Consider the following 112,029-nt stretch of genomic DNA (forward strand, 5'->3'; position numbering starts at 1 on the left):
CTGGGCGATCCGTACGTCGGTCGGCTGGTCGGCCGCCTCGGTGCGGCCCAGGTCGAGCTCCGTACGCCCGAACAGCTTCTGGTAGTCGGCCACGTGCCGGCGGCGGAGCTTGTCGTAGGGGGTGCCCTCGGCGGCGTTGAGGTGACCCCAAGCGATGCCCTGGTGGTCGCCGCTGACGTCCTGGAAGTTGACGTAGCTCGAGCCGATCGAGATCAGCAGCGTCACGGCGTCCGCAGCGGTCACCGTCAGCGTGCCGCCGGAACTGCCGACGCTGCCGCCCTCGACGACGGCCCGAGCCAGCGCCAGGAACCTGACCTGGCCGGCCACGCCCTCCTGGTTGCCGGACACCCCGTCGAGGGCGATCGTGGCGCCGTCCGGGCTGGCCACGGTCGTCCGTTGCGGACTGTCGAACCGAGCGGTGAACGTGATCGAGCCGGGGCGGTCGGCGGTCAGCCGCATGGCGATCACCTGGTCCGGCGCGCTGGCGATCACCTCCCGCTGGTACCGCACGCCGTCACGCAGGAACGTCACGGACGCGGTCGCCGTGGTCAGGTCCAGTTGTCGGTGGTACTCCGACACGCCACTGGGACCGGGGAAGGTGAACCGCAGGTTGCCCACGGTCTGGTACGCGAGCTGGCCCGGAGGGTTACCCATCATCGTCTGGTTGACCAGGTTCTGCGCCTGGGTCCACTGGTTGGCGAAGACCAGACGCTGGATCTCCGGGAGGGCTTCGGCACCCCGAGGGTTGCTCGAGTCGTACGGGCCGCCGGCCCAGACGGTGTCCTCATTGAGCTGCAGCCGCTCGGCGTCGACGTTGCCGAACACCATGGCGCCGAGCCGGCCGTTGCCGATCGGCAATGCCCGCAGCCAGTCGGTGCCGGCGGCCTGGTCATACCAGAGCGCCAGGTCTCCGGCGGCGCGTACCTGCGGGGGTGCGACGGACGACGCGCGGGCCACGGCCGTCCACGGCATCGGGAACAGGGCGGCTCCGGCGCCGACTGCGCCGAATCTGAGCAGCTGCCTTCGGGTCAGATCTGACATTACGGTCCTCCACGAGGGACGGGTCTTCCTTGCCGGGAGGTCGGCCCCGGTTCCGCCAATGGTGTTTCGGGCTCGACGGCGATGAAGCGGCGGCGGGGGATCCGGTGTGGATGGGGGGAAGTGATGGGCGTCTTGGTGAGGTGACGGCAAGGCTATAAACATGTGATGTATCCCGTCAACGGCTGTAACGAAAGTGTGGGACGCCGCGCTGTTGTAGCGGGTGGCGCGCCGCTTCCGCGACGCGCCACCGTTTTGAATCATGTTGACCCTCGGTAATCATCAGACGATTGCTCGATCCGGGGATCGTGACGCGGTGTGACCGTCCGGTCCGGAGCGGACGGTCGCGATGCGCCGACGTGAAGAGGCCCCCTCCCCGCTGTGCGGGGAGGGGGCCGGGTAGCCCAGGTACGGCCGTTGGCCGTCCGTCAGGCGATCAGCCGAAGCAGCGCGGGACCGGCGTCAGCGTGCCCTCGCAGTTGGTCGGCTTGTTGGCCGTGATGGCAGACTTGTCATCCACGTCGACATCGCTCAGGAAGCTGAAAATGCCACCCGGGCGGAGAGTCGCGAAGTTGTGCGCGACCCGCGTCTTGTCGAGGTCGATCTCGGAGATGACGGTGAAGATGCCACCGCCGACGCCCAGCGGTCCGACGGCCCGGTTGCCGCTGATCTCGCTCCTGCGGAAGGTGGCCTCGCTGATGGCGGTGAACACCCCGCCGCCGAAGAAGCCGGCCTTGTTAGCGACGATCTTGCTTTCCTCGACGTTGGCGATCGCGCCGAGCGCCAGGGCGAGGCCACCACCCACGCCGACCGTGGAGTTGCCGGCGATCTCGACGTGCGTCAGCTCGAAGTTGCTGTCGCCCGCCGAAGCCACCCCGCCGCCGGCCAGGGCCGCGGTGTTGTCGGCGATCTTGGAGTGCTCGACGGCGCTGGTGCCCTCGATGTCGAGCAGACCGCCACCGAAGCCGAGCGTCTCGTTTCTGGCGATCTCGGTCTTCTCGATCCAGGTGGTGCCGCCGTCGATGTCCGGGTGGAAGATGAACGCCGCGCCGTTGGCAATCCCGCCACCGCCGATGCCGGCGTCGTTGTTGATCACCCGTGACTGGTTGACCTGGAGGACGCCGGCGTTGAAGATGCCGCCGCCGAAGAAGAAGGCGGTGTTGTCGGCGACCGTGGTGTGCAGGAGGCTGGTCCGGCCGAAGTTGGCGATTCCGCCGCCGAGGCTGCTGGCCTGGTTGCCCAGGATGTGGGTCTCCTCGAACTTTGCCGTTCCACCCGCGTGGACCAGGACGCCGCCGCCGGCGTGCAATCCCCCGTCCAGCAGCGTCGCTGCCTCGGCCTTGGCCTTCGCGGCCTTGAGCGCCTCGCCCGTCGGCTTGGCCTGCAACAGCGGCAGGTAATCCTTGCCGGCCTCGGCGGCCTTGGTCGCCTCGACCGAGTTGGAGAACCGTGACCACACCGCTTCGGCGGTGTCGCCGTGCAGACCGTGGTGCGCGGTCTGGCCACCCTTGATGGTCAGACCCTTCACGGTCAGGTGCCCGCCCCGGCCCACCGTGAGAATGCGGAAGTGGTGTGCGGTGGCATCCCGGACGATCTTGGTTTCGTGCCCCTTGAGCACGATGTTCTCCTTGATCACCGGCAGGCCGTTGCCGTGCTTGTCGGACCGGGTCAACCTGTAGGTGCAGTCCTTGGCCAGTTCCAGCACGCCGCCGTGGTTCTCGTTGGCGAAAATGATCGCCTGGATCAGCTTGTCCGAGTCGCAGGGCACCTCCTTGCCGCGGTGCTCGCGCTCGTCTTCCTTACCCTGGTATTCCTCGCTGCCCTTCTTCCCCTTGTGTTCCTCGCCGCCTTCCCTGCCCTTGTGTTCCTCGCCGTCCTTCTTCCCCTGGTGTTTCTCGCGCTCCGCCGCGCCCCGGTCGCCGTTCTTGCTGACCTGCTGTGTGGTGGACCAGCGCAGACCCTCGGAGCCGACCGCGCCGGCGCCGGTGGCGACACCGACGGCGGCGATGCTGACCACGCCGGTGAGACCGGCGATGCCGCTGGCGAGCCAGAGCTTGCGGCGCCGCTTGGGCGCCTCCGCCGGCTCGGCGGCGTTGTTCTTAGCTACGTAGTTGGACATCGGAGCTCTCTGCCCTCTCGTCGTGCCAGACAGGGTCGTCACGCGCAGGTGAGCGTCCCCTGCTACAAATCGGTTGTAGCTCCCAGATGCACCGTATGAGAAGGATCCTCGCCTCGTGCTCATATACGAAAAAACCCCGCATTTGGTGTGCTGCGGGGCGGGCTGTGCCTATCCGGTGCCAGATCGCTCAGTGCGTCAGCTGCCGGATCCGGGTGACGAGCCGGCGAGGTTGGGGCTCCTCCGCGCCGTCACCGGTGCGGAGGAGCCCCGTTCTATGTGGTGGTGCTTCCCAGTTGCCCGCCGTCGACGAAGACGTGCAGGCCGCCGCCGGAGCCATAGCTGCAAATGGCTTTGCAGCTCCGATTGCCACCATATGAGAAGGATCCTCGCGAGTGGGGTCATACGCGGAAAACCGTCACATTCATCCCGCGATCAGACAGACCCACGGGCCGCCCTGCCGGGGTGTGCCCCGGCCGGCGGCCCGTTCGCGGTGGATCGGTTTGGGTCAGCCTGGAAGGCGTGGGCCGGCGGCGCGCTGTTCGGCCAGCCAGGTCTCCACCTCGTCGGCCCGGCGCGGCAGGCCCGCCGACAGGTTCACCGCGCCGTCGGTGGTGACCAGGACGTCGTCCTCGATCCGGATGCCGATGCCGCGCAGTTCCTCCGGGACCAGGTCGTCCTCCGGCTGGAAGTAGAGCCCCGGCTCGACGGTGAGCACGTACCCCTCGCCCAGGGTGCCGTCCCGGTAGGCCTCCTTGCGCGCGTTCGAGCAGTCGTGCACGTCGATGCCGAGCATGTGCCCGAAGCCGTGCAGCGTCCAGCGCCGGTAGACGGTGGACTTCTCGTCCATCGCCTCGTCCACGCTCACCGGCAGCAGTCCCAGGTCGGCCAGCCCTTCGGCGAGCACCCGCATGCAGGTCAGGTGGACGTCCTTGAACTTCACGCCCGGCTTGATGAAGTCGATGCCGGCCTGCTGCGAGGCGTACACGATGTCGTAGACCTGGCGCTGGAGGGCGGTGAAGCGGCCGTTCACCGGCAGGACCCGGGTCACGTCGGCGGTGTAGAGGTTGTGCCCCTCCACGCCCATGTCCATCAGCAGCAGCTCACCCGGTCGGGTGACGCCGTGGTTGTGCACCCAGTGCAGGATCGTGGCGTGCGCGCCGGCGCCGACGATCGAACCGTAGCCGACGTCGTTGCCGTCGTGCCGGGCGCGCAGTGCGAAGATCCCCTCCAGCAGCCGTTCCGAAACGCCCCGGTCCGCCGGCAGCACGCGGGCCACGTCCTCGAAACCGCGTACGGTGGCGTCGATCGCGTCCTGGAGCTGGCCGATCTCCCACTCGTCCTTGACCAGCTTCAGCTCCGCGACGGCGATCGCCAACTCGCGGTCGCGGGCCGGCTGGCCCTCCTCCCGCGGACCGTCGTACGGGCGTACGGCGGCGTCCACGCTCGCGTCGAAGCCGCGTAGCACCCTGGTCCGGGCCGGGGCCAGTCCGGCCAGGGCCGTCTCCAGCTCGGTCAGGTCGGCGGTGGGCAGGCCCAGCTCGGCCGACTTTTCCGCCAGGGTGTGCCGGCGGCCCACCCACAGCTCGCCGTTGCGACTGCGGAAGAACTCGTCGGTCTGGCGGGATGAACGGGGCCGCATGTACAGGGTGGCGTCGTGGCCGGAGCCGTTGGGGCGCAGCACCAGGACGCTGTCCGGATCGTGATCACCGGTCAGGTACGCGAAGTCGCTGCCCGGGCGGAACCGATACTCGGTGTCGTTGGCGCGTACCTTCTGCGGGCCGGTGGGGATTACCAGCGTCTCTCCGGGGAACGCCGCCGACAGGGCGGCCCGGCGCTTGGCGTAGTTCGGCACCTCCGGGCGTGGGCCGACCGGCAGCGTGCTGTCCCGCCAGCCCTCCCGCATGAACGACAGGAAGGCCGGTGGGAAATCCGGGTCGTGCGACTCGGTGCCGTCGGCCGCCTTGCCGTCGGTGCGTTCCTCGGTCATGCCCCGCTCCCTTCGCCTCGCTGCTGATCCCGACGGTACCGCGTACCCGAGGAAAGCCCGAGCCGGCCGGTCTCGGCCGACGGAGCCGGCGAGCGCAGGGCCCGCTCCGCGCGTCGCCTACCAGGTGGTACGAGGTGGTGCCGGGCGAGGGCGGCGGTGCCGCTCCGCCCGATCGCCCCGCGTGAAAAGATGACGACCATGTGCGGACTCCTGGCTTTTTTCAGTGCGCGCGGCAACGCCGCCGCCCACCGCGACAACATCGCCGGAGCGTTGGAATGCCTGCACCACCGAGGCCCGGACGAGACCGGTGTCGAGGTGGTCGGGGACGCCACCGGCCAGTATGCGGACGGGGTGTTCGCCCACAAGCGGCTGGCCATCATCGACGTCGCGCTCAGTCACGAGCCACTGCCGTACGCCGACGGGCGTTACCTGCTGACCTTCAACGGTGAGATCTACAACTACATCGAGCTGCGCGAGGAGCTGATCCGCGAGCACGGTGCCCGGTTCGCCACCAACGGCGACGGCGAAGTGATCGTCGCCGGCTTCCACTACTGGGGCGAGCGGGTGCTGACCCGGCTGCGCGGCATGTTCGCCTTCGTGATCTGGGATCGGCAGGAGCGTCGCGCGTTCGGCGCCCGGGACTACTACGGCATCAAGCCGCTGCACTACCTCGAAACCGCCGACGGGCTCTACCTCGCCTCGGAGAAGAAGGCGCTGCTGCCCTTCGCGCAGTCCGCGTACGCCGGGGACGCCGGGGTCGACACGGCGAACCTCAGCCACTACCTGACCCTCCAGTACGTCCCCGAGCCGGGCACCTTGCACAAGGGGATCAGCCGGATCGGCTCGGGGGAGTACCTCACCTGGGCCCCGGGCGGGCGGATCGACGTGCGCCGCTGGTACCGCCCGGTGTTCCGGCCCGCCCCGGTCGCCGACGAGCAGAAGCTCTACCACGAGATCCGGGAGACGCTGCGCGAGAGCGTACGCATGCACATGCGCTCGGACGTGCCGGTCGGCTCCTTCCTGTCCAGCGGGATCGACTCCACCGCGGTGGTCGCCCTCGCGCGGGAGTTCAACCCGAACATCCTCACCTTCACCGTCGGGTACGACGTGCCGGGCTACTCGGAGATCGACGTCGCCCAGGAATCGGCCCGCCACCTCGACGTGACCACCATCCCGACCAAAATCGGGCCGCAGGACATGATGGAGGCGCTGCCGAAGATCGTCTGGCACCTGGACGACCCGGTGGCCGATCCGGCGCTGGTGCCGCTTTACTTCGTCGCCAAGAAGGCCGCCGAGCACGTCACGGTGGTGCTCTCCGGCGAGGGCGCCGACGAGTTCTTCGGCGGGTACACGATCTACCGCGAGCCGCTTTCGCTGAGCAGCGTCAACGGGCTGCCCGGCGGGGTGCAGAAGGGATTGCGGGCGGTCTCCAAGGCGATCCCGCAGGGGGTCAAGGGCAAGAGCTTCCTGGAGCGCGGCACCACCCCGATCGAAGAGCGCTACTACGGCAACGCGCGGATGTTCACCGAGGAGGAGAAGCAGCACCTGCTGCGCCGCTACGACCCGTCGGTGCGATACACCGACGTCACCGCGCCGATCTACGCCGAGTGCACCGAGCTGGACGACGTCACCAAGATGCAGTACGTCGACCTCTACACCTGGCTGCGCGGAGACATCCTGGTCAAGGCCGACCGGATCTCCATGGCGCACTCACTGGAGGTGCGGGTGCCGTTCCTCGACCGCGAGGTGTTCGAGGTGGCGGCGAAGATCCCGGTCGAGTTGAAGCTGCCGCCGCGCTCGGACACCACCAAGTTCGCCATGCGGCAGGCGTTGCAGGGCGTGGTCCCGCCGGCCATCGTCAACCGCAAGAAGCTGGGCTTCCCGACCCCGACGCGGGTCTGGCTGCGCGGCGAGATGTACGAGTGGGCCCGGCACGTGCTGACCACCTCGGGCGCCGGGGAACTGCTCGACCTGTCGTACGCCCTGCGCCTGCTTGAGGAGCACAAGCGGGAGGAGTTCGATCACTCCCGCAAGGTGTGGACCGTGCTGATCTTCTGCATCTGGCACGCGATCTTCGTCGCCAAGACGCTGGACCCGGGCATCCAGCGTAACCAGTCCGCCCTGCTCACCAAGCCCGTCGTCGGCTCCATGGTCCGCTGAGAGTGCAAGGAAGGGCCCCCTGTTAACGCCTCGCGTATAGCAGGGGGCCCCTCTTAACACCTGATCACGGTCAGCTGCAGGTGACCGTGGGCGTTGCGCTGTTGCCGCTGGCGAGGAAGCCGAACGTCGTACTGGCGTTGGCTCCGAGGGTGCCGTTGTACGACACGTTGCGGGCCGTCACCGACGAACCGGACGTGGTGTGGGTCGCGTTCCAGACCTGGCTGATCTGCTGACCGCTAGGCCAGCTCCAGGTCGCGGTCCAGCCGTTCAACGTCGCACTGCCGGTGTTCTTGACCTCGACCTCGGCCTGGAACCCACCGGACCAGCTGTTGGTCACCTTGATGGTGGCCGAGCAGGCACCGTTGCCGGGCGGCGGGGTCGTCGGGTTCGGCGGCGCAGTGGTCGGGTTCGGCGGCGCAGTGGTGGGGTTCGGCGGCGCAGTGGTCGGGTTCGGCGGGGTGCCCCCGGAGCCGATGCCGGTCACCTCACCGTTGCCACCGTCGAAGGTCACGTCGGAGCAGCCGAAGAAGTTTTCCTGGCTGTCCGAGCGGACCCACCGCGAGTAAATGATGTGCCGGCCGCTCTTGTTGGCCGGCAGAGTGCCGGTGAAGTAGTAGTGGCCGTCGTTGGTGCCGACCGCGCCCCGCTGCGGCGGGTTGGTCACCGTCAGGAACGGCTGCTCCTCCAGGTCACTCCAGGCCAGCGCCCGGGTCGGGCTCCAGGTGTTCTTGGTCACGTAGAAGTAGAACGTGCCCGGGTGGTGGGCCCAGTTGCTGTAACGGAACTCCATCGTCCGGCCCGCGGTCAGGTGGGTCAGCGGCCAGTCGTCGCGGGCCAGGTCGTAGCCGCGGAAGCCGGTGGCGCCGCCGCTGCACAGCTGGCCGTCGGGGATGAAGCCGACGGTCCGCCCGTTGGCGTCCGAGCGCAGCACGCTGAACCAGTTGTAGAGCGAGTTGGTCCCGCTCTGGGCGACCGCAGCGGCACAGGCCGGGTTCTGCGGACGGATCTCCCCGGTGGGGGTGAGGCCGTCGCGCCAGCAAAGGTAGGTACGGGCGCCCGGCGTCATCGCCGCGCCGTGCGCGGCGGCCGGGTCGGGGCGAGCGATCACGACGACCGCGCTCGCGACAAGGGTGACGGCCGCGACCAGCAGCGCGGCCAGACGAGGACGGTGCAGTTGCACAGGTTCTCCTGACTCGCGGGGGCACCTTCGAGAGGATGGCCCCGCCAGAATGAGCGGGTGGCGAGAGAGACCGCCCCGCTATGTGGACGGATGCGACGATGCGGCGACTGCGCCCAAAGGGCGGCCGCCGATGCCTGTCGACGCGTTGTGAATGCCCTCGCGTGTGATGAACCCGGCGCCGGTGGCGCGCAGCCCCGCGCCACTCGGCATGCCTATCCCAACATGCCGAGTGGCTTTGCGCAATAGTCGTCTCTCGATGAGCCAAGTGGCCTGCTCACGTCGACCGTCCCGCCACCGATACCGTGGCTTCCACGCCCGACCGGCAACGGCTGTGCCAGCCTGGAGCATCACAACCGGCCGAACGGAAAGGACTCCAGATGGGGTACGCGGTGGTACTCGGCGAGGCGCTCGTCGACCTGCTCGACACCGAGTGTGACGGCGTTCCGGTCTACCGGCAGGCCATCGGAGGTGCGCCGCTGAACGTCGCGGTCGGCGTCGCCCGGCTCGGTGGCGCGGTGCAGTTCGTCGGGTCCCTCGGTGACGACGTACTCGCCGACCGGATCCGTGCCTTCCTCGCCGCCGCCGGCGTCGGCCTGGCCGGGACGGTCACCGCGGCCGTGCCGACCACGCTGGCGGTGGCCACCTTCTCGGGCGCCGAGCCGGACTTTCGGTTCTACGGCGATCCACCGTCCTACTCCCGGCTCACGCCCGAGGACCTCGACGTCGCCCTGCTTGAGGGGGCGGACGTGCTCTACTGCGGCTCGATAGTGCTGCTGGCGCCGGCGATGTTGGCCGCCGCCCGGCGGGCCTGGTCGCTGACGCCGGGGTTGCGGGTGTTCGACCCCAATGTTCGCCCCCGGCTGCTGGACGGCCCGGCGGCGCTGGCCGGGCTGCGGGCGGTGGTCGCCGAGTTCGCCGCCGGGGCGCATCTGGTCAAGCTGAGCGTCGCCGACGCCGGGCTGCTCTATCCCGGCGAGCCGGTCGAGGGGGTGGCGGCGTACCTGCGGGAACTGGGCGCCGGCACCGTCGTGGTCACCCTGGGTGCTGCAGGTGCGGTGGTCGCCGCCGCCGATGCCGATCCGGTACGCGTACCCGCACCGAAGGTGACCGCAGTCGATGCCACCGGTGCGGGCGACTCGGTGATGGCCGCGCTCGTCGCCGACCTGCTGGTCGACGGTGCGCCGGCCGACCCGGGCGGCTGGAACGAGCGGGTCGCCTTCGCGTTGCGGGTCGCCGGGCTGGTCTGTGAGCGGCCCGGCGGCGCCGTCGCCATGCCCACCCGGGCCGAGGTGCTCGAACGCTTCCCCGCCTGAGGCGAGCCGGGCCGAACGTGCCCTGCCCGGAGCCGATGCCCTCGTCGCGGGCGCCCTGATCGCGGGCGTCCGCAGGTATCCTCCGGCGTCCTGATCGCGGGCATCCTGATCGCGGGGCGTCTGCGGGTGTCCGCCGGCGGGCGTCCCGACCGCGGGCGTCAGCCGGCCGTGCCGTCCAGTTCGGCGTAGCCGCGTCGGGCGGCGATCAGGGCGGGACGGGCCGGGAACGGTGCATCGGCGGCGATCCGCTCCGGCGGGGCGCTGCCGGTGTGCCCGGCCCGGATCAGCCAGGCCAGCTCGACCAGTTGGGCGTGCTGGGCCCGGACGAACCCGGCGTCCACCACCTCGCCGTGGCCGGGCACCACCACCGTGTCGACGGTGCACCAGCGCAGCAGCTCGGCCAGCGTGTCGGGCCACTGCAACGGGTACGAGTCCTCGAATGCCGGCGGGCCGGACTGCTCGACCAGATCACCGGCGACCAGCAGGTCGGCATCGGGCACGTGCACCACGAGGTCGGCGTCGGTGTGCCCACGGCCGGGGTGACGCAGCAGCACCCGCCGGCCACCGATGTCGAGCGCCGCCTCGGTACGCACGGTGTGGGTGGGGGCCAGCAGCGTGGTGTCCGGCAACTCGGCGGCCAGCTCGGGCTGACCGTCGCGCAGTTCCGCGTACGCCTCCTGGCGAAGCCGGGCCGGCTCGTCGCGCAACGCTGCCGCGGCCAGCTCGTGGGCCCAGATCGGGCGGGGTGGATCGGCGGCGAAGGTGGCGTTGCCGAAACAGTGGTCGAAGTGGTGGTGGGTGTTGACCAGGGTCAGCGGGTCGCCGGTGACCGCGCGAACGGCGTTGCCCAGCTCGGCGGCCTGCCTGGCGGTGGAGAGTGTGTCGACCAGCAGGGCCTCGCCGTCGCCGAGTACCAGCGTCACGTTGACCGCGAGCAGTGGCTCCCGCAGCACGAGCACCCGGTCGGCGACCTCGACGAAACAGCCGATCATGACGATTGTCCGGCATGTTCGATGAACCGGCGTCGGTCGACGAGGACGCGTTCCACCTCGCCGGTGGCCACGGTCCGGTCGCCTTCGGTGACGGCGACCTCGAACACCAGTCGCCGCCGGTCGACCGTGGTCAGCCGGGCCTGCGCCGCGACCGTCCGACCTATCGGCGTCGCGGCCAGGTGGTGCAGCTCGACCCGGGTGCCCACGGTGGTCGATCCGATGGGCAGCTGCCGGGTGGTGGCCGCCACAGTCGCGGCCTCGGCCAGCGCGAGCAACCGAGGGGTGCCGAGCACCGGCACGTCTCCGGAGCCGATCGCCTGGGCGGTGTCGGCGTCGGTGACGGTCAACTCGACCCGGGCGGCCAGACCCGGCACCAGGGCATTATCCGGCTGCTCCTGCATGGCCACAGCGTAGGCGGTCGCCGGGACCGGGGCGACGCGGGTCGTGTTAGGAAGGGGCCCTTTTAATACACGAGGCGTTAAGAAGGGGCCCTTCCTTCCACCCGTTAACCTTGTCCGCGATGTCTGCCCTAATCGACTCTCAGCCCGCCGCTCCGACCGAGCCGCCCGTCTCGCCCGGCGGCGGTCGCCGTCGTCTGATCGCGATGTCGGTGTGGGGCATCGCCTTCGTGGCGGGCTGGCTCGGCATCGGTCTGCCCACCGACCCGGTCTACGCGTTCTTCTGGATCTGGGCGGGCACGATCGCCTGGAACTCCGCCCGCCCGTGGCGCAGCCACCTGCGCTTCGCCCGGGATTGGGTGCCGGTGGTGCTGCTGCTGGTCCTCTACAACCTCTCCCGTGGCTTCGCCTACCACGACGGGACGGTCCCGCACGCGTACGAGTTGATCGTGGCGGACCGGTTGATGTTCGGTTGGGCCCTGGACGGCCAGGTGCCGACGGTCTGGTTGCAGCAGCACCTCTACCAGCCCGAGGTGCGCTGGTGGGACGTGCTGGTCAGCTGGGTGTACTTCTCGCATTTCGTGGCGGCGTTGGCCGCCGCAGCGGTGCTCTGGATGCGCGAGCGCAGCCGGTGGGCGGCCTTCATGCGTCGCTGGTTCTTCCTCTGCGCCACCGGCCTGGTCACCTACTTCCTCTACCCGGCCGCGCCGCCCTGGTGGGCGGCGCAGAACGGCCTGCTGGAGGAGGTCGCCCGGATCTCCACCCGGGGGTGGAAGGCCTTCGGCATGCACGGCGCCGGCAACCTGCTCAACGCCGGGCAGTTGGCCTCGAACCCGGTGGCCGCGATGCCGTCGTTGCACACCGCGTTCGCGCTGTTCGTGGTGCTGTTCTTCCTGCGTAACGTGCGACGCCGCTGGTGGCCGCTGCTGCTGGCGTATCCGCTGGCGATGACCTTCACGCTGGTCTACAGCGGTGAGCACTACGTGATCGACGTGCTGGTCGGTTGGGCGTACGTCGGGATGACCTTCCTGGTGGTCGGCCTTGCCGAACGCTGGTGGGCAAAGCGCCAGGCCCGCCGCACTCCGGTCAACCCCCCGGCCCGCCACGACGCGCCCGCACCACCACCCCCCGTCCCCACCCCCCACTAACACCCCCACCCCCACCCCCCACCCCGCAGCCCACTCCGCGCGGCGATCATGCACTTTCGGTCGTCGATATGCACCCCTCACGGCTTTTGCCCAGACCAAAAGTGCAAGATCGCGCAGGGCGAAGCGGGGAGGGCGGGGGTGGGGTGGGGTGGGGGAGGGCAGCGTGGGGTGGAGGTTATGTGGTGAGGCGGGCGGCGTGGCCGCGTTCGGACAACTCCGCCGCCAACGCCCAGGCCTCGGCCAGGTCCCGATCCACCGCCGCCGCGCCGGCCCCGCCGGCGGTGTCGGCGTGCACGGTGGCCAGCCCGAGCAGGCGCTGCACCGGCCCCTGCACGACCCGGACGCTCTGCAACCTGGCGTACGGCACGATCGTCAGCTGACGGGTGAGCAGGCCCGAGCGTACGACGAAGACCTGCTCGGCCAGGCCGGCGCCGAGCACCTGGCGGCTCAGCGGGTTGACCCATCGGGCCCGGGCCGGCGGCGGGGTCAGCGGCAACGACGACAGGGCGACGCCGGGCAGCACCTCGGCCACGATCGCCTCACCAGTCGCCAGGTCACCGACCGGAAGCAGGCGATCGGGTCGATTGCGCTGGTCCGACTCCCCGGTGGCGTAGCCGGCCACCTCCAGGCGGAGCCGCAACCAGCCCTTGATTCGCCAGAGCAGCGGCCAGGTCACACCCACGGTCTGTACCCGGCGCAGCGGCACGGTCTGCACCCTGGTCTCGAGCAGACCGTTGCGGATTCGCAGCCGGTCCTCGTCGCGGGCGAGCTGGAACCGCCAATCGTCGAGCACCCGGCGGACGGGTTGCAGCAGGATGCCGGCCATCGCGGTCAGGGTGCTCGCCACCGCGATGAACGACCAGGAACCCTCGGACAGGAACTGCGCGGCCACGAACACCACGCCGAAGGGCAGCAGGAACGCCTGCGGGGTGAGCAGTTGGCTGATCAACAGGTCCCGATTGTCCACCGCGTGCAGCGGCCGGCCGGGTGGCACGGGCGGCTCCGCCGCCGGCGCCGGTGCCTGCGATGGCTGCGCACCCGACCCGGTGGCGGACCGGGCCCCCGCCAGGGCCAGTAGGCGTCGCCGCAGGGCCGACGCCTCGGCGACCCCGAGGAACGCCAGTGGCGCCTCGGTCTTACCACCGCCGACGACCTCCAACCGCAGCTCCGCCAGCCCGGTGAGCTGGGCGAGCAGCGGACGTACCACCTCGACCGCCTGGAGCCGTTCCAGCGGGATGGCCCGGGTCCGGCGCCAGAGCAACCCCTCGTGGATCCGCAACTCCCGACCGACCACCTGGTAGCCGGTGTTGTACCAGCTCACCACCGCCAGCACGGTGGCTCCGACGGCGATCACGACCACCATTGCCACGAACCAGCCGAACCCGACCCGGGACAGGGTCGACCACGACAGCCCGGCGATGACCACGACCAGTGACTTGGCGCCGTGCAGGGCGGGGCTCAACGGATGCAGCCGCTGCCGGGTGTGCAGCAGGTCCGGCGGCGACCCGGGTGGGTACGGCGGTGGGCCGGGTGGGTGCGGCGGCGGCGCGGGCGGGTACGGCCCGCCGGACGGATGGCCCAGCGGGTATGCGGGGGGAGGCGTGCCGTGCGGGTGCCCGGGTAGCGGGGCCTCCGGTCCGGGTGGTGGTGTGTCCGGTCCGGGTGGTGGGACGTCCGGTCCGGGTAGCGGGGCGTCGGATCCGGGTGGTGGGGTGTCGGCGGGGGATGGCCTGGGCGGCTCCGGGCCCCGACTGGTCGGGCCGCTCAAAGCCCTTCCGCCTGGTCCTGGCCGAGTGCGGTGAGCCGGTCGCGCAGCCGGGACGCCTCCGCGGGCCGCAGCCCCGGCACCCGGGCGTCGCTCGCTGCGGCGGCCGTGTGCAACTGCACGGTGGCCAGGTCGAACGCCCGCTCCAGCGGGCCGGCGCTGACGTCGACGAACTGCATCCGGGAGTACGGCACGATGGACAGCCGGCGTACCAGCAACCCATGCCGCACCAGCAGGTCGTTCTCGCGTTCCGCGTAGCCCCAGGCGCGAACCGCCCGGACGACGGCCACCGCGCGCCACACGGCGAGCAGCAAAAAAGCACCCAGCGCCACGCCGAAGGGCCAGGAACCGGTGACCGCCCAGCCGACACCGAGCGCCAGCGAGACCACGGCCACCATGGCGGACAGCCGCAGCAGCTCCACCCAGATCAGGTCGGTCGAGATCGACTGCCACAGGACCGTGTCCGGCCACGGTTCGAGCGGGCCAGCCGGTGCCGCTGGCGGCATCGGCTGTGGGTCGACCGGCCCGTCACCGCTCACCGGTCTCGCCTTTCGTTCGCGGCTGCCGACCCGGCCACCGCCGGGATGCGACACCGGGGCTCGCAAGCTCACTCCTCGTGCTCACCGAGCTGGGGCTCCGTTGTAGGCGTTCACCCTTCGAGGGTAGGCGATCCGGCCAGCGGGGTGACCTCGCGCAGGAAGCCCCGCGCGGTGAGGAAGTCGCCGAGCTGCGAGCGGTGCGTGTCGCAGGCGAGCCACGTCTTGCGGCGCTCGGGCTGGTGGATACGAGGGTTGTTCCAGCGCAGTGACCAGTCTGCGGAGGCGCGACACCCGCGGGCCGAACAGATCAGGGCCTGGCTGGGAGTGTCAGCGTCGCTCATCCCGACCAGTCTAGGTCGGCGGAAGAGGAAAGAGAGCGCCGGGCGGCCACGGGGGAAGCCGCCCGGCGACGAATGAATGGTACACACGCGGGGGCGGCTTCTGTCTACTCATGATGGGCGATTCGCCTGACGCGGGACGGCGTGGCGAAAATCGGTCGCTCCCCACGTCCGTACTCAGCCGGGCATGCGAGGCTTGGTAACGCACACGCCACGACGACCGAATTCATGCTGTGGAGGACCGGTGGCCCAGCCGACCATGCCCGACGCTCCGATGCCCAACGGGACGCAGCCGCAGTCGCTCACGCCGGCAACCACCCCGGCTCAGGACGCCACCCTGCTGGAGCGGGCGCTGTTCGAGATCAAGAAGGTGATCGTCGGGCAGGACCGGATGGTGGAGCGGATGTTCGTGGCGCTGCTCGCCCGGGGGCACTGTCTGCTGGAGGGCGTACCGGGAGTCGCCAAGACCCTGGCGGTGGAGACCCTCGCCAAGGTCGTCGGCGGGTCGTTCGCCCGGGTGCAGTTCACCCCGGATTTGGTACCGGCGGACATCATGGGCACCCGGATCTACCGGCAGTCCAGCGAGAAGTTCGACGTGGAGCTGGGGCCTGTCTTCGTGAACTTCCTGCTCGCCGACGAGATCAATCGCGCGCCGGCCAAGGTGCAGTCGGCGCTGCTCGAGGTGATGAGCGAGCGGCAGGTATCCATCGGTGGCGAGAGTCACCGGGTGCCGGACCCGTTCCTGGTGATGGCGACGCAGAATCCGATCGAGCAGGAGGGGGTCTACCCCCTGCCGGAGGCGCAGCGGGACCGGTTCCTGATGAAGATCATCGTGGGATACCCGACCGACGCCGAGGAGCGGGAGATCGTCTACCGGATGGGGGTGGCCGCACCCGAGCCCGCCGCGGTGTTCGGCGCCGACGACCTGATCGCCCTACAGCACAAGGCCGACCAGGTGTTCGTACACAACGCCTTGATCGACTACGCGGTCCGGCTGGTGCTGGCCACGCGTACCCCCGCAGAGCACGGCATGCCCGACGTCGCGCAAATGATCCAGTACGGTGCCAGCCCGCGCGCCTCCCTCGGTCTGGTCCGGGCGACCCGGGCCCTGGCGCTGCTGCGCGGGCGGGACTACGCCCTGCCGCAGGATGTGCAGGACATCGCCCCGGACATCCTGCGGCACCGCCTGGTGCTCAGTTACGACGCGCTCGCCGACGACGTGCCGGCCGACCACGTGGTGCATCGGGTGCTGACGACCATCCCGTTGCCGTCGGTCGCCCCGCGACAGCAGGCGACACCGCCGGGTGCGGTGGCGCCGACCTCGGGGTGGCCCGGGCAGCGGCCGTGACCTCGACCACCCCTCGACCCGGCAACCGGGACAGCACGCCGGATTCGGTCACCAACCGTTCCGGCGCGGTGCTGTCCCGGCTGCAACTGCTGGTCACCCGTAAGCTCGACGGGCTGTTGCAGGGCGACTACGCCGGCCTGTTGCCCGGGCCGGGCAGCGAGGCGGGCGAGTCGCGGGAGTACCGCCCCGGCGACGACGTACGCCGGATGGACTGGCCGGTCACCGCCCGCACCACGACCCTGCACGTGCGGCGTACGGTGGCCGACCGTGAGCTGGAGACGTGGCTGGCGGTGGACCTGTCGGCGAGCCTGGACTTCGGCACCGGCCGGTGGCTGAAGCGGGACGTGGTGATCGCGGCGGCGGCCGCCGTGACGCACCTGACCGTGCGCGGCGGCAACCGGATCGGGGCGGTGGTGGGCAGCGGCGGCGACCTTCCCGCGCGCAAGCGTGGCCGCGCGGCACCCGCGCCGGCGGCTCCGGGTCGGCTGGTCCGGCTGCCCGCCCGGTCCGGCCGCCGGGAGGCGCAGGGCATGCTGCGTGCCATCGCCGCCACCGAGATCCGACCCGGCCGCGGTGATCTCGGTGCGCTGATCGACATGCTCAACCGCCCGCCCCGGCGACGCGGCGTGGCGGTGATCATCTCCGACTTCCTCGCCCCGCCGGCGCAGTGGACCCGGCCGCTGCGCAAGCTGCGGGTCCGGCACGACGTGCTGGCGATCGAGGTGGTCGATCCGCGGGAACTGGAACTGCCCGACGTAGGGGTGCTTCCGGTGGTCGACCCGGAAACCGGCGAGTTGCACGAGGTGCAGACCGCCGACCCGAGCCTGCGGCACCGCTACGCGGCGGCCGCCGCCGCCCAGCGCGCGGAGATATCCGCCGCGTTGCGCGCCGCCGGTGCCGGGCACCTGCGACTGCGTACGGACCGAGACTGGCTGCTGGACATGGTGCGCTTCGTGGCCGCTCAACGGCACGCCCGCACCCGGGGAACGACGCGGTGACCGCGTGCTCGTCAGAGCGCACTGAGAGGTAACGGACGACAGATGATCCGACTGCTGCAACCGTGGTGGCTGCTGGCCGTGCTACCGGTGCTCGCCCTGGCCGCGTTCTACGTCTGGCGGCAGCTGCGCCGCCGGGACTACGCGCTGCGATTCACCAACGTGGACCTGCTGCGTACCGTGGCGCCGAAAGGGCTGGGTTGGCGACGACACGTACCGGCGACCGCGTTCCTGCTCGCCCTGCTGGTGCTGGCCGGTGCGCTGGCCCGGCCGGCGATCGACACCCGGGAGCCGTTGGAGCGGGCCACCATCATGCTGGCCATCGACGTGTCGCTCTCCATGCAGGCCGACGACGTGCCGCCGAACCGGCTGGAGGCGGCCCAGGAGGCGGCCAAGCAGTTCGTGGCGGAGCTGCCGGAGACGTACAACGTGGGGTTGGTCTCCTTCGCCAAGTCGGCCAACGTGCTGGTGCCGCCGACCAAGGACCGGCCGGCGGTGACCAGCGCCATCGACGGGCTGGTGCTGGCCGAGGCGACCGCGACCGGCGAGGCGGTCTTCACCTGCCTGGAAGCGATCCGGTCGGTGCCGGCCGACGGCGCGGCGGGGATCCCGCCGGCGCGAATCGTGTTGCTCTCCGACGGGTACCGCACGGCCGGCCGGTCGGTCGAGGAGGCGGCGGCGGCAGCGCAGGCGGCGAACGTGCCGGTCTCCACCATCGCCTTCGGCACCGACACCGGCCATGTCGACATCGGCGGCCAGTTGCAGCGGGTGCCGGTGGACCGGCTCGCCCTGGCCGAGCTGGCCGAGAGCACCGAGGGCTACTTCTACGAGGCGGCCACGGTCAGCGAACTGAAGCAGGTGTACCAGGACATGGGCAGCTCGATCGGGTTCCGTACCGAGCCGAGGGAGATCACCCAGTGGTACGCCGGCGCGGCCCTGCTGCTGGCTCTCTGCGCCGGCGCCCTCAGTCTCCTCTGGTCATCGCGCCTGCTCTGACCCGCCCCGCATCAGGAAGTTGGCGGGCGGTTTGGAGATCAAACCACCGCCAACTCTGATCGACGGCGCCAGCGGGGTGGAGGTCAGTGGGTGCCGCTGGCGAGTACGAAAAGGACGGCCACCCAGACGGCGGCGAGGGTGAAGCCCAACGGGGCGACGTAGCGGCTCATGACAGGCTCCGGGGTGAGCGGCTCGGCGGCCCGGGGGACAGGACGGACCGCGAGGGGTGGTTCGGGACGCGCACACACGAAGTCGTGACCGGACGGCTGCCGGTGGCAACCCGCGGGCCGGGCGGCGGTATCACGCCGGGCGGCAGGGCGGGTGCGCGGGGAGCGGGGCCAGCTCAGGCGGAGCGGTGCGGCTCAGCGTGGCTGGCGATCGGCCCGGCCACGACTGGGAGGATCGCTATCTCGCACAGCGATCACCTCCTGCGGTCGGGTTCCGGGACGATGCGAGCCGCCGAGCGGCCCGCAAACGCGGATCATCGTACACCCGGCGCGAGCATCTGGCGCACTCGGCCGTACCCCCGTGTGACCGGGCGGCGTTAGCGCTTACCTACCGGTAACCCCTAGGCTCGGCGAGCGGTTGAGTGATCAGCAGAAAAGAGGGGGAACTGTGGGCCGTACCGTGCTGGTTACCGGCGGCAACCGCGGGATCGGTCTGGCCATCGCCCAGGACTTCGCCAAGCAGGGCGACCGGGTGGCCATCACCCACCGGGGCAGCGAGGCACCCGAGGGGCTGTTCGGCGTGCGGTGCGACGTCACCGACGTCGAGTCGGTGGACGCGGCCTTCGCGGCGGTGGAGGCGGAACTCGGCCCGGTCGAGGTGCTGGTCGCCAACGCCGGCATCACCGACGACACCCTGCTGCTGCGGATGTCCGAGGAGCAGTTCACCCGGGTGCTGGACACCAACCTGACCGGAGCGTACCGCTGCGCCAAGCGGGCCTCGGCGAAGATGTTGCGGGCCAGATGGGGGCGGATGATCTTCATCTCCTCGGTGGTCGGCCTCGCCGGTGGCGCTGGCCAGGTGAACTACGCGGCCAGCAAGGCCGGCCTGGTCGGGGTGGCCCGCTCGATCACCCGGGAGTTGGGCAGCCGCAACATCACCGCCAACGTCGTCGCGCCGGGCTTCATCGAGACCGACATGACCGCGGTGCTGACCGACGAGCGCAAGGCGGAGATCCTCAAGTCGATCCCGGCGGGTCGGATGGCCAGCCCGGACGAGGTCGCCGCGGTGGTCACCTGGCTGGCCGGGGACAGCGCCGGTTACATCTCCGGCGCGGTCATCCCGGTCGACGGCGGCCTCGGCATGGGCCACTGACCCTGAGCACGGAGGAATGAGCGTAATGTCCGGACTGCTGGCCGGTAAGCGGCTGCTCGTCACCGGCGTCATCACCGACGCCTCCATCGCCTTCTCGGTGGCGAAACTCGCCCAGGAGAACGGCGCTCAGGTCGTGCTCACCGGGTACGGACGGCTCTCGCTGGTGGAGCGGATCGCCAAGCGGCTGCCCGAGCCGGCCCCGGTGATCGAGCTGGACGTGACCAACGCCGAGCACCTGGCCGGGCTGGCGGACAAGGTTCGCGAGCACGTCGACGGCCTCGACGGGGTGGTGCACTCGATCGGGTTCGCCCCGCAGAGCTGCCTCGGCGGCGGTTTCCTCGACGCCTCCTGGGAGGACGTGGCGACCGCCCTGCATGTCTCGACGTACTCCTACAAGTCCCTCGCGGTCGCGGCCCTGCCGCTGATGTCGCCGGGCGGCGCGGTGGTCGGGCTGACCTTCGACGCCACCAAGGCGTGGCCGGTCTACGACTGGATGGGCGTGGCCAAGGCCGGGCTGGAGTCCGCCTCCCGCTACCTCGCCCTGCACCTGGGCAAGAAGGGCATCCGCAGCAACCTGGTCTCCGCCGGGCCGCTGCGTACGATGGCTGCCAAGTCGATTCCCGGCTTCGAGCGGTTCGAGGACGCCTGGTCCGAGCGCGCCCCGCTGGGCTGGGACCTCACCGACCAGGAACCGGCCGCCCGCGCCTGCCTGGCGTTGCTGTCGGACTGGTTCCCGGCCACCACCGGCGAGATCGTCCACGTCGACGGCGGCTACCACGCCCTCGGCGCTTAGCTGTAAGGAAGGGCCCCCTGTTAACGCCTGCGGTATAGCAGGGGCCCCTTCTTAACACCCCGGACGCCGGGGACCCGGGGGCGTTGCCGAGGTGACGCTGGCCACCGGCAACAATGGGCCCATGGCGTACGACGCGGTGGTGCTGGTTTCCTTCGGCGGCCCGGAAGGGCCGGACGACGTTCTGCCCTTCTTGCAGAACGTGACCCGGGGGCGGGGCGTCCCACCGGAGCGGCTGGCCGAGGTCGCCGAGCACTACCAGCACTTCGGCGGTGTGTCGCCGATCAACCAGCAGTGCCGGGAGTTGCTCGCGGCGATCCGGGCGGACTTCGCCGAGCACGGTCTCGACCTGCCGGTGTACTGGGGCAACCGGAACTGGAAGCCGATGCTCGCCGACACCGTGGCGCAGATGCGCGACGACGGCGTACGGCGGGCGTTGGCCTTTGTCACCAGCGCCTACGGCGGGTACTCCTCCTGCCGGCAGTATCAGGAGGACATCGTCGCCGCCCGGGCAGCCGTCGGGCCGGACGCGCCGGTGATCGAGAAGCTGCGCCAGTTCTGGGACCATCCCGGCTTCGTCGAGCCGAACGTCGACGCGGTACGCGCGGCACTGGCCCGGCTCGACCAGACGCGGCGGGACAGCACCCGGATCGTCTTCGTCGCGCACTCCGTGCCGATCTCGGCGGCAGACACCGCCGGTCCGCACGGCGGCCGGTACACCGCCCAGCTCGCCGAGACGGCCCGGCTGGTGCACGCGGCGGCCGCCCCGGATCTGCCGTACGACCTGGTCTGGCAGAGCCGCTCCGGGCCGCCGCACGTTCCGTGGCTGGAGCCGGACATCAACGACCACCTGGCCACGCTGGCCGCACAGGGGGTCACCGGGGTGGTGGTCAGCCCCATCGGCTTCGTCTCCGACCACCTGGAGGTGGTCTGGGACCTCGACACCGAGGCGCTGGACACGGCCAAGCAGCTCGGCCTGGACTTCGTCCGGGCCGCCACGCCGGGCGTCGACCCGCGTTTCGTGTCCATGGTGCGGGAGCTGGTGCGGGAGCGGATCGACCCGGACGGCGCGAACCTGCGCCGCCGCCTCGGCGAGCTGCCGATGTGGGACGCCTGCCCTACGGTCTGCTGTGTCCCGCCCCGCCGCCCGTCCTGACCGCTCCGGACGGCCCGACACCCCAGGGAATGACGACCATGCATGACCGTAAGCCCGTCGAGAGTTGGCTCACCGACATGGACGGCGTGTTGGTGCACGAAGGCCAGCCGGTGCCCGGCGCCCCGGAGTTCGTCAAGCGCCTACGCGCCTCCGGTAAGCCGTTCCTGGTGCTGACCAACAACTCGATCTACACGCCGCGCGACCTTCAGGCCCGCCTCGCCCGGATGGGCCTGGACGTGCCGGAGCAGGCCATCTGGTCGTCCGCCCTGGCCACCGCCCAGTTCCTGGCCGACCAACGGCCGGGCGGCACGGCGTACGTGATCGGGGAGGCCGGGCTGACCACGGCGCTGCACGCGGTGGGTTACGTGCTCAGCGACTTCGCGCCCGACTACGTGGTGCTGGGGGAGACCCGGACCTACAGCTTCGAGGCGATCACCAAGGCGATCCGGTTGATCAACGACGGGGCCCGGTTCATCTGCACCAACCCCGACGCCACCGGCCCATCGGTGGAGGGTGCGCTGCCGGCCGCCGGCTCGGTGGCCGCGATGATCTCGAAGGCGACCGGGGTCGAGCCGTATTTTGTCGGCAAGCCCAACCCGATGATGATGCGCTCGGCGTTGAACACCATCGACGCGCATTCGGAGAGTACGGCGATGATCGGCGACCGGATGGACACCGACATCCTCTGCGGCCTGGAGGCGGGGCTGGAGACCATCCTGGTGCTCACCGGCATCAGCACCCGGGCGGAGGCCGAGCGCTACCCGTACCGCCCGTCGCGCATCGTCAACTCGGTTGCCGACCTGATCGACGAGATCTGACCCGCCCCGCCCCGCCCGCGATCTTGCACTTCTCGTCGCCGCATATCGGCTATAACGGGCATCAGGGCGACCCAAAGTGCAAGATCGCCGAGGCGGGCCGCAGGCAAGATTGCCGAGAGCGAGAGCGAGAGCGAGAGCGAGAGCGAGAGCGAGAGCGGGGGCGGGGGCGAGGGCGAGGGTTAGGGGCGTAGGGGGGCGTTGCAGGCGGCCACCAGGGCTTGGCGGCAGGCGGCGGTGAGGGGGCGCAGCGCGGCGTCGCGCTGCTGGGCCTCGTAGTTGTTGATCGCGCCGCCGGGTGCGGCGTGCCCGGCCAGGGCGAGGACCCGGTCGAGCACGGCGGCGCGGGCGAACAGCCGGCGGGCCCGCGGGTCGAATCCGGGGGGCAGGTCGGTGGTGCCGTCCGGACGGCGCAGTGCCTCCAGGGCACCGGCCAGCTCGGGCCGCCACTGGGCCACGTCGAGGCGGGTGAGCGCGGCGGTGGTGTCAGCCAGCGCGGCGGCCAGCTCCGCCTCCGCCTCGGCGGCGCCGGGCAGGGTGAGCGACGCGGCCGGGGCGTTCGCCGGTAGGGGGTAGACCCGCCAGAGCAACGTCTCGAACGTGTCGCCGGAGCCCGAGGTGTGCACGCGTACCTCGGGGATCAGCCCGAGCGCGCCGGCGATCACCGCCTCGCCGGCGAGCAGCGCGGCGCCGGCGAAGTCACCCGGACCGGGCAGGCCGCGGGGGTCGCCCGGCGCGGGGAGCACCAGCCGGATCTCGTCGGGCGAGAGCTTGGCCAGGGTGGGCAGCGCCTCCCCCAGCGGCACGTCGGTCCAGGTGCCGGGCGCGTCGGCGACCAGGTGCTCCTCGTCGCCGGCGACGGCGTCGGCGACCTCGTCGAAGGGCACCAACCCGGCGCGCCACGCGCGCACCCAGGCAACGAACCGGCTCGACCGGCGCGGCGCGAGGATGGCCGCACCCGCAGCGGGGGTGGACATGCCGAAAGAGTACGTGCTGACGCCCACCTGTGTCTCGGCTGCCGCGCCACCGCCTGCCCACGCCGCCCACCGGGCTGCATGGCTGAGCGGTTCGTCAATGTTCACGGCTTTTGCCAGGTGTGATAACTGTCGGGCGGCGGGTCGAGGTGTGGGCCGGCAAGGGCGGGATTACCGTGAGCGTCATGGGGCGGCGGTATGGCGACGACGTGTTGGCGGGGGACTGGCGTCGACGGAAGGTGATTCCGGAGGTCGACGCCGAACCGGATCTGGTGGTCGAGGACGCCGACTCGGGCTTCTGCGGTGCGGTGGTCGGGTTCGACTCCGGCGCGGTGGTGCTGGAGGACCGGCACGGCCGGCGGCGCAACTTTCCGCTGCTGCCGGCCGCGTTCCTGCTCGACGGTCGTCCGGTCACCCTGCGCCGGCCCACCCGCGCGCCGGTGCCGGCCGCCCGGCGCCGCACCGCCTCGGGTTCGATCGCGGTGGACGGGGTACGCGCGCGGGTCGCCCGGGCCAGCCGAATCTGGGTGGAGGGTGTGCACGACGCCGCGCTGGTCGAGCGGATCTGGGGCGACGACCTGCGGATCGAGGGTGTGGTGGTGGAGCCGCTGGAGGGGGTCGACGCGCTCGACGCCCAGGTGCGCGAGTTCGGCCCCGGGCCGCAGCGGCGCCTCGGCGTGCTGGTCGACCACCTGGTGCCCGGTTCGAAGGAGAGCCGGATCGTGGCGCGGGTGAGCTCACCGCACGTGCTCGTGACCGGGCACCCGTACGTCGACGTGTGGCAGGCGGTGAAGCCGGGAGCGCTGGGCATCGCGGCATGGCCGGTGGTGCCGCCGGGACGGCCGTGGAAGGAGGGCGTCTGCGCGGCGCTCGGGGTGGCCGAGCCGGCCGACATGTGGCGGCGGATCCTGTCCCGGGTGAACACCTTCGCTGACGTGGAGACCCCGCTGATCAACGCCATGGAGCGGTTGATCGACTTCGTCACCGAGCCGTCCTGAGTGGCTGCGGTTGGGGCCTGCCAGGCCCGGCTGCCGGGCGGTCAGGCCCGCACATAACGACACGAATCGCCCTTGATGGCGGTGGTCGCCAGGTTTCGATCATGACAGTTCGATGATACGTGCCTTGCCGTGTCACGATCGTTACATGGAAGCCGTGCTGTGGATCGTGCTGGGCGTGTTGCTGGCGGTCGCTGAGATCTTCACGGCGACCCTGTTTTTGATCATGTTCGCGGTCGGCGCGTTCGCCGCCGCCGGTGCCGCCGCACTGGGTGCCTCGGTGCCGGTGCAGGCGGTGGTTTTCGCCGCCGTGTCGGCGCTGACCGTGCTCGCCGCGCGGCCGGTCATTCAGCGGCACCAGCGGACCTCCTCGGAGAGCCGGGACGCCGTCTTCGGCATCGAGGCGATCGAGGGCTCCACCGCCCTGGTGCTGGAGCAGGTCGACGCCGATCGGGGCGTAGTCAAGATCGATGGCGAGACGTGGAGCGCTCGCGCCTACGACGCCACCCAGGTGTTGGCACCCGGTGAGCGGGTGCAGGTTATCCAGGTCAAGGGAGCGGTAGCCCTGGTCTGGCGGGACGTTACGACGCCCGGTGAGCTACCCGAAGCGGAAAGGTGAGCGGATGGAATTCGTGTTCCCCGTCCTGTTGATAGGTATTGCCCTGCTCGCGGTGATCACCCTGGCCAAGTCGGTGCGGATCGTGCCGCAGCAGCGCCAGGACGTGGTCGAGCGGCTCGGCCGCTACAAGCGCACCCTGAACCCGGGGCTGAACGTCCTGCTGCCCTTCGTCGACGCGGTGCGAACCAAGGTCGACATGCGCGAGCAGGTGGTCAGTTTCCCGCCGCAGCCGGTGATCACCTCGGACAACCTGGTCGTGTCGATCGACACCGTGCTCTACTTCAAGGTCGTGGACTCGGTCCGGGCCACCTACGAGATCTCCAACTTCCTTCAGGCGATCGAGCAGCTGACCGTCACCACGCTGCGCAACGTGATCGGTTCGCTGGACCTGGAGCGCGCGCTGACCAGCCGTGAGGAGATCAACCGGCACCTCTCCGGGGTGCTGGACGAGACCACCGGCCGGTGGGGCATCAAGGTGACCCGGGTCGAGATCAAGGCGATCGAGCCGCCGCCGAGCATCCGCGACTCGATGGAGAAGCAGATGCGCGCCGAGCGGGACCGCCGTGCCGCGATCCTGAACGCCGAGGGGCACAAGCAGTCGCAGATCCTCTCGGCCGAGGGTGAGAAGCAGGCGGCGGTGCTGCGGGCCGACGGTGACCGGCAGGCCCGGATCCTTCAGGCCGAGGGTCAGGCGAAGGCGATCCGGACCGTGTTCGACGCCATCCACCAGGCCAACCCGAGCCAGAAGGTGCTCGCGTACCAGTACCTCCAGGCGCTGCCGCAGATCGCCAACGGCACGGCGAACAAGGTGTGGATCGTGCCGGCCGAGCTGACCAAGGCCCTGGAGGGCATGGGTGGAGCGCTCGGCGGGCTCAGCCAGATGGTCGGCGACGCGCCGAGCCCGCAGGCCTCCGACGACGCCAGCGCCGTCGAGCGGGAGGCCGCCGAGGCGGCGCAGGCCGCCGCTGCGGCGGCCCAGGAGATACACGACGAGGTACGCGTGGCGGAGGCGAAGGCCACCGGGGGTAAGGGACCGCAGGGGTTGCCCGCCCCGGAGCCGGTCACCCCGGCGAGTCTGCTCAACGACACCTCGGACCAGCGCGAGCGCGGCTGATCCCGAGAAAAGCTCATGAGGCGCCTCGGTGCCTGCCACCATCGGTCTAGTGCGGGTGGTGACCAGGCCTCGGGGCGCCTCGGCGCGTCCTGAGCACCGCTCGTGGACGAGCGAGGTGACGGATGGATCCACTGAGGCGGTTGTGGTCCGCGCCGGAGGTGCCGGGGGCGCACGACCCCACCGGGCCCCTGGGTACCCGCCGGACCGGTGGCGGCTTCGGCGTACTGCCCTTCGCCGACGAGCCGGCTCCGCCGGGAGCGGCCACCAATGCGAGTTGGGCGTGGTCCCTGCGTCGGCTGGCCCGAGCCGCGGTCTGGCTGCTGCCGGCGTACGCGATCCTTTACGGCGCGGTGGCGATGGCCAGCGACGGCGGGGTCGGCAACGATCCCTACCCGGCCGACGGTCAGCCGCTCTACCTGGTCGGTTGGGTGCTCGCGGTCTGGCTCGGCCTGCTGGCCCTGCTGGGCCTGACGGGCCTGCTCGCTGCCACCCGCAGCCGCCATTCGGCCGTCGCCGGGTTGTTGGTCAGCATCGCCGGTACGGTGCTGATGCTGCCCTTCGCGGGGTTGGCTGAGCAGACGCCGGTCTTCGGCACCACCGCCCGGACGTTGGTGCTGGTCGGTGCGACCTGCTACAGCGTGGGCTGGCTCTGCACCGGCTGGGCGGTGGCCCGCTCGGGGATGTTCAGCATCGGCGACGGAGCGATGCTGATGATCGCCAGCCCGTTGCTGGGCATCGGCGGGGCGCTGATCGGCTCGTTGCAGACCTTCGGGGCCATTTTCGTGCTGATCGCCGGCATCGGCATCAGCTATCGCTCCGGTCGCCTGTTGCCCCGCGAGATCCTTCGCGATGCCGGCAACGCCAGCGTCGCCACCGCGGGCCCACCCGGATCGATCGGGCCGATCGGGCCGGGTGTGCCGGGCGGACCGGGTGGGCCACTGGGGGCCGGCTGACGGGCGCCATGCTCCGGCTGCCGCGTCAGCCTGGACGAGGTCGCGCACCTGGCGGTTGACCTGCGTAAAGCCTGCTGCCAATCGGCCGTGAGTTGGCTGACAACCGGCCGGCGAGGGTGGCCGGATCGCGGCTTTCGCGGCAATCCTGGTGACCATGGCCACCCGCACGCCGCTGTCGCGGCTGTTCACCGTCCTGCTGGCCGGCGTCCTCGCCGGCGTCGTGCTGGCGGTCGCCGCACTGCCGGGCAACCTTCTGCTCGGCTTCGCCGCCAAGGCGGCACTCGGTGAGTACGCGGCGCTGCCGGACGCGCTGCGCACCCCGGCCACCCCGCAGCGCTCATACCTCTACGCCAACGACGGCACGACGTTGATCACCACGTTCTACGACGTCAACCGCAGCGACGTGACGCTGGCGGAGATCGCGCCGGTGATGCGGCAGGCGATCGTGGCCGCCGAGGACCGGCGCTTCTACGACCACGGCGGGGTCGACCTGCGCGGCATGCTGCGGGCCCTGGTCACCAACGTCACCTCCGGCAGCGCCGAGCAGGGTGGCTCGACGCTGACCATGCAGTACGTGCGCAACGTGCTCAAGACCGACCCGAGCCGCACCGCCGAGGAGCGGGCCGCGGCCACCGAGACGACCATCGGGCGCAAGCTCCAGGAGATCCGGTACGCCAACGCCCTGGAACAGCTGCTCAGCAAGGACGAGATCCTCAACCGCTACCTGAACATCGCGTACTTCGGCTCCGGGGCGTACGGTATCGCCGCCGCGAGCCAGCGCTACTTCTCCAAGCCGCCGGCGGAGCTGACCCTCGCCGAGGCGGCGTTGCTCGCCGGCCTGGTGCAGGCGCCGGAGGCGTACAGCCCGATCGACGGTGACGCCGAGGCGGCGTTGGCCCGGCGGGCGTACGTGCTGGACTCGATGGCCGCGACCGGGGCGATCACCGTCGAGCAGGCCGCCCGGGCCAAGGCCGAGGAACTGGCGCTGAACCCGAGCGCGCAGGCCAACGGGTGCGCCGCCACCGCCGGCGCCCAGGACGGGTCGGGGTTCTTCTGCGACTACCTGCACCGGTGGTGGCTGGAGCAGCCCGAGTTCGGCGACACCGTCGCCGAGCGCGAGCAGGCGCTGCGCCGGGGTGGCTACAGCGTGGTCACCACGCTCGACCCGCAGGTCCAGGCCACCGCGCAGCGGCAGGCCACCGGCGTGTACGGGTACGACAACCCCCGTGCCCTGCCGATCGCCGCGGTCGAGCCCGGCACCGGCCGGATCCTCGCGATGGCGGTCAACCGGCACTACAGCCTCGACGCCAACCCCGACGGGCAGCTCAACTACCCGAACACGGTCAACCCGCTGATCTCCGGCGGCGGCAGCGTCGCCGGCTACCAGGCAGGCTCGACGTTCAAGCTGTTCACCCTCCTCGCCGCGCTGGAGTCCGGCCGGCCCCTCGCGACCGGGTTCGACGCGCCCAGCCGACTGCCCACCCGGTACGCGGCCGGCGACGACGAGAGCAGCTGCGACGGCCGGTGGTGCCCGGCCAACGCCAACCCGCAGTGGATGGACGGCTACCGGATGATGTGGGACGGCTTCGGCCGCTCGGTGAACACGTACTTCGTCTGGCTGGCCGAGCAGGTCGGCCAGGACAAGGTGGTCGAGATGGCGCAGCGGCTCGGCATCACCTTCCGGGCCGAGGCCGATGCGAACTTCGCCGAGAACGACGCGGCCAACTGGGGGGCGTTCGGCCTCGGCGTGGCCGCCACCACCCCGCTCGACCTGGCCAACGCGTACGCGACCGTGGCGGCGGAGGGGACGTACTGCTCGCCGGTGCCGGTGCTGTCGGTGACCGCGCCGGACGGTCAGCGGCTGCCGGTCGGCGACCCGTCCTGCCGGCAGGTGCTCGACCCCGACGTGGCCCGGGCCGCCACCGACGCGGCGCGCTGCCCGGTGGGCCAGCAGTCCGCGTTCGGGCAGTGCAACGGCGGCACCGCCACCGCCGTGGGCCGGATCTTCGGCGGCCGGCCGGTGGCCGGCAAGACCGGCAGCTCCGACCAGGGCGCCACCTCGAGTTTCGTCGGGTTCACCCCGCAGGTCGCGGTGGCCGGCATCGCCGCCAACCCGGACGACCCGACCGACCCGGTCGGCGCGGTGCAGGCCCGGGTGATCGAGGCGGTCGCGAGGACCATCGTGGCGGCGGTCGACGGTCAGCCGGCGGAGTCGTTCACCGCGCCCAGCCGCGCCCTGGTCGGCGACCCGCGCCGCCCGGTCGAACGCGACCCCGTAACCGAACGCCGCTCACCCGACGACCGCCTGTCGGACCTGCGCCGCTGGTTCCAGAACCGCAGCTGACCCGCCCCCGCGTTGATCATGAGGTCAGCGGCGCTAACCTCATGATCAACCATGCGTTGGCCGTTCAGGGGCGGAGTTGGCCTTCGTCGGCTACCAGGTGATGATCCACTGGCTGCCGCCGGTCGTGCCCTTTGCGCCCAGCCCGATTCCGGACTGGGCGCCGTTGTACCAAGCGCTACCGACGGCCCTGCCCGACCGGATGTCGATGACAGTGAGTTGTTCCCAACCGCGAGCGCCCCACTCCCACCAATCGCAAGTGCCCGGGGTCACGATCCGGGAGGAGATGAGCGAGGAGGAGTTCACCACGGCGGAGTAGTCGCCCTGGGCGCACAACTGAACCCAGCCCTTCTTGATCGTCGATGCGGAGGCCGGGCCTGCCGTGCTGAAGGTAAGCCCAGCAGTCAGCGCTCCCACGGCGACGACCGCAGCCGCTGCCTGCCTGGATTTCCGGAACGATCCCATGCCACATCCTCTCAGAGAAATCCCTTGGGGATCCTTTCTGAAGATGTCGACGTTCGCGATCGTCGGAAGGTTCAAAGGGAGTTTCGCGCGGCCGGGTCCGGCTGGCGCTCAGGGCCGGACGCCTCAGCTTCCGTCCGGTTCAAGTGGCAATGCTCTCATTTTGCCTGGTAGCTGGCAAAGCATGCCTTCGATTAGCGTGATCGACGCCCATTGGAAGGCGACAGAAGGAGTCTGGCTCCATGAAACGGCGCATTCTTGGCAGATTGATGGCGGCGGTGACAATTATGGCCGCTGGGGTGGCTGCTCTGCCCTCGCCCGCTTCTGCGGCAAATGAGCGAATCGACGTGTGGCTCGACGCGGGATTCAACGGCCATCGCACGATCATCATGGGGAACAACCCGGATCTCCGCCGGAGCGGCATCGACAACGCTATCTCCAGTTTGCGTGTGCACAGCGGCAGGTGGTGCCTCTTTGATGGCTACAACTACACCAAGTCATTCATTGATGTTGTCCCGGGGGAGCAGATTGCCGATCTGACCACCCGCAACGGCAACGACAAGATCAGTTCCATACGGCTTTGCTGAGCAGGTGATCAAGCAGGGCGATCTCGACGCAGCCCTGGCAAGGTCTGGGCTGTCCGGCTTGATGCGTTTCATGAGATGCGCCCTTGCTGAATGGTGGCAGGGCGGGCATGTCGATTCATCGCCTCGTTTGATCGACCGAGGTGAGTCGTGCCCGCTCTGCCGTCATCGCTGATCTGGTTCAGCTCAGGACCCAGATCTGGTTGTTCCCGCGGTTGCACGGGAGGGCATAGGTCCACCCCGTGCTGTTGCTGTCCAGGCACCAGCCGGTACGTTCGTTCTGAACATACGTGGTCGATCCGGTCAACCACCAGGCCAGGTATTTGTTATCCGTCGTGCTGCATTCTGCGGTGTAGACATCCCCGTTGTTGTTGGTGCCCAGACACCTGCCGGTGGCGAGATTCTGAAGCCGGTCGCGGGTTTCCCACACGTCGCCTGGGCGATGTTCACTTCCTCTCGTACATCTGAAGTCCGTTGCCAATCGCGAAGAAGGTCGGAGCCCATTCGCCGATAAAAATTCCCCACCGATCCGCGCGTTCGATGCCGGCGCGCTCGAATCGCTTGGACAGCAGCCAGCTTGTGAACGCCAGCCCAACACTCGCCATGCCGGCCATGTAGCAGTGTTCCGCCCTCAGCCCCGAATCGTGCAACTTCTTCAACATCGACCTGACTCCCTCATGCGCCGTGTAGAGGTGGCAACCACCATGGGCCGTGCGCGGTTACCCCGCAAACTGCGAGCTACACAACCCTCGGTCTAGGCGACCAGCTTGCCGCGCCCCGAGCGCCGGCTCGCGGCGCTCGGCGGCCATGGTCTGGCTGTACTCGGGGCTGGGTGTTTGGCGGGGAAAGTAACGGGAAGTCCGCCGCAGCCGGGTTGGCCCGCGGAGAGGAAACACGTTGTCACTGCTGGTGGAATTGGTCATCTGGTGGGTTGCCCTGACCGTCGGATGGGTCGCCACCGTCTCCCCGCTGACCCTCGCCGAGCTGCTGGTCGGTGCTGCCTGCGCACTCGTCTGCGCAGTCGTCGCGGTGAGCAGCCGGCGGGCGCTCGGACACCGCTGGCGGCCGGACGTGCGGTGGCTGGCCTGGTTGGGCCGGCTGGCCGTGGCCGTACCTGTCGACACGGCTCGCCTGCTGGTGCAGGTCACGCCGCGGATGCTTGCCGGCAGGGACGTACCCGGCCGGCTGGTCCGGCTCCGCCCGCCCACGGACGAGGCTGCCTCCCGCGCGGCGTTCCGTCGGGCATGGGGCACCTTCGTGCTTTCCGCCACGCCCAGCAGCGTCGTCGTCGACTGGCCCCCGGACGGGGCGCCGGTCGTGCTGCATCTGCTCGGGTCGGGGCAGGTGTCGACGGGGAAGACGGTCGTCAGGTGAACCTCTGGCTGGCGGCCGGTCTGGCGCTGATGGTCGCGGGGTTGGGCCCGGCGCTGTACCTGGGCGCACGCGGCGACGCGCTGCAGCGACTCATCGGCCTCGAGCTGTCCAGCACCCTCACCGTGCTGATCCTTCTCCTGCTGGCCAGCGGCTTCGATCAGTTGTCGTACCTGATCGCGCCCCTGGTCTTGGCCGTGCTGTCGTTCGCCGGCATCCTGGTCTTCACCCGGCTCCTGGCGCCACAGCGATGACCGGCGTCGGGTCACTCGCGGCCATCCTCGTCACGGCGGGGGTGCTGGTCTGCGTGGCGTCGGTGCTGGGGATCCTGCTCCCGCGCAACGTGCTGCGCCGGATCCACTTCCTGACGCCGGTGACCTCCGTCGGCGCGCCGCTCGTCGGTGTCGGCCTGGCCGTCGACAGCGGATGGCACCTGCCCACCGCGTTGATCCTGTTCACCACGCTGGTTCTCGTCGTGACGGGGCCTGTGCTGGCTGCAGCGACCGGCCGCGTCGCCGCCCAATGGCAGAAGCTGGTCCCTGCGGAGTCCCCGGAATGAGCGCCGTCCTGATCGTGGTGGCCCTGACGCTGGTGGCGGTGGGCGCGACCGCCGTCGTCTTCACCCCCGAGCCGGCCCGCCAGGCGGTCACCCTGTCGGTCTTCGGCATCCTGCTCACGTTGCTGTTCTTCGTGCTGCAGGCGCCTGACGTCGCGCTGTCGCAGCTCGTCGTCGGCACCGCGTTGGTGCCGCTCATGGTCATGCTCACCGTACACAAAATCAACCAGAGGCATCGATGAGCCGGCGGGCGCGGCTGCTCGTGTTCGCCCTCGGCGCGGCGGGTCTGGCGGTGATGTTCGCGTTCGCGGTCGCCGGCATGCCACCCTTCGGCACATCCGAACACCCCTACCGCGATCTGGCCGTACCGGCCGCGCTACAGCACCGCACCGCGAACGTGGTGTCGTCGGTCAACTTCGACCAGCGGGCCCTGGACACCCTCGGTGAAGAGGTGATCCTGCTGAGTTCGGTCATCGGTACCGCGGCGCTCCTGCGCCCGACCAGACGTGAGTCCCGGCGCCCGGCGACGCGAGGTGGCCGGGTGTCGGACAGCACCACCCTGCTGTCCTACCTGCTCCTCCCGGTGACTGTGCTGATCGGGTTGGACGTCGTGGTACACGGCCACCTGACACCCGGCGGCGGCTTTCAAGGCGGTGTCGTGCTGGCAACCGCCGTGCATCTGCTGTATCTGGCCGGACGGTACGAGAGTCTGCAGCGTCTCCGACCACTCAGCTGGTACGTCTGGACAGAAGGTCTCAGCGCCGCGTCCTTCGCCGTGCTCGGGCTCGTCGGTCTCGCGCTGGGGAGCGGCTTCCTGGCCAACATCGCGCCACTCGGCTCGTTCCAGAGCCTGCTGTCCGCCGGGACCGTGCCGATTCTCAACATCGTGACCGGCGCTGCGGTAGCTGGCGGTGGGGTGGTGCTGCTGGCGCAGTTCTTCGCGCAGGCCATCGGGACAACCCAGCTGCCAACCCGCAGGTCCACGAGCTGAGGCGGGCGGCAGTGCGGATCTTCGCGTACGCCGTGGCCGGGTGGTTGGTCCTGGTCGGCGCAATGGGCATCCTTCGCAGTCGAAATCTCATCCAGGCGACGGTGTCCCTGTCCGTCGCGCAGTCGGGCACGTACGTACTCCTGCTGGCGATCGGATACCAGTGGGAAGGGAGGGCCCCCGTGTTCAGCCCGGGCTCGACGCCGACCAGCGATGTGGTGGATCCGGTCGTGCAGGCCATGGCGCTCACCGACATCGTGGTGTCGGCGACGGTCACGGCGCTGTTGCTCGCGCTCACCATCCAGATCGAGAAGACCCACCACACGGTCGATCCGGACAAGTTGCAGCAACTGAAGGGCTGAGGTGTACCGGGGGTCTGCCAGCGATCTCGCGCCACTCGCGGTCGCGCTGCCCATCGTGATGGCCTGTGTGGTCCTGGTCGTCCAGCGGTGGGCGTCACGCCGGCTGGCGGATCTGCTCGCCATGGTGGCGGCGGTCGCCGCGCTCGGCCTGTGCGTGGCACTGGTGGCCGCCGCAAAGGACGGGCGGGTGGTCACCTGGTCGGGTGGGTGGGAGCCCAGGGGCGGCCGGTCCGTGGGCGTCGTGCTGGTGGTCGACCAACTGGGCGCCGGTTTCGCGTGCCTCGCCGCCGGCCTGACCTGCTGCGCGTTGCTGTACAGCTGGCGGTACCTGGAAACCGCCCACGGCCACTACCACGCGCTGATGCTGCTGTTCCTGGCCGGGATGATCGGATTCGTCCTCACCGGCGACCTGTTCAACATGTTCGTGTTCTTCGAACTGATGGGCGTCTCGGCCTTCGCGCTGGCCGGACTGCACATCGAGGAGCCGGACTCCGTGCAGGGCAGCCTCAACTTCGCTCTGATCAACTCTTTCGGGGCGTACCTGTCCCTGATGGGGATCGGGCTGCTGTACGCGCGCACCGGGCAACTCGGATTCGCCCAACTCGGCGCGAAGCTCGCCGGCCACCCGGCCGACGGGCTGATCGTCGGCGCGTTCGTGCTCGTCACCATCGGCTTCCTGGTCAAGGCGGCCATGGCCCCCATGCACTTCTGGCTGGCCGACGCGCATGCGGTCGCGCCCACACCGGTGTGCGTACTGATGTCCGGCGTCATGGTCGAGATGGGCGTCTACGCGCTGGCACGCGTGTACCTGACCGTCTTCGCCACCAGCATTCCGGCTCCGGTGGTGCAGCGCACCTTCCTCACCATGGGCCTGCTGACCGCCGCGGTCGGCAGCCTGATGTGCTTCGCCCAGCGTCACCTCAAACGGCTACTGGCGTACTCGACGATCGCGCACGTCGGCCTGTTCCTGATCGGGTTCGCCCTGCTGCGCCCCGACGGGCTGGCGGGCGTCGCCCTGTACGTGGTGGGCCACGCCGGCGTCAAAGGGGCGCTCTTCCTCCTCGTGGGCCTGCTCCTGGATCGCTTCCAGACCTTGGACGAAGGGAAGCTGTTCGGGCGTGTCGGCGGGCGTCACCCTGCCTGCTGGATGTTCCTGGTTGCCGCGCTGGCCCTGGCCGGCCTGCCGCCGTCCGGCCCCGGGCTGGGCAAGGCGATCACGGAAGAGGCCGCCTCCGCCGCCGGCTATCCCTGGCTCAGCGTGGTGTTCGTCCTCGTCTCGGCCGTCACCGGTGCGGCGGTGCTCCGCGCCGGGCTCCGCGTCTTCCTCGGGCAGGGACACCGGCCCGGACCGATCGAACCGGCACACCAGATCGGCGCGGAGCCGAAGAAGCCGGAAACCGAACATCCGCTACGACGAACGCCATCGACCATGCTGGTGGCGATCGGAGTGCTTCTTGCCGGAAGCGTCGTGGTGGGCGTGGTGCCCGCACTCGCCCAGGCGGTCGGTCACGGCGCTGGATTCTTCGGCGATCAGGCCGGATACGTCGACCAAGCCCTGTTCGCAGTGCCCGCGACCCCGGTCCCGGCGTCGCCCGCCACCTGGTGGAGCAGGTCGGGATTACTCCTCGGCGCGGCGTCAACCGTCCTTGCGGTGATCATCGCCGGCATCTCCCTGCACGTCGGTTCCCCTGAGCGTGGTCGGTTCCTGTCGCGGATGATCGCGGGTTTCGAGCTGGTACGACGGCTGCACTCCGGTCACATCGGTGACTACGTGGCGTGGTTGATCTTCGGTGCCGCCATGCTCGCCGCGCTGATCGGTCTGCCGCTTCTTCCCTGACCAACGGCGCCCCGCCGCCGCCCGCACGGCCCACGGCACTCCACTGTGGGCGGATCCTGCAGCACTCGATACATCCACATGTCTTGATATGTGGGCGGTCACGCGATACGTTGCGAAGTGGGAGCCGGGGGCGCACTCAATTGTCATGCAAGCTTCGTGATCCGGGCAACGCGACACCACCACCACGCTGCATCGCACCGCCTGCGCGTCGCATTGCGACGCGGAATGGAGTACACGATGGTGAGACACAGATCGCTCTTCGGTCCCGCCGCGCTCGCGGCGCTTCTCGTCCTGGGCGTGGGCGCCGTGGGGCTGACCAGCACCACCAGCGCCACCGCCTCGTCTGTGAACGCCGCCCCGGTCGCGGCCGGGGAGGTCGGCACCCTCGCGGCGTCGGCCGGATGCGGTCGGGCACCGGGCCTGAACAGCGGCACGCACACGATTCAGAGCGGCGGCAAGAGCCGTAGCTTCATCCTGCGGCTACCGGCCAACTACAACCAGAACAACCCGTACCGGTTGGTGTTCGGATTCCACTGGCTGGGCGGCACCGCCGTGGACGTGGACACCGGGCAGACGGTGCAGCGGGACGTCTGGTCGTACTACGGGCTGCGGCAGTTGGCCAACAACACCACGATCTTCGTGGCGCCGCAGGGGCTGAACAACGGTTGGGCGAACTCCGGCGGCGAGGACGTGACGTTCGTCGACGACATGCTGCGCCAGATCGAGTCGAACCTGTGCGTGGAGACGACCCTGCGGTTCGCGCTCGGGTTCAGCTACGGCGGCGGGATGAGCTTCGCCCTGGCCTGTGCGCGGCCGAACGTGTTCCGGGCAGTCGCGGTGTACGCGGGCGGGCAGATCAGCGGATGCAGCGGCGGCACCGGCCGAATCGCGTACCTGGGCGCCCACGGTCTCAGCGACAACGTGCTCAGCATCTCCGGCGGGCGGACCCTGCGCGACCGGTTCGTCACCAACAACGGATGTACGCGGCAGAACCCGCCGGAGCCGGCGGTGAACAGCCGTACCCACATCACCACCGACTACTCCGGATGCGCGGCCGGCTATCCGGTGCGCTGGATCGCCTTCGACGGCGGCCACACCCCCTCTCCGCAGGACGGTGGCAGCAGTTACACCTTCCTGCCGGCCGAGACCTGGCAGTTCTTCACCCAGTTCGGTGCCGGCACCACCCCGACGCCGGGCCCGACCACTCCTCCGCCGGGCCCGACCACTCCTCCGCCGGGCCCGACCACCCCTCCGCCGGGCGGCACCAGCGCCTGCCGGGTCGCGGTCAACGTCAACGCGTGGAACAACGGCCTGACCGAGGACATCACCATCACGAACACCGGTAACAGCACGATCAACGGCTGGTCGCTGGTGTTCACCCTGCCCGGCGGGCAGAACATCACCAGCGGCTGGAACGCCAGCTACTCGCCGACCTCGGGGCAGGTCACGGCGCGCAACGTGTCCTACAACGGCACCATCGCCCCGGGGGCCTCCGTCGGTATCGGCTTCCAGGCCACCCACACCGGCAACTCCGACAGACCGTCGTCGTTCACCCTGAATGGCTCCACCTGCACGATCGCCTGATCGGTGCGGCATCCCGGTCGGTGCCCGAGCCGGTACCGACCGGGACATTGCCGTGCGGTGTTAAGAAGGGGCCCTTCCTCTACCGGAGGCGTTAATACGGGGCCCTTCCTTACACTCGGCGGGTGCCTGTGGAGCTGATCACCGAGCCGGACGACGAGCGGATCGGGGACTATCGTGCGCTGACCGACGTGGAGCTGCGGACCCGCTGGGAGCCACCACACGGTCTGTTCATCGCCGAGGGTGAGCTGGTGCTGCGGCGGGCGCTGCGGGCCGGCTATCCGGCCCGGTCGTACCTGGTCGACGCCAAGCGGGTCGACCAGCTCGCCGACCTGGACACCGGTGACGCCCCGGTCTACGCCGCCACGCAGGACGTGCTGCGGGCGGCCACCGGCTTCCACGTGCACCGGGGAGTGCTCGCGTCGTTCCGGCGCAAGGCGTTGCCGGCCGCCGCCGAGGTGCTCGCCGCCGCCGGCCGGGTGGTGATCCTGGAGGACGTCAACAACCACACCAACCTGGGCGCGATCTTCCGGGCGGTCGCCGCGCTCGGGGTGGACGCCGTGCTGCTCTCCCCGTCCTGCGCCGACCCGCTCTACCGGCGCAGCGTACGGGTCAGCATGGGCGAGGTGTTCGCCGTGCCGTACGCCAAACTGGAGCCCTGGCCGGCGGCGCTGGCGGAGGTGCGGGCCGCCGGCTTCACCGTGCTGGCGATGACCCCGGCACCGGACGCGGTGCCCATCCAGCGGCTGGATCCCGCCCAGCGGGCCCGCGCCGCGCTGCTGCTCGGCGCCGAGGGCGCCGGACTGACCCGGGCGGCCATGGAGGCGAGTGACGCCCGGGTGGTGATCCCGATGCGGCGCGGTGTCGACTCGCTCAACGTCGCCGCCGCCACCGCCGTGGCCTGCTGGGAGCTGGGCCGCGACGACCCCCTCTGACCGGCGCAAGCGGCCCGCCCCACCCCACCCCGCCCTTCCTCGCCGATCTTGCACTTTCGGTCGGCGGTTCGCCCCCTTTGTCAACTTTTGTGCCGACGGAAACTGCATGATCGCCGGTGAAAAAGGGGGGTCAGGTGGTGAGGGAGTGCAGGGCCTTGGTGTAGGTGGGGGGGATGTGGTTGGGGGCGGTGGTGGGGGTGAAGGTGTCGGAGGTGGCGGCGGTGGACCAGGCGGTGTCGGGAACGGCCGCCACGAGGGCACGGACGACCGGGGTGTCGCGCCAGTCCGGCTGCTGGGCGAGCAGGCTGAGCGCCACCACCGATTCCTCCACCTCGCCGACGCACTCGAACGGCTTGTGCCCGTCGACGCCGAGCAGCTCCCGGTAGCCGGGGATCTGGGTTTCGTCGGCGAGCAGGTCACCGCCGAAGATGTGGGTGATCCGCTCGCGGGGCATGAACGGCGCCAGAGCCAGGAAGACGAAGCGGCACTTGGGGCAGTTGCGGCACCACCGCTCGCTGGCGTCGCGCAGCTTGAACGCGGCGTTGCAGCTGGTCACCACATCGTCGTAGCGGTCGATCGAGGCGAACAGCCGGGCGATGTGCAGCTCCGACAAGGGGCGCAGCAGGGAGAAGTACGGCTCGGCCAGCCCAGCGTGCTCGGCCAGCGCGGCCCGCAGCAGCCCCTCGGCCTCCACCCCCTTGGACCACTGGTGGTTGATCTCGTGGCCGTTCCAGATCAGGTTCGGGTCCGACGCCGAGCGCTCGTTGGACATCACCACCGGGCCCAGCCCGTGCAGCACCGCAGTGGCGACCGCGATCAACGAGTTGATCGCGGTGACCGGGATGTGCCCGTTGCGGGCGCCCATCGCGTTCAGCTCGAGCAGCACCGGGTCGATGCGCCGCCGGGCCGCGAGGGGGGTGAGCCCGGAGGCGGCGTTCACGGCGTCGATCACGTGGTTCGGGTTGACCGAGAAGGGCACCGGGTCGAGGCCGGCGCGGCGCAGCGCCTCCAGGCTGACGATCGAGTCCTTGCCGCCGCCGACCGCCGACAGGGGGCGCCGGTCGGAGTTGTCGTACGGGGCGGCGGGCGTGACCCGGCCGTCCGGGATGCGGGGGGTCAGCTCCAGCACGTACGGCAGCTGGTTGCGGTACGCGTACTCGGCGAGGCCCTTGGTGTAGACGGCCGTGACGAACTCGGCGGCGGCCGGGCCGAGCGGCGCCGGCAGCACCAGCTGCCCCGGCGCGGCGGCCTTGTAATAGCTGACCCCGGCCACCACGTGCAGCAGTTCCAGCACCCGGCCGAGCGCTGCCACGGCGGCGTCCGACGGTGACTGCTCGGGCACCGGTAACGTGATCACTTCGGTGAACCGCTGCTCGCCGTCGGGCCCGGTCAGGGCGTAATCGAACAGCGCCTCCCCAGTGGCGAGGTCGATCGAGTAGGACGGGAAGGTGAAGGCGTCCATCCGCGCCAGCTGCGTGTTGGGCACACGCCATACTAGGCCCTGGTTCGTCCGGCCGTGCCCGGCTCCGCCGTGTACCGCGACGGAGTGCGGGGCTGGCGACCGCCGGACCGCGCCTGTGCCATGCCGTCGTCGAAATCCGAGGAGAGCTTGTGCGCCTGTCTGAGCTGCGCGGACGTACCGTCGCCGTCTGGGGGGCCGGTCGGGAGGGGCGGGCCGCGGTGACCGCGATCGCCGCCCACGGTCCGGCGAACCTGGTCGCCGTGGACGACAGCGCCAACTTTCTCTCGCTGCCCTGGGACGGGCCGCTGGCGGAGGCCGCCCCGCTGGTCACCGGCGAGGAGGGCTTCGCCCGGTTGGCCGCCGCCGACGTGGTGGTCCGCTCGCCGGGCGTGCCGCAGACCCACCCGTGGCTGGTGGAGTTGCGCCGCCGCGGCGTGACCGTCACCCAGGGCACCGCGCTGTGGATGGCCGATCACGGCGAGCGCACCATCGGGGTGACCGGCAGCAAGGGCAAGAGCACCACGTCGAGCCTGATCAGCCATCTGTTGGCCGCCGTGGACCGGCCGAACGTCTTCGGCGGCAACATCGGCGTACCCACGCTGGACCTGCCGGCGGCGGAGCTGTACGTGCTGGAGCTGTCCAGCTACCAGTGCAGTGACCTGACCGACTCGCCCCGGGTGGCGGTGGTCACCGCGTTGTTTCCCGAGCACCTGGACGCGCACGGCGGTGAGCGGGAGTACTACCGGGACAAGCTCAATCTGCTGGCGTACGGGCCCCGCACGGTGGTGGTCAACGGCGCCGATCCCCGCCTGCTGTTCGAGCTCGGCGACCGGGCGGCGGTGCGGGCCGGCACGGCGGACTCGGTGAACGTGGCCGCCGGGTCGGACGGGACCCCCTGGTTCCACCTGGTCGACCGGCCGCTCTTTCCCCGGGCGGTGCTGCCGCTGGTCGGCCGGCACAACGAGGGCAACCTCTGCGTGGCGCTGGCCGTGCTCGACGCGCTCGGCGTGGACCTGGTCGACCGCAAGGACACCCTGGCCGTGGCGGTGGCCGAGTTCCAGGGGCTGGCCCACCGGCTGACCGAGATCGCCGACCCGTCCGGGCTGACCTTCGTCGACGACACTCTCGCGACCAGCCCGTACGCGGCCATGCACGCCATCGACGCGTACGACGGGCGGCCGTTGACGGTGATCGTCGGCGGCAACGATCGGGGTGTCGACTACAGCCCGCTACGCGAGCACCTGGCCGAGCGGGAACTCACCGTGATCGGCATCCCGGACAGCGGTCCGCGCATCCTCGCGGCGCTCGACGGGCTGCCGAAGGTGCGTACCGAACTGGTCGAGGATCTGACCGCCGCGGTGCGGCTGGCCCGGCAGGTCACCCCCGTCGGCGGGGTGGTGCTGCTCTCCCCGGCCGCGCCGAGCTACGGCCGGTTCCGCAACTTCGAGCACCGCTCCGAGGTTTTCGCCGAAGCCGTCCGCACCACCGTCCCCGCCTGACGCGGCCGGGTGCTGCCCGGTCCCGGCGATTCAACCTCGGTCACCTAGATCCGGACCTGAGCAGGCGCAGGATGCTCACCCCGGCCAGGTACGCCACCAGCGCCCCGACGGGCAGCCCGAGCGGCTCGGGTGCGGTCTTCGCGGTGGCGCTGTTGAGTACCAGGGCGTACACGGCGGCGGAGAAGGCGGCGAGAGTGAGCACGCTGCGCGCACCGGCCCACCAGCCGGCGGGGGAGCGTCTCACGGTGGAGCGGCCGGTGCGGGCCTCGATCGGGCCGAAGAGGGCGACGAGCACGGCCAGCACGACGGCCAGCATCAGCACCCAGGGCAGCCGCCAGGCGAACCAGGCCGCCGAGCCGGCCGGCGGGGTGGGCAGTACGCCGAGCCCGTCCAGCGCGCCGACCAGCAGGATCACCGCGGTCAGGTGCCACAGGAAGACGGTGAGCACGACCGCGTTGACGCCGACCACCGCTTGCCACGGGCGGCTGCGGTGCAGCCAGCGTTCAGCTCGTTCGCGGAGCAGCAGGATCAGCCCGAGTTGGGCGGTGGCCACGGCGAGCAGCGCCACGCTGGGCGGACCGGCGTTGGCCATCCGCTCGCCCGGCATGTTGATCATGCTGACCGGATACGGGCCGACGGTGGTGAGCAGCACCGCGACGGCGAGCCCGCCGACGATCATCACCAGGGCGGCCCGGGGCGACATGGGCAGGCACCGGGTCCGGAGTCCCCGCTGCCGGCCCGCTGTTGGCTGGCAGTTGCCCCGGCGGGCGTCGTACCAGGCGAAGCCGAGCTGGTGGACGGCGAGCCAGCCGAGCAGGTAGTTGGCCAGCGCCAGCTCGGCCGGGCCGAGCGCCCGACCCAGGTCGCCGACGGCCACCAGCAGCGCCAGGGCCGCCGGCACGGCCAGCCCGAAGCGGCGGTGCAGCGCGTACATCAGCGGGGTCAACGGCACCACCGCCAGGTAGGCGGCGAGGAACCACAGCGGGATGGTGGCGAACCAGACGACGGTGCGGAGCATGCCCGGCTCGGCACCGGCCAACCGCGCGACCAGCGAACCACCGGCGAGCACCAGCACCAGCACGGTGGTCGGGCGCAGCAGCCGGGCACTGCGGCCCAGCAGCCAGCCGGTCGGGTCGCCGCCCCGGCCGCGATGCGCCGTGAGCGAGGCGGCGTTGGCGTATCCACCGACCAGGAAGAACACGGGCATGACCTGGATCGCCCAGGTCAGCGGATCGGCCCAGGGGATCGCGGGCAGGGCCGAGCGGCCGTTGGGCTGGCCGTGCTGGTCGTGGTAGATGGTGACGAACGTCCAGTGGCCGAGGACGACCAGCATGATCGCCAGAGCCCGGAGCAGGTCGAGGTAGCGCTCGCGGTCGGCCGGTGTCCGGGCGGCGAGTCGGGCCAGGCGGCGCATGAGCTGAGGGTATGCCAGCCGCGGCGAGTCATCGGCTCGGTCGCGGTTCGAGGTGGCCGGTCGGTCAGGCGGACGGGAGCACCGGCCGCGACGACGCAATGCATCGACCACCTTCTTACTGGTCAACGTTCATGCTGGTCGCGGCGGCTTTTGATGGCGAGCGACGGGTCGTCTCAGGGAGTGCGCGCGAGGTAACAGTTTGAAAACTTCTGCCACGGCCTTGACACGGAGGTGGCTTCAGTAAGAACTTTTACCACTAACAGTTAACAGTCTTTTCGGAAAGGCGCCCCATGGTTGATCACGAGGCGGACACCTCCGCGGGCACCGCGGTGGCCGACGCCGAGGGGGTCGACCGGCGGGGCGCCCTCGGCGTCGCCTCCGACGGCGTGTTGGCCCGGGTGCGTACCGGCGCCGACGAGCTGACCGGCGCATTGCGCCGGGTCGCCGAGCAGGTGCTCACCGACCCGGAGGCGGCGGCCCGGGCCACCATTGTGGAACTGGCCGAACGCAGCGGCACCTCACCGGCCACGGTGACCCGGTTCTGCCGGGCGATGGGCTTCGACGGCTACGCCGATCTGCGGCTGGGCATCGCCACCGAGACCGGCCGAGCCCGCTCGGCCGGCTGGACCGTCGACATCGGACGCGAGATCCAGCCCGGTGATCCGCTCGAACGGGTGCTGGAACAACTCATCGCCGCCGACACCCGGGCCATGCACGACACCGCCGCACTGCTCGACCTCGCCGAGGTGGAACGGGCTGCGGTCGCCATCGCCGGGGCCAGCCGGGTGAACATCTTCGGTGCCAGCGGCAGCGCCCTGGTCGGCGAGGAGATGCAGTTCAGCCTGCACCGCATCGGGGTGGCCGCGTGGGCGTGGCACGACGTGCACTCCGGGCTCGCCGCCGCCGCGCTGCTGCGCTCCGGCGACGTCGCGCTGGGCATCTCGCACAGCGGCCAGACCCGGGAGGCCATCGAAATGCTCGCCGAAGGCGACAGTCGGGGCGCGACCACCATCGCGCTGACCGGTTTCCGCCGCTCGCCGCTGGCCGAACTGGCCGACATCGTGCTGCTCACCGCCAGCCAGGCGACCACGTTCCGACCGGACGCGTTGTCGGCCCGGCATCCGCAGCTGGTGGTGCTCGACCTGCTCTACATCGCGGTCGCCCAGCGCACCCACGACCGCGCCCACGCGGCCTTCCGGCGTACCGCCCAGGCCGTCGACGGGCACAAGGCCGCGAGAGGGGTCACCGCATGAACGCGGTCGGTGCCCTCTCCGGCACGTCCCCGGCGGGGACGAGCACCACCTCGCCCTCGAGTCGCGGTACGCCGGACGTCTCCGGCGCACCTCCTGACCCGACATCAGAAGGAGAGTCAGAGATGTCCCTTACCCCCGAACTCGATCGCCGTACCCTGCTGCGCCGCGCGGCGGCAGCGGGCCTCCTGGTGACCCCGGCCGCGGGTCTGCTCAGCGCCTGCGCCGGCAGCACGCCGAGCCAGAACAACGACAGCACCGGGCAGAAGAGCAGCGACAACCCCTTCGGCGTGCAGGAGAACAGCGCCGTGAAGGTGGTCATCTTCAACGGTGGTCTGGGTGACGCCTGGGCGAAGGAAGACCAGGCGATCTTCAACGCCAAGCACCCGAGCGTCACAATCAACATGAGCTCCACCCAGAAGATCAAGACCGAAGAGCAGCCAAAGATGGCGACCACGCCCAGCGACGTGGTGATGAACTCGGGCGCCGACATGATGGACATCAGCACCCTGGTCAACGAGGGTGCCATCGAGCCGCTGGACGACCTGCTCGCCGCCCCCGCCTGGGACAGCGAGGGCACGGCCGCCGACTCGCTGCTGCCGGGCACCGTCGTCGACGGCACCTTCCAGGGCAAGTTCTACGTGGTGAACATCGCCTACACCGTCTGGGGCAACTGGTACAACTCCGCCCTGTTCAGCAAGCAGGGGTGGGAGCCGCCGAAGACCTTCGACGAGTTCTTCGCCCTGGCCCCGAAGATCAAGGCCACCGGCATGGCCCCGTACGTGTACGACGCCGTGCACGGCTACTACCCGCGCTGGGCGCTGATGGCCACCATCTGGAAGTCGGCCGGCAAGCAGGCGGTCATCGACATCGACAACCTCAAGGAGAACGCCTGGCGCGCCGAGGGCGTGCTGCCCGCGTTGGAGGTCTGGGAGAAGCTGGTCAAGGACAAGCTGGTGCTGCCCGGCCGGCTCGACCACACCCAGTCACAGCAGGCGTGGCTGGACGGCAAGGCGGCCTTCATCCAGGTCGGCACCTGGCTGAAGAACGAGATGGCGGAGACCATCCCGCCCGGCTTCGAGATGAAGCTCTCCGACTACTGGGGCCTGGGTGCCACCGACAAGGCGCCCAACGACGTCTACGCCGGTGCCGGCGAGGGCATCGTGGTGCCGAGCAAGGCCCCGAACAAGGCGGCGGCCAAGGAGTTCCTGCGGGCGGTGCTCTCCAAGGCCGGTGCGGCGAAGTTCGCCGAGCTGACCAAGTCCCTGGCGTCGACCACCGGCTCGGGGGACAACGTGCAGGACTCGGCGCTGGCCAGCGCCAACGAGCTGATGAAGAACGCCCCGAAGGATCTGGTCAAGGTCAAGTTCTGGGATTTCTACGCCGACCTGGACAAGGAGAGCCAGAACCTCTCCCAGGAGCTGATGGCGGGCCGGATCACCGCCGCCCAGTTCGTCGACAAGATGCAGGCTGCCGCCGACAAGGTCGCCAAGGACTCGTCGATCACCAAGCAGCCCCGAGACGCGTGACACCCCGGATCTGACCGAACGAGGAAGTGAGAGAGATGCGGCACGGTGTTGGGCGTTTCGTCACGGGTTTTCTGGTGTTGCCGGTCGGGCTGTACCTCTTCTACGTGGTGTGGCCCTTCCTCCAGGCGGCCGGATACTCGCTGACCGACTGGGGAGGCTACTCCGACCGGCAGCAGTTCGTCGGGCTGGAGAACTACCTCCGGCTGTTCACCGACGAGCTGATCAGGAAGGCGTTCTGGCACAACGTCTTCTTCCTGGTCACCGTGCCGCTGTGCACCATCGCGCTGGCCCTGTTCCTCGCGTTCCTGCTCAACGTGGGCGGACGCGAGGACAAGGCCGGCATCCGGGGCGTCTTCGGCTCCGGCCTGTACAAGGTGATCTTCTTCTTCCCGCAGGTGTTGTCCCTGGTCGTCATCGCGGTGATGTGGCAGCAGATCTACCGCGCGGACGGCCAGGGACTGGTCAACGGCGTACTGATGAAGATCGGGTTGGTCGCCGAGGACGACCCGATCACCTTCATGTACGACCCGGAGCCCTTCCTCGGCGTACCGGCGGTGCTGTGGTGGCTGCTGTTGATCGCGGTCTGGAGCGGCGCCGGCTTCTACATGGTGCTCTTCTCGGCGGCCATGCAGTCCATCCCGAAGGACATCTACGAGGCGGCCATCCTCGACGGGGCGGGACGTTTCCACACCTTCTTCCGGATCACCCTGCCACTGCTGCGCGACACCGTCTCGGTGGCCTGGGTGTACCTGGGCTTCATCGCGCTGGACATGTTCGCGCTGGTCTTCATCATGACTCCGAGCCAGGGCGGCCCGAACCACGCCAGCGAGATCTTCGCCTCGGTGATCCATTTCAACGCGTTCCAGAAAGGCCAGTTCGGCTACGCCTGCGCGATCGCGGTGGCCCTGGCGATCTTCACGATCCTGCTGGCGGCGTTCCAGCTGAGGATCACCCGTCGTGAGCGGATCGAGTTCTGAGGAGGCCTGGACGATGAGCACGGTGACCCACCCCCTGGCCGGGCCCGACCAGGCCCCGCCGACGGGGCGTACGCCGGGCCGACGTGCCGCCGCTGGCGGCGGGGCCGGGGCGAGGTTCTTCAACGGCTTCTCCCACCTGTTCCTCGCCGTATGGGCGATCATGGTGGTCTACCCCCTGCTGTGGGTGGTGATGTCCGCGCTCAAGACCGACGCGGAGGTCATCCGCAAACCGCTGTCGCTCTTCCCTGAGCGGTTGCAGTGGGACAACTTCGTCCGGGCCTGGACCGAGGGACACATCGGTTCGTTCTTCCTCAACACCGTGCTGGTGCTGGCCGGCAGCGTCTTCCTCACCATGCTGCTCGGCTCGATGGCCGCCTACGTGCTGGCCCGCTACGACTTCCCCGGCAACCGGCTCATCTACTACATGTTCCTGTCCGGGCTGACCCTGCCGATCTACCTGGCCGCGGTGCCGCTGTTCAAGGGCGTCTACAACATGGGCGTGACGCTGCCCTTCCTCGGGCCGAACAAGCACCTCATGCTGATCCTGGTCTACGTGGCCTGGTCGCTGGCGTTCACCGTCTTCTTCATGCACTCCTTCTTCCGCACCCTGCCCACCGCCATCGCCGAGGCGGGCATGGTCGACGGAGCATCGCACAGCCGACTGTTCTTCAGCGTCATGCTGCCGATGGCCAAGCCGGGCCTGATCAGCATCGGCATCTTCAACGTCCTCGGCCAGTGGAACCAGTGGTACCTGCCGACCCTGCTCATGCAGTCGGTGGCCGGTGAGCCGAAGAACCAGGTCATCTCGCAGGGCCTGATCGAACTGTCGGTGAACCAGGGCTACCAGTCCGACTGGTCCGGCCTGTTCGCCGGGGTGACCATGGCGATGCTGCCGGTGCTCATCGTCTACATCGTCTTCCAACGTCAGGTGCAGTCCGGTCTCACCGCCGGCGTCGGCAAGTAACGCCGCCCGCGCCGGCCCGGCCACCGCCGGCCCGGCCACCGCCGGCCCGGCCACCGCCGGGCCGGCGTTCGCCAGCACGAAACGGTGGGCATCGTCCGAGTGAGAGGTCGCCGTGCGGGACAGCTCAGGTCAGACGGCCAGCACCGGTACGTCGTACTGCTGCACGGCAGAGTCACGCGAGGCGAGGACGAGGTTCTCGCACCGCGCCTGAGCCACCAGCATCCGGTCGAACGGATCGCGGTGAATCATGGGAAGTTGACCGGCGAAAATCGCGTGGTCGGCCGTGATGGAAAGGTGCCGGAACCCGCTGCCGCGGACGAGTTCAGGAAGGTTCTCCGGTTCCTTGATTTTGCCGATCGCCTGCTTGATGGCAATTTCCCAGATCGTGGCGGCGCTGACGAAGACGTCCGGCTCGTGGTCCAGTCGGTGCTTGATCTCTGGCGACAGGCCCGGGTCGTCGGTCAACCACCAGATGACGACGTGGGTATCCAGCAGGAGAGTCACGCGGTCGTTCCGAAGTCGTCTGCGATGGCTTCGTTGACCTCGGGGGCGTCCCAGTCCTCGGCGAGCACCAGCTTACCGCGCAGCGATCCTCGTGCGGTGCGGTTGACCCGACGCACGAGCGGGATCACCTTTGCGACCGGCTGGCCGGCCCGGCTGATGACCACTTCCTCGCCCTGCTCGACGCGTTCGATGATCCGCGACAGGTTCGTCTTGGCCTCGTGGATGTTGAACTGGGCGGCAGCCTCGCTTCCCATCTGACCCTCCTTGGCTAAGAGGTTAGTCCACCCGGCGGCCCTGGGTCGAGGACCAGCCACGTCAGTCGAGGCTGATAGCCAACTGGTCCCGTAACATGACTCTGCCGGACGTGGTGAGGCGAACGGCGCGGCCCGACCCGATCCGCACCACCCACCCGTTGCCGAGGAACGTCTCACACAGCTTCGCCCCCGCGAGCCCGCCGAGGTGCTGGCGCCGTTCCGTCCAGTCGAGGCAGCCGCGTACGAGCGGCCGGCGGCTGGGGCGCGGCTGGGCGGGATCCCACCCGAGCACGTCGGCCAGCCAGGCGCTACCGGCCGGGGTGAGGGCGAAGCCGGCGCTCTGGTCCAGCAGCCCCCGCTCGGTCATCGCGTCGGTCACCGCGACGCCGAGACGTCCGGCGAGGTGGTCGTAGCAGGTGCGGCCCCGGCGCAGGGCCGCGCTGGCGGTCGCCGCGCGCAGCCCGCGGGGCGGGGCGGGTCGTGGCTCGATCCGGGCCGACAGGTCTTCCAGCAGTTGCGCCACCGACGGGTCGGCGAGCTGCACGTACCGGTGCCGGCCCTGCCGCCGCTGCACGAGCAGCCCGCCGTCGACGAGGCGATGCAGGTGCCCGGTCGCGGTGGAGGGCGCGACGCCCGCGTACGCGGCCAGTTCGCCAGCGGTCCATGCCCGGCCGTCGAGCAGTGCGAGGCAGATGGCGGCCCGCGTCTCGTCGGCCAGCAGGGCCGCGAGCGCCGCCAGGTCGGAAGGCGAGGTCACCTTTTCATTGTCGGCGGCGACGGTTCGGCTCGTACCGAACGATTGTGCTCGTAGCCTTCGCCGCATGCTGCAGATCCACGGCCGCGACCTGGCCCTCGCCGTCCTGACCGACCCGGCTTTCGTGGTGCCGCCGGTTCCGCCCGCGTCCGCCGGAGTCGCCTGGCTACGGGCCACGGTTGGCCGGTTCAGCGAGGGGGTGGAGCACGAGCGGCGACGTGCCTTGTCGATCGCGGTCCTGGACGCGATCCCGCTCGACTCTCTGCGCCATGCCGGCTCGATCCACCCGGTGGCGGTACTCGCCCGCCAGATGGGCGTGGTCGAACCCGTGGTGGGCCTGGTCCGGGACGTGGCGCAGGCGTACCAGCCGGGGACCGGTGACGAGTCGCGGGCCGACGCGGCGGTCGACCGGCTGGTCGCGGTCTTCGGCGGCGACTTCGACGAGCCGACGGCAGCGCGCATCGGCGTGCTCGTGCAGGCCTGCGAGCCGACCGTGGCCCTGATCGACCGGGCCCGGCACCGCGGGGTCGACGACGTGTTGCGCGATGACCCGCCCGTGCCGGGGACCAAGCGCCAAGCCCTCGTCACCACCACCGTCGGAGACGTGACGGTCGAGGCCGGTGAGGTGGTGCGGGTGCCCCTGGCGGGCGACCTGGCGTTCGGCGCCGGACCCCGGCGCTGCCCTGGCCGCGCCCACGCCCTCGCGCTTGTGGCGGGAGCACACTCATGAGCAGCTTCGCCGCCCTGCATAGGACCAGCGCCCCACTGGTGCTACCGAACGTGTGGGACGTCGCGTCGGCCCGTTTCCTGGTGGAGGCCGGCTTTCCCGCGCTCGGCACCACCAGCCTCGGCGTCGCGGCCACCAACGGCCGGCCCGACGGCATCGGCGCCACCGTGGCCGAGACCCGGTTGCTCGTCCGGCGGCTGGCGTCGCTGCCGGTGCACCTCACCGCCGACATCGAGGCCGGATCCGTCGAGGCGGCGGTCGCGGTGGCCGAGGCCGGCGCGGTCGGCGTCAACATCGAGGACGCCATGGGCCCGGCGGAGACGCACGCCGCGTTGATCCGGTCGGTGAAGCGCGAGGTGCCGCAACTGTTCGTCAACGCCCGCACCGACACGCACTGGCAGCGCCCCGGCGATCTGGCCGAGGCGGTCAGCCGGGTTCGCCGCTACGCGGACGCCGGGGCGGACGGGGTGTTCGTCCCCGGCCTCGCCGAGCCCGCCGACATCGCGGCGGTCGTGGCGGCGGTCGACGTACCGGTCAACATCCTGTTCCTGCCGGGCCGGCACACCGTCGCCGACCTGGCGGACCTGGGCGTGCGGCGGGTCAGCACCGGCTCCCTGCTCTTCCGGGCGGCCCTGGCCGCCGCGCTCGACACGGCCACCGCGGTGCGGGACGGCCGCGCGATCGGCCTGGACCTTCCGACCTACCCGCAGGTGAACGTCGGGGCTCGCCTCGGCCATGCGCAAGGTGGTTGACGCGCACCGCCGACCGAGTGACCGCAGCTGCGGTCCGAGTTGTCGCACGGAGGCGGCAGAATCGGTCCGTGCTGGTGGCGGTGGTGGCCGACGAGCAGGGCGGGGGAGTGCTGCAGCCCCTCGTCACCTCCGGCGCTCCCGCGGGCCCGCCGGAGCCGGTCGCCGACCTGGCCGCCGCGGTGGTCGCCCGCGAGCACGCCGACCGGCCGCGCTGGGTCTGGGCGTCCGGCGCCACGCTCTACCCGGCGCTGCTGCGCGCCGGGGTCCGGGTCGAACGGTGCCACGACGTGGAGCTGACCGAGGCGCTGCTGCTCGGGTACGCCGGCCGCTGGGGAGAGCCGCGTGCCCTGGCCGCCGCGTGGGCCCGGTTGACCGGCGCGTCGGTGCCGCCCGACCCGCCGCCGCGCGTCGCCGCCCCGCCCGGTGCCGGGCAGGCCGCGCTCTTCGACGCCGTGCCCGGCCCGCCGGGTCCGGGCATCACGGCGTTGACCAGGGTGTACGCCGACCAGCTCGGCCGCATCGCGGCGACCGGCGAACCGGGCCGGTTCCGGCTGCTGGTGGCCGCCGAATCGGCCGGTGCGCTGATCGCGGCCGAGATGGGTGCGGCGGGCCTGCCCTGGCGCGCCGACGTGCACGACGCGATGCTGACCGAGTTGCTGGGAGAGCCGTCCCCGGTGGGCGGGCCGCCCCGGCGGCTGGCCGAGCTGGCGGCGCGAATCGCCGACGCGTTCGGCCTGCGCCAGCTGCACGCCGACAGCCCGGCGGAGCTGTTGCGAGCGTTCGCGCGGGCCGGGGTGGAGCTGCCCAACACCCGGGCCTGGGTGCTCCGGGGGGTGGATCATCCGGCGGTGCCCTTGGTCCTGGAGTACAAGGAGCTGTACCGGATCTGGACGGCGCACGGGTGGGCATGGCGGGACGCCTGGGTGCGCGACGGCCGATTCCGGCCGGAGTACGTCCCCGGCGGGGTGGTGTCGGGGCGCTGGGCCACTCGGGGCGGCGGCGCGTTGCAGATTCCGAAGGTGATCCGCCGGGCGGCGGTGGCCGACCCGGGCTGGTGCTTCGTGGTGGCCGACGCCGGGCAGTTGGAGCCCCGGGTGCTGGCGGCTGTCTCCGGTGACGCCCGGCTCGCCCGGGCGGGCGCGACCGGTGACCTGTACGCGGCACTCGCGCGGGACGCGTTCGGCGGCGACCGGGGACGGGCCAAGTTGGCCCTGCTCGGCGCGATGTACGGGCAGACCGGTGGCGCGGCGGTGCCGGCGCTGGCGGTGCTGCGGCGCAGTTATCCGACGGCGTTCGGCTACGTCGAGGCGGCGGCGCGTACCGGCGAGACCGGTGGGCTGGTGCGTTCGTGGCTGGGGCGCACCTGCCCGCCGGGAACGGCAGGTTTCGGTGACGACGATGCCGGCGACCCGGACGCGGCCGACGACCGGCACTCGCCGCGGGCCCGGGCGGCCCGTTCCCGGGGCCGGTTCACCCGCAACTTCGTCATCCAGGCCACCGCGGCCGAGTGGGCCTCGACGCTGCTGGCGGTGCTTCGGGGCGAGTTGGCCGGCACCGGCGCCGAGCTGGTCTTCTTTCAGCACGACGAGGTGGTCGTGCACTGCCCGGCCGAGCGGTCCGAGCGGGTCGCCGAGGCGGTCCACCGCGCCGGGCAGCGGGCCAGCACGCTGCTCTTCGGTGACACCCCGGTGCGCTTCCCGCTGGATCTGTCGATCGTCGAGTGCTACGCCGACGCCGCCTGAGAGACGGTCGCGCGCGGCGTGATCACCGGACTGGACACCGAAGCTGCGTCGGTTCTTTCCGTGTTGTTCACGTTCGGCGGTAATCCTGGCCGGCGAACCGGAGCATTCCGGTGAGGATCCCGGGAGGCGGCATGGCCAGACGCGTCTACCTGCACATCGGTGCGCCGAAGGCGGGCAGCACCTATGTGCAGAACGTGCTCTGGGCCAACCGGGACAGGTTGGCCGACGCGGACATCCTGCTGCCCGGCAGCGCCGTGGCGCACGACCAGGCGATGGCCGATCTGCGCGCGGCGCCGTGGCGGGACGCCGAGGTGTACTGGACCTGGGGCCGGCTGGCCGACAAGGCCCGGAAATGGTCCGGTGACGTGATCATCAGCAACGAGGGGTTGGGCGCGCCACCGTCGAGCAGGCCGCCCGCGCGGTGCGGAGCCTGGGCCCCGCCGAGATCCACGTCATCGTGGTGGGTCGGGACCTGTGGCGTACCCTGCCGTCGTTCTGGCAGCAGAGTGTCCGGGCCCGCGCCGGATGGCGCTTCGAGGAGTTCCTGCGCGCCGTCGAACAGGGCCGGTGCGAGGCGTTCTGGGAGAACCACACGGCGACCCGGATGTTGCGCCGCTGGGGCGACCTGGTCCCCGCGCAGCGGCGGCACCTGGTGACCGTGCCGGCTCCGGGTGCCCCGCACGAGGTCCTGTGGCGTCGCTTCGCCGGCATCGTCGGCATCGCAGACGGGCTGTGCGAGCTGACGGCACCGACCGCGAATCCGTCACTCGGCGCCGCCGAGATCGAAGTGCTCCGACGCGTCAACCGGAAGTTGGGGGATCGCTATCCGCTCCGGACGCCGTACCGTCGGGTCGTCCACCGTCATCTGGTCGACGCGGTGCTCAAGCGGCGGGCCAACGAGTTGCGGTTCGGCGTCGGCCCGGACCGGGCCGGCTGGGTGATGGACCTCGCCGAACAGCAGATCAAGGAACTCCAGGACTACCCGTGCCGGGTCGTCGGCGACCTCGACGAACTGCGGCCGGCGAAGCTGACGCCAGCCGGCGGCGGCGACGTCGACGACGCCCACCTGCTCGAGGTCGCGATCGAGGCGATCGTCGACATGCTCGGGCACGCCGACTCCCTCAGTGAGCGGGCGGAGCACCCCGCCGAGGCTGCCTTCTCGCGGCTGAAGCATCGTGCGGCCGGCGGGGTCAGGCGCCGGGTGCGGCGCGCCATCCGACGCGACGCGTCTTGAGCGTGCCCACCGGGGCTGGTTCCGGACGCCGCGCCTGATCCCGCCGCCAGTGGGTATCCCCGCTGCCGGTACCGCTTCCGATCGGCAGGTGAGACGGCAGGCATGCGCCGACTGGTGCTGAGAACCGTCGCGGCCGCCACGCTGGGCGCGGCGGCGCAGGTCGTACCGATGGTGACCGCGAACGGGCCGATCCGTCGGCGGCTCTGGCCGCGGCTTGCCGGCGTCGGTCCGGTCACCCGGATCGCGTTGACCTTCGACGACGGTCCCGATCCGGCCTCCACCCCGCAGTTTCTGCGCCTGCTGGCGCGGGCTCAGGTGCGCGCCACCTTCTTCGTGCTCGGCCGGATGCTGGACCGGGACCCGGGGCTCGGCCGCGAACTGGTCGCCGCCGGGCACGAGGTCGCGGTGCACGGGTGGGAGCACCGGAACCTGCTGTGGCGCCCGCCCGCGGCCACGTACGCCGACATCGCCCGAACCCGGGACCGGATCGCGGACGTGACGGGCGTACCCCCGCTCTGGTATCGGCCACCGTACGGGGTGCTGACGTCGGCGGCGTTACTGGCCTGCCGGCGGCTGCACCTGACCCCGCGACTCTGGACGGCCTGGGGGCGCGACTGGGAGGCCACCCGGCCACCGGGGGTGATCTGGCAGACGATCAGCGAGGATCTCGCCGGTGGCGGGACCTTGCTGCTGCACGACTCCGACTGCGCTTCTGCCCCCGGTGCCTGGCACGGGGCCCTGGCGGTGCTGCCGCGGCTGTTCCAGTGGGCCCAGGACCGGAACCTGACGATCGGGACGCTCGGCGCGCACCGGGCCGACGAGGACGAGCGACGGACCGTCGGCGGCAACGGGCGGCATGGCGGCTGCGGGGACGGGTAACCCCGGCCGGTGAACCAGCCGCGAAGGCTCACCCTCGCACCTGGTGCCGACCTGACCGGCGGCATCCGCGCCCCGTCGCGCGATGCCATCGTCGCCCCGACGGATGCCCGCGCGGATCGGGGCGACCCGGTGGGTCATCCGGACCGGGGGCGCGTGCTGGTCGTGTCCGCGGACATCGGCGCCGGGCACGACGCCGCCGCCGCCGAACTGGCCGACCGGCTGGCCGCGCACGGGATCATGGTGGAGCGCCTCAACTTCTTCGCGGCGCTGCCCCGGCCCCTGCACAGTGTCTTTCGGGAGGGCTACCGGGCGATGCTCCGCTGGCTGCCCTGGAGCTACGACGCCCTGTTCACCATCACCGACCGCTCCCCGCTCGCGGTCCGGGCGATCAGGACGGCACTGCGGCTGGCCTCGCGCCGGATGCTGCTGCGACTGCCGCCGGGCACCAGCCTGGTCGTGACGACCTTTCCGTTCGCCAACCAGGTGCTCGGACCGCTGCGTCACCGGGGACGGTTGGACGCGTCGGTCGTCACCTACGTCACCGACTTCGTGGTCCACCCGACCTGGATGGCACCGGGCATCGACACGTACTGCGTCATCCACCGGGCGGCGCAGCGGCACGCCGCTGCCCACGGGGCGCACGATGTGCGGGTGGTGAGTCCACTGGTGTCCGCCCGGTTCGCCTCGTCACCCAGCGACGACAAGCGCGCCGCGCGCGCCCGCTTCGGCCTGCCCGAGCAGGAGCGGTTGGCCCTGATCGTCGCCGGTTCCTGGGGCGTCGGCGACGTGGTCCGTACCGCCGCCGAGGTGCTCGCCACCGGCTGCGTCACACCGGTCGTCGTCTGCGGACGTAACGACGAACTGCGCCGCCGGCTGCACGCCTTTCCCGGACACGTCCTGGGTTGGGTCGACGACATGCCCACGCTCATGCGGGCGGTGGACGTCGTGGTGGAGAACGCCGGTGGGCTCACCTGTCAGCAGTCGCTGGCCGCCGGCCTGCCGACCGTCACCTACCGGCCGATTCCCGGGCACGGTCGGGCCAACGCCGAGGTGCTGGCCGAGGCCGGACTGACCACCTACGTCACCACGGCCGCACACCTGCGCCCGGCGCTCACCGCGCTGACCACCGCCCAGAACGACGCGCCGGTCGTCGCCGCGACCGACATGGCCGCCGTGGTGTCCGAAGCCGTCCGCCGGTCGGCTCGGGCCACCCGGCGGCGGAACGACCCGCCCGTACCGTGATCCCGATCGCGCTCGCGGCGGCGTTCTGCTTCGCGCTCGCCTCCGCGTTGCACCAGCGGGCCGCGAAACAACAGCCGCAGTATCGGGTACCCGACCCTCGGCTGCTGTTCCGACTGGTGCGCAGCCGGCTGTGGCTGTCGGGCTGGATCCCCGATTCCGCCGGCGTGGCGCTCCAGGTCGTCGCCCTACGGCTCGGGCCGCTGGCGGTCGTCCAGCCCGTCATGGCCAGCGGACTGTTCATGGCGGTCCTGATCGAGGCCGCCATGATCCGCCGTCGGGTCGCGGCGCGGGACCTGCTCGCCGTCGCGGTGGGAGTGGCCGGTCTGTCCGCGTTCCTCGTCCTGGCCGACGCCCGCGCCGGCGTGGCCACTCCTTCTCCGGGGGCCTGGATCGTGCCGCTGAGCGGCGCCGCACTGGTGATCACGGCCGGTGTCCTGGTCGCGTACCGACTGACCGGCGCCGCCCGTGGTGCGTTGCTCGGCATGGCCAGCGGACTTGCCTTCAGCCTGGCGGCGGCGCTGGTCAAGGACGTCGCCGGCCGTTACCACGGGCTGGCCTCCGTGGTCAGCTGGCGGCTTCCGGCCCTGGCGGTGATCGTCATCGTCGGGCTGCTGCTGAACCAGACCGCCTTCCAGCACGGTCGCCTCGCCGCGCCGCTCGCCGCTGTCACCCTCACCGACCCCGTCGCCAGCGTGGTCATCGGCGTGACCGTCTTTCGGGAGACTCTCGCGGTCGACCCGGTGCGGGTGGTCGGGCTCGTCATCGCCGGTGTCACGATCGCCGCCGGAATCTGGTTCGCCGCTGGCTCCTCCGCCAGAGGTTGATATCCGCGCCGCTGGGCCACCACGTCCGCCTCACCCGTCGGGCGAGGGTCGCTATTCCGACGCTCGGCTCTGCGGGCGGTGCGTTCGGGACTGGGCACTGGCGGAAGACCTGTTGCAGACCGCGCTGGCGCGGGCGTGGGAGGCGTGGCGGCGCATCGACGGCGACCCCGAGCCGTACGTGCGGCGGGTCATCGTCAACGCGTACGCCTCGTGGTGGCGACGCAGGTGGCGCGGGGAACTGCCCACCGCCGAGCTTCCCGAGTCGGGGACCGTCGCGGTGCCGATTCCGACCAGTGGCGGTTACGGACTCGCCATCGGCGAGCGGATCCCGTTCGACCGGTATCCGCTGCCGTCCCGACCAGCGGGAACGCTCACCCCGCTGAGTCAGGCTCCGCTGCCGGCGGATTGTACCGAGGCGCTGTGCCAGAAACGTCGTCATCGTCCGATCGGATCCGGACGACCCGAGGCGCCCGGTTCGACGGGAGCTGAGCTGGCGGAACCTGAGGTCGATCGAGATGGTCTCCCAGACGCCCGGGTTGCTGCACCTACGGGTCGCCGGTGTCGAGATCACCACCGGTGAGTGGTGGGACTACCGGGTTGGCTGGCAGCGGAATGTACGGCGACGAGGGCGGCGAGTGGAAACGTGAGTTCGGCATCGACCCGCGCCGGGGTGAAGCGGTGACCGTCGAGGTCGTACCCGAGCACGTCACCGGGGCGTGGCAGGTGGTCCTGGTCCCGGCTGCGGGCAGTGCAGGCGGTTAACTGCGCTCGGCTGTTAATAGGGGGCCCTTCCTCTACCGCAGGCGTTAAAAAGGGGCCCTTCCTTGCACTTGCTGTCCAATTTATGTGATTTGCCCCGACACTCTCCTCCGGGCGCGATCGTTGCTCACGGTGTGCGTCGGGGGGATGGACAGCGCTGCGGTGCCTGCCGATCCCATGCTGGAGGGAGCGCAGCTCTGAACCGGATCGCAGGAATGATCATCGCTGCGGGGGGTGGCCGCCGGATCGGTGGCCCCGAGGCCCTGCTGCATCAGGGCGACAAGCCCCTGGTCGACCAGATGATCGACACGCTGACGGAGGCGGGCTGCGGGCAGATCGTGGTCGTTCTCGGCGCCGCGGCCGACCAGGTGCGCGAGGCCGCCGACCTGGACCGCGCCACGGTGGTGGTCAACCGTGCCTGGGGGACCGGGGTCGGCTCGTCCATCCGTGCCGGCCTCGCCGGAATCGACGACGACGAGGTCGAGGCGACGGTGGTGGTGCCGGTCGACATGCCGGGACTGACCGCCGTCGCGGTCCGCCGGGTGGCCGCGCTGCCCTTCCCCGACGCGCTGGTCTGCGCGACGTACCACGGGCTGCGCGGCTACCCGATGCTGTTCGGTCGCCGGCACTGGCCGGGCATCGCGACCCTGGCCAGCGCCGACGTCGGCGCCCGGCCGTACCTGCTGGCGCACAAGGACCAGATCGTCGACATCGCCTGCGACTCGGTGGCCGACGGCAACCGGGTGGACAGCCCGGAGCTGATGGCCCTCTACGGCCTCTCCATCCCCGAACAACGCGTCGGCGTCTAGCTCCTTTCGTGCCCGGTCAACTCGCAGCGGTATCCCGACGAGAGGCCGGCCACCAGCTCGGCGGTGGCCGTCCCGTCCCGGTAGCGCATCTCGAACTCGGTGTCCGTCCCACCGTCGGGCGACGGTATCCGGACCCGGCTTCGCTGCCCCGGGGTCGGGGCGTACCACCGCAGCCGGACGCCGTCGGCCCACGGATAGTCGGGCCGGTCGGTGACCGAGCCGAACGGGATGACCGCGCCGGGCCTAGCGAGCACGGGAACGCTGTCGTAGCCGTGCTTCTCGGTCACCCAGCCCGGGCCGGTGACCTGCGTGCCGGTCATCAGGTGCGTCCAGGTGCCGGCCGGCACGTAGTAGGTGACGTGCCCGTCGGCGCTCATCACCGGCGCGACGAGCAGGTCCGGGCCGAGCATGTACTGCCGGTCCAGATAGGCGGCGGCCGGATCGTCCGGGAACTCCAGGATCATCGGCCGCATCACCGGTACGCCCTCGCGGTGGGCCTCCTCGGCCGCCGCCGCCAGATACGGCATCAGGCTCAACTTGAGCCGGGTGAACCGGCGTAGCACGTCGACCGCCTCGTCGTCGTACGCCCACGGCACCCGGTACGAGCCGGAGCCGTGCAGCCGCGAGTGCGAGGAGAGCAGCCCGAAGGCGATCCAGCGCTTGAACACCGCCGGATCCGGCGTGCCCTCGAAGCCGCCGATGTCGTGGCTCCAGTAGCCGAAGCCCGAGGCGGCCAACGACAGCCCGCCGCGCAGCGACTCGGCCATCGCCACGAACGTGGACTCGCAGTCGCCGCCCCAGTGCACCGGGAACTGCTGCCCGCCGGCGGTCGCCGAGCGGGCGAAGACCACCGCCTCACCCTCGCCGCGCTCCGCCGCCAACAGCTCGAACACTGCCTTGTTGTAAAGGTACGAGTAGTAGTTGTGCATCCGCTGCGGGTCGGAGCCGTCGTGCCAGATGACGTCGGTCGGGATGCGTTCGCCGAAGTCGGTCTTGAAGCAGTCGACCCCCATGTCGAGCAGCGTCTTGAGTTTGCCGGCGTACCATGCGACGGCTTCCGGGTTGGTGAAGTCGACCAGCGCCATCCCGGCCTGCCACTTGTCCCACTGCCAGATCGAGCCGTCCGGGTTGCGGACCAGGTAGCCGGCCTGCCGCCCCTCCTCGAACAGGTACGACCGTTGGGCGATGTACGGGTTGATCCAGACACAGACCTTCAGCCCACGCTCGTGCAGCCGGCGCAGCATCCCCTCCGGATCGGGGAACGTCGCCGGATCCCAGATGAAGTCGACCCAGTGGAACTGGCGCATCCAGAAGCAGTCGAAGTGGAACACCGACAGCGGCAGGTCCCGTTCGGCCATCCCGTCGATGAACTCGGTGACCGTCTTCTCGTCGTACGAGGTGGTGAACGAGGTGGACAGCCACAGCCCGTACGACCAGGCGGGCACCCGGGCCGGGCGGCCGGTCAGCGCGGTGTACCGGCGCAGCACGTCCTTCGGGGTGGGCCCGTCGATCAGGTGGTAGGTCAGCGACTGCCCCGGCACGCTGAACTGGGTTTGCGACACCACCTCCGAGCCCACCTCGAACGACACGTGCTCCGGATGGTCGACGAAGACCCCGTACCCGGCGCTGCTGAGGTAGAACGGCACGTTCTTGTACGCCTGCTCGCTGGCCGTGCCGCCGTCGGCGTTCCAGATGTCGACGGTCTGGCCGTTCTTGACGTACGCCCCGAAGCGCTCGCCCAGCCCGTAGATCGTCTCGCCGACGCCGAGCGCCAGCCGGTCGTGCACGTACTTGCGGCCCTCGGCGTCGGTGACCACGCCGATGCTGCGTTCGGTGGACGAGGTGACCAGCCGGTCGCCGCGTAGGAAGTCGACCCGCCACGGCCCGGTCAGCGCGACCCGGGCGGTCAGCTCGCCGGTGGTCAGCCGGGCACTGAGCCCGGTGATCTCCACCTGCACGGGATGGTCGGCGCTCTCGGTGAGGGCGAAGCGGGGCTGCTTGGGCAGCCCACCGGAGTGGTGGCCGATGGTCACCCCGATCACGCCGGGCGCGGGGGAGGAGAACCGCACCGTGACGACCGGCCGGTTGAGGGTGTCGCCGCGCCCGGTGATTTTTCCGATCGGCGCGAACACGGTGAAGGCCCGCTCGTCCGGCTCGATCGACTCGACCGCGCCGGGCCGCAGCACGGTGACGCCGGGACGCAATTGCCAGTATCCGTCGGTGAACTTCACTTGTCGGCTCCTGCCGTGATGCCCCGGGCGAGGGTGCGCTGAAAGATGAGGAAGAACAGGATCGTGGGGAGGAGGCTGAGCAACGCCCCGGCGTTGGTGGTGGGGGCGTCCATCAACCGGTCCCCCTGCAATGTGGCGATCGCGACCGGCACCGTCTGGGTCTGGTTGTCGATGAGCATGACCAGGGGAATGAGGAACTCGTTCCAGGTCCAGATGAAGAAGAACACCAGCAGCACCGCGATGGTGGGCCGCACGTTGGGCAGCACCACCCGCCACAGGATCCGCCACTTGCCCGCCCCGTCCAGGGCAGCGGCCTCCAGCAGCGCCCGGGGGAACGTGCCGAGCACCGAGGCGAGCAGGTAGGTGCCGAAGGCGGCCTGGATGACGGTGAAAATAATGATCACCGCAAGGCGGCTGTTGTAGAGACCGGCCTCCTTGGCGAAGTGGTAGAGCGGGTAGACCAGCGCCTCCTGCGGCAGCATGTTGGCCAGCAGGAAGAGACCGATGATCCAGAGCCGGCCGCGGACCCGGCCGATGCCCAGGGCGTACGCGCTGAGCAGTGAGACGACCACGGCCAGGACCGCGACCGAGCCGGAGATGACGATCGAGTTCCACAGCTTGACCGGGAAGTCGACCTGTTCCCAGTACGTCCGCAACCCGCCGGTGTAGAGCTCGGTCGGCCAGCTCAGCGGGCCGTTGGTCGAGTAGTCGCCGGGCGACTTGAAGGCGTTGATCAGCATGAACGCGAACGGCACCAGCATGGCCAGCGCGGCGGCGCCGACCAGCACGAGCACGAGCCAGCGGCCGACGCCGCGGTGGTGCCGATCGGCCGGTCGTCGGGTGGGACGGACCGGGGCGAGTGTGCTGGCCATCTACAGCGCCCCGTCCCGTTGTTCGGCCCGGTTCTGGGCGCGGATGAACAGCACCGCCACCACGACGATGATCAACGTCAGCACCATCGAGATCGCCGAGCCGTAGCCGACGTTCAGCCGCTTGAAGAAGGTGAAGTAGGCGAAGTAGGACGGCACGTTGGTGGCGTTCTCCGGTCCGCCCCGCGTCAGCGCGTAGATCGGCCCGAACACCTTCATCGCCGCGATGGTGCAGGTGAGCCCGACCACGAACGTCTCCGGCCGGATCTGCGCCAGGGTGATCGCCCGGAACCGCCGCCACCAGCCGGCGCCGTCGATCTCCGCCGCCTCGTACAGCTCGGGGTTCACCCGTTCCAACGCGGCCATGAAGACGACCACGGGGTAGCCGATCTGCACCCAGATCATCACGGCCATCACCACAGGCAGCGCGCTGCCCGGGTCGCCCAGCCAGTCGTGGCGCAGCGCACCGAGCCCGACCGCGTCGAGCAGCCCGTTGAGCGCGCCGTCCGGCCGCAGGATCCAACCCCAGACGATGCCGGCGACCACGACCGGAAGGACCTGCGGCAGGTAAAAGGCGGCCCGCAGCGCGGCGGCGGTGCGGGGGCGGAACCTGCGTCCGATGGTGTCGAAGAGGACCGCGGCGAGCACCAGCCCGACCAGGGTGGGAACCACCACCATCGCGACGATCATCGCGACGGTGTTGCGGAACGACGTCCAGAAGACCTCGTCGGTCAGCAGGTGCCGGTAGTTCTCCAGCCCGATGAAGCGGGGCTCGCCGACGCCGGACCACCTGGTCAGCGACAGGTAGCCGGTGTAGAGCAGCGGACCGCCGATGACGAGCAGGAAGAGCACCGCGCCGGGCAGCAGGAACAGCCAGTACGCGGCGTCGGGGCGGGACGGCCGGCGCTTCGCCGTGGCCGTCGGGGACGGGGGTGACGTGGCCGCCGGTCGGCGGGCGGCGACGGTGTCAGGCACTGCCATGGGGGTCCTTCCACGCCTGGGGGCGGGCGTACCGGTGTGCCGGTCGCGCGCCCACCTCGGCCGCCGCTCAGTCGCGCTTGATCTCCGCGACGCCGTCGTGGTAAGGCTTGGCGATCGCGTCGAGGACCTCCTCGGGCGACCTGGACTGGTTGATCAGGCCCTGGAAGCCGGAGACCAACACGTCGTAGTAGCCGGGCACCGGCCAGTCCGGGTAGAACGCCAGGCCGTCCTGGGAGCTGACGGTGTTGAAGTTCTCGATCAGCTTGCGGTCCTTCTCGTCGCTGATCGTGGCCGGGTCGCCGGCGACCGGCACACCGCCGTTGTTGCCGATCAGCGCCTGGATCTCCGGACGCATGGTGATGTCGATGAAGTCGTACGCCAGGCTCTTGGCCTTGCTGGTCTCCGGGACCACCCAGAGGTTGCCGGACGAGCCGGCGTGCAGGGTGTTGCCGGGGAAGAGGAAGCTGTCCCAGTCGTAGCTGATCTCGCTCTTGAAGCGGCCGTACCACCAACTGCCCGAGATGATCATCGGCACCTTGCCGGAGATGAAGGCGGTCCCCATGTCCTCGGCCTTCAGGCCGGCGGAGTCTTTGGCCAGGTAACCCTTGCGCACCCACTCGGCGAATGCCTCGGCGCCGTAGCGCAGCGGGTCGGCCCGGAAGTCGACCGGGTTGGTGTAGAGCTGGTAGGCGTTGACGAAGTCGCGGTCGGCCCGGGAGAGCGCGAGCTGGTAGAAAAGCTGACCGGCCGGATACTCGGCGCCGGACATGCCCAGCGGCGTCACGCCCTTGGCGACGAAGGTGTCCATTGCGGCGGTCAGCTCGGCCAGCGTGGTCGGGACGCTCACTCCGTGCTCGGCGAAGAGTTCCTTGTTGTAGTAGACCATCACGTACTCGCCGTAGTTCGGTACGCCGTACCAGTTGCCGGAGCCCATCACGCCGTTGTCGTACCGCGCGGTGGTCTGGAGGCTGGGGCTCAGCGCCTTGTCCCAGCCGCGCCTGGTCGCCTCCTCGGTGAGGTTGGTCAGCAGGCCCTGCGAGGAGAGCAGGCCGGCGGTGGCGTTGCCCTTGTTGTACTCCATCACGTCCGGGCCCTCGGACGAGTTGATGATCATGCCGGCGTTCTGCTGGATCTGCTCGAACGCCTTGCGCTCGAAGCGCACCTCGACCCCGGGATGCTCATCCTTGAAGATCTCGATCGCCCGGTCCCAGGCGACCCCCATCGCGCTGTTCGCGCTCTCGTAATGCCAGAGCTTGAGGACTCCTGCGGCACTGTCGTCCCCGTTGCCACCGCAGGCGGCCAGGCCGGTGGCCGTGAGCGCGGCGACCGTGGTCACCACGGCTACTCTGCGAAAATGTCGCATTGCTAGTCTCCCTGACGAGTATCGAGCCGGTACTCCTTACGCCCGTCGCCGCGTGGCAGCGCGGCGACGGGCGGCTTCGGTGGGCTTGCCTTCCGTACGCGGTGGACCGCTGGATCCACGGACCTCCAGCGCGCACGGCATCAGTTGCTGGTTGATCTGGCCGTCGCCGGCGTCGACGTGCCGTAGCAGCGTCTCGATGGCGATCCGGCCCACCGCCGAGCCGGGCGAGCTCATCGCGGTCAGCGCCGGCGTGGCCAGCTCGGCGACCTGGGGCGAGGTGACCATCGAGACGACCGAGACGTCGTCGGGAACGCTCCGGCCACGGGTGGCCAACTCGCCGAGCAGACCGAAGACGGCGCTCTCGTTCATCGCCAGGATCGCGGTCAGATCGGGCGCCCGGCGCAGGGCGGTGGCCAGCGCCGCCCGGCCACCGGCCGCGCTGTCCTCGGCGGGGATCATCAGCGGCTCCAGCCCGTGCCCGGTCATCGCGGCGGTGAACGCGTCCCGGGTGCGCAGGGCCGGACCGTACCCCTCGGCGAGGGTGTCGGCGGAGTGGTTGACGTAGACGATCCGGCGGTGGCCGAGGTCGACCAGGTGGCCGACGGCCGCCCGGACGGTCTGGTCGAAGTCGATGTCCACGTACGACAGGCCGTCTGTGTCGGCGGTGCGACCGATCAGCACCAGCGGCACGCCGAGTTCCCGCAGCACGTCCACCCGCGGATCGTGCAGCTGCACCTCCATCAGCAACGCGCCGTCGAGCATCCGTTGGCTGGCCAGCCGGCGCAGCTCGTCGAGGTCGCCGACGCCGATCGGGGAGAGCATCAGGTGGTAGCCGGCGGCGCTGGCGGCGGCCGCCGCGCCGGTGACGAAGGCGGTTTCGGTGGCACCGAGGCCCCGCTCGTCCATGGGCAGCAGCAACCCGAGGATCCGGCTACGCCGGCTGGCCAGCCCACGTGCCATGGCGTTCGGCTGATAGTCCAGCTCCGCCATGGCGGCGAGGACCTTGGCCCGGGTGGCCTGGGAGATCGGACGGGCACCAGTGAGCGCGTACGACACGGTGCTGACCGAGACCCGGGCGAGGCGGGCGACGTCCTGCATGGTGGCCATCGGCACCTCCCTCACCGCGGCTCAGTCGAAGCGTTTCGACTAACCGCTTCGACTGGGAAGGTAGGCCACGTATCACACCCACGTCAACACCCCCACCCCCGCTACTCCCCGCCGATCTTGCACTTTCGGTCGCCGTAATGCCGCCCTTGCGCCCTTTTGTCCCGACCAAAAGTGCATGATCGACGAGGCGAGCGGGTGGGGCGTGCGGGAGGGGGTGGGGGTTAGAGGGTGAGGTCTAGTTTTTGGAGTAGGGAGGGGGCGACGAGGCCGATGGCGGCCAGCACTGAGACGACGGTGAGCGCGGAGCGGACGAAGACGACCTCGGTCCGCCCGCCGGCCCGCAGCGCGATCTTGTCGGGCAGGCTGATCGGCGTCCACATCCGGCGTTTGATCGGAATCGGCCAGAGAATCGGTACGCCAGCCCGGGTGATCATGTCGCCGATGATGTGCACGAAGCAGCCCACCCCGACCGCCAGACCGATCATCGGATAGCCGCGATCGCCGGGAAGGTTGGCGGCGGTGAAGACAGCCGCGCCGGCCGAGACCAGCGTGACGATGAGCCAGCCCGCGCGCTCGGCCCACTTGTCGAACAGACCGCGCAGGGCCAAGCCGATCATGAAGAACAGGATGCCTATCACCGCCCACTTGCCGTACCGGGCACACAGGCTGGTGGTGCCCCAGCCCACCAGCACGGTGAACGGGATGGTGTGGGTCAGCGTCCGATGCCCGTTGTTGCGCTTCGGGTCGCGGCTGAGCTTGGTGGCGTAGTAGACACCCAGCGAAATCTTCTCCACCACTTCGGCGATGAACAGCGAGAAGACGCCGAAGGTGCGGGCCACGGTCGCGCCGCCCCGGTTGCGGGTCACCTTGCCGGACAGGTCGAGGTCGGGCAGCAGCGCCCCACCGGCGCAGACGGCGGTGCCGACAGCCAGCGCCAGCGGCGACTGCTCGTAGTCGTAGAAGTGCTGTAGCGCCCAGGACCCGCTCAGCCACACCGCCGCGCCGGACAGCGCGTGCGACGGTCCCATCATCTCGGCTCGCCCTCCCCAGGGATCTTGAGCGCCAAACTACGTCACTGTAGTTCGTCGCGGGTCGCAGGGGACCCCCGGGATCATCCACAACGGACGGAGCCGGGGCGCGGTCGGCGGACCGGGCCGATCAGCAGGAAGTATGTCAGCGCGAGGCCGTCGTGTTGGCTGCTCTGTCGGCCATGGGACGCGACTGAAGCTGTCGGTGCCGCGCGGTACGCTCCACCGGGTCGGCTCCCCGATCCCCGACCGGTGGAAGGCGCGGAGCAGCCCGTCGAACGTGTCGGGCTGCGCTGACCCGGCTCGTCACCACCAACGCTTACGCGGCGGGCGGACGGTCACATCGCCGAAGACGGCGCGGCAGCGCACCTCGATGACCGGGGCACCGGGGGCGACCGTGCCGCTCAGCTTGGATTTCTTGCTGCCGAAGATCGCGCTGCCGGTGAGCCGGACGTCCGTGCCCTCGGGCACCACGATCGTGACGTTGCCGAAAATCGCGTCCGCGTCGACCGTGATCGTCTGCCGGGGCATCCGGGTCTCGTGCAGTTCGATCCGGCAGTCGCCGAAGATCGCGCGGGCCTCGATGTGTTCCGGCGCCGGCCAGGCCCCCTTGCGTACCTCGTTGCCGAAGACGGCCAGGAGTTTCTCCGACGCCGGGGCCAGCGCGGCGGCCGGGCGTGCGGGTGACCGGCCGGGCGCGTCCGGCAGGTCCGTGGTCAGCCGGGCCAGTTCGCCGCGGGTCTGCGCGGCGTGCGCAGCGCCCGCCCGTTCGGTGTACTCGTCGAGGGTGAGCCGGCCCTCGGCGGTGGCCTTGCCTAGTAGCTCGACGACCTCCTCCCGCTCCCGGTCGGAGACGCGTAGCCGGTCGTCGTCGTGCCGTTCCCGTTCCATGGAGTTGAGGGTAACGGCGTCCCGCGCGGCGGGTCGATCGTGGCCGATTCGAACTGAGAATGGGCCGACCCGTAGGGCCGGCCCATTCTGCACAGGACGTTACAGCGGCGGCAGATACGGAATGCTGAACTTCTCCCAGTCGCTGACAGTGCTGGCGCGGGCCTGGAGCGGAGCGTCGGTCTGACTGACTCTCGCGGTCACATAGCGGCCATTGGCCACCGACTGGATGTAGTGGTAGCCCGCAGGGTGACGCCGAATAATGAACTTCTCCCAGTCGCTGACCACATCCGAACGGGCCTGTAGAGGCGCATCGGTTTGGCTGAGCCTCGCGCTGACAAACTTGCCGTTGCTAGGTGACCGAATCGCGTAGTAGCCGGATCCGGCGTTGTAGAACTGGAACTCTTCCCAACTGCCCTCGGTGTTGGCGCGGGCCTGAAGTGGCGAGTCGGTCTGGCTGTGCCTGGCCGAGACGAACTTGTTGGCGCCATACGAGATGATCGCCGAGACTGACGCCACCGACACCTGATCGGTGCCGACGGAATCGATGTCCTTGGCCGTCCTCGCTGCGGCGGGTGCCGGTGCGAGGAGGAGCATGGTCAGCGCGAGGAGGCCAGCAAAGGCCCTGCGAATGGCGCGAAAATGGGGCCTGGTGGTGCGCGGTTGGCCGACCGGCCTGGCGTTAGCCATATGTCTCCCCGAATTTGGCTGGATAGATCCCGGAATGTCGCCGGAAATGCGACTGACTCGGCCTGGAACATGCGTGCGGCGAGGGATTACCGCAAGCATGACCCAGAAACGCGGCAGCGAGCCGACGGGCTCCCTCCGACCTTCCTCGTTGCCCCGTTTCAACGAGTCGCCATCATCCTGCCCAGAGACCTCTGGGCGCGCAAGATGATTTAAATCTGGCGGCGTGAACGGTAACGCCCGGCCCGGCTACCGTCAGCAGGCGGCGATGGCGAGGAGGTTGCCGTCGGGGATGGTGATGGGTGCGCGGGTGGCCGGGATGCCGGTGGCGCGGCACAGGTGGGTCGGGGCGTGTTCGCGGCAGGCGGTGGCGTACGTCTCGGCGGTGCGGGCGGCGACGGTGGCCCAGCCGTACCGCCGGCCGACCATGGAACGAGCCTGGCGGGCGACCCGACGGGCGAAGACCTCGTCGCCGAGGAGCTGGTCGACCGCGCCAGCCAGAGCGGGCGGGTCGCTGTGCGGGAAGGTGACGCCGGTGACCCCGGGCTCGACGATCTCGGCCAGGCCGCCGGTGCGCGCCACCGCCAGCGGCGCCCCGGCCGCCGCCGCCTCCAGAGCCACCATGCCGAAGGGCTCGTAGAGGCTCGGTACGACGGTCGCGTCGGTGGCGCCGAGCACCGCCGGGAGCTGGGTGTCGTCGAGGAACCCGGCGAAGCGTACGGTGCCGCCGAGGCCGAGCTGCTGGCTCCGTTCCTCCAACTCGCCCCGGTAGGGGCCGTCGCCGGCGATCAGCACCCGCAGCCCGGGGTGCCGGTCGCGCAGCTGCGGCACCGCGTCGACCAGGTGCTGCACGCCCTTCTCGTAGACCAGCCGGCCGGCGTACCCGATCAGCGGCCCGTTCCCGGCGAACCGGGCGCGGGCCGAGGCGACGGCGCGCGGGCGGGCCCGCCACGCCCGGTCGTCGACGCCGTTGGGCACCACCTCGATCCGGCCGGTGGGTACGTCGAACAGCGTGGCGACCTGCTCGCGCATGTAGCCGGAGCAGGCGATCAGCCGGGTCGATGCGTTGCTCAGCCAGTGCTCGACGCCGTGGATGGTGCGGTTCATCTCCTCGGGCAGCCACCCCTGGTGCCGGCCGGCCTCGGTGGCGTGCATGGTGGTCACCAGCGGCAGCCGCAGGTGCTCGGCCAGCGTGATCGCGGTGTGCGCGACCAGCCAGTCGTGGGCGTGGATGACGTCGTGATCCCCGGTGTCGGCGGCGCGCAGGGCGGCGCGGGTCAGGGTGTGGTTGAACGCCATCGTCCAGGCCAGCAGCGAGCCGGTGGCCAGGGGGAAGGTGACCGGGTCCTCGGCGGCGCGCACGACGCGTACACCGTCGACGTGCTCCTCCAGCGGCGCGCCCTCGGCGTGCCGGGTGACCACGGTGACCTGATGGCCGGCGGCGGCCAGGGCCACGGAGAGGGCGTGCACGTGTCGGCCCAGACCGCCGACGATGACAGGCGGATACTCCCAGGACAGCATCAGCACCCGCTGCGAGCGTGCGGGGTTGATGTCGATCACGTCGGCGTTCGGTGACATACGCGCCCCCTTTGAGTTGTCTCCGCGCGCCCGCCAACGGCCCCGACGGGCGGCGTTCGTGTCGCGGCTGGATTGACACCAATCCTCGTCGCACCTGGTCAACCAGCGGAGACGTACCCGTTGCGGGGGTGTAAAGCGCTATCGGCGGGCGCGTAGCAGCTCCGCCACGGACCATGCCTGGAACGGGCAGCCGGTGGCGGTGTGCGGGGCGAGACCGTCGGCGGTCTCGCTGACCGAGCCGAGGCCGTACTCGGTCAGGTGCGCCTCCAGTCCGGCGAACAGCTCGTCGACCGGCAGTCCGGCCCGGCGACTGGCGTCGGCGTACGGGCCGATCAGCCATGGCCAGACGGTGCCCTGGTGGTAGGCGCTGTCCCGCTCGGCCGGCCCGCCCCGGTGCCGGCCGGTGAAGCCGGGGCAGTCGGGGGAGAGGCTGCGCGGGCCGAGCGGGGTGAGCAGCCCGGCGCCGACGCGGCCCAGGACCGCCGGGTCCGGCTCCAGCGGCGCGTTCGGCAGCGACCAGGCCAACAGCTGGTTGGGTCGCAGCAGGTCGTCGTCGTGGAAGGCCGCGCCACCCAGGGGGTACGCGGGAGCGGGGGCGTCGATCACGTCGTGCAACCAGCCGGACGGGGTGGGGAAGCGGTCCCGGAACGTGCTGGTCGCCCGCTCGTGCAGCCGGTGCAGCGTGTCGGCGTCCCGCCCGGTGTGTTCGGTCAGCTCGGCGACCCCGGCCAGGCCGTTGATCCACAGGGCGTTGACCTCGACCGGCTTGCCGTGCCGTGGGGTGACCGGTACCCCGTACACCCGGGCGTCCATCCAGGTCAGCGCGGCGCCCGGAGCGCCCTGGGTGAGCAGACCGTCGGCCGGGTCGACGCCGATGCCGTACCGGGTGCCGGCCAGGTGGGCGTCGACCACCGCGCGCAGCGCCGGCAGCAGCTCGTCGCCGAGGTCGGTGTCGCCGGTGACGGTGACGTGCCGGCTGACCGCGTGCAGGAACCACAGGGTGCCGTCCACGGTGTTGTACTCCACCCGACCGGTGTCGGCGGTGTTGGCCAGCATCCCCTCCGACAGCGTCGCCGCGTACGAGCGCAGCAGCTCGCGACCGAGATCGGCGTTCCCGGTACGCAGGAACAGCCCCTCGTAGGAGATCATCGTGTCCCGGGACCAGGCGCCGAACCACGGGTAGCCGGCGACCACGTCCACCGGGCTGTCGTTGGTGCGCACGATGAACGCGTCGGCGGCCAGCGTCAGGGTGGCCTCGACGTCGTCGGCGGGCTTCGCCGACGCCACCACCTCCCGGTTGCGTCGCCGCGCCGCCGCGACCACCTCGGTGGCCGGTGGAGGCGCCGCGGCGGGGTCCTGCGCCCAGGCCAGCACCGACACGGTGTCGCCGGGGCGGCGCAGGGTGTCCCGGAACTGGCCCGCGTACCACAGGTCATCCTCCGGTTGCAGGCCGCGCGCCGCCTCCTCGCGGTGGTACGCCCCGCGCCACCAGTGGCCCTGCGGTGTCCAGCCCGGCCCGGAAAGCCGGTACGCCCCCTCGATCACCGCGCCGCCGTCGACCGGGTCCATCCGCAGCGGCGGCCCGTCGGCCCGGCGCTCGCCGTGGGCGTCGCGCCAGGTGCCGGCGGCGGCCAGTTCCAGCTCGACCGGACCGCCGCTGACCAGCCGATGCACCACCGCCACGCAGGATCGTCCGTGCAGCATGGCCAGTTCCCGCTCGATCACCACATCGCCGATGCGCCACCGCCACCGGGGCAGCCCGTCGGTCAGGTCGAAGCGCTCCAGCAGTTCGAAGCCGCGCGGGTCGACGTCGCCGGAGGCCCACTCGTGGGCGCCGAGGCGTACCCGGGCCCCGGAGGGCAGCAGCACCGCCGGGTCGAGACTCGCCAGTCCCAGCTTGCGGGAGGCCGGGGTTTCTCCCGGCACCACCAGCAGCCCGTGGTAGCGGCGGGTGCGCAGCCCGCCGACGGTGCCCATGGCATAGCCGCTGAGGCCGTCGGGGACCATCCACTCCCGGCCGACGGCGCTGGTCAGCTCGCCGCAGACCTGGGAACCGAAGCAAATCTCGATCAACTTTCCTCCACCGGCCGCGGGGTGTGACAGGGCACGACGACAATGGCCGCTGTGGTGAAGTACCCCGGCGGCGTCGAAGATGGTCAGGTGATCACTGACGGTACGCCTTCCGCACCCGACGCCGAGCGAATCCGGCTCGCCGAGGCCGATGCCGGCGAGCAGGACTGGCGCGCGTGGGGCCCCTATCTGTCCGAGCGGGCATGGGGGACGGTGCGGGAGGACTACAGCGAGCACGGCACGGCGTGGGACTACTTCCCCCACGATCACGCGCGGTCCCGAGCCTACCGCTGGTCCGAGGACGGCATGGCGGGCATCTGCGACGACCGGCAGACGTTCTGTTTCGCCCTCGCGCTGTGGAACGGGCGTGATCCGATCATCAAGGAGCGGATGTTCGGCCTGGGTGGCGACGGCGGCAACCACGGCGAGGACGTCAAGGAGTACTGGTGGTACGAGGACTCCACGCCCACCCACTCGTGGATGCGCTGGCGCTACCACTACCCGCAGGCCGCCTTCCCCTACGACGAGCTGGTCGCGGTCAACGGGCTGCGCGGCCGGGACGACACCGAGTACGAGCTGGTCGACACCGGCATCTTCGACGACGACCGGTACTGGGCGGTGACCGTCGACTACGCCAAGGCCACCCCGACGGATCTCTGCATCGTGGTGACCGTGGCCAACCGGGGAGACCGGGCCGACCGGCTGCACGTGCTGCCGCACCTGTGGTTCCGCAACACCTGGGCGTGGGGGCTGCCCGGTGGCGACCGGGTGCCGCGGATCGTCGGCGCGGGGCGTCGGCTGGTCGGCGAGCACTGGGTGCTGGGGCAGATCACTCTCGACGGCGACGGTGAGCCGACGCCGCTGCTCTGCGACAACGACACCAACGCCGAGCGGTTGTGGGGGCTGCCCAGCCGTACGCCGTACCCGAAGGACGGCATCAACGACCACGTGGTCACCGGGGCGGCCACGGTGAACCCGGAACTGAGCGGCACGAAGGGCGCGCTGCACTACGTGTTGGACGTGCCGGCCGGCGAGCAGCGGCAGATCCGGCTGCGGCTGACCCGTACCGCCCCGCCGCCCGGTGCCGGCGATCCGCCGCCGGCCGATCTGGGCGCCGGCTTCGACGCGGTGGTGTGGGCCCGGCGTGCCGAGGCGAACCGGTTCTTCGAGACGGTGATCCCGGCCAAGGCCAGCGCCGACGAGGCCTTGATCGCCCGGCAGGCCATCGCCGGGCTGATGTGGGGCAAGCAGTTCTACCACTTCGACGTCAAGCGGTGGTTGGAGGGCGATCCGGGATCGACCCCGCCGGCCGGGCGCCGGCACGGGCGCAACAGCGCCTGGTGGCACATGACCAACTTCGACGTGATCTCCATGCCGGATCCGTGGGAGTACCCGTGGTACGCCGCCTGGGACCTGGCCTTCCATTGCGTGAGCATCGCTCGGGTCGACCCCGGTTTCGCCAAGGCGCAACTGCTGCTTCTGCTGCGCGAGTGGTACCTGCACCCCAACGGGCAGATCCCCGCGTACGAGTGGGCGTTCGGTGACGTCAACCCGCCGGTGCACGCCTGGGCCGCGCTGAAGGTGTTTGAGATCGACGGCAGCCGGGACCACGACTTCCTGGCCCGGATGATGCACAAGCTGCTGATGAACTTCACCTGGTGGGTGAACCGCAAGGACACCGGCGGCAACAACGTCTTCGAGGGCGGGTTCCTCGGGCTGGACAACGTCGGCCCGTTCGACCGGTCGGCGGCGCTGCCGGTGGCCGGGGTGCTGGAGCAGTCCGACGGCACCGGCTGGATGGCGATGTACGCGCTCAACCTGCTCGACATCGCCATCGTGCTGGCCGAACACGACCGCACCTGGGTGGACACCGCGACGAAGTTCTTCGAACATTTCGCCTACATCGCCGCGGCCGCCTATGAGCAGGGCCTGTGGGACGACGAGGACGCCTTCTTCTACGACGTGTTGCGGCTGGCCGACGGCACGAAGGTGCCGCTGAAGGTGCGCTCGGTGGTCGGGCTGCTGCCGCTGGCCGCGGTGACCCGGCTGCCCGCGCGTACCCTGCACCGGCTGCCCGAGCTGGGTGCCCGACTGCGCTGGTTCCTGATCAACCGTCCCGAGTACGCCTCGGTGATCGGTGCCCGGCGGCTCGGACCGGACGGCCGCCAGCAGCGGCTGCTGTCCATGTGCGGGCCGGAGCAGGTGGTGCGCCTGCTGGCCCGGATGCTGGACACCGACGAGTTCCTCTCCGAGTACGGCCTGCGGACGCTGTCCCGTGCGCACCTGGACAAGCCGTTCGCGGTGACCCTCGGCGGGCAGGAGTTCTGCGTCGGCTACGAGCCGGCCGAGTCGACCAGCGGCCTGTTCGGCGGCAACTCCAACTGGCGCGGTCCGATCTGGATGCCGACGAACTTCCTGCTGATCAGCGCGTTGCGCGACTACGCGGCGTTCTTCGGCGACGACCTCCGGGTGGAGTACCCGACCCGGTCGGGGGTGAAGAAGACTCTCGACGAGATCGCCGACGACCTCTCGGCCCGGTTGATCGCGCTGTTCACCCGGGACGGCTGGGGGCGACGGCCGATCTACGGGGCGGCGCAGTTGTTCCAGACCCACCCGGACTGGCGCGACCTGATCGCGTTCCCGGAGTACTTCCACGGCGACAACGGCGCCGGCCTCGGCGCCTGGCACCAGACCGGCTGGAGCGCCCTGGTCGCCGACCTCATCCTCACCCTGCGCCGCTGACCGCCCGACCGAGCGGCACGTGGGGGCCTCAACCCCGGTCGGGAGTCGCCATTTCGTCGAAGTGGCGGCATCAACTTCGGTCGGATACCGCCGTTCCGGCGGAACGGAGTCGATCAGGGCTCGTCCAGGCGCGATGAGTCGTCAATCCGTCGCCAGAGAGTCACTCTGAGTTGCCTGTCGCTAGCATCGGCTTCGTGTTGGGCGCAGACGACCCGGACACCGAGCGGGATGGGGCTGATCCGGGCACCGAGCGGGATGGAGATGGCATCGTCGTCGCCGCCCGAGAGTTGGCCGAGGCCGAGGGCTTGACGGCCGTGACCCCCCGCCGGCTGGCCGAATGCGCCGACATCGACCTCGGCACCCTCTACGAGCGCTTCGCCGACCGGGATGCGGTGGTCGCTGCGGTCGCGGTGCGCGGCTTCGCCGACTTGGCCGCCGCGCTCACCGCAGCCCGTACGGCGGTCACCCGGCCCTCAGAGGTGTGGCCGGCGGTGCTGACGGCCTACCTGGACTTCGCGTACGCCAACCCGGAGATGTACGACGCCATGTTCGCGTACACCCCGGACCTGACCCTCGGTGCCGAGCAGGTCCCCGAGACGGTGGCGGCGGCCTTCGGCGAGCTGCGTGCGGCGCTCGCCCCGTTGGCCGCCAGCCGGGACCCGGACACCCTGACCGAGTTGGGCTGGAGCCTGCTGCACGGCCTGGTCATGCTCACCCGAGGCGGCCGCCTCCGCCCCGAGGCCCAGGACCAACGCGACCACCTTCTCGCCACCCACCTCTTCACCCCTCCCGCCGGGTAGAGACGGCACAGCGACCCGGTGTGGTTACGTCAGTGAGTTTCCGCTGCCGCGCTCCACGGTGGTGTACCGGTCGGGCTGGCCGCACCGGCCGGCGACGCCTGCTATCCGATGATCGCCTACCTCGGACTGCTCGACTAGGCGGCCCGCAGTGAACTGCTGGTCGACGCGGTCGCGACCCTACCCTCGATCGTGATCAGCGTCGGTGGTCGGCGCGGTGTTACAGCAGGCTGCCGCTTTTGTATCCTGCTGGTAATCGCCCGGGGCGACAATCGTCAGCCCGCCGGGACGGGCCCTAGCCTCGTGTTCGGCGCCGCGGTTCGCCGGGGTGGGCTGCGGCGTCGGAGTTCGGTGTGTGGGGCACCGTGGAGCTGAGTGCGAGGCGGGCCGGCACCGTGCTGGGGCTGGTCGACACGCCGCGCCAGCGCTTGGCCTGGCCCGCCGCCCACGCCGGACCCGGGTCAGGGCCGGCACCTGCGGGCCCGGTCCTGACCCCTCATTCGTGGCAGCCTTCTCAACCGGCCACATCGCGGTGCCCTCCGGGTCCGCCCGACCGCACGGGTGATGAGCCTGGACTACTGGAACGGGTCGGGGCGGCGCACGGAAAATCTGGTCAACCGGCCGTCGGCGCACCGGTGCGAGGACCAGCAGCGGGCCGAGGGTATCGATGACCCGGTGCGCGGCGCAGTGCGACACCCCGAACAGCGGGCCGATCTGGCAGGGGCCACTGCCGGCCCGGTCGGCTGTCGGCGATGGCGCCACCGAACGCTCGGCGACCAGGCGGACCAGCTTGCGGAACTGGGCGGGCCCGTGAACGGAGAGACCGACTCTGGGCGGGCTGCGGTGATCACCTGTACCCAGGCATCTTGACCGGCCGTCCTCAGCAGACGGATGCCGACGTTACGAGAGATCCCTTAATGTCGATCTCCCGATATATCGACGATAGGGGTCGGTGTATCGCCAGCCATTAGCTTCCACTCGTCGCGTCAATCCGCGAACGGAGAGTGACGGGTGAAGATGAGGCTGAGGAGACCGCTGATCGTGGTCCTGTCGGTCGCGCTGGTAGCCACCCTGGGCGGGACGCAGCTCGTGGGGGAGTCGAGACCGGGCAGCGCGGCGAGTGCCGGACCGGATAGCACGGCGGGGGCGGGTGACGAACCGGGCCTGTTGGAACGGGTCGGGGGCGCCGCGCGGAACCTGGTCAACGGCGGGCCGCGCCCGGCGAAGCCGGAGGTGATCAGTGCTGGCCTGGCAGTCAACGAGAAGCCGCCGCCGACAAAGGCGTGGCCGCCCCAGAAGCGAATCAAGGAACTGACCGCCGAGCGGACCGCGAACAGCCGTGTCTACCAGCTCTCGGACGGGCGGACCCAAGCGGAGATCTCCGTCGTGCCGCTGCACTACAAGGACGCGAAGGGGCGTTACCAGCCCATCGACACCGCGGTCCGTGCGACCAGCGAGAAGGGCTACGTCCAGGGCAACCGGACCAACAACTTCACCAGCCTCTTTGGCGGCAAGTCGAAGGAACTGGTCCGCTTCGAGCGCGACGGGCACAGCATCGAACTCGGCCTGGTCGGCGCTGCCAAGGATGTCAAGCCCGAGGTACGGGGTTCCACGGTCACCTACCGGGGCCTGGCCGGTGGTGCCGATGTCGTCTACGACGTCACCGCCACCGCGCTCAAGGAAGAGATCGTCCTACGGGAGGCTCCGAAGGGGCCGGTGTCGTACACGTTCACGCTGGACACCGACGGCCTGACCGTGCAGCAGCGCAAGGACGGCTCCATCGCGTTCGTGCGTCCCGACGGCGGTGATCCCCTCTTCGTGATGCCGCCGCCGTTCATGTACGACGCCAATGACGACGCATCCTCGCCCGTCGGCAAGGTGTGGAGCGACAAGGTCACCCAGCGAGTGGCAGAGACGTACGGCCAGACCACGGTCACGGTTTCCGCTGACGCGAACTGGCTTGCCGATCCTGCCCGGGTCTACCCGGTGGTCATCGACCCGACCATCAAGATCCAGCCGGTCCCGACCGACGGCAAGGACGTGCAGATCTACTCGGGTAACCCCACGTACCGGTATGGGCAGGACGCAACGCAGTGGCCACTGAGGGTCGGTACCGATTCGGGCATCTGGCGTTCCCTGGTGCAGTTCGACACCAGGTCCATTCCGCAGCACACCACGATCGATGACGCCCGGCTCGAGTTGTACTACGACCAGACCCACGAGTCATGGGACTACGACGTGGCCATCGAGGCGCGCAAGGTGAATGCCTCCTGGGACGAGGGGACCGCCACGTGGCAGACCATGAAGGACGCCATGGCGGCCCAACCGTCCGGCAATACGGTCACGATCGACAACCGTACCGGCGGCCAGACCTCGGCCACGGGGGACTGGCCGTACTCCGGCAACGCGACGTTGACACCCCTCGCCGTCGGCGGTGACTACCGATACAACAACGATGCCATGGCCGGCAACACCCACACCTGGGTGCCCACGCTCACCGAGGCGGGCGACTACCAGGTCGAGGCGCACTTCGTGTCGCACACCGACGATCGCTCCGACAAGGCGCCCTACACCGTCCACTACAAGGGCGGCAGCGAGACCCACCTGATCGACCAGACGAGCCCCTCGGGCAAGGGCCAGTGGAAGACCCTCGGGGTGCATCCGTTCGATGCGGGCACCACCGGCAGGGTCGTGCTCGGCGACGTGGTGGGTAAGTCGGTCATCGCGGACGCGGTGCGCTTCACCCGTTGGGGTGTCGCCACGAAGAAGCAGGCGGTGTCCAGCGACTGGCTGTCGTTCCCCGTGCGCAACACGGTCCAGGAGTGGGTGAACGCCCCCACCACCAACAACGGCTTCATGCTCAAGGCGGTCGACGAGAGCAAGCTCAACCGTGGCGGCCCGATCTTCGAGGCGTCCGAGTACGCCTACATGAACGATCGGCGGGACTACAACCTGCCCAAGCTCGTCGTCACCTACGGACGGCCCGGCGTGGCCGTGCATCCGCCGACCACGGTCACCTCGACCGGCGCGGTGCTGACCTGGCCGGAGTATCAGGATCCGTCGGCCGGTACGAGCGACGACGCGGTCGAGTACCAGGTGCACCGCAGCGTGTACCAGAACTTCACGCCGTCGGCCGCGACGATGGTCGCGCCCGTCTCCACCGAGACGTTCACCTACCAGGACACCACCGCTGTCCCGACGGCAGCGGACAACACCGACCCGATGGCCCGGAAGTTCTACTACTACATGGTCGCCGTCAAGACCCGTGACGGGCAGGTCATTGCCGGTCCGACCCAGCCGGCGATGCTGCCGAAAGCCGGACAGATCACCAAGATCCTCCGAAGAGGAGCGACGGCCGCCGACGTGATCGACACAACCATCGCCTCGCTGAGGCCGAACCAGAACATCAACTATTTCGAGGGCGACCCGTATCTCGCGGTGGGCAACAACTCCACCATCTACGGTGACACGCGGGGTCTGATCAAGTTCGCGGATCTCTCCGGCATTCCGACCAACGCCCAGGTTGTCGAGGCCGAGTTGCGGCTCTGGACGGCCTACAACTACGGCCCCAACTCGCCAAGCAGCGGCATGATCGATGTCCACAAGCTGCGGCAGAACTTCACCGAAACCACCGCAACCTGGAACCACGCCTCCGCCGGAGTCGCATGGACGGCGGGCGGCAACTACGAGGCGAGTCCGCTGGCGGGCTTCGACGACTTCACCAACGACCCCGAGTGGGAGCGGTGGGACCTCACCGCAGCCGCAGCCGGCTGGGTGGCCGACCCGGACACGAACCACGGCCTGCTGCTCAAGTTCAAGGACGAAGCGGCCGACAACCAGCGCGTCATGATGCTCAACTCGGAGGCACCAGAGCCGTTGCTGCGACCGACGCTTGAGGTCACCTACCTTGAGCAGACTGCGGAGTCGACCTACTACGCCGCCTCGACCCCGCACGTGCTCACGCCCGACGAGACGTACACCGTGCCGGTCACCCTGTCGAACCCGTCGCTTTCCGAGTGGAAAACGACCGACTGGGAGTTGTCGTACGACTGGAAGCGGCTGGACGAGTCCGGCAACCCGATGGATGCCACCGACGAGAGTTTCGAGCTGCGCAGCCCACTACCGAACAACCGGCACCGGGCGACACCGTGGACATCAACGCCCAGGTGAAGACCCCGCCGCCGTCCGTCGACGGCAACATGCGTACCGAATACGTGCTCAACTGGGACCTGCGCAACAAGCACGACGGCCGGAAGCTGTCGGAGAGCGGCCCGATCGAGGCGCTGTCGCAGAAGATTACGGTTGCGGAGCCGACCTCCGACCAACTCGGCTTGGAGAAGTTCTACGCGTACGCGGGCAAGAACACCGGCGCCGGCGGCACCGTGATGAACAACCTGTACGCCGGCAACACCGTCTGGTCGTACAACGCGTTCACCAACCCGTCGCGGGGCCTTTCGACTTTTGTCCGGCTGACGTACAACTCCCTGGACACCAGCGACACCGTTGCCGGCTTCGGTTGGTCGCTGCAGGCGTCGTCGTTGATGCGCCTGGGCACCCCGCTGGACTTCCACCCCAAACCCAACCCAACGAAGATCACCCTCACCGACGGAGACGGCACCAGCCACTGGTTCACCTGGGACGCCACCGCTGGCGAGTGGAAGGCCCCCAAGGGCGTGCACCTCCACCTGCAGAAGCACCGCCCGGTCGACTGCAAGCCGAACACGCAGGAGCCGCGGGCCTGGGTGCTCACCCGCCCGGACCGCACGCAGTTCTACTACGACTGCGAGGGATTTCTGTCCAGCGTGGTGGACAAGAACGGCAACGAAATGCGCTTCACCTACGAGGAGCGCAAGTCCAGCAACAAGCCGACGAAGTTCCTGAGGTACCTGACTGACGCGATCGGCCGGGAGACCCTGACCATCGAGTACTACGTCAAGGGCCAGGACTACGACTACATCGACGACGAAAACTGGACACGGACATCCGCCCGACCCGCGGTGGCAGTGGAGGACAAAGTCCTACACCGACCGACTCGATCACCTGACCCAGTTCGCCTACGTGGACCCGGACGGGCCGCAGGGTAAGGACATCCACAGCACGGTCACAGACGCCGAGAACCGCGCGACCGTCTACCTGATGGACGGGTACGGCCGTGCCCGCCAGACCACCAACGCCAAGAACCAGACGATGACCCTGACCTGGGACGACCAACACAACGTCACCCAGTTGCAGGAGGACAACGGCGCTGTCTCAAGCTGGAAGTACGACGCCAAAACCGGCTACCCAACCGGTGGCCGGTGATCTCTCGTAGGGAGTCCGGTGAGCCGTTGCACCGGTTCGACATGTCGACGGCGGAGTTTGTCTACCGGATGATCGCGGACCCGGAGTTCGAGCCCTTTACGATGGCCAATCCGCCGCGGCGGGCCTTCTACCTGCCCTACTGGGCACCGTTCCCGCCGACCGATGAGGAGTGGGAGGTCCTCACCGACCCGAACCGGGAGAGCTGAACCATTGACCGCCAGCGCCATACGCTGATGTGCGAGGGCCCGCTTCGATACGGGTGAAGGACGAAGTTGCCCCCGGGCTGGGATGGAACTGCTGAGGTTCGCATCGTCTCGGCTCGGGGCACCTTCTGGGTGGCTGATCAGTTGCCTTTGACGCTGGTGGTTTCGGCGAGCCGGTCGGTGTCGAATAGCTGGTTTTGTCCTCGTCGTGGAGCCCTCTTGGAGACCGATTCCGTCGCAAGAACCCGTCTACAAATGGCTCCACGTCCTTACCCCACACTGTCTGCCACGGACGCTGCGCCCGTGTCATCCCGAACCGCCCCCACTACTGCACCGTGTTCTACCCGAGCGCGGTGAACCCGATCGGCAAGCGTATCGATCGCCATCTGATGCGCTGGGCAAAGTGGAAGTACAAGCGGCTCAAACGCAGCGACGAACGGGAACGGGCCTGGTTATGAGGCGTCTGGCAACGGTCGCCCGACCTGTTCGCGCACTGGGCGCTGCGGTACACGACCTGACAACCTGACCGGCACGAGCCGGAGAAGCCGAGAGGCTTACGTCCGGATCTGTGGGGGACGGCGGGTGAGATTCCCGCCGTCTGCCCGGCAATGGATCGCGGAGCGCGACCGCATCGACGACTACCTGCGCATCGAGTCCACGGGACCGGCCGAGCACCTTCGGCGGGTCTGCCTGCTCAGAGCGTGACGATGCCGATCACATTTTCCGCTGGCACCGTTCCGTTTTCCGACGAGTCATTGGCCACGCCTCGGTGGTCGCCGAGGAGGTAGAGCTCGCCGGTCGGCACCGTAATTGGCTGGAACTCCGTCGGCCGGCCGTCCAGTTGGACGTAGGGCTCGTCCTGCGCGGCGCCGTTACGGATGATCCGGCCCTCAGCGTCGCAGCAGGCGATAGTGTCGCCGGGGATTGCTACCACTCGTAGGACCCGTGGCTGTCCATCGGGATTCCAGCCGTAGCTGTCGGGTGGATCGAATACGACGATGTCGCCCGTGCGTGGCTGGTATTCGCCCGGCTCAATTATCTTGGCGGTGACCGTCGAGCCTTCCGTGATCGTCGGCTCCATCGTAGGAGAGTCGACCTGGTAGCGCTTGTTTGGGGCGTCATCGCCGAGCGACGCGCAGGCGGTCAGGGAGAGCGCGAGTCCGACCAGGACAGCAATCTTCCGCACGTCCAGATTATGCCAGCTTGAACCCGGCAAATCCAAGGCCGTGCGTGGGCTGCTGGGACGGTCCGGCCACTGATTGTGGCGGCGAACCGAATCCGGTGAGCAGACCAACCCTCCGGACCCGTTTACAGGGAGCGCTTTCCGGGCCAGCCTTGTTACGGTGACACGCCGTCGCGCTGAGTTGATTCTTACCACTTTTTGGCGGATGTCGGCACGTCTTGTTCCCTTATGCGGCCGGCGTCTAGCGTGAGCGGCGAAGAGTTTACGGGGGCAACAACATGCAGGTGGATATGCGTCTGCTCGGGACCGTGGAGCTTCACGTCCAAGGCCGGGACGCCACACCGGGCGCGGCGAAGCGACGAGCCGTCCTCACCGCCCTGGCGTTGGGTGCCAACCGTCCGGTGTCGCTGGACCGGCTCTGCGAGGTTGCCTGGGCCGGTGCGCCCCCGGCATCGGCGGTGGCCAACCTCCGATCGCACGCCATGGGCCTGCGGAAGTCGCTCGGTGGCCGGCTGATGGCCCGTTCAAACGCCTACGAGTTGCGCCTCGCGACAGGGGAGCTGGACGTCAACAGGTTCCACCGGCTGGCGAGCGAGGGCCGCGGGGATCTTGCCGCCGGCGATCCCGCGTCCGCCATCGGCAAGCTGCTCACTGCGCTCAGCCTCTGGCGGGGCCGGCTGGCGAGGGTCTTCCGTCGGGCACTGTCCTGGACAGCCACTGAGCCGCTGACATACGGGGACCTGTCGGTACGGTCGAGCCTGGCCGCCGGGGCCGCCGGTCCGCTCCGCCGACGGGGTGGCCGGTTGCCTCCTCGAGTTGCTCGGTGAGTCACCCGACGCCGCGGCCGTGCCGGACGGGATGGCGGTGCGGCTCGGTGTCCCCGCCGGTCGGGTGTGGCGTGCCTTGGAGGAGTTGGCCGACGCGTACCTGCTGCACCAGGATGAGTCGGGCCGGTACTGGCTGCCCGCGCTGGTCCGCGACTACGCAGCCGAGCTGGCGGCGATGCGGTCGGCAGCCCCGGAGGCTGGATGGCGGGCCGATTCAGTCGCGGCCTGAACGCCGGCTGGCTCAGGTGGTCTCGCCTCGCACGATGGCGACGGCGACCCGGCAGAACTCGTCCATGTCGGGTTCGAAGCCGGCGGCGATGTCGGGATGCAGGCCGCCTCGCGTTTCGTCGAGCAGCCGCTGACACACCTGCTCCACCGGCTCGCCGGCGTAGCTGTCCCGGACCCGGTCGGCGGCCGCCTGGAGGGCGGAGGTCAGCTGCTCCTCCAGGGCCCCACGCAGCTTCTCCTGCACCGGATCGCGCGGCTCCAGCGTGACATGTGGCTCCGACATCGGCGCTCCCTTCGTCGGCGGCTGCCGTACCCCGGCCCCACCGCCCGTCAAACCGCCTCCGGTACGGCGGCGACACGTACCTGATACGAGAACTCCTCGGCCGGTTCCTCGACGTACGACAGCCGGCGGATCTGTTTGTCGTCGTCGTAGACGGCGACGTCGACCAGGACGCCGAGGTGGGCCAGGCCGATGTTGGCGATCCGCTTCTTGTCCTGCAGCACCGCGCAGACCCCGCCCAGCAGGGTGCTGGCGTCGGAGGTGCGGCGCCCCGGCGGGCAGCGCAGGGTCACCTCCACCTCGATCGGCCCGGACAGTGGGGTCCAGCCGGTTTGCTGCGCCGCCTCGCAGGCGGCCCGGAGCAGGGCGCGTACTCTCGTCGCCTGCCGGTGCCCGGCGGCGAAGATGGACAATGCTTCGGTCTTGACCGGCGGCAGTCCCTCCACCTCGAACGTCAGGGCGAGAGCGCGGGTGTCCTGCACCACGACGACACCTCCTCATTGGGACGATCCTGCCCAACCGGTGAGCCGGTGCGGGGCTGTTCCCGCGAGAACCAACCGATCGGGCGGATCGGGGTCGGCCGGTGGCGTATCGACGGCGACGGCGTATGCGCTGGTGGCGATAGACGCTAGTCGACCAGCACCCCCGCCCCGTACCGGGCCTGCGGCTGGGACATCGCCGGCCAGCGCGCGAGCGACCCGGAGCCGTCGGCGCCCCTGCCACCGGAGGTCGCGGCCCGGTTCCCGCACGTCGCGGCGATCGCCACGGCGGCCTCGCACGACGACGCGTCGGTGGTGGAGCAGGGCTGCGACGACCAGTTCGAGTTCGAGTTCGCACTGGACCTGCTGCTGGACGGCATCGAACGACTGCGACAGCAGGGCTGGACGTCGTCAGGCCGGGATCAGGTCCTTGGCGAGTGAGATCGTTCCGTCCGGGCCGTCGGCGGGCACTGTCCGGTAGCCCTCGCGCTGATAGAAGTCGATGTTGTGCTGGCTCTTGGCTCCGGTGAACAGCAGCACGCGGCGAGAATCCTGGCCCGCGGCGAGTTCGCCGGTGCGCAGCAGCCACCGCCCCAGCCCTCGGCCGCGCAGGTCGGGCACGACCGCGAGCCGGCCCAGATGCAGGTCGGTCCCGACGAGGCGGGTCCGCACCATGCCCAACAGGCGGCCGTCGAGCCAGAGGCCGCTGGTCTGCCAATCCGCGAGCCACTCGCGGACTTCCTCCGGCGATTCGTGCAGCGGCGGTATGTCCAGGCTGTCGTTGGCCACGGCCTCCTCCACCCAGCAGCAGCGCTGCAACACGGTGACCTCGGGCGCGTCGTGTGGAGTCAGTCGCCGCAGGTAGGAGCCGGGCAAGGGGCCGGGGAGGGTTCCGGCCTGCGCGCGTACGCGCATCGGACGCAGGCAGTGCGCGACCCGGACCAGTTCGTCCAGCAGGGCGACGGCCGCCGCGTCGCGGGTGGCGTCCGGCCGCAGCCGCCCCTGCTGCACCGAGTCACCGATGCGGATCGCGACCGTGGCACCCAACGGGACCAGGCGTAGCGTGGTCACCACCTGCTTGGCGTGCTGAACGGATCGGGTGCCGGCCGAGGTGTTGCCGTAGCTGACGAAGCCGATCGGCTTCCACGCCCACTCGGCGCTGAGGTAGTCCAGCGCGTTCTTCAGCGTCGCCGGCATCCCGTAGTTGTATTCCGGCGTGACCGCGATGAACCCGTCCGCCGCCTCGACCATCGCGCTCCACCGCCGGGTGTGCTCGTGCCGGTAGACGCCCGACGACGGATGCTCCTCCTCGTCGAGGAAGGGCAGGTTCAGCTCGCCGAGGGGCACCGTCACGACCTCGACGCCCAGCTCCGCGGCGTGGGCGTCGACCGCGTCGACCACCCACCGGGCCACGGCGGGGCCGAGGGCGCCCGGGCGGGTGCTGCACGACAGGACAAGGACGCGGAGCGGTTTCGTTGACATGGAAACGAAGGCTAGGTGCTAACTGTCCCGGCACGCGGCCCGGATGGAAACCCGCGGTCTGCTGCGCCGCGCACCCGACCCGACCGACGGCAGGGGCTGCCTGCTCATCCTCACCGAGCAGGGCCGCAACGCCCTCGCGGAGGCCGCGCCGGCCCACGTCGAATCCGTACGGCGGCACTTCATCGACCGACTCGCCCCACCCGACCTCGCCGCCGTCGAACGGATCGCCAGAAGACTCGCCGAAGACTAGTCGCCGTCGGCGCGCATCGCGGGTGCGAACGCGCAGAACTCGTTGCCCTCCGGGTCGGCCAGCACCCACCAGCGCGCCGTGTCGTCCGGTTCCCGCAGCAGGGTGGCGCCGGCCCGGATCAGCGCGCTCGGCTCGGATCCGGTCAGGTCGACGTCCCAGTGCATCCGGTTCTTGACCGTCTTGCGCTCCGGCACCGGGTCGAAGACCCAGTGGTCCCAGGGGAAGCCGTCCGCGCCGACCACCGAGGCGTACCCCTTCTCGCTCGTCTCGACCTCGCCACCGACGACGCCGGCCCACCAGGTGGCCTGAGCCACCGCATCAGCCGAGTCCACCACCAGCTCGAACGGCCCTGGCCGGGTGCCCTCGCCGGGCGCGAAGGCGCAGAACTGGTTGCCCTCCGGGTCGGCCAGCACCCACCAGCTGATCTCCGCGTCCGGCTCGCGGATCAGCCGGGCGCCGGCCGTCAGCAGCGCCGCCGGGCTCGCCTCAGCTAGCCGTAGATCCAGGTGTACGCGGGTCTTGCCGGTACGCGGCTCGGGCACCCGGTTCACCCAGATCGACTCGGCGTCGGCGCGGCCCGCGGCCGGCTCCACCCGGGTGTCACCGTCACCGGTGTCGACCAGTTTTCCGTCGAGGATGTCGACCCAGAACCCGCCGAGCGCGTGGGGGTCGGCGGCGTCCAGGCAGAGGTCCTTGAAGCGTGCGATCATTCGCCGATCATGCCCCCCGGCACCGACATCCACACCGGCGGCGGCCCCTGTTTTGCGCACCTTCGGGGAAGATGCTGTCTCGCACTGTCGATGAAGCAGCATTTTCCCCGAGGTTCCCGGCACCATCGGTGCCTCTTACGGCCCAGCAGCGGCTCAGCGCTTGCGGGTGCGGATGGCGTGGCGTAACTCGGCGAGGAAGCCGTCGAAATCGGTCGCGAAGCGCTTCGAGGTCAGGTGCAGGACGATCCAGTCGTCGCCGACCAGGCGGTTGAGCCGGCGCCGATCCCGATGGAGCTGTTCCGGGTCGTGGTGCCAGATGCCGTCGTACTCGATGGCGATTTTCCACTGTGGCCAGGCGAGGTCGAGCCGGGCGACGAAGGCACCATTGCGTTCGATCACGAACTGGGTGACCGGGGCGGGCAGGCCGGCCAGGACGAGCCGGACCCGGAGGCGGGACTCCGGTGGTGACTCCGCACCGCCGTCGGTGAGGTCGGCGACCCGGAGCATTCGCTTCCAGCCGCGCTCTCCCGTGTGGCGGCGTGCCCGCTCGCTCAAGTGGGCGGGTTCGACGAGCCGGCGACGGACGAGAACGTCGACAATGGCGACGGCGTCCTCCACCCGCAGCCACTGCGCGAGATCCCAGCAGGTGCGTTCCGGCGTGGTGACCGGAACACCGGTCCGTGGAAGCACATCGGTGTCGGGCAGGGAGGCGGTGTGCACAGCCAGACCGGCCACCGGACCGAACCGCTGACCCGTGGGCACCAGGACGTCGAGTGGCTCATCGGCCTCGACACGTCCGGCTCCGAACAGGGCCGCGGCACTTCGTCCGGCGATCGCCGCACCGGGCGGGATCAGCCACCGTGCCGCCGCCGAGCAGCGCGTCGGATGCGACACGACCAGTCGGGCGTCGGCGTAGACGTCCTTGAAGAGGGGCCGCCACGCACTGCTGCGCAGCTCGGCGTGGGTGAGCAGCCCCTGGGACACGACCTGGGAACCACGAAAGACGCGGCCCTGCAGGCGTCTGGGCCGCCGAGGAGAAACCGGCATCCGTCCACCTTGACCGCCGCCTGCCGCCCCCGTCTGCCTCTGTGGATAACCCAAACCCACCCCCTGTGGATGCCGCCCGCGAGCGCCGGGAGCCACCTGCCTAGCAACTTCGGGGAAGATGTTGCCTCCTCGCGCGACGAGGGGACATTTTCCCGGAAGTTGCTCGGATCTTGGCGCAGTGGCGGGCGGGGGAGGCGTGGACGGGCCAGGCGTAGCGCCCGCCCGGCAGAGGGCGTGAGCTGAGCCACACGGCCGGATGTTTGAAGCGTCTCATCCTGGTCAGGTTTCGCGACTTCGCAGCTCGGGCAGTGTTGCAGCTACGAATGGTAGAGGGGCGGTGACCTGCAGGTCACCGCCCTGAGCGTTCCGCCGTGCGCCGGGCACGGAGACCTCCCCGGCTGTTGCCCAGGTGCGAGGGGAGGGTCATGAGCGAGTGTGGCGAGCGACACATCCGGCTCAGCGCGGTGCTGCCTCATGGCGGTGCGGAGCACAGTGGGGGTCGACATGGGCGGGCATGACCGGGTCCGGACCCGACGCCCGGCCCGCGTACGCGTGGCGGCCACGGCTGCGGCGCTGACGCTGATGGCGCCGATGGGGGCCTGCGCCTCCGGCGGCGACGGCGGGGTGCCCACGATCAACCTGTACTACCCGCCGGAGCAGAACCTCCAGCAGGTGGTCGACAGGTGCAACATCGAGGCTGACGGGCGGTACCGCATCGTCAACCGGGTGCTGCCGCGCGAGGCCGATGAGCAGCGGGTGCAGATGGTGCGGCGGCTCGCGGCCGAGGACGACGGCATGGACGTGCTCGGTCTCGACGTGACCTGGACCCAGGAGTTCGCCAGCGCGAACTGGGTGCGGGAGTGGACCGGCCAGGACCGGGCCGAGGTGGAGGAGGGCACCCTCGACGGCCCGCTGGAGACGGCCCGCTACGAGGACAAGCTCTACGGGGCGCCGAAGCACACCAACGTCCAGCTGCTGTGGTACCGCAAGGACCTGGTGCCCGAGCCGCCGGCCAGCTGGGACGAGATGATCTCGACGGCGCAGCGGCTGAAGGAACAGGGCAAGCCGTACCAGGTGCTCGCCACGGGTGCCCAGTACGAGGGTCTGGTGGTGCTCTACAACAGCCTGGTCGCCAGCGCCGGCGGCCACATCCTCAGCGAAGACGGCACCGAGTCCGTGGTGGACGAGGGTGCGGTGCGGGCGCTGGAGATGCTGAAGAACCTCGCCACGTCGGGCGTGACGTCGCCGTCGTTCAGCAACGCCACCGAGGACCCGATGCGGCTGGAGTTCCAGGCCGGCAACGGCGCGTTCCAGATCAACTGGCCCTTCGTGTATCCGGCGATGCAGGAGGCCAACCCGGAGCTGGCCGAGCAGGTCGCCTGGGCCCGGGTGCCGGGCGTCGACGCGGACACCCCGGGCCGGATGACCATCGGCGGGATCAACCTCGCCGTCAGCGCGTACTCGCAGCACCCGGAGGAGTCTTTCGACGCGGCCAAGTGCCTGCGTAACGCGGAGAACCAGAAGTTCTCCGCGATCAACGACGGCGTACCGCCGACCATCGAGAGCGTCTTTGACGACCCGGAGATGGACGAGGCGTACCCGATGAAGGAAACCATCCTGGAGCAGCTGCGGGAGCCGGCGGTGCGCCCCCTGACCCCGGCGTACCAGAGCATCTCCACCGTGACGTCGGCGATCCTGTCGCCGCCGGCGGCGATCAACCCGCAGGCCACCGCCGACGAGCTGCGGGAGGCCGTCGCCGACGCCCTCGAGTCGAGGGGGGTCCTGCCGTGAGCGAGCGCAGCGAGCGAACCATCGAACTCAGCGCGGACATGCCTCCTGGCGGGCCGCAGCGAAGCGGAGGGCTGACATGAGTGCCAATTCCACGCCGGCCGGCGCGGACGTGGCCGCCGGCGGTACCGACACCCGCACCCGCGGGCAGCAGGCCGCCGTGCCCGCCCAGCGGGCCAACCGGCGCAAACGGGCCCCGTTGAGCGAGAACAAGCGGGCCGAGCGCAAGCTGGGGTGGCTGCTCTGCGCGCCGGCCGCGCTGGTCATGGTCGCGGTGACCGGCTATCCGATCCTGTACTCGGTGTGGCTGTCGTTGCAGCGCTTCGACCTGCGTTTTCCCGCCGAACGCGAGTTCGTCGGCCTGGACAACTACGTCACCGTGCTGACCAACGACTTCTGGTGGACCGCGTTCGGGGTGACCATGCTCATCACGGTGGTCACGGTCGCCGTCGAGTTGGTGCTCGGCATGGGCCTGGCGCTGGTCATGCACCGTACGCTGGTCGGCCGGGGCATCGTCCGCACCGCGGCGTTGATCCCGTACGGCATCGTCACGGTCGTCGCCGCGTTCTCCTGGCGGTACGCGTGGACGCCCGGCACCGGATACCTGGCCAACCTCTTCTCCGACGGGGCGCCGCTGACCGAGCGGGCCAGTTCCCTGGCGATCATCATGCTGGCGGAGATCTGGAAGACCACGCCGTTCATGGCGCTGCTGTTGATGGCGGGATTGGCGCTGGTGCCGGATGACCTGCTCAAGGCGGCCTCGACCGACGGGGCCACCGCATGGCAGCGGTTCACCAAGGTGATGCTGCCGGTGATGAAGCCGGCGATCCTGGTCGCCCTGCTGTTCCGCACGCTCGACGCGTTCCGGGTCTTCGACAACATCTATGTGTTGACCTCCGGGGCCAACGAGACCTCGTCGGTGTCGATGATCGCCTACAACAACCTGATCCGGGGCCTGAACCTCGGCATCGGGTCCACCATGTCGGTGCTGATCTTCATCGCCGTGGCGATCATCGCGTTCGTCTTCGTGAAGCTGTTCGGTACCGCTGCCCCCGGCAGCGACGACGGGGAGAGGCGCTGAGATGGCTGACACCACCACCCGAGCCAAGCTCCAGTGGGGCCTGCTGAACGCCGTCGTGGTCGTCTTCGCGCTGATACCGGTGCTGTGGATCATGTCGCTGTCGTTCAAGACCCCGGCCACGCTGACCGACGGGAAGTTCATCCCGCGCGAGTGGACGCTGGAGAACTACCGGAACATTTTCGACACCGACCAGTTCGTCCGGGCCCTGGTCAACTCCATCGGCATCGCGCTGATCGCCACCGCGATCGCCGTCGTGCTCGGCACCATGGCAGCGTACGCGATCGCCCGGCTCGACTTCCCCGGCAAGCGGCTGCTCGTCGGCGTCGCGCTGTTGATCGCGATGTTCCCGCAGGTGTCGCTGGTCTCGCCGTTGTTCGAGATCGAGCGACAGTTGGGGCTCTTCGACACCTGGCCGGGGCTGATCCTGCCGTACATCACCTTCGCGCTGCCGCTGGCGATCTACACGCTGTCGGCGTTCTTCAAACAGGTCCCCTGGGACCTGGAGAAGGCGGCGAAGATGGACGGCGCCACCCAGGGGCAGGCGTTCCGTCGGGTCATCGCCCCCCTGGCCGCGCCGGGGGTGTTCACCACGGCGATTCTGGTCTTCATCTTCTGCTGGAACGACTTCCTCTTCGCCATCTCGCTGACCTCCACCGAGCGGTCCCGCACGGTGCCGGTGGCGTTGTCGTTCTTCACCGGCGAGTCGCAGTTCGAGGACCCCACGGGGGCGATCTGCGCCGCCGCCGTGGTGATCACCGTGCCGATCATCCTGTTCGTCCTCTTCTTCCAGCGCCGCATCGTCTCCGGCCTGACCTCCGGCGCCGTCAAGGGATAGGTGGGTCAAAATGCGAAGCCAAGGGATCAGGTGGTAACTGTGGCTGACATCGTGCTCGACAAGGTGAGCAAGAAGTTCCCGGACGGCACCATCGCGGTGCGCGACGTCGACCTGGAGATCGCCGACGGCGAGTTCGTGATCCTGGTCGGCCCCTCCGGCTGCGGCAAGTCCACCACCCTCAACATGATCGCCGGGTTGGAGGACATCAGCTCCGGTGAGCTGCGCATCGGCGGGGAACGGGTCAACGACAAGGCCCCCCGCGACCGGGACATCGCAATGGTCTTCCAGTCGTACGCGCTGTATCCGAACATGACCGTGCGGGAGAACATGGCCTTCCCGCTGCGGTTGGCGAAGCTCGACCAGGCGACCATCGAGCAGAAGGTGGAGGAGGCGGCCAAGGTCCTGGAGCTGACGCCGCTGTTGGACCGCAAGCCGGCCAACCTTTCCGGTGGGCAGCGGCAGCGGGTGGCGATGGGCCGGGCGATCGTTCGTAAGCCCAAGGCGTTCCTGATGGACGAGCCGCTGTCCAACCTGGACGCCAAGCTGCGGGTGCAGATGCGTACCGTGGTGTCCCGGTTGCAGAAGCGGCTCGGCACCACCACCGTCTACGTCACCCACGACCAGACCGAGGCGATGACCCTCGGCGACCGTGTGGTGATCATGCGGGGCGGTGCGGTGCAGCAGGTCGGCCCGCCGCAGGAGCTGTACGACCACCCGCACAACCTCTTCGTGGCCGGGTTCATCGGCTCACCGTCGATGAACTTCCTGCCCGCTACCCTCGAGGAAGGGCGGTTGCGTACCGCCCTGGGCGACGTGCCGATCGGCGACCGGATCCGCCGCGAGCTCTCCAGGGCCGACGCGCCGCGCGAGCTGATCCTCGGCATCCGCCCCGAGCACTTCGAGGACGCCGAACTGGTCGACGAGGAGACCCGCCGCCGTGGCATCGTCTTCGAGGCGCCGGTCGACATCGTCGAGTCGATGGGCTCGGACAAGTACGTCTACCTCACCGTCGAGGGGGAGCGGGCCACCGCCGCCGAGCTGAAGGAGTTGGCCGCCGACGCCGGTGCCGCCGATTTCACCGGTGTCGGCTCGCACCTGGTCACCCGTCTGTCCGCCGAGTCCACCGTGACCGAGGGGGAGAACCGGCGGGTCTGGTTCAACCTGGAGAAGATCCACCTGTTCAACCCGGCGGACGGCCGCAACCTCACCCTCCGCGAGGGCCGCGCCGCCGGCGCCCTCGCCGACTGATCGGGTGCGATGACTACCGGGTACATCTGTCGTTCTGGCCGCGACAGATGTACCCGGTAGGCTGTGCCGAGCTGGGCGTCAGCCGGAGTCAGTGGGAGTGACGAGGCACCGCGCTGCCGCTGCCACCGACGAGGAAGTCCAGGTCAGCACCCTTGTCGGCTTGCTGTACGTGCTCGCTGTACAGCCGTACCCATCCTCGATCGGTCGCCAGCGGCGGCGGCTGCCAGCCGGCGTGGCGTTGGGCGAGTTCCGCTTCGTCGACCAGGAGGTCCAGCCGGCGTGCCGGGACGTCGAGGCGGACCAGGTCACCGGTGCGTACCAGCGCGAGGGGACCGCCCACCGATGCCTCCGGTGCCACGTGCAGCACACAGGTGCCGTACCCGGTGCCGCTCATCCGGGCGTCGGAGATCCGTACCATGTCCGTGACGCCGGCGGCGAGCAACCGTCGTGGCATGGGCACGTTGCCCACCTCCGGGAAGCCCGGGTAGCCGCGCGGTCCGGCGTTGCGCACCACGATGACCGTGTCGGGCGTGACGTCGAGATCCGGGTCGTCGGCGGCGACGGCGTAGTCCTCGATCCGGTCGAAGACGAGCGCCGGCCCGGTGTGCGTGAGCAGGCGAGCCGAGGCGGCGGAGACCTTCAGCACCGCCCCGGACGGCGCGAGTGACCCTCGCAGCACCACGGTGCCCGATCCGGCAGGCTGGAAGGGCTCGGTGAGGGTACCGATGACCTGCCGGTTCCAGCACTGGACGCCGTTGATGTTGTCGGCCACGCTCTTTCCGCTGACCGTGATCTGGTCCAGGTGCAGCAGCGGAGCGATCTCCTGCATCACCGCCGGGACACCGCCGGCGTAGGCGAAGTCCTCCATGAGGTACGTGCCGGACGGCATCAGGTTGACCAGCATGGGCACGTCGCTGGTGAGGGTGTCGAAATCCTCCAGCGACAGGGGGACACCGACGCGTCCGGCGATCGCGAGTAGATGAACCACGGCATTGGTGGAGCCACCGATGGCGGCGTTGACCCGGATGGCGTTCTCGAACGCGTGGCGGGTGAGCACCGTGGACAGGCGTTGGTCCTGGTCGACCATGGCGACGATCCGGCGTCCGGCCGCGTGGGCGAGGGCGTACCGTCGCGAGTCGACCGCCGGAACCGCAGCGGCCCCCGGCAGCTGAACGCCCAACGCCTCGGCCACGCAGGCCATCGTGGAGGCGGTGCCCATGGTCATGCAGTGGCCCCTGCTGCGGGACATACAGACCTCGGCCTCCGCGCAGTCGGCCACGGTCATCCGGCCGGCTCGCAGTTCCTCGGTGAAGCGCCAGACGGCGGTGCCCGACCCGATGTCCTGGCCACGGAACTTGCCGTTGAGCATCGGTCCGCCGGTGATCAGCAGGGTCGGGAGGTCGACGCTGGCCGCACCCATCAGCAGGCCGGGGGTGGTCTTGTCGCAGCCGGAGAGCAGGACCACGCCGTCGAGTGGGTTGGCCCGGATCAGTTCCTCCGCCTCCATCGCCAGCAGATTGCGGTAGAGCATGGTCGTGGGCCGCATGAGGGGCTCGCCGAGGCTCATCGCGGGGAACTCCAGCGGCAGGCCGCCGCTCTCCCAGATTCCTCGTTTCACCGATTCGGCCAATTCGCGCAGGTGGGCGTTGCACGGGGTCAGTTCCGACCAGGTCGTGGCGATGCCGATCACCGGGCGACCGTCGAAGACATCGTCGGCGAACCCCTGGTTACGCATCCAGGAGCGGTGAATGAAACCGTTGCGGCCTTCGGCACCGAACCACTGCCCGCTGCGCAGCGGCCGATTCGTCATCGACATCAGCACACCTTCCTGTCGGCTGTCTGGCCGCGGCGTACGCGGCGGTCAATGAGCAAGCGGTGGACCTGCTGGCGGCAGAGGCGACCTACCTGAGGCCCCCGACGGACAGTCCGCCGCGCCAGTGTCGTTGGAGGCTGAAGAACGCGATGATCAGTGGAATCACCGACACGAGCGAACCCAGGATGATCAGGCTCCACAGGGAGGTTCCGCCCGCGTTGTTCGCGGAAGCGACTCCCTGCCAGAGGCCGAGGCCGACAGTGACGGGGAAGAGTCGGTTGTCGGAGAGCATGGCCAGCGGCAGGAAGTAGTTGTTCCAGGACGCGACGGCGGACAGGAGCAGGACGGTGACCACCGCGGGGCGCATCAGCGGAAGGGCGATCTGGAGAAAAGTGCGCGCTTCCCCCGCGCCGTCGACCCGCGCCGCGTCGAGGATCTCGTCGGGGACCGCATCGCGCGCGTAGACGTGCATCAGGTAGACGCCGAACGGATTGAGCAGCGAGGGAAGGATCACGGCCCAGACCGTGTTCGTCAGGCCGAGCTGGGCGAACATGATGAAGGTCGGGATGACCAGGGCGGTGGCGGGCACCATCAGCGCGCCGAGCACGACGGCGAAGCTGAAACGCCGGGCGGCGAACCGGTACTTGGCGAACCCGTAGCCGGCCATCACCGCCAGGACCGTGGCACCGACTCCGCCGGCGAGCGCGTACAACGTGGAGTTCAGGATCCACCGGACATAGATGCCCCCGTCGTAGGTGAACAACTGTTCGAGGTTGCCGAGGTAGTTGATCTGGTCGGCGAACCAGAGGGTGTTGCCGCCGCCGAACAGGCCCGGCGCGTCCTTGGAGCTGTTGACGATGACCCACCAGAACGGCACGAGAAAGTAGATCACCAGGAAGCCGAGAAGGATCTGCAGCGGAAGGTGGCGCTGCGGCCGGCGGTGACCTGCGCTGGCGCTGCTGTGGTGGGACATCAGAGGAAGCTCCTCCGCTTGCGGGTGAAGAACAGGAATGCGTAGACGCAGATGAAGACGAGCCCGCCGAGGGCGAACGAGATCGCCGACCCGTAGTTGAAGTTGGCCAGCCCGAACGCCTGCTGGTACGCGTACATGTTGGGCGTGAAGTCGGACCCGATCGTGCCGGCGGCGAGGTACCGCAGGAACTGCGGTTCGTTGAAGAACTGCAGGGTCCCGATGAGCGAGAAGACCAGGATCAGGATCAGCGCGGGCGCGATCAGCGGGATCTTTATCCGCCGGGCGACCTGCCACCGTCCGGCACCGTCCATGCGAGCGGCCTCATAGAGCGTCGGGTCGATTCCCTGCAGAGCCGCGTACAAGATGATCATGTAGTAGCCGGCCCACTGCCAGGTGACGATGTTGAGCAGGCCGTAGAAGATCAGGTTGCTGCTCAGAAAGTCGGGTGCGGTCGCGCCGAAGAGCCCGAAGACATCGGAGAGCGGGCCGAAGCTCCTGCTGTACAAGAAGCCCCACATCACGGCTCCGATGACCGTGGGGATCGCATAGGGCAGGAAGATCATGAGGCGGGAGAAGCGGGTGAACAGGGAGGTCACCGCGTCCAGGATGAGGGCCATCGCGAGCGCGACGGCGATCTGGACCGGAATGGCGATGAGCGCGAAGCGAACGACGAACCACGCTCCGGACAGGAAACTCGGGTCGGTGAACGCCTTCACGTAGTTGTCGAACAGGACGAAACTGGTGCCCCCGATCAGCTTCTTCTGAAACAGGCTGAGGTACAGCGCGTACGCCAGCGGGGCGATGAGAAACGCCAGGAAGACGACCCCGAACGGCCCGACGAAGAGCCACCCCGTCAGGTGCTCCCGGCGCTGAACCTTGCTGCGGATCCTGTGCTTCTCATCGTGAGTGCGGGGTGCGTGCTTCTCGATCAACGACGTCATCGGACGGTGAAGCCCTGTTCGGTGGCGTGCTTCGTCACGTCTTCCTGGAGCCGGTCAGCAGCCTGCGAACCGGTGATGGAGCCGGCGCTCATCGCGCTGATCTGCTTGGTCATGGCATCGAAGTAGTACTGGCCGAAGGGGCTGTAGACGACGCCCTGGTAGGCGTTGGCGGCGGGGACGTACACATCCTTGTTCGCCTGCTGGCCGTCGAAGAACGCCACCTTCAGATCGACGAACTCCGGATTGTTGAGCGCCGTCAGGTTGAGCGGGAAGATGATCTGGTTGGTCCAGCCGTCGGTGAGCGACTCCTCGTCGGCGTAGAGGCCGTAGGCGGCCTTGGCCGCGAGCTCCGGCTTCTTGGACTGGCTGGTGACGGAGAAGGCCGACCCGCCCCAGTTCACCTGGACCGGGTTGTTCGGATCCCACTGCGGCAGGGGCGCCACCGCGAACGTGCCGGTGTCCTGTCCCTGGCCGACGCCCGCGCCGGTCAGGTATCCGGGGGCCCAGGCGGCCGAGATGTAGGTGGCGTAGTTCCCGTTGATGACCCCGGAGATGTACTCCGGGGTGAACTGGTCCTGCGTCCCGACCAGGCCCTTGCGTACGAGGCCGCCCCAGTACTCCAGCACGTCCTTCGAAGCCTGGTCGTTCAGTCGCACACCGATCGATTCGGGCTGGGCGGGATCGTAGGTGAACGGGGCCGCGCCCTTCTGAATCTGTAGCGCCATCATCAGTGCCGGGACGTTGGCCCCCAGGTCCCCGAAGAGCGGTCCGCCAGCGTCCTTCACCTTCTGGGCGGCCTGCTCGTACTCTGCCCAGGTCTTCGGCGGGGTGATGCCGTACTTGTCGAAGATGTCCTTGCGGTAGATCATCGCCAGCGGGCCGCCGTCGACCGGGACGCCGTAGACCGCGTCGCCGACAGAGACGTCCTTCCAGGCCCCCTCGCCGTAGTTGGCCCTGACCGCGTCGAGGCCGTACCCGCTGATGTCGACCAGCGCGTTCTGGATCTGGAAGGTCGGGATCCGGTCCATCTCGACCATGACCAGATCAGGCGCGCCGGTGCCCGCCGAGATGGCCGTCTGGAACTTGTCGTACTGGTCGCCGCCCTGTCCGACGTTGGTCCAGCAGACCTGTACCTCGTCGTTGAGCTTGTTGAAGTTGTCCACGACCAGTTGCATGTTGGGGTACCAGGCCCACATCGTGACAACCGGCAGGTCCTGCTTGGTGATGGTGTTGGTGCAGTTGCTCGCGTCGCTTCCGCCTCCGTCAGAGGAGCAGGCGACGAGGCCGCTCGCGGCTGCGAGCATCGCTACCGTGGCGAGTATTCGTGTCGTCTTCATCGACGTGGTTCCCTTCGGGCTCGCCAGCTTGCGTATGGCATCGCAGTCCCGAACCAGGGCTCCTTGCTCATCGTCACTCCCCTGCACGGGTCAGAGTCGCCGAGCTGGAATTTGCAACGATCGTAGCGTTATATGCAGTGGTGTCAATAGTCGATTGCGCCGAGGGTGACGCCGCGTTGCATAAAATGCAACGGGTGGTCGTCGGGGTCGTCCGCCAACGCATAGGGGATCTCCCTGAGCCGACGCCGAACGGTGTCCATCGTCGTGCCAGCGACGTGCGGGGTGTCATCCCCGGCTTTTACAGCCAGGACGTGTCGCGGGTGGGTTCCTTGCTGCGGACCGGGACCCAGTCGGTAAATCGACGATGCAGGTCGGGCGAGAGCTCGTTGGGGTGCCCGGGCGCGCAGTGGCGCAAGAGCAGCAAGAGCGGCAACAACGGTGGTGACTGCGTCGAGGTCGCCGACAACCTTTCGGGCGTTGTCCTGGTCCGCGACACGAAGGACCGTGACGGCGGGATGCTCGCCTTCGGACCGTCGGCGTGGCGCAGCTTCGTCGAGCTGGCAAAGACCGTTGGCTCAACCGTCTGACCGCCCCCAACCACTCGCAAAAGCCCTCGGCCACCCGGCCGAGGGCTTTTCGCCCCTCCTGGAGCGACTGGCAATAGGGCGGCGGGGTGGGTCCTGGCACGGCGGCCGGGCGATGAGAGCGCATCCTCAACCGGCACCGTCGCATGCCACAGGATGCCGCAACTCGCGGCCCTGCCACGGGGTGCCGCAACTCGCGGCCCTGCCACGGGGTGCCGCAACTCGCGGCCCTGCCACGGGATGCCGCAACTTGCGGTGTCAACCGGTCCGGAAAGCCCAACATGCCGCAACCCGCGCTGCCCGAAGGGCGGGATAGGCCGACATGCCGTAACCCGTGCTCGCCCTGAGCACCCGAATACCCCGGGATGCCGCAACCCGCGCCGCCCGCACCCTCAGACACATCGGCCACCAGGCATGGATCTCGCCGCCACCACCACCTATTGCCGGCCTCTCCGAAACGCTTGCTCATCTCCTGGGCCCGCTTGGCCCCTCACCCAGGCGTTGATCATGAGGTTAGCGGCAGTGGTTGAATCCTTGGGGTCAAGGGGTGAGTGCAATCGTTAGGCGGTGATGAGTTGTGCGAGGCGTTGGGCTGGGGTGTCCCAGCCCAACGTTTCGCGGGGGCGGGTGTTGAGTTCGTGGGCGACTTCGTCGAGGCCGGTCTGGTCGATGGTGCGGAAGTCGTAGCTGTTTTTGGGGAAGTACTGGCGAAGTAGGCCGTTGGTGTTCTCGTTGCTGCCGCGTTGCCAGGGGCTGTGGGGGTCGCAGAAGTAGACCGGGCAGCCGGTGGCGACGGTGAACGTCGGGTGGGTGGCCATCTCCACGCCTTGGTCCCAGGTCAGCGACCGGCGTAGGTGCGCGGGCATGCGGGTGGCCAGGGCGGTGAGTACGCCGATGACGGCTTCGCTGTCACGGCCGTGGGGCAGAGCGCCGAGCAGCACGTAGCGGGTGCTGCGTTCGACCAGGGTCACGATCGCTGAGGCGCCGGCTTTGCCGATGACCAGGTCGCCTTCCCAGTGTCCGGGTACCGCCCGGTCGGTGGCCTCCGCGGGCCGGTTGCTGATGTGCAGGTCCCCGATCCAGGGCCGCCGACTGCGGGCCGCGCCCGCGGCCCTCGATTGCGGGCGCCGCTGGGTGCGACCCGAACGCAAAGCCACCTGCCGCCCCAACTCCGCGCGCAGGTTGCCCCGCGACTGCACGTAGATCGCCTGGTAGATCGTCTCGTGGGACACCTGCAACTCCGGTCGGCCGGCGTACGTGGCCCGTAACCACGCGGCGATCTGCTTCGGAGACCACCTACGCGCCAGTTTCCCCGCCACCATGCGCCGCAGCCGCGTACCCGGCCCAAGCTTCGACGCCTTCGGCCGCCGCCGGGCCGCATCCGCCCGCCGCTGCGCCCACTGCGCCTGATACCCCCACCGATACGGCCGACGAGCCCGCCCAGACGGCAACGACCGCCCGAGCGGGTTCTTCGTCCCATGCCGCGCGCTGTTGTTCCGCGCCACCTCCCGCGACACCGTGCACACCGACAACCCGAGAAGCCCCGCGATCTGCGAAATCGTCCGCCCCGACCCCCACAAGTGCTCCAACACCTGCCGATGCCCGAACGTCAACACACCCGGCCTCGCCACCAGCACCTCCAGCCCAACCAAGATCAGTTGCACTGAAGCCTAGAAACCGCCATCTTCAAAGCGCCGCTAACCTCATGATCAACGCCACGACGTCGCCGGTGCGGGTCGGATCGTCGCCGGCTTGCGGATCGTGATCGTGTCATCGGTGCCGGTGCCGGTGCCGGGTGGGGATGGGTGGTTGGAGGGTGAGCGTGTCGAGCTGATGGCGTGAACGGATCGCGGGGGTTGGCTCCGATGGGCACCGGGGTGGTGCCAGGTGGTGCCGGGTGGGGCCGGGGTGGTGCCGGGTGGGGGCCGGGGTGGGGCCGGGGTGGTGCTGGGTGGGACCGGGGTGGTGTCGCTCGGGTCGGGCCGCTCGCCGTCGTCGGTGCTGCCGCCGGAGGCGAGGTGGCCATGGCGAACGCGGATCTCTGCGGAAGGCGTGATGGCGCAAACGGATCAGCTCGACAGGCACCGGAAGCGACAGTGAAAGTGAGAGTGCCATGGTGGCCGTGAGCCGGGACTGAGCCGGAGCCAGAGCCGAGCCCGGGCTCCACTGTGCGGCGCAGCTGCCCTACTCTTCGTACGGTGATCCCGATGACGGAGCGCCCGACGACCATCGTGGACCTGCCCGCCGGCCCGGTGGAATATCGGCTGGAACGACGCGGCGATGCCGTCGTCGTGGTGTTTCACGGCGGTCACATGCGGGCCGGTCTGACGTTGGACGAGCGGGTGTACGCCGAGGCCAACGTGACCGTGCTGGCGCCGTCGCGTCCGGGCTACGGCCGTACCCCGCTCACCACCGGGACGACCCTGCCGGGCTTCGCCGACGTGACCGCCGAACTCTGCCGGCATCTGGGCATCGAACGAGTCACGGCGGCGGTCGGCATCTCCGCCGGCGGGCCGACCGCGGTGGCCCTGGCCGCCCGTCACCCGGCCCTGGTCGAGCGGCTGATCACACAGGCCGCAGTGGGGCCGCTGCCCTATCCGGACCGCCGCACCCGTCTCCTCGCGGGCCTGATGTTCTCGCCCTGGACCGAGGGCGTGACGTGGGGCGGAATGCGGGCACTGCTGCGTCGTAACCCGGATCTGGCCCTGCGGCAGCTGCTCTCCGGCCTCTCCACCCTTCCGGCCGAGTGGGTGCTGGCCGAGTTCAGTCCCGAGCAGCGTACGCAACTGGTCTGGCTCTTCTCCCGGATGCGTTCCGGCGCCGGATTCCGCAACGATCTGCGGCCCCGCGAGGATCTCACCACTCAGGTCACCCAGCCGGCCCTGGTGATCGCCAGCCGCCGCGACGGTGGGGTGCCGTTCGCGCATGCCGAGGCTCTGATCACCCGGATTCGTCGGGCCGAGCTGGTGGAAAGCCAGGCCGATCACCACTTCTACGAGTTCGGCGCCAACTGGCCCGCCATCACCGCCACCATCGGCGCCTTCCTGGCGACCGACCCGACCCCCTGACCGATGCACCTCCTGTTCAGGCGGAGCAGGCCCCGGTGCGGGTCACCGGGGCCGGGCTGCTTCAACGATCGCGGTCACGCGGATCTCGACGCGCATGCCTGGTGCACCGAGCGCCGGGACGCCGGTCTCGGTCCAGATGGGTGCGCGGTCGCCCATGCGCTTGCGGAACTGCTCGACCATCACGCGATTGTGGGTCTCGCCGATGAAACCGTCAGCCTCGGGCAGGTGGTACGAGTTGACGTGCACCACATCGCGCCAGGTCGCGCCGGCGGTGGCGAGCGTCCGCTCGACGTTGTCGAAGGCCCGGACGATCTCGTCCTCAAGGGAGTCCGGGAACTGCCAGTCGTCGTCCCATCCGCCCTGGCCCGAGGTCTCGACGCGGTTCCCGATCCGGACGGCCTGGTGGTAGTGCATCCGGTCCAGCTGTGTCTCGCCGTACCCGGGCGTGGCGAAGAACTCGGGCCGTGAGTCGACGGCTCCGGTTGCCGGATCCCCGACGACCGCGGTCGCCTCGACCTCGACCAGGTGTTCCGGGGTGTGCAGCGCGGCGACGCCGATCAACGTCGCCGGGGACATCGGCGTGCTGCCGAGTCGGGCTGCGGCGCGGGCCACGCCGTCGAGGAATGTCGGCATCTTGTCCGGCGTCCAGTCCACGACGTAGACGGTCAGTCGGACGATGTCGTCGAGCCCGGCGCCGACACCCGCAAGGGCGGTGGCGACGTTGATGTAGCTCTGCTCCACCTGGGCGGCGAGATCGCCGACGCCGACCGTGACGCCGTCGGCGTCCCAGGCGACCTGGCCAGCGACGAAGACCTGCCGGTCGCCTGTCGCCACCGCGACCTGGTGGTAGACGCTGCTCCGGGGGAGTCCCTGGGGATCGATCAGGGTGACGGTCATGACGTGCTGCTCCTCTTCATGGCGTGGTCGACAGCTCCTGTGTGGTCGACAGCTCCGACCACGTGGTCACTTGTGGTTACTGAGGAACTGTAGGAGAGTTTGCATCGACCTGGAAGAAGGCACTTTTCGGTAACGGAGGAACCTGATGGTGACCACCCTGTCCGGCGATCCGGCCCAGGACGACATCATGCGTGCCGGCACACTGGCGCGTGAGATCTTTTCGGACGTCGCCAACAAGTGGGCCCTGCTGATCATCGAGACCCTGGGGGAGGGCACCCTGCGATTCAGTGAGCTGCGCGACGCGCTCGAAGGCATCAGCCACAAGATGTTGACCCAGAACCTGCGCATGATGGAACGCAACGGTCTGGTCAAGCGCGCCGTGCACCCGACGGTCCCGCCACGGGTCGAGTACACGCTGACCGAGCCCGGACGCGAACTGCGCGCCACGGTCGATCTGATGTGTGAGTGGACCCGCCGCAACATCGGGCACATCGAGAACGCGCGCCACAGCTTCGGCAGCTGAGCGAGCCCGGTGTCTCAGGTGTCACCGGCCGGGCGGGGCAGCGCGGCGAGCAACTCGGCCTCGCGGGCGGCGCTCAGTCCGGCGCGCCGTTCGCGGTGCAGACCGGCCGCACGTTCCCAGGCGAGGGTGTCCGCCAGCAGGTCGACGCGGGGCCGGTGACGCAGCCCGGCGGCAGCCGCCGCGGCGCCGCTGCGTGCCGAGAAGCCCTCCCAGCCCGGCTCGACCAGCCACATCGACAGCGACTCCGGGCCCATGTACTGCGCTACGCCCTGCGCCACCAACCACGCCGGGTCCGCGTCGACGACCGGGCCGCTGTGCCCGCCGACCGCACGGCACTGCTCGATCCACTCGCCGAAGGGCACCACCGGGCCCACCGCGTTGTAGGTGCCGACCGTTGCGGCCTGCGCACAGTCGAGCAGCCAGGCCGCCAGGTCGCGTACGTCGACCACCTGGGTCGGCAGATCGGGGGTGTCGGGCACCAGCATCGGCGTGTCCGGATCGCGGGCGGCGCGGGCCACCCAGTAGCCGGAGCGGTCGGTGTGGTCGCCCGGTCCGCCGATCAGCCCGGCGCGGGCGACCAGCAGCCGGTCGCCGATCTCGGCCGTGGAGGCCTCCTCGCAGGCGGCCTTCGCCTCGCCGTACCGGTCGCGGTCGACGCTGTCCCGGTCGGTCGCCGGTAGGGTGGCGGCCGACTCGTCGGCGCCGGGCGTGGCCTGGGAGGCGTAGATGCTCCCCGAGGAGACGTAGCTCCAGTGCCTGGCCTGGGCGCCCAGCGCCCGCAACGCGCCCCGGACGAAGCCGGGCTGCCAGGACACCTCGATGACGGCATCCCAATGGCGGTCACGCAGCGCGTCGTACGCCGTGGGGTCGCGGCGGTCGGCGCTGACGAGCACCGCGCCCGGGGTGACCTGCCCGCTCTCGCCCCGGGCCAGGCAGGTGACGTCATGTCCACGTTCGACCGCCTGGCGGGCCACCTCACGTCCGAGCCACGCCGTGCCGCCCAGCACCAGAATCTCCATGCCGCTCAGCCAACCAGCGACGACCCGACGCAACCAAGGATCTTTGCCCTGGGCAGAACGATCAGCCGCAGCGCAGGCTGATCGACTCCGTTTCGGCGGGATGGCGGGATGCGTGTGGGCCGGGAGACCGCAACACCGCCGAAACGGCGCCGGCGGCAGCCAGCGCGGCGGCGCCCGATCGGCTGGTCAGGACCAGGTCACGTGGGGCGGCAGGGCGAGGAAGTCGGCTCAGGACCAGGTCACGTGGGGCGGCAGGGCGAGGAAGTCGGCGTACCGGCCGAGGGCCTGCTCGACCTGGGTGCGGCGGGCGGGGTCGAGGTCGGCCAGGGGCTGCACGGCCAGGGTGACGCGGGTCTTGGCGAGGCTGCGTTTCCAGGTGCCGACGACCCGGCCGCCGACGACCACGGTGGGCTGAAAGACGCCGTTGCCGCCGGGGATGATCGCCGCCTTGTGCTCCGGGTCGAGCATCAGCGTGCGGTCCTTGTAGCCGAGCAGGTACTCGTCGAAGCCGGGCAACGCCAACACGTCGTCGACGGTCGTGCGGGGCGCGTCGAGCAGCGGCGTGGGCAGCACCGCCTCGACGCCGTCGACGCGTACCGTGGTCAGGGTGTCGCCGGCGGCGGCGATGGCTCGTTTCGCGTCGGTCGCGGTCAGGCCCGTCCAGCCGGCGAAGTCCTGCCGGGTGGTGGGGCCGTGGCTGCGGAAGTAGCGCAGCGCCAGGGTGGCCAGTGCCTCGTCCCGGTCGGGTTGGCGCTGGCCCGGCGCCCATTCGTCGAGCAGCGCGAACGTCTGCTCGGTGCCGACGTTGGGGGCGATGCAGGTGACGCCGCGCTGGGCCGCGTACCACAGCAGGTGGTACGCGCGTTGGCCGGCGCCGTCGATGCCGGCCTTGACCAACGCGGTCACGCACTCGGCGCGGGTCAGCCGGCCGCCGCCGGCCAGGACCTCGCCGAGCACGTCGGCCGCGCGGTCCGCGTCGGCCTCGGACAGGCCGAGGAACTCGCGTCGCCGGGCCGCACCGGCCAGCGTGCGTACGCCGGTCAGCTCCAGCATCCAGCGAGCGTCCCGGGACGGCACGAGGTGGATGGTGCCGCGCATCGGCCAGGTCCGCAGGGCCTCGCGGCGCTCCAACGCGGCGTGCACGTCCGTGTGGGTCGACCCGGGCAGCCGTACGCCCAGCGACCACATGCCGCTGGCCATGTCCTGCGCCTGCATGGCACCGAACCACTCGACCACCTCGGCCACGGTGGCGAGCGGGTCGGCGGTGGGGTGCGGACGTAGCCGGAGACTGCTCATCCGCAACGCGAGCGCCTCGGCGCCGGTCAGCATCGTCGAACCGGTCGTTGCCACGGGTCAACCGCCTTCCTTCGGGGTCGACCGCAGCATAGAAACCGGCACCGACATCGGTGCCCCTGATCGCGCTACGCCAGCACCGTTGATGGCGGAGCGCGATCCCCCGTTCAGGTTCGCCGGTGCGGGGCGGCGACGGGTTCGCGGGCACCGGTCCCATCAGGATGGCGCTTTCCGAGTCGGCCGAGAACTGTGACCCGCGCAACTTGCGGATAACTTGAGAAACCGAGCGCCGTCGGGCCCGGTCAGCCGTTGCGGGGCTGGGGTACGCGCACCGCAGCCATGCCGGCCGCGGTGGCGGCCTCGATGCCCAGATCGGCGTCCTCGAAGACCAGGCACGAGTGCGGCGGCACGCCGAGCAGTTCGGCGGCGCGCAGGAACGGCTCCGGGTCGGGCTTGGGCCGGGTGTAGTCGCCGGCGCAGACCAGCGCGTCGAAGCGGTCGAGGATGCCGAGGGCGTCGAGGGAGGCGGTGACCGCTTCCCGGGTGCTGCCGGAGACCACGGCGAACGGGATGCGCCCATGCGCGTCGTCGATGTGGCGCAGCACCCCCGGGATGCCGGTGGCGGTGGGCAGCAGTTGCTGGAAGCGGGCCTCCCGGCGGGCGACGACCGTCTCCACCGGCATCCGCAGGCCGTGCTGTTCGTTGAGGGCGATCACGATGTCCACCGTCGGCCGCCCGGCCCAGGCGTAGAAGAGCGCCTCGGGGAAGGGGCAGTCCCACTCGTCGAGGGTTTCCCGCCAGGCCGTGTAGTGCTGGGGCATCGAGTCGACGATGGTGCCGTCGCAGTCGAACAGGTACGCCTGGAACTCGCCGTTGGGCAGGGGCAACATCACCGGCCCAGGCTAACCGGCTGCCCGGGGTGGCTGTCCGGGCCCTCCGAGCCGCTGATACATGACCAGCAGGTCGACGTGGCCCTCGGTGGGGTGGCGGAAGCCCTCCGGAATGCGGCCGACCACCTCGAACCCCAGTGACCGCCACAGCGCCACCGCCCGCGTGTTGCTGGCCACCACGGCGTTGAACTGCATCGCGTGGTACCCGTCGGCGCGGGCCAGGTCGAGCACGTGCCGGCCGAGGGCACGGCCGACCCCGCGCCCGGCCGCCCACGGGGCGACCATGAAGCTGGCGTTGGCCACGTGGTCGCCCGGACCGAGCTGGTTGGGGGCCATCTTCGCCGAGCCGAGGACGGTGCCGTCGGTGTCGACCGCGACCACCGTGCGCCCCGGCAGGGGCACCAGCCACATCTGCCGGGCCCGTCCCTCGTCGATGTCCCGAGGCCAGGTGTACGTCTCACCCGCCGAGACGATCTCGTGCAGGAAGGGCCAGATGCCCGGCCAGTCGGTGGCGGTCGCGATTCTGATCTCCATCGCCCGTGAGCATGCCAGCCGGGAGGTGCGCCGATCGACCGGTTTACAGCAGGCCGGCGGCCATCACCGTGCTGTCCGTCGACCGGGGGACAATCCGACCGTTTGCCCATCCCGAGTCCGGGTAGTCGCCAAAGCTGATCCGAAACCAGGAGGGACGTGCGATGGCGGCACAGGTCAAGGTGGCGGTGATTTACTACAGCGCGACCGGCATCACCTATCAGATGGCGCAGGCGGCGAGCGAGGCCGCTGGCGAGGCGGGCGCGGAGGTGCGGCTGCGCAAGGTGCGGGAGCTGGCACCGGACGAGGCGATTCGTTCCAACTCGGGGTGGCAGGCGCACCGGCTCGAGACCCAGGACGTCGAGGAGGCCGAGCCGGACGACCTGAGCTGGGCCGACGTGGTGATCTTCGGTTCGCCGACCCGGTACGGGATGGTCGCCGCACAGCTCAAGCAGTTCATCGACACCACGGGACCGCTGTGGGCCAACGGGGCGCTGGCCGACAAGGTGTACTCGGCCTTCACCTCCACCGCCACCGAGCACGGTGGCCAGGAGACGACCCTGACGTCGCTGTTCAGCGTCTTCTACCACTGGGGCGGGATCGTGGTCGCGCCCGGCTACACCGACCCGAGCCAGTTCGTCGCCGGCAACCCGTACGGCGCGTCGCACACCAGCAACAACGGCGAGATCGCGCCGGATCAGGTGGCCCTGGGGGCGACGGCGTTGACGGCCAAGCGGGCGGTGCGCATCGGCGCCGCGCTCAAGCAGGGCCTGGCCGGCTGACCTGACGCGTGGGTGTCGGCCGGCGCCGGTGTGCCGGCCGACCGGTGGCCCGGGCGGGGGCTCTCGGACCCGCCCGGGCCACCGGCTGTCCACAGCGCTACCCCGGATCCGTGCGGCTATGCGTGGGCGCTGCCCGACAACTCGCCGGCCGGTGCCGGCAGCAGCTCACGCAGCAGGTCGGCCAGGACCGCCACACCGTCCGGGCTGAGCACCGACTCCGGGTGGAACTGCACCCCGGCGAAACCCTGTCCGCGCAGCGCCTGCACCGCCCCGTCGACCTCGTCGCGGGCCAGCTCGACCGGCCCGTACGGGCCGTCCAGGCGGTTGGCGGCGGCACGGGCGGTGAAGGTGGAGTAGAAGCCGACCCGCCGGGGCGTGCCGAACATCGACACCGTGCGTTGCAGTCCCTGGTAGGGCGCGGCGCGGCGGTGCACGGGCAGCCCGAGCAGGCCGGCGAAAAGCTGATGGCCCAGGCAGACGGCGAGAGTCGGTTGCCCGCCGTCCAGCAGCATGGTCAGCAGGGCGCGCAGGGCCTGCATCTTCGGGGTGTCGCCGGTCGGGTCGCCCGGCCCCGGTCCCACCACCACCAGGTCGTACCCGGACACCGGCCCGGCGTTGTGCCACGGCCGCACGGTCACCGCCAGTCCCAGCGCGCCGAGCTGGTGGGCCAGCATCGCGGTGAAGGTGTCTTCTCCGTCGACGATCAGGGCCCGCCGGCCGGCCAGCCCGGGCATGGCGAGGGCGCCCGGGGGCCGCTGGTCCAACCAGAAGCGGGCCAGCGGAGCGTTGCGGGCGGCCAGGGCGGCGCGTACGTCGGGATCGTCGGCGAGCCGGTCCGCCGCAGGGTGCGCGGCGGCCGGCGCCTGCGGACCCAGGCCGAGGGCAGCCAGCACCCCGGCGGCCTTGGCGTGGGTCTCGGCGACCTCGGCCGCCGGGGTGGAGTGGCGCACCAGCGTCGCCCCGACCGGCACCCGCAGGTGACCGGTGGGCGAGATCTCGGCGGTGCGGATGAGGATCGGCGCGTCGAGGGTCTGCCGGCCGGCGTCGTCGTGACCGAGCAGCGCCAGCACCGCGGCGTAGTAGCGGCGTCCGGCCGGTTCGTACCGGGCGATCACCCGACAGGCGTTCTCCATCGGACTGCCCGTCACGGTCGGCGCGAACATCGTCTCCCGCAGCACCTCCCGGACGTCCTTCGAGCCGCGCCCGGCCAGCAGGTACTCGGTGTGCACCAGGTGGGACATCTCCTTCAGGTACGGCCCGATCACCTGTCCGCCGTGCTCGGCCACGCCCGCCATCATCTTCAGCTCCTCGTCGAGGACCATGTACAGCTCCTCGGTCTCCTTGGTGTCGGCGAGGAAGCGCAGCAGCGCGGCCCGGTCGGCGCTCGTCCCGGTGTGGCGGAAGGTGCCGCTGATCGGGTTCATCATGACCAGCCCGTCGTCGACGCTGACGTGCCGCTCCGGGCTGGCCCCGACCAGCGTGCGCGCGCCGGTGTGCATCACGAACGTCCAGTACGCACCACGTTCGCCCAGCAGCAGCGACCGCAGCGCGGCCAGTGCGGCGGCCACCGGCGCACCCTGCACCCGGGCGTGCAGGGTGCGGTGGATGACGAAGTTGGCGCCCTCGCCGCGGCCGATCTCCTCGTCGAGCACCCGGCTGACGACCGCGGCGTACTCGTCGTCGGTGACGTCGAACGCCGCGCCGGTGGCGCGTACCGGCGTGTCGGGCAGGGCGTCCAGGACGGTGTCCAGCGGCAGCCGGTGGTGGCGGGCGATGCGCAGGCACTCCAGCGGGACCCCGTCGTCGATGCAGGCGAATCCCCGTTCGGCGACCTGCCGGTACGGCACCAGGGCCAGCGTGGCGGGGCCGGACGAGCCGGCGGGCAGCGGGATGTCGGCGAGCCGGCCGACGGCGTGCACCGAACCGGTGAACAGGTCGAGGTGGTCGGCGCCGTCCCGGCGGACCAGCGCGAACGGGCCCGGATCGGCGCCGCTGGCGAGGGTGGCGAGCAGGTCGGTCAGCGGATTCATCGGTCTCCTCCGGGTCGGGTGCCGCCGTCGGGGCGCCCGTGGGCCGGGAAGTGACCGGCGGCCGCCTCGTCGGGCGGCCGCGTCGAAAGCTACGCGCGGGGGTGGGCCGCCGGGTCGGCGGGCCACCAGCAGGTCAGTCGCGCGAGCATGCGTTCACCCTACGCGCCCGGTGCCCGGCGCGGAAGCCACTCGGGCACCCGACGCGGAAAGCCGATCGGCGTACCCGGTCTGCGGTGCGGTTCTGCCGCCGGTGCCAGCGGGTACGTTGACCGGCGATGGAGATTCTCGCGCTCGACCTCGGTACCTCCTCGGTACGCGGGCTCGTGCTGGACGGCGACGTCCGGCCGCTGCCGGGTGCGCTGGCCCGCCGACGGGTGGAGTTGACCGCTCGGGACGACGGCACCGGCACGCTGGACGCCCGTAACTACCTGGCCCGCCTGGGGGAGTGCCTGGACGAGCTGAGCCAGCGGGGCCGGTTGCGCGGGGTGGAGTTGGTGGCGATCAGCGCCCAGTGGCACTCGGTGCTGCCGCTCGGGTCGGACGACGAACCGCTCGGCCCGGTGCTCACCTGGCTGGACACCCGGTCCGAGCCCTCCGCCACGCAGGCCGGGCCGGCCGACCCGGACGCCTTCCACCAGCGCACCGGCACCTGGTGGCACCGCTGCTACTGGTCGGCGCGGCTGCCCTGGCTACGGGCGCACCTCGGCAGTCCGCCGGCCCGCTTCGTCGGGCTGGTCGAGTACGTGCTGGGCCGGCTGCTCACCGACGCCCCGATGTCGGCGTCCCAGGCATCGGGCACCGGCCTGCTGGACCTGCGCACCCTCAACTGGGACGCCGAGGCGTGCGCACTGGCCGGCGTGCGGGACACGGACCTGCCCGAGCTGGCGCCACCGGACTGGTACGGCCGGCTGGGGACCGAACCCGCCCGGCGCTGGCCCGACCTGGCGCGGGCGCGGTGGGCCGCCCCGGTCGGCGATGGCGCCGCCTCCAACGTCGGCTCCGGCTGCGTCGACCACACCCGCGCGGCGGTGACTGTCGGAACCTCCTCGGCGGTACGGCTGCTGCAACGGATGCCGGCGGGGGCGGAGTTGCCGCCGCTGCCGCAGCGGTTGTGGCGGTACCGGGTGGACCACGACCATGTGGTGACCGGTGCGGCGTACTCCGCCGGTGGAAACCTGTTCGCCTGGGCGGACCGGACGCTGCGGTTGCCCACCGGCGAGGCGCTGGACGCGGCGCTGGCGGAGCTGCCCTCCGAGGGCGGCCGGCCGGCGAGCGTCGGCTTCGGCGGCGACCGGCCGCCGGGCCGACGCCGCGCTGGTTCGGGTGAGCTGCGTGGCCTGGGCTTCGGCACCACCGCGGTGGAGATCCTGGCCGGGCTGATGCGCGGGGTGTGCGAGCAGGTCGTCGATGACCTGGCGGCGCTGGAGTCCACGGTCGGCCAGCCGGTGGAGGTGATTTTGGGCGGTGGCGCGATGGCGGCCTCACGCTGGTGGCGTCGGGCGTTCGCCACGGTGCTGGCGCCCCGCACGGTGTGCTTCGGACGCTACCCGGAGATCGGGGCGACCGGTGCGGCGCTGGTCGCCTGCGGCCGGATCGCCGACGCCGCGGATATGGCCGACATCGGCCGGACGGATGATCAACCCTTACCGACCACGGCATAGGCCGGCGGCCAGCGGTACCCTTCCTGAACCCTTCTTAAGGGCAGGCCGTTGACACTGCTCCGGGGGCTGGTTGGATGGACGGCGCTCCCCGGGCCGCGGCGGACGCATGGGGAGGAGGAATGCGTGGGTGTAGGAGCGGACCGGGCGCAGACGGTGTCACATCACCGCCGGCGTCGGTTCGATGTCCGGGTGGTGCCCCACCGGCGTCGCTCCCCGATGCGCCTGCGGGACTGGCGGATGCGCACCAAGCTCGCCACGGTGCTGGTCATCCCATCGGTCGCCTTCCTGGTCCTGGCCGGAGTGCAGACCCAGAGCCTGGTCGGACGGGCCACCGCGCTGAACAACTTCGCCGCGCAGGTGGGCATCGGGCAGGAGATCACCCAGCTGGTGCACCGGTTGCAGCAGGAGCGCGACCGTACGGCCGGCGAACTGTTCGCGTTGCACGCCGCCACCGGCGAGGACGAGAGCGCGGCCGTGCTGGCCACGCTGCGGCCCTACCGGGACGCCTCGGACCAGGCGGTGCGGGCCCTGCGTCAGGCAGCGGAGCCGCTGGCCGACGCCGACACCTCCTGGCGCGGCAGCTACTCCGTGGCCTCCCAGGCGTACCAGCAGGTCGACTACATCCGCAACGTCCTCGCCACCGTGGTGCTCAGCGACGAGACCATTCTCGGCAACTACCACCGGGCCATCGACGCGCTGCTGAACCTGCTCGCCCACCCGTCGCCGGGTGCCGACCGGCCCGAGCTGTCCGACGCGGCGCTGCGCTACGTACAGTTCGCCCGGGCCAAGGAACTGTCCTCGCGGCTGCGGGCGGAGCTGTACGCGGCGGCCAGCGCCGGCGAGTACGAAAGGGGTGCCGCGTCTCGACTGATCGATCTGCGGTCGCGGCAGTTCACCGCGTTGGGCGAGTTCCGCATCGCCGCCAGCACCGCTCAGGTGGCCCGCTACGACCAGCTCAGCCAGGATCCGACCTTCGTCGAGGCCGCCCGGATGGAGGAGCGGGCCCTGACGCAGGGCGCGACCGCGCCGAGGGTGCTCCCCGCCGAGCAGTGGTGGACGGCCAGCGAGGCGCGACACGATCTGCTGCGGCAGTTCGAGGCCGAGGTGCTGCGGGCGTCCGCGGCCCAGGCCGACACGGCCAGCAGCGCCCAGCTACGCGAGACGCTGCTGGTCGTCGGCTTGATCATTACGGTGCTGTTGGTGGCGGTGCTGATCTCCGTACTGATCGGTCGGTCACTGGCCCGGTCGATCCGGCTGCTGCGATCCCAGGCGTTGCGGATCGCGCAGATCGAGCTGCCCGAGGCGTTGGCCCGGCTGAAGTCGGTTTCCGGCGGGGTGCCGAACATCGAGGTCGCCCCGGCGGTGGTGCGCTCCCTGGACGAGATCGGTGAACTGGCCGAGGCGTTCGTCGCGGTGCACCGCAGCGCGGTCGGGGTGGCGGTCGAGCAGGCCACCATGCGGCGCAACGTCAACGCGATGTTCGTCAACCTCGCCCGACGCAGCCAGGTGCTGGTGGAGCGGCAGCTGGAGCTGCTCGACGACCTGGAACGCGAGGAGAGCAACCCCGACCAGCTGGAGAACCTGTTCAAGCTGGACCACCTCGCCGCCCGGATGCGCCGTAACGACGAAAGCCTGCTGGTGCTGGCAGGCACCGAGTCGACCCGCCGGTGGAACCGGCCGATCGGGCTGAGCGCGGTGCTGCTGGCGGCCAGCGCCGAAATCGAGCAGTACCAGCGGATCCAGCACGAGGCAATCGACGACCTTTACATCGTCGGGCACGCCGTCGGCGAGCTGGTGCACCTGCTCGCCGAGCTGCTGGAGAACGCCACCGCCTTCTCCCGGCCGGACACCACCGTGCAGGTGATGGCCCGAGCCGAGGGCACCGGGGCGGTGATCGAAATCGCCGATCAGGGCCTGGGCATGAGCCCGACGGCGCTGGCCGAGGCGAACACCGTGCTGACCAAGCCGCCGGCCGCGGACGTGGCGACGGTCGAGCGAATGGGGCTGTTCGTGGTCAGCCACCTGGCCGCCCGGCACGGCATCGAGGTGCGGCTGCACGGTGGCGCCGGCGGTCTGGTGGCCCGGGTCCGGCTGCCCGGCACGCTGCTGGCAGTGGCCCCACCGCCGAGCCTGGACCCGCCGTTGCCACCGCGGGTCCTGCCGGCCGGCGGACCCCGGCCGGACGTACCGAGAAACCCAGGACCAGCGGATCTGCCGGTCGCCGGCCGGCGACCGACCACCGTCCCCCGCCAGGCCCATCCGGTGCCGGTACGCGCGGAGGACGTGCTCGCCTCGGCGGCGCCGCCGGCAATCGGGAGCGTCTGGTGGTCCCGGGAGGGGCCGTCGTCGCCCGTCCCGGCGGCCGGTGCCGGCAGTCCGGCCCCACCGGCGGCGCCGGTGACCGCGGGAACCAATGACCAGGGATTGCCGGTACGGGTGCCGATGGCACAACTGAGCGCCGTGACCCAGCCGGCCCGTCCCGGGCAGCGGCAGCCGGCTCACCACGAGCCGGACCCGGAGGCGGTCGGCGGAATGTTGTCGCGGCTGTACAACGGTGTGCGGCGGGCCGAAGCTGAGCAGACCACCGAGATACCCGTGCCACCGCCGGGGATGTGGAACGAAGGAGGACAGCAGTGACGACCTTGTCGCAGGAAGCTCGGGACCTGAGCTGGCTGGTCAGCGCGTTCGCCGAGCGCGTGCCCGGAGTGGCGCACGCGGTCGTGGTCTCCTCCGACGGACTGTTGGTCGCGATCTCCGACC

At 70.2% G+C, this 112,029-nt stretch carries 107 protein-coding genes and 4 pseudogenes (1 of these 111 only partly in view); 62 read left to right on the forward strand and 49 right to left on the reverse strand.

Translation table 11 applies throughout. The features are described from left to right. The 3 genes from Vqi01_RS11615 to Vqi01_RS11625 form a co-directional block, all read right to left on the reverse strand. Positions 1 to 1,041: glycoside hydrolase family 95 protein (locus Vqi01_RS11615; protein WP_204034756.1), on the reverse strand; the 1,041-nt coding region annotated here is incomplete at its 3' end. Between the two features lie 433 nt (positions 1,042 to 1,474). Next, positions 1,475 to 3,157 carry a hypothetical protein gene (locus Vqi01_RS11620; RefSeq protein ID WP_204034757.1) on the reverse strand — a complete coding sequence of 561 codons (1,683 nt, stop codon included), beginning with the start codon at positions 3,155 to 3,157 and terminating at the stop codon, positions 1,475 to 1,477. Positions 3,158 to 3,662: 505 nt separating this feature from the next. Next, the gene (locus Vqi01_RS11625; RefSeq protein WP_204034758.1) at positions 3,663 to 5,144 is read right to left on the reverse strand and encodes an aminopeptidase P family protein; all 1,482 of its coding nucleotides are present in this window, start codon (positions 5,142 to 5,144) and stop codon (positions 3,663 to 3,665) included. A 198-nt stretch (positions 5,145 to 5,342) separates the two neighbouring features. Here Vqi01_RS11625 and asnB point away from each other — a divergent pair, with 198 nt between their 5' ends. After that, a complete protein-coding gene (asnB, locus tag Vqi01_RS11630) occupies positions 5,343 to 7,304 on the forward strand; it encodes an asparagine synthase (glutamine-hydrolyzing) (protein WP_204034759.1) in 1,962 nt (653 codons plus the stop codon). Positions 7,305 to 7,374: 70 nt separating this feature from the next. Here asnB and Vqi01_RS11635 read toward each other — a convergent pair whose 3' ends face one another. Then, positions 7,375 to 8,478, reverse strand: a complete 1,104-nt coding sequence (locus tag Vqi01_RS11635; RefSeq protein WP_372444349.1) for a lytic polysaccharide monooxygenase auxiliary activity family 9 protein — start codon at positions 8,476 to 8,478, stop codon at positions 7,375 to 7,377. A gap of 383 nt (positions 8,479 to 8,861) precedes the next feature. On the opposite strand from Vqi01_RS11635, the gene Vqi01_RS11640 reads away from it, so the two are divergent. Next, a complete protein-coding gene (locus Vqi01_RS11640; RefSeq protein WP_204034761.1) occupies positions 8,862 to 9,797 on the forward strand; it encodes a PfkB family carbohydrate kinase in 936 nt (311 codons plus the stop codon). 158 nt (positions 9,798 to 9,955) lie between these two features. Here Vqi01_RS11640 and Vqi01_RS11645 read toward each other — a convergent pair whose 3' ends face one another. Further along, positions 9,956 to 10,789, reverse strand: coding sequence for an MBL fold metallo-hydrolase (locus Vqi01_RS11645; RefSeq protein WP_204034762.1), 834 nt, complete (start codon positions 10,787 to 10,789; stop codon positions 9,956 to 9,958). After that, positions 10,786 to 11,190 carry a thioesterase family protein gene (locus Vqi01_RS11650; RefSeq protein ID WP_204034763.1) on the reverse strand — a complete coding sequence of 135 codons (405 nt, stop codon included), beginning with the start codon at positions 11,188 to 11,190 and terminating at the stop codon, positions 10,786 to 10,788. Before Vqi01_RS11650 ends, Vqi01_RS11645 begins: the two co-directional genes overlap by 4 nt. A gap of 119 nt (positions 11,191 to 11,309) precedes the next feature. Between Vqi01_RS11650 and Vqi01_RS11655 the strand changes: the two genes are divergently transcribed. Continuing rightward, positions 11,310 to 12,335 carry a phosphatase PAP2 family protein gene (locus Vqi01_RS11655; RefSeq protein ID WP_204034764.1) on the forward strand — a complete coding sequence of 342 codons (1,026 nt, stop codon included), beginning with the start codon at positions 11,310 to 11,312 and terminating at the stop codon, positions 12,333 to 12,335. 175 nt (positions 12,336 to 12,510) lie between these two features. Here the strand turns inward: Vqi01_RS11655 and Vqi01_RS11660 are convergent, their stop codons facing one another. From Vqi01_RS11660 to Vqi01_RS11670, 3 genes are all read right to left on the reverse strand, one after another. Beyond that, entirely contained in the window at positions 12,511 to 13,917 is a 1,407-nt protein-coding gene (locus Vqi01_RS11660) for a PH domain-containing protein (RefSeq protein ID WP_204034852.1), read from the reverse strand. Positions 13,918 to 14,099: 182 nt separating this feature from the next. Further along, complete coding sequence (locus Vqi01_RS11665) at positions 14,100 to 14,606, reverse strand: PH domain-containing protein (RefSeq protein WP_204034853.1); 507 nt, start codon at positions 14,604 to 14,606, stop codon at positions 14,100 to 14,102. 143 nt (positions 14,607 to 14,749) lie between these two features. After that, complete coding sequence (locus tag Vqi01_RS11670) at positions 14,750 to 14,980, reverse strand: hypothetical protein (protein WP_204034765.1); 231 nt, start codon at positions 14,978 to 14,980, stop codon at positions 14,750 to 14,752. A gap of 241 nt (positions 14,981 to 15,221) precedes the next feature. Here Vqi01_RS11670 and Vqi01_RS11675 point away from each other — a divergent pair, with 241 nt between their 5' ends. From Vqi01_RS11675 to Vqi01_RS11685, 3 genes are read left to right on the forward strand one after another with little or no spacing between them, the layout of a single operon-like run. After that, a complete protein-coding gene (locus Vqi01_RS11675) occupies positions 15,222 to 16,325 on the forward strand; it encodes an AAA family ATPase (protein ID WP_204034766.1) in 1,104 nt (367 codons plus the stop codon). Continuing rightward, complete coding sequence (locus Vqi01_RS11680) at positions 16,304 to 17,323, forward strand: DUF58 domain-containing protein (protein WP_204034767.1); 1,020 nt, start codon at positions 16,304 to 16,306, stop codon at positions 17,321 to 17,323. The genes Vqi01_RS11675 and Vqi01_RS11680 overlap by 22 nt, the downstream gene beginning before the upstream one ends. Before the next feature lie 42 nt (positions 17,324 to 17,365). Beyond that, on the forward strand, positions 17,366 to 18,316 hold the full coding sequence (locus Vqi01_RS11685) for a VWA domain-containing protein (RefSeq protein WP_204034768.1): 951 nt from the start codon (positions 17,366 to 17,368) through the stop codon (positions 18,314 to 18,316). An 83-nt stretch (positions 18,317 to 18,399) separates the two neighbouring features. On the opposite strand, the gene Vqi01_RS11690 is transcribed toward Vqi01_RS11685, so the two are convergent. After that, entirely contained in the window at positions 18,400 to 18,564 is a 165-nt protein-coding gene (locus Vqi01_RS11690; protein ID WP_204034769.1) for a hypothetical protein, read from the reverse strand. A gap of 367 nt (positions 18,565 to 18,931) precedes the next feature. Here Vqi01_RS11690 and fabG point away from each other — a divergent pair, with 367 nt between their 5' ends. From fabG to Vqi01_RS11710, 4 genes are all read left to right on the forward strand, one after another. After that, on the forward strand, positions 18,932 to 19,636 hold the full coding sequence (gene fabG, locus Vqi01_RS11695; RefSeq protein WP_204034770.1) for a beta-ketoacyl-ACP reductase: 705 nt from the start codon (positions 18,932 to 18,934) through the stop codon (positions 19,634 to 19,636). A gap of 25 nt (positions 19,637 to 19,661) precedes the next feature. Continuing rightward, positions 19,662 to 20,429, forward strand: coding sequence for an enoyl-ACP reductase FabI (gene fabI, locus Vqi01_RS11700; protein WP_204034771.1), 768 nt, complete (start codon positions 19,662 to 19,664; stop codon positions 20,427 to 20,429). A gap of 121 nt (positions 20,430 to 20,550) precedes the next feature. Further along, a complete protein-coding gene (locus Vqi01_RS11705; RefSeq protein ID WP_204034772.1) occupies positions 20,551 to 21,582 on the forward strand; it encodes a ferrochelatase in 1,032 nt (343 codons plus the stop codon). Beyond that, entirely contained in the window at positions 21,531 to 22,400 is an 870-nt protein-coding gene (locus Vqi01_RS11710) for an HAD-IIA family hydrolase (RefSeq protein ID WP_204034773.1), read from the forward strand. Before Vqi01_RS11705 ends, Vqi01_RS11710 begins: the two co-directional genes overlap by 52 nt. A gap of 179 nt (positions 22,401 to 22,579) precedes the next feature. Here the strand turns inward: Vqi01_RS11710 and Vqi01_RS11715 are convergent, their stop codons facing one another. Then, positions 22,580 to 23,374 carry an Rv1486c family protein gene (locus tag Vqi01_RS11715; RefSeq protein WP_204034774.1) on the reverse strand — a complete coding sequence of 265 codons (795 nt, stop codon included), beginning with the start codon at positions 23,372 to 23,374 and terminating at the stop codon, positions 22,580 to 22,582. Between the two features lie 182 nt (positions 23,375 to 23,556). Between Vqi01_RS11715 and Vqi01_RS11720 the strand changes: the two genes are divergently transcribed. The 5 genes from Vqi01_RS11720 (at position 23,557) to Vqi01_RS11740 (ending at position 29,396) form a co-directional block, all read left to right on the forward strand. After that, the gene (locus Vqi01_RS11720) at positions 23,557 to 24,369 is read left to right on the forward strand and encodes a DUF3097 domain-containing protein (RefSeq protein WP_204034775.1); all 813 of its coding nucleotides are present in this window, start codon (positions 23,557 to 23,559) and stop codon (positions 24,367 to 24,369) included. A 145-nt stretch (positions 24,370 to 24,514) separates the two neighbouring features. After that, a complete protein-coding gene (locus Vqi01_RS11725; RefSeq protein ID WP_204034776.1) occupies positions 24,515 to 24,985 on the forward strand; it encodes an NfeD family protein in 471 nt (156 codons plus the stop codon). Between the two features lie 4 nt (positions 24,986 to 24,989). Beyond that, positions 24,990 to 26,099, forward strand: a complete 1,110-nt coding sequence (locus Vqi01_RS11730; protein WP_204034777.1) for an SPFH domain-containing protein — start codon at positions 24,990 to 24,992, stop codon at positions 26,097 to 26,099. Positions 26,100 to 26,221: 122 nt separating this feature from the next. Continuing rightward, positions 26,222 to 27,052, forward strand: a complete 831-nt coding sequence (locus Vqi01_RS11735; RefSeq protein WP_204034778.1) for a hypothetical protein — start codon at positions 26,222 to 26,224, stop codon at positions 27,050 to 27,052. A gap of 154 nt (positions 27,053 to 27,206) precedes the next feature. Then, entirely contained in the window at positions 27,207 to 29,396 is a 2,190-nt protein-coding gene (locus Vqi01_RS11740) for a transglycosylase domain-containing protein (protein WP_239098334.1), read from the forward strand. A gap of 90 nt (positions 29,397 to 29,486) precedes the next feature. Here Vqi01_RS11740 and Vqi01_RS11745 read toward each other — a convergent pair whose 3' ends face one another. Then, positions 29,487 to 29,858: a hypothetical protein gene (locus Vqi01_RS11745; RefSeq protein WP_204034779.1), complete on the reverse strand. Its 372-nt coding sequence runs from the start codon at positions 29,856 to 29,858 to the stop codon at positions 29,487 to 29,489. A gap of 239 nt (positions 29,859 to 30,097) precedes the next feature. Between Vqi01_RS11745 and Vqi01_RS11750 the strand changes: the two genes are divergently transcribed. Next, on the forward strand, positions 30,098 to 30,442 hold the full coding sequence (locus tag Vqi01_RS11750; RefSeq protein ID WP_204034780.1) for a beta/gamma crystallin-related protein: 345 nt from the start codon (positions 30,098 to 30,100) through the stop codon (positions 30,440 to 30,442). A 178-nt stretch (positions 30,443 to 30,620) separates the two neighbouring features. Here the strand turns inward: Vqi01_RS11750 and Vqi01_RS31575 are convergent, their stop codons facing one another. Beyond that, on the reverse strand, positions 30,621 to 30,869 hold the full coding sequence (locus tag Vqi01_RS31575; RefSeq protein WP_204034781.1) for an RICIN domain-containing protein: 249 nt from the start codon (positions 30,867 to 30,869) through the stop codon (positions 30,621 to 30,623). 16 nt (positions 30,870 to 30,885) lie between these two features. After that, positions 30,886 to 31,101 carry a hypothetical protein gene (locus tag Vqi01_RS11760; RefSeq protein ID WP_204034782.1) on the reverse strand — a complete coding sequence of 72 codons (216 nt, stop codon included), beginning with the start codon at positions 31,099 to 31,101 and terminating at the stop codon, positions 30,886 to 30,888. Positions 31,102 to 31,336: 235 nt separating this feature from the next. On the opposite strand from Vqi01_RS11760, the gene Vqi01_RS11765 reads away from it, so the two are divergent. From Vqi01_RS11765 to Vqi01_RS11805, 9 genes are all read left to right on the forward strand, one after another. After that, positions 31,337 to 31,813, forward strand: a complete 477-nt coding sequence (locus tag Vqi01_RS11765; RefSeq protein WP_204034783.1) for a hypothetical protein — start codon at positions 31,337 to 31,339, stop codon at positions 31,811 to 31,813. After that, positions 31,810 to 32,064, forward strand: coding sequence for a monovalent cation/H+ antiporter complex subunit F (locus Vqi01_RS11770; protein WP_204034784.1), 255 nt, complete (start codon positions 31,810 to 31,812; stop codon positions 32,062 to 32,064). Before Vqi01_RS11765 ends, Vqi01_RS11770 begins: the two co-directional genes overlap by 4 nt. Beyond that, positions 32,061 to 32,369 (forward strand): monovalent cation/H(+) antiporter subunit G, encoded by a 309-nt coding sequence (locus Vqi01_RS11775; protein ID WP_204034785.1) that lies wholly within the window; start codon positions 32,061 to 32,063, stop codon positions 32,367 to 32,369. The genes Vqi01_RS11770 and Vqi01_RS11775 overlap by 4 nt, the downstream gene beginning before the upstream one ends. Beyond that, positions 32,366 to 32,608 (forward strand): Na(+)/H(+) antiporter subunit B, encoded by a 243-nt coding sequence (locus tag Vqi01_RS11780; RefSeq protein ID WP_204034786.1) that lies wholly within the window; start codon positions 32,366 to 32,368, stop codon positions 32,606 to 32,608. The genes Vqi01_RS11775 and Vqi01_RS11780 overlap by 4 nt, the downstream gene beginning before the upstream one ends. Further along, positions 32,605 to 33,357, forward strand: coding sequence for an MnhB domain-containing protein (locus Vqi01_RS11785; RefSeq protein ID WP_204034787.1), 753 nt, complete (start codon positions 32,605 to 32,607; stop codon positions 33,355 to 33,357). The genes Vqi01_RS11780 and Vqi01_RS11785 overlap by 4 nt, the downstream gene beginning before the upstream one ends. Before the next feature lie 11 nt (positions 33,358 to 33,368). After that, positions 33,369 to 33,716, forward strand: coding sequence for a sodium:proton antiporter (locus Vqi01_RS11790; RefSeq protein WP_204034788.1), 348 nt, complete (start codon positions 33,369 to 33,371; stop codon positions 33,714 to 33,716). A 1-nt stretch (position 33,717) separates the two neighbouring features. Next, entirely contained in the window at positions 33,718 to 35,553 is a 1,836-nt protein-coding gene (locus Vqi01_RS11795) for a complex I subunit 5 family protein (protein ID WP_239098335.1), read from the forward strand. Between the two features lie 237 nt (positions 35,554 to 35,790). After that, positions 35,791 to 37,137 (forward strand): CE1 family esterase, encoded by a 1,347-nt coding sequence (locus tag Vqi01_RS11800; RefSeq protein ID WP_204034789.1) that lies wholly within the window; start codon positions 35,791 to 35,793, stop codon positions 37,135 to 37,137. Positions 37,138 to 37,259: 122 nt separating this feature from the next. Next, positions 37,260 to 38,069 carry a TrmH family RNA methyltransferase gene (locus tag Vqi01_RS11805; protein WP_204034790.1) on the forward strand — a complete coding sequence of 270 codons (810 nt, stop codon included), beginning with the start codon at positions 37,260 to 37,262 and terminating at the stop codon, positions 38,067 to 38,069. A 130-nt stretch (positions 38,070 to 38,199) separates the two neighbouring features. On the opposite strand, the gene Vqi01_RS11810 is transcribed toward Vqi01_RS11805, so the two are convergent. Beyond that, a complete protein-coding gene (locus Vqi01_RS11810; RefSeq protein WP_204034791.1) occupies positions 38,200 to 39,555 on the reverse strand; it encodes a MurL-like N-terminal domain-containing in 1,356 nt (451 codons plus the stop codon). 125 nt (positions 39,556 to 39,680) lie between these two features. On the opposite strand from Vqi01_RS11810, the gene murD reads away from it, so the two are divergent. Then, positions 39,681 to 41,030, forward strand: a complete 1,350-nt coding sequence (gene murD / locus Vqi01_RS11815; protein WP_204034792.1) for a UDP-N-acetylmuramoyl-L-alanine--D-glutamate ligase — start codon at positions 39,681 to 39,683, stop codon at positions 41,028 to 41,030. A gap of 40 nt (positions 41,031 to 41,070) precedes the next feature. Here the strand turns inward: murD and Vqi01_RS11820 are convergent, their stop codons facing one another. Beyond that, positions 41,071 to 42,444, reverse strand: coding sequence for an acyltransferase family protein (locus Vqi01_RS11820; RefSeq protein ID WP_204034793.1), 1,374 nt, complete (start codon positions 42,442 to 42,444; stop codon positions 41,071 to 41,073). 290 nt (positions 42,445 to 42,734) lie between these two features. Here Vqi01_RS11820 and Vqi01_RS11825 point away from each other — a divergent pair, with 290 nt between their 5' ends. The 4 genes from Vqi01_RS11825 to Vqi01_RS11840 all read left to right on the forward strand — a co-directional run bounded on the left by Vqi01_RS11825 (position 42,735) and on the right by Vqi01_RS11840 (position 47,164). After that, complete coding sequence (locus Vqi01_RS11825; RefSeq protein WP_204034794.1) at positions 42,735 to 43,697, forward strand: MurR/RpiR family transcriptional regulator; 963 nt, start codon at positions 42,735 to 42,737, stop codon at positions 43,695 to 43,697. A 122-nt stretch (positions 43,698 to 43,819) separates the two neighbouring features. After that, positions 43,820 to 45,223 carry an N-acetylglucosamine/diacetylchitobiose ABC transporter substrate-binding protein gene (gene ngcE / locus Vqi01_RS11830; RefSeq protein ID WP_204034795.1) on the forward strand — a complete coding sequence of 468 codons (1,404 nt, stop codon included), beginning with the start codon at positions 43,820 to 43,822 and terminating at the stop codon, positions 45,221 to 45,223. A 35-nt stretch (positions 45,224 to 45,258) separates the two neighbouring features. Further along, positions 45,259 to 46,200: a carbohydrate ABC transporter permease gene (locus tag Vqi01_RS11835; RefSeq protein ID WP_204034796.1), complete on the forward strand. Its 942-nt coding sequence runs from the start codon at positions 45,259 to 45,261 to the stop codon at positions 46,198 to 46,200. Positions 46,201 to 46,213: 13 nt separating this feature from the next. After that, positions 46,214 to 47,164, forward strand: a complete 951-nt coding sequence (locus tag Vqi01_RS11840; protein WP_204034797.1) for a carbohydrate ABC transporter permease — start codon at positions 46,214 to 46,216, stop codon at positions 47,162 to 47,164. A gap of 129 nt (positions 47,165 to 47,293) precedes the next feature. On the opposite strand, the gene Vqi01_RS11845 is transcribed toward Vqi01_RS11840, so the two are convergent. The 3 genes from Vqi01_RS11845 to Vqi01_RS11855 all read right to left on the reverse strand — a co-directional run bounded on the left by Vqi01_RS11845 (position 47,294) and on the right by Vqi01_RS11855 (position 48,679). Then, positions 47,294 to 47,668: a type II toxin-antitoxin system VapC family toxin gene (locus Vqi01_RS11845; protein ID WP_204034798.1), complete on the reverse strand. Its 375-nt coding sequence runs from the start codon at positions 47,666 to 47,668 to the stop codon at positions 47,294 to 47,296. Next, positions 47,665 to 47,922: a type II toxin-antitoxin system Phd/YefM family antitoxin gene (locus Vqi01_RS11850; protein ID WP_204034799.1), complete on the reverse strand. Its 258-nt coding sequence runs from the start codon at positions 47,920 to 47,922 to the stop codon at positions 47,665 to 47,667. Before Vqi01_RS11850 ends, Vqi01_RS11845 begins: the two co-directional genes overlap by 4 nt. A gap of 61 nt (positions 47,923 to 47,983) precedes the next feature. Beyond that, positions 47,984 to 48,679, reverse strand: a complete 696-nt coding sequence (locus Vqi01_RS11855; RefSeq protein ID WP_204034800.1) for an ArsR/SmtB family transcription factor — start codon at positions 48,677 to 48,679, stop codon at positions 47,984 to 47,986. A gap of 64 nt (positions 48,680 to 48,743) precedes the next feature. Between Vqi01_RS11855 and Vqi01_RS11860 the strand changes: the two genes are divergently transcribed. The 3 genes from Vqi01_RS11860 (at position 48,744) to Vqi01_RS11870 (ending at position 51,897) form a co-directional block, all read left to right on the forward strand. Then, complete coding sequence (locus tag Vqi01_RS11860; RefSeq protein ID WP_204034801.1) at positions 48,744 to 49,406, forward strand: hypothetical protein; 663 nt, start codon at positions 48,744 to 48,746, stop codon at positions 49,404 to 49,406. Beyond that, entirely contained in the window at positions 49,403 to 50,155 is a 753-nt protein-coding gene (locus Vqi01_RS11865) for an isocitrate lyase/PEP mutase family protein (protein WP_204034802.1), read from the forward strand. Before Vqi01_RS11860 ends, Vqi01_RS11865 begins: the two co-directional genes overlap by 4 nt. A 68-nt stretch (positions 50,156 to 50,223) precedes the next feature. Beyond that, positions 50,224 to 51,897 (forward strand): bifunctional 3'-5' exonuclease/DNA polymerase, encoded by a 1,674-nt coding sequence (locus Vqi01_RS11870; RefSeq protein ID WP_204034803.1) that lies wholly within the window; start codon positions 50,224 to 50,226, stop codon positions 51,895 to 51,897. 181 nt (positions 51,898 to 52,078) lie between these two features. On the opposite strand, the gene Vqi01_RS30685 is transcribed toward Vqi01_RS11870, so the two are convergent. Continuing rightward, on the reverse strand, positions 52,079 to 52,348 hold the full coding sequence (locus tag Vqi01_RS30685) for a hypothetical protein (protein ID WP_239098336.1): 270 nt from the start codon (positions 52,346 to 52,348) through the stop codon (positions 52,079 to 52,081). A gap of 6 nt (positions 52,349 to 52,354) precedes the next feature. Between Vqi01_RS30685 and Vqi01_RS11875 the strand changes: the two genes are divergently transcribed. The 7 genes from Vqi01_RS11875 (at position 52,355) to Vqi01_RS11905 (ending at position 57,644) form a co-directional block, all read left to right on the forward strand. Further along, entirely contained in the window at positions 52,355 to 53,131 is a 777-nt protein-coding gene (locus tag Vqi01_RS11875) for a hypothetical protein (protein ID WP_239098337.1), read from the forward strand. A gap of 102 nt (positions 53,132 to 53,233) precedes the next feature. Then, a complete protein-coding gene (locus tag Vqi01_RS11880) occupies positions 53,234 to 54,010 on the forward strand; it encodes a polysaccharide deacetylase family protein (RefSeq protein ID WP_204034804.1) in 777 nt (258 codons plus the stop codon). A gap of 51 nt (positions 54,011 to 54,061) precedes the next feature. Then, a complete protein-coding gene (locus tag Vqi01_RS11885; RefSeq protein ID WP_372444350.1) occupies positions 54,062 to 55,252 on the forward strand; it encodes an MGDG synthase family glycosyltransferase in 1,191 nt (396 codons plus the stop codon). Further along, positions 55,249 to 56,076: a DMT family transporter gene (locus Vqi01_RS11890; RefSeq protein ID WP_204034805.1), complete on the forward strand. Its 828-nt coding sequence runs from the start codon at positions 55,249 to 55,251 to the stop codon at positions 56,074 to 56,076. The genes Vqi01_RS11885 and Vqi01_RS11890 overlap by 4 nt, the downstream gene beginning before the upstream one ends. Beyond that, positions 56,021 to 56,656, forward strand: coding sequence for a sigma factor (locus Vqi01_RS30690; protein WP_239098338.1), 636 nt, complete (start codon positions 56,021 to 56,023; stop codon positions 56,654 to 56,656). The genes Vqi01_RS11890 and Vqi01_RS30690 overlap by 56 nt, the downstream gene beginning before the upstream one ends. After that, complete coding sequence (locus Vqi01_RS11900) at positions 56,653 to 56,838, forward strand: hypothetical protein (RefSeq protein WP_204034806.1); 186 nt, start codon at positions 56,653 to 56,655, stop codon at positions 56,836 to 56,838. Before Vqi01_RS30690 ends, Vqi01_RS11900 begins: the two co-directional genes overlap by 4 nt. A gap of 212 nt (positions 56,839 to 57,050) precedes the next feature. Further along, a complete protein-coding gene (locus Vqi01_RS11905; protein WP_204034807.1) occupies positions 57,051 to 57,644 on the forward strand; it encodes a nucleotidyltransferase family protein in 594 nt (197 codons plus the stop codon). Here the strand turns inward: Vqi01_RS11905 and yicI are convergent. The 10 genes from yicI to Vqi01_RS11955 form a co-directional block, all read right to left on the reverse strand. Further along, positions 57,641 to 59,875, reverse strand: coding sequence for an alpha-xylosidase (yicI, locus tag Vqi01_RS11910; RefSeq protein WP_204034808.1), 2,235 nt, complete (start codon positions 59,873 to 59,875; stop codon positions 57,641 to 57,643). The genes Vqi01_RS11905 and yicI overlap by 4 nt on opposite strands. After that, positions 59,872 to 60,747: a carbohydrate ABC transporter permease gene (locus Vqi01_RS11915; protein ID WP_204034809.1), complete on the reverse strand. Its 876-nt coding sequence runs from the start codon at positions 60,745 to 60,747 to the stop codon at positions 59,872 to 59,874. The genes yicI and Vqi01_RS11915 overlap by 4 nt, the downstream gene beginning before the upstream one ends. Then, entirely contained in the window at positions 60,748 to 61,725 is a 978-nt protein-coding gene (locus tag Vqi01_RS11920) for a carbohydrate ABC transporter permease (protein WP_204034810.1), read from the reverse strand. Positions 61,726 to 61,792: 67 nt separating this feature from the next. After that, complete coding sequence (locus Vqi01_RS11925; RefSeq protein WP_307825079.1) at positions 61,793 to 63,061, reverse strand: ABC transporter substrate-binding protein; 1,269 nt, start codon at positions 63,059 to 63,061, stop codon at positions 61,793 to 61,795. A gap of 63 nt (positions 63,062 to 63,124) precedes the next feature. After that, positions 63,125 to 64,195: a LacI family DNA-binding transcriptional regulator gene (locus Vqi01_RS11930; protein ID WP_204034812.1), complete on the reverse strand. Its 1,071-nt coding sequence runs from the start codon at positions 64,193 to 64,195 to the stop codon at positions 63,125 to 63,127. 221 nt (positions 64,196 to 64,416) lie between these two features. Further along, positions 64,417 to 65,226: a metal-dependent hydrolase gene (locus Vqi01_RS11935; protein ID WP_204034813.1), complete on the reverse strand. Its 810-nt coding sequence runs from the start codon at positions 65,224 to 65,226 to the stop codon at positions 64,417 to 64,419. 303 nt (positions 65,227 to 65,529) lie between these two features. After that, the gene (locus Vqi01_RS11940; RefSeq protein ID WP_204034814.1) at positions 65,530 to 66,114 is read right to left on the reverse strand and encodes a DUF1707 SHOCT-like domain-containing protein; all 585 of its coding nucleotides are present in this window, start codon (positions 66,112 to 66,114) and stop codon (positions 65,530 to 65,532) included. Positions 66,115 to 66,213: 99 nt separating this feature from the next. Beyond that, complete coding sequence (locus Vqi01_RS11945; protein ID WP_204034815.1) at positions 66,214 to 66,801, reverse strand: fascin domain-containing protein; 588 nt, start codon at positions 66,799 to 66,801, stop codon at positions 66,214 to 66,216. Between the two features lie 252 nt (positions 66,802 to 67,053). Next, the gene (locus Vqi01_RS11950; RefSeq protein ID WP_204034816.1) at positions 67,054 to 68,376 is read right to left on the reverse strand and encodes a glycosyltransferase family 4 protein; all 1,323 of its coding nucleotides are present in this window, start codon (positions 68,374 to 68,376) and stop codon (positions 67,054 to 67,056) included. A 138-nt stretch (positions 68,377 to 68,514) separates the two neighbouring features. Beyond that, positions 68,515 to 70,449: an amylo-alpha-1,6-glucosidase gene (locus tag Vqi01_RS11955; protein ID WP_204034817.1), complete on the reverse strand. Its 1,935-nt coding sequence runs from the start codon at positions 70,447 to 70,449 to the stop codon at positions 68,515 to 68,517. 42 nt (positions 70,450 to 70,491) lie between these two features. Here Vqi01_RS11955 and Vqi01_RS11960 point away from each other — a divergent pair, with 42 nt between their 5' ends. Both Vqi01_RS11960 and Vqi01_RS11965 read left to right on the forward strand, forming a co-directional pair. After that, positions 70,492 to 73,188 carry an MGH1-like glycoside hydrolase domain-containing protein gene (locus tag Vqi01_RS11960; protein WP_204034818.1) on the forward strand — a complete coding sequence of 899 codons (2,697 nt, stop codon included), beginning with the start codon at positions 70,492 to 70,494 and terminating at the stop codon, positions 73,186 to 73,188. Between the two features lie 194 nt (positions 73,189 to 73,382). Further along, the gene (locus Vqi01_RS11965) at positions 73,383 to 73,988 is read left to right on the forward strand and encodes a TetR/AcrR family transcriptional regulator (RefSeq protein WP_239098339.1); all 606 of its coding nucleotides are present in this window, start codon (positions 73,383 to 73,385) and stop codon (positions 73,986 to 73,988) included. Positions 73,989 to 74,591: 603 nt separating this feature from the next. Here Vqi01_RS11965 and Vqi01_RS11970 read toward each other — a convergent pair. Then, a pseudogene (locus Vqi01_RS11970) lies at positions 74,592 to 74,869 on the reverse strand (IS5/IS1182 family transposase); the annotation flags it as partial. 133 nt (positions 74,870 to 75,002) lie between these two features. On the opposite strand from Vqi01_RS11970, the gene Vqi01_RS11975 reads away from it, so the two are divergent. The 5 genes from Vqi01_RS11975 (at position 75,003) to Vqi01_RS31285 (ending at position 80,194) form a co-directional block, all read left to right on the forward strand. Further along, entirely contained in the window at positions 75,003 to 78,155 is a 3,153-nt protein-coding gene (locus tag Vqi01_RS11975; protein ID WP_204034820.1) for a DNRLRE domain-containing protein, read from the forward strand. Then, the gene (locus Vqi01_RS11980) at positions 78,134 to 79,069 is read left to right on the forward strand and encodes a hypothetical protein (protein ID WP_204034821.1); all 936 of its coding nucleotides are present in this window, start codon (positions 78,134 to 78,136) and stop codon (positions 79,067 to 79,069) included. The genes Vqi01_RS11975 and Vqi01_RS11980 overlap by 22 nt, the downstream gene beginning before the upstream one ends. Further along, positions 79,044 to 79,286: a hypothetical protein gene (locus tag Vqi01_RS11985; protein ID WP_204034822.1), complete on the forward strand. Its 243-nt coding sequence runs from the start codon at positions 79,044 to 79,046 to the stop codon at positions 79,284 to 79,286. The genes Vqi01_RS11980 and Vqi01_RS11985 overlap by 26 nt, the downstream gene beginning before the upstream one ends. Then, positions 79,283 to 79,492 (forward strand): hypothetical protein, encoded by a 210-nt coding sequence (locus Vqi01_RS11990; protein ID WP_204034863.1) that lies wholly within the window; start codon positions 79,283 to 79,285, stop codon positions 79,490 to 79,492. The genes Vqi01_RS11985 and Vqi01_RS11990 overlap by 4 nt, the downstream gene beginning before the upstream one ends. Positions 79,493 to 80,071: 579 nt before the next feature. Next, entirely contained in the window at positions 80,072 to 80,194 is a 123-nt protein-coding gene (locus tag Vqi01_RS31285) for a hypothetical protein (RefSeq protein WP_275408784.1), read from the forward strand. Here the strand turns inward: Vqi01_RS31285 and lepB are convergent. Next, complete coding sequence (gene lepB, locus Vqi01_RS11995) at positions 80,184 to 80,675, reverse strand: signal peptidase I (protein WP_204034823.1); 492 nt, start codon at positions 80,673 to 80,675, stop codon at positions 80,184 to 80,186. The two genes, Vqi01_RS31285 and lepB, sit on opposite strands and share 11 nt — an antisense overlap. 305 nt (positions 80,676 to 80,980) lie before the next feature. Between lepB and Vqi01_RS12000 the strand changes: the two genes are divergently transcribed. Then, positions 80,981 to 81,499, forward strand: a complete 519-nt coding sequence (locus tag Vqi01_RS12000; RefSeq protein WP_204034824.1) for an AfsR/SARP family transcriptional regulator — start codon at positions 80,981 to 80,983, stop codon at positions 81,497 to 81,499. Then, positions 81,489 to 81,728, forward strand: a complete 240-nt coding sequence (locus Vqi01_RS12005; RefSeq protein ID WP_204034825.1) for a hypothetical protein — start codon at positions 81,489 to 81,491, stop codon at positions 81,726 to 81,728. The genes Vqi01_RS12000 and Vqi01_RS12005 overlap by 11 nt, the downstream gene beginning before the upstream one ends. 12 nt (positions 81,729 to 81,740) lie before the next feature. On the opposite strand, the gene Vqi01_RS12010 is transcribed toward Vqi01_RS12005, so the two are convergent. Together Vqi01_RS12010 and Vqi01_RS12015 are read right to left on the reverse strand one after the other, a co-directional pair. Then, positions 81,741 to 82,010 (reverse strand): hypothetical protein, encoded by a 270-nt coding sequence (locus tag Vqi01_RS12010; protein ID WP_204034826.1) that lies wholly within the window; start codon positions 82,008 to 82,010, stop codon positions 81,741 to 81,743. 47 nt (positions 82,011 to 82,057) lie between these two features. Beyond that, positions 82,058 to 82,489 (reverse strand): RusA family crossover junction endodeoxyribonuclease, encoded by a 432-nt coding sequence (locus tag Vqi01_RS12015; protein WP_204034857.1) that lies wholly within the window; start codon positions 82,487 to 82,489, stop codon positions 82,058 to 82,060. A gap of 207 nt (positions 82,490 to 82,696) precedes the next feature. On the opposite strand from Vqi01_RS12015, the pseudogene Vqi01_RS12020 reads away from it, so the two are divergent. Beyond that, positions 82,697 to 82,927 (forward strand): annotated as a pseudogene (locus Vqi01_RS12020) (TetR/AcrR family transcriptional regulator); the annotation flags it as partial. Here Vqi01_RS12020 and Vqi01_RS12025 read toward each other — a convergent pair. Beyond that, positions 82,898 to 83,968, reverse strand: coding sequence for a GNAT family N-acetyltransferase (locus tag Vqi01_RS12025; protein WP_204034827.1), 1,071 nt, complete (start codon positions 83,966 to 83,968; stop codon positions 82,898 to 82,900). The pseudogene Vqi01_RS12020 and the gene Vqi01_RS12025 overlap by 30 nt on opposite strands. 22 nt (positions 83,969 to 83,990) lie before the next feature. Between Vqi01_RS12025 and Vqi01_RS12030 the strand changes: the two are divergent. After that, positions 83,991 to 84,218: pseudogene (locus Vqi01_RS12030) on the forward strand (MarR family winged helix-turn-helix transcriptional regulator); the annotation flags it as partial. On the opposite strand, the gene Vqi01_RS12035 reads toward Vqi01_RS12030, so the two are convergent. Together Vqi01_RS12035 and Vqi01_RS12040 are read right to left on the reverse strand one after the other, a co-directional pair. Beyond that, on the reverse strand, positions 84,215 to 84,928 hold the full coding sequence (locus Vqi01_RS12035; protein WP_204034828.1) for a VOC family protein: 714 nt from the start codon (positions 84,926 to 84,928) through the stop codon (positions 84,215 to 84,217). The pseudogene Vqi01_RS12030 and the gene Vqi01_RS12035 sit on opposite strands and share 4 nt — an antisense overlap. Before the next feature lie 153 nt (positions 84,929 to 85,081). Continuing rightward, entirely contained in the window at positions 85,082 to 85,912 is an 831-nt protein-coding gene (locus tag Vqi01_RS12040; RefSeq protein ID WP_204034829.1) for an endonuclease domain-containing protein, read from the reverse strand. 537 nt (positions 85,913 to 86,449) lie between these two features. Between Vqi01_RS12040 and Vqi01_RS12045 the strand changes: the two genes are divergently transcribed. The 4 genes from Vqi01_RS12045 (at position 86,450) to Vqi01_RS12060 (ending at position 90,927) form a co-directional block, all read left to right on the forward strand. Beyond that, entirely contained in the window at positions 86,450 to 87,766 is a 1,317-nt protein-coding gene (locus Vqi01_RS12045) for an ABC transporter substrate-binding protein (protein ID WP_239098340.1), read from the forward strand. Between the two features lie 76 nt (positions 87,767 to 87,842). Beyond that, positions 87,843 to 88,844, forward strand: a complete 1,002-nt coding sequence (locus tag Vqi01_RS12050) for a carbohydrate ABC transporter permease (RefSeq protein ID WP_239098341.1) — start codon at positions 87,843 to 87,845, stop codon at positions 88,842 to 88,844. A 1-nt stretch (position 88,845) separates the two neighbouring features. Then, on the forward strand, positions 88,846 to 89,679 hold the full coding sequence (locus Vqi01_RS12055) for a carbohydrate ABC transporter permease (protein WP_204034830.1): 834 nt from the start codon (positions 88,846 to 88,848) through the stop codon (positions 89,677 to 89,679). A 39-nt stretch (positions 89,680 to 89,718) separates the two neighbouring features. Beyond that, positions 89,719 to 90,927, forward strand: a complete 1,209-nt coding sequence (locus Vqi01_RS12060; RefSeq protein ID WP_204034831.1) for an ABC transporter ATP-binding protein — start codon at positions 89,719 to 89,721, stop codon at positions 90,925 to 90,927. An 88-nt stretch (positions 90,928 to 91,015) separates the two neighbouring features. On the opposite strand, the gene Vqi01_RS12065 is transcribed toward Vqi01_RS12060, so the two are convergent. The 4 genes from Vqi01_RS12065 to Vqi01_RS12080 all read right to left on the reverse strand — a co-directional run bounded on the left by Vqi01_RS12065 (position 91,016) and on the right by Vqi01_RS12080 (position 95,991). Further along, a complete protein-coding gene (locus Vqi01_RS12065) occupies positions 91,016 to 92,743 on the reverse strand; it encodes an IlvD/Edd family dehydratase (RefSeq protein WP_204034832.1) in 1,728 nt (575 codons plus the stop codon). Between the two features lie 85 nt (positions 92,744 to 92,828). Further along, positions 92,829 to 93,713 carry a carbohydrate ABC transporter permease gene (locus Vqi01_RS12070; RefSeq protein ID WP_204034833.1) on the reverse strand — a complete coding sequence of 295 codons (885 nt, stop codon included), beginning with the start codon at positions 93,711 to 93,713 and terminating at the stop codon, positions 92,829 to 92,831. Then, positions 93,713 to 94,654, reverse strand: coding sequence for a carbohydrate ABC transporter permease (locus Vqi01_RS12075; RefSeq protein ID WP_204034834.1), 942 nt, complete (start codon positions 94,652 to 94,654; stop codon positions 93,713 to 93,715). The genes Vqi01_RS12070 and Vqi01_RS12075 overlap by 1 nt, the downstream gene beginning before the upstream one ends. Beyond that, positions 94,651 to 95,991, reverse strand: a complete 1,341-nt coding sequence (locus tag Vqi01_RS12080; protein ID WP_204034835.1) for an ABC transporter substrate-binding protein — start codon at positions 95,989 to 95,991, stop codon at positions 94,651 to 94,653. Before Vqi01_RS12080 ends, Vqi01_RS12075 begins: the two co-directional genes overlap by 4 nt. A 386-nt stretch (positions 95,992 to 96,377) precedes the next feature. Between Vqi01_RS12080 and Vqi01_RS12085 the strand changes: the two genes are divergently transcribed. Then, entirely contained in the window at positions 96,378 to 96,578 is a 201-nt protein-coding gene (locus tag Vqi01_RS12085) for a DUF397 domain-containing protein (RefSeq protein WP_204034860.1), read from the forward strand. Positions 96,579 to 97,135: 557 nt separating this feature from the next. On the opposite strand, the gene Vqi01_RS12090 is transcribed toward Vqi01_RS12085, so the two are convergent. Then, on the reverse strand, positions 97,136 to 98,239 hold the full coding sequence (locus tag Vqi01_RS12090; protein WP_204034836.1) for an IS30 family transposase: 1,104 nt from the start codon (positions 98,237 to 98,239) through the stop codon (positions 97,136 to 97,138). Positions 98,240 to 98,782: 543 nt separating this feature from the next. Between Vqi01_RS12090 and Vqi01_RS12095 the strand changes: the two genes are divergently transcribed. Further along, positions 98,783 to 99,643, forward strand: a complete 861-nt coding sequence (locus Vqi01_RS12095; protein WP_204034837.1) for an alpha/beta fold hydrolase — start codon at positions 98,783 to 98,785, stop codon at positions 99,641 to 99,643. Positions 99,644 to 99,685: 42 nt separating this feature from the next. Here the strand turns inward: Vqi01_RS12095 and Vqi01_RS12100 are convergent, their stop codons facing one another. After that, entirely contained in the window at positions 99,686 to 100,057 is a 372-nt protein-coding gene (locus Vqi01_RS12100; protein WP_239098347.1) for a Rid family hydrolase, read from the reverse strand. Positions 100,058 to 100,138: 81 nt separating this feature from the next. Next, positions 100,139 to 100,540, reverse strand: a pseudogene (locus Vqi01_RS30695) (RidA family protein); the annotation flags it as partial. A 145-nt stretch (positions 100,541 to 100,685) separates the two neighbouring features. On the opposite strand from Vqi01_RS30695, the gene Vqi01_RS12105 reads away from it, so the two are divergent. Continuing rightward, entirely contained in the window at positions 100,686 to 101,063 is a 378-nt protein-coding gene (locus Vqi01_RS12105) for a winged helix-turn-helix transcriptional regulator (RefSeq protein WP_204034838.1), read from the forward strand. Positions 101,064 to 101,077: 14 nt separating this feature from the next. Here Vqi01_RS12105 and Vqi01_RS12110 read toward each other — a convergent pair whose 3' ends face one another. The 4 genes from Vqi01_RS12110 to Vqi01_RS12125 form a co-directional block, all read right to left on the reverse strand. Further along, complete coding sequence (locus Vqi01_RS12110; RefSeq protein WP_204034839.1) at positions 101,078 to 102,082, reverse strand: NAD-dependent epimerase/dehydratase family protein; 1,005 nt, start codon at positions 102,080 to 102,082, stop codon at positions 101,078 to 101,080. A gap of 228 nt (positions 102,083 to 102,310) precedes the next feature. Continuing rightward, positions 102,311 to 103,411 (reverse strand): winged helix DNA-binding domain-containing protein, encoded by a 1,101-nt coding sequence (locus tag Vqi01_RS12115; RefSeq protein ID WP_239098348.1) that lies wholly within the window; start codon positions 103,409 to 103,411, stop codon positions 102,311 to 102,313. Positions 103,412 to 103,677: 266 nt separating this feature from the next. Beyond that, a complete protein-coding gene (locus tag Vqi01_RS12120) occupies positions 103,678 to 104,265 on the reverse strand; it encodes an HAD family hydrolase (RefSeq protein ID WP_307825083.1) in 588 nt (195 codons plus the stop codon). A gap of 12 nt (positions 104,266 to 104,277) precedes the next feature. Then, a complete protein-coding gene (locus tag Vqi01_RS12125) occupies positions 104,278 to 104,799 on the reverse strand; it encodes a GNAT family N-acetyltransferase (RefSeq protein WP_204034841.1) in 522 nt (173 codons plus the stop codon). A gap of 161 nt (positions 104,800 to 104,960) precedes the next feature. Here Vqi01_RS12125 and wrbA point away from each other — a divergent pair, with 161 nt between their 5' ends. Then, positions 104,961 to 105,578, forward strand: coding sequence for an NAD(P)H:quinone oxidoreductase (gene wrbA, locus Vqi01_RS12130; RefSeq protein WP_204034842.1), 618 nt, complete (start codon positions 104,961 to 104,963; stop codon positions 105,576 to 105,578). A gap of 116 nt (positions 105,579 to 105,694) precedes the next feature. Here the strand turns inward: wrbA and Vqi01_RS12135 are convergent, their stop codons facing one another. Continuing rightward, entirely contained in the window at positions 105,695 to 107,608 is a 1,914-nt protein-coding gene (locus Vqi01_RS12135; protein WP_204034843.1) for an anthranilate synthase family protein, read from the reverse strand. A 275-nt stretch (positions 107,609 to 107,883) separates the two neighbouring features. On the opposite strand from Vqi01_RS12135, the gene Vqi01_RS12140 reads away from it, so the two are divergent. The 3 genes from Vqi01_RS12140 to Vqi01_RS12150 all read left to right on the forward strand — a co-directional run. Continuing rightward, complete coding sequence (locus Vqi01_RS12140) at positions 107,884 to 109,269, forward strand: FGGY family carbohydrate kinase (RefSeq protein ID WP_204034844.1); 1,386 nt, start codon at positions 107,884 to 107,886, stop codon at positions 109,267 to 109,269. Positions 109,270 to 109,392: 123 nt separating this feature from the next. Beyond that, positions 109,393 to 111,906 (forward strand): sensor histidine kinase, encoded by a 2,514-nt coding sequence (locus Vqi01_RS12145; protein ID WP_239098342.1) that lies wholly within the window; start codon positions 109,393 to 109,395, stop codon positions 111,904 to 111,906. Further along, on the forward strand, positions 111,903 to 112,029 hold the beginning of the coding sequence (locus tag Vqi01_RS12150) for a roadblock/LC7 domain-containing protein (RefSeq protein WP_093408063.1). Its footprint extends 296 nt past the window's final position; 127 of the gene's 423 nt are visible here — the first part of the coding sequence; it begins with the start codon at positions 111,903 to 111,905; its stop codon lies beyond the right edge, outside the window. The genes Vqi01_RS12145 and Vqi01_RS12150 overlap by 4 nt, the downstream gene beginning before the upstream one ends.

The sequence above is a fragment of the Micromonospora qiuiae genome (genome assembly GCF_016863555.1).
Taxonomy (GTDB): Bacteria; Actinomycetota; Actinomycetes; order Mycobacteriales; family Micromonosporaceae; genus Micromonospora; species Micromonospora qiuiae.

Excerpts from the sequence above, each read along its gene's own strand:
- Vqi01_RS11940 (WP_204034814.1), bottom strand. The coding sequence starts at position 66,114 with ATGGAACGGGAACGGCACGACGACGACCGGCTACGCGTCTCCGACCGG.
- Vqi01_RS12045 (WP_239098340.1), top strand. The coding sequence starts at position 86,450 with ATGGCGGTGCGGAGCACAGTGGGGGTCGACATGGGCGGGCATGACCGG.
- Vqi01_RS11945 (WP_204034815.1), bottom strand. The coding sequence starts at position 66,801 with ATGGCTAACGCCAGGCCGGTCGGCCAACCGCGCACCACCAGGCCCCAT.
- Vqi01_RS11915 (WP_204034809.1), bottom strand. The coding sequence starts at position 60,747 with ATGGCCAGCACACTCGCCCCGGTCCGTCCCACCCGACGACCGGCCGAT.
- Vqi01_RS12080 (WP_204034835.1), bottom strand. The coding sequence starts at position 95,991 with ATGAAGACGACACGAATACTCGCCACGGTAGCGATGCTCGCAGCCGCG.
- Vqi01_RS12055 (WP_204034830.1), top strand. The coding sequence starts at position 88,846 with ATGGCTGACACCACCACCCGAGCCAAGCTCCAGTGGGGCCTGCTGAAC.
- Vqi01_RS11685 (WP_204034768.1), top strand. The coding sequence starts at position 17,366 with ATGATCCGACTGCTGCAACCGTGGTGGCTGCTGGCCGTGCTACCGGTG.
- Vqi01_RS11920 (WP_204034810.1), bottom strand. The coding sequence starts at position 61,725 with ATGGCAGTGCCTGACACCGTCGCCGCCCGCCGACCGGCGGCCACGTCA.
- Vqi01_RS11835 (WP_204034796.1), top strand. The coding sequence starts at position 45,259 with ATGCGGCACGGTGTTGGGCGTTTCGTCACGGGTTTTCTGGTGTTGCCG.
- Vqi01_RS12100 (WP_239098347.1), bottom strand. The coding sequence starts at position 100,057 with ATGCACTACCACCAGGCCGTCCGGATCGGGAACCGCGTCGAGACCTCG.
- Vqi01_RS11640 (WP_204034761.1), top strand. The coding sequence starts at position 8,862 with ATGGGGTACGCGGTGGTACTCGGCGAGGCGCTCGTCGACCTGCTCGAC.
- Vqi01_RS12105 (WP_204034838.1), top strand. The coding sequence starts at position 100,686 with ATGGTGACCACCCTGTCCGGCGATCCGGCCCAGGACGACATCATGCGT.
- Vqi01_RS12115 (WP_239098348.1), bottom strand. The coding sequence starts at position 103,411 with ATGCTGACCGGCGCCGAGGCGCTCGCGTTGCGGATGAGCAGTCTCCGG.
- Vqi01_RS12075 (WP_204034834.1), bottom strand. The coding sequence starts at position 94,654 with ATGACGTCGTTGATCGAGAAGCACGCACCCCGCACTCACGATGAGAAG.
- Vqi01_RS12135 (WP_204034843.1), bottom strand. The coding sequence starts at position 107,608 with ATGAATCCGCTGACCGACCTGCTCGCCACCCTCGCCAGCGGCGCCGAT.
- Vqi01_RS11850 (WP_204034799.1), bottom strand. The coding sequence starts at position 47,922 with ATGGGAAGCGAGGCTGCCGCCCAGTTCAACATCCACGAGGCCAAGACG.
- Vqi01_RS11750 (WP_204034780.1), top strand. The coding sequence starts at position 30,098 with ATGAAACGGCGCATTCTTGGCAGATTGATGGCGGCGGTGACAATTATG.
- Vqi01_RS12120 (WP_307825083.1), bottom strand. The coding sequence starts at position 104,265 with ATGTTGCCCCTGCCCAACGGCGAGTTCCAGGCGTACCTGTTCGACTGC.
- Vqi01_RS11650 (WP_204034763.1), bottom strand. The coding sequence starts at position 11,190 with ATGCAGGAGCAGCCGGATAATGCCCTGGTGCCGGGTCTGGCCGCCCGG.
- wrbA (WP_204034842.1), top strand. The coding sequence starts at position 104,961 with ATGGCGGCACAGGTCAAGGTGGCGGTGATTTACTACAGCGCGACCGGC.
- Vqi01_RS11730 (WP_204034777.1), top strand. The coding sequence starts at position 24,990 with ATGGAATTCGTGTTCCCCGTCCTGTTGATAGGTATTGCCCTGCTCGCG.
- Vqi01_RS11725 (WP_204034776.1), top strand. The coding sequence starts at position 24,515 with ATGGAAGCCGTGCTGTGGATCGTGCTGGGCGTGTTGCTGGCGGTCGCT.
- Vqi01_RS11740 (WP_239098334.1), top strand. The coding sequence starts at position 27,207 with ATGGCCACCCGCACGCCGCTGTCGCGGCTGTTCACCGTCCTGCTGGCC.
- Vqi01_RS11865 (WP_204034802.1), top strand. The coding sequence starts at position 49,403 with ATGAGCAGCTTCGCCGCCCTGCATAGGACCAGCGCCCCACTGGTGCTA.
- Vqi01_RS12110 (WP_204034839.1), bottom strand. The coding sequence starts at position 102,082 with ATGGAGATTCTGGTGCTGGGCGGCACGGCGTGGCTCGGACGTGAGGTG.
- Vqi01_RS11820 (WP_204034793.1), bottom strand. The coding sequence starts at position 42,444 with ATGCGCCGCCTGGCCCGACTCGCCGCCCGGACACCGGCCGACCGCGAG.
- Vqi01_RS12010 (WP_204034826.1), bottom strand. The coding sequence starts at position 82,010 with ATGTCGGAGCCACATGTCACGCTGGAGCCGCGCGATCCGGTGCAGGAG.
- Vqi01_RS11735 (WP_204034778.1), top strand. The coding sequence starts at position 26,222 with ATGGATCCACTGAGGCGGTTGTGGTCCGCGCCGGAGGTGCCGGGGGCG.
- Vqi01_RS11860 (WP_204034801.1), top strand. The coding sequence starts at position 48,744 with ATGCTGCAGATCCACGGCCGCGACCTGGCCCTCGCCGTCCTGACCGAC.
- Vqi01_RS11950 (WP_204034816.1), bottom strand. The coding sequence starts at position 68,376 with ATGTCACCGAACGCCGACGTGATCGACATCAACCCCGCACGCTCGCAG.
- ngcE (WP_204034795.1), top strand. The coding sequence starts at position 43,820 with ATGTCCCTTACCCCCGAACTCGATCGCCGTACCCTGCTGCGCCGCGCG.
- Vqi01_RS11825 (WP_204034794.1), top strand. The coding sequence starts at position 42,735 with ATGGTTGATCACGAGGCGGACACCTCCGCGGGCACCGCGGTGGCCGAC.
- Vqi01_RS12140 (WP_204034844.1), top strand. The coding sequence starts at position 107,884 with ATGGAGATTCTCGCGCTCGACCTCGGTACCTCCTCGGTACGCGGGCTC.
- Vqi01_RS12025 (WP_204034827.1), bottom strand. The coding sequence starts at position 83,968 with ATGTCAACGAAACCGCTCCGCGTCCTTGTCCTGTCGTGCAGCACCCGC.
- Vqi01_RS11760 (WP_204034782.1), bottom strand. The coding sequence starts at position 31,101 with ATGTTGAAGAAGTTGCACGATTCGGGGCTGAGGGCGGAACACTGCTAC.
- Vqi01_RS11880 (WP_204034804.1), top strand. The coding sequence starts at position 53,234 with ATGCGCCGACTGGTGCTGAGAACCGTCGCGGCCGCCACGCTGGGCGCG.
- Vqi01_RS11930 (WP_204034812.1), bottom strand. The coding sequence starts at position 64,195 with ATGGCCACCATGCAGGACGTCGCCCGCCTCGCCCGGGTCTCGGTCAGC.
- asnB (WP_204034759.1), top strand. The coding sequence starts at position 5,343 with ATGTGCGGACTCCTGGCTTTTTTCAGTGCGCGCGGCAACGCCGCCGCC.
- Vqi01_RS11625 (WP_204034758.1), bottom strand. The coding sequence starts at position 5,144 with ATGACCGAGGAACGCACCGACGGCAAGGCGGCCGACGGCACCGAGTCG.
- Vqi01_RS12070 (WP_204034833.1), bottom strand. The coding sequence starts at position 93,713 with ATGTCCCACCACAGCAGCGCCAGCGCAGGTCACCGCCGGCCGCAGCGC.
- Vqi01_RS11775 (WP_204034785.1), top strand. The coding sequence starts at position 32,061 with ATGACCGGCGTCGGGTCACTCGCGGCCATCCTCGTCACGGCGGGGGTG.
- Vqi01_RS11935 (WP_204034813.1), bottom strand. The coding sequence starts at position 65,226 with ATGATGGGACCGTCGCACGCGCTGTCCGGCGCGGCGGTGTGGCTGAGC.
- Vqi01_RS12095 (WP_204034837.1), top strand. The coding sequence starts at position 98,783 with ATGACGGAGCGCCCGACGACCATCGTGGACCTGCCCGCCGGCCCGGTG.
- Vqi01_RS11960 (WP_204034818.1), top strand. The coding sequence starts at position 70,492 with ATGGCCGCTGTGGTGAAGTACCCCGGCGGCGTCGAAGATGGTCAGGTG.
- Vqi01_RS11745 (WP_204034779.1), bottom strand. The coding sequence starts at position 29,858 with ATGGGATCGTTCCGGAAATCCAGGCAGGCAGCGGCTGCGGTCGTCGCC.
- Vqi01_RS11715 (WP_204034774.1), bottom strand. The coding sequence starts at position 23,374 with ATGTCCACCCCCGCTGCGGGTGCGGCCATCCTCGCGCCGCGCCGGTCG.
- Vqi01_RS11655 (WP_204034764.1), top strand. The coding sequence starts at position 11,310 with ATGTCTGCCCTAATCGACTCTCAGCCCGCCGCTCCGACCGAGCCGCCC.
- Vqi01_RS11620 (WP_204034757.1), bottom strand. The coding sequence starts at position 3,157 with ATGTCCAACTACGTAGCTAAGAACAACGCCGCCGAGCCGGCGGAGGCG.
- Vqi01_RS11840 (WP_204034797.1), top strand. The coding sequence starts at position 46,214 with ATGAGCACGGTGACCCACCCCCTGGCCGGGCCCGACCAGGCCCCGCCG.
- fabI (WP_204034771.1), top strand. The coding sequence starts at position 19,662 with ATGTCCGGACTGCTGGCCGGTAAGCGGCTGCTCGTCACCGGCGTCATC.
- Vqi01_RS12050 (WP_239098341.1), top strand. The coding sequence starts at position 87,843 with ATGAGTGCCAATTCCACGCCGGCCGGCGCGGACGTGGCCGCCGGCGGT.
- Vqi01_RS11720 (WP_204034775.1), top strand. The coding sequence starts at position 23,557 with ATGGGGCGGCGGTATGGCGACGACGTGTTGGCGGGGGACTGGCGTCGA.
- Vqi01_RS11975 (WP_204034820.1), top strand. The coding sequence starts at position 75,003 with ATGAGGCTGAGGAGACCGCTGATCGTGGTCCTGTCGGTCGCGCTGGTA.
- Vqi01_RS11800 (WP_204034789.1), top strand. The coding sequence starts at position 35,791 with ATGGTGAGACACAGATCGCTCTTCGGTCCCGCCGCGCTCGCGGCGCTT.
- Vqi01_RS11670 (WP_204034765.1), bottom strand. The coding sequence starts at position 14,980 with ATGAGCGACGCTGACACTCCCAGCCAGGCCCTGATCTGTTCGGCCCGC.
- Vqi01_RS12035 (WP_204034828.1), bottom strand. The coding sequence starts at position 84,928 with ATGATCGCACGCTTCAAGGACCTCTGCCTGGACGCCGCCGACCCCCAC.
- Vqi01_RS11645 (WP_204034762.1), bottom strand. The coding sequence starts at position 10,789 with ATGATCGGCTGTTTCGTCGAGGTCGCCGACCGGGTGCTCGTGCTGCGG.
- Vqi01_RS11665 (WP_204034853.1), bottom strand. The coding sequence starts at position 14,606 with ATGCCGCCAGCGGCACCGGCTGGCCCGCTCGAACCGTGGCCGGACACG.
- Vqi01_RS11905 (WP_204034807.1), top strand. The coding sequence starts at position 57,051 with ATGATCATCGCTGCGGGGGGTGGCCGCCGGATCGGTGGCCCCGAGGCC.
- Vqi01_RS12125 (WP_204034841.1), bottom strand. The coding sequence starts at position 104,799 with ATGGAGATCAGAATCGCGACCGCCACCGACTGGCCGGGCATCTGGCCC.
- Vqi01_RS11705 (WP_204034772.1), top strand. The coding sequence starts at position 20,551 with ATGGCGTACGACGCGGTGGTGCTGGTTTCCTTCGGCGGCCCGGAAGGG.
- Vqi01_RS11780 (WP_204034786.1), top strand. The coding sequence starts at position 32,366 with ATGAGCGCCGTCCTGATCGTGGTGGCCCTGACGCTGGTGGCGGTGGGC.
- Vqi01_RS11785 (WP_204034787.1), top strand. The coding sequence starts at position 32,605 with ATGAGCCGGCGGGCGCGGCTGCTCGTGTTCGCCCTCGGCGCGGCGGGT.
- Vqi01_RS12065 (WP_204034832.1), bottom strand. The coding sequence starts at position 92,743 with ATGTCGATGACGAATCGGCCGCTGCGCAGCGGGCAGTGGTTCGGTGCC.